We start from the raw sequence: 115343 nt of genomic DNA, 5'->3' as shown, positions 1-115343 counted from the left end.
GGGCGGAGCCGGGGCGGTCGCGCAAAAGCGGCCGCCCTGTGGCATATGCGCGCCTGATCGGGGGAACGGATCCCACCGTTGGCCCGTCTCCACAAGCGAGGCGGTGCGCCATCTGCTGACAATGGCGAAGACCCTCGCGCAGTGTTCGCGAAAGCGCGTCTACGATAGAAGCCTCCACGCGTCACTGCACCCACTTCGCCTACCTGAAAAGCCCTCAAAAGCTCCTGGGAAGGCCAGTCGAATCCTGATGGGGAACTCAATGTCGTTCATCGGCCGTGACATGGCTGTCGACCTCGGGACCGCCAACACGCTGGTGTACGTCAGGGGTCGCGGGATCGTACTCAACGAGCCGTCCGTCGTCGCGATCAACACCAACACCGGTGGCATCCTCGCGGTCGGCGCCGAAGCGAAGAAGATGATCGGGCGCACGCCCGGCAACATCGTTGCCGTGCGCCCGCTGAAGGACGGCGTCATCGCCGACTTCGAGATCACCGAGCGGATGCTCCGCTACTTCATCCTGAAGATCCACAAGCGGCGGTATCTGGCTCGGCCGCGGGTCGTCGTCTGTGTGCCCTCGGGCATCACCGGCGTCGAGCGCCGCGCCGTCATCGAGGCGTCGTCCCAGGCCGGCGCCCGGCAGGTGCACATCATCGAGGAGCCCATGGCCGCGGCCATCGGCTCCGGCCTGCCGGTCCACGAGGCCACGGGCAACATGGTGGTGGACATCGGCGGCGGCACCACGGAGGTCGCGGTCATCTCGCTCGGCGGCATCGTCACGGCCCAGTCCATCCGCGTCGCGGGTGACGAGCTGGACAACGCGATCATCCAGCACGTGAAGAAGGAGTACAGCCTTCTGCTGGGTGAGCGCACGGCCGAACAGATCAAGATCACGATCGGTTCTGCGTACGACCTCGACTCCGACGAGCACACCGAAATCCGCGGCCGGGACCTCGTCTCCGGGCTGCCCAAGACCGTCGTCATCTCCGCCGCCGAAGTGCGCAAGGCGATCGAGGAGCCGGTCAACGCCATCGTCGACGCCGTCAAGACCACCCTCGACAAGTGTCCGCCGGAGCTGTCCGGCGACATCATGGACCGGGGCATCGTCCTGACCGGCGGCGGCGCGCTGCTGCGCGGGCTCGACGAACGGCTGCGCCGGGAGACCGGGATGCCGATCCACATCGCCGAGGACCCGCTGGACAGCGTGGCGCTCGGCAGCGGCAAGTGCGTCGAGGAGTTCGAGGCGCTCCAGCAGGTGCTGGACGCCTCGCCCCGCAGATGACGTAACACTTCGGTTCCGCCGTACGAGACGATCTCCTCTCGTGCGGCGGATCGTTGATATAGAGGGTTGCGGTACCGGATGCGCGTGAAGCGCCCGACGTACCGAATCAGCTGAATTCCTGAACACCGCCACGTACATTCCGAGATTCCCGAATTTCGACGAGGAAGGCACGGCCGCCGCACGTGAGGGACACGAAAGAGAGCCGGCTGCTCCTGGTGCTGCTGATCGCCATCGCGTTCGCACTGATCACGGTGGACATCCGCGGTGGGGAGGACTCCCCGGTCGACGGTGCCCGGCAGGCCGCCGCCAACGTCTTCGGTCCGATCGAGAACGGGGTCTCCTCCGCGGTCGACCCGGTCGGCAACGCGGTCTCCGCGATCCGCGACTCCGGCGACCGGCACGACCGGCTCGCGCGGCTGGAGACGGAGAACGCCGCCCTCAAGGCCAAGCTCGGCAGTGACGAGCGCGGCCGCAGCCGGCTGAAGCAGTTCGACAAGATGCTGGGACTCGCCGGCGCCGGGCAGTACGGCATCAAGGGCGCCCAGGTCATCGCCATAGGAGCGGCCCAGGGCTTCTCCTGGACCATCACCATCGACGCCGGCGCCAACGACGGCGTCAAGCGCGACATGACCGTCCTCAACGGCGACGGCCTCGTCGGACGCGTGACCACCGTCGGCCCGAACAGCGCCACCGTGCTGCTCGCCAACGACCCGGACTTCACCGTCGGCACCCGGATGGAGTCCGGCGACGAACTCGGCTTCGCCTCCGGCCAGGGCAGCCGCCCCCTGCGCGTCGAACTCCTCAACGGCAAGGCCGACGTCAAGAAGGGCGACCGCCTCGTCACCTTCGGCTCCCAGGCCGACAAGCCGTTCGTGCCCGGCGTGCCCGTCGGCACCATCACCCGCGTCGACCCCAACGGCGGCGACCTCACCCGCATCCTCGACGTCACGCCGTTCGTCAGCTTCACCAAGCTCGACATCGTCGGCGTCGTCGTCCAGGCCCCGGCGAAGGACCCGCGCGACACGGTGCTCCCGGAGAAGAAGCAGCCCAAGCCCACGCCGACCGTCACGGTCACCGTCACCCCCGGGGCCGACCCCGAGGGCCAGGCCCAGAACGACGAGGCCGGGCAGGACGAGGCGGCCGGGCAGGGCGACGCGACCGGCCAGAACGACGCCACCGGCCAGAACGACCAGACAGAGCAGCAGAACGAGCAGCCCGAGCCGTAGGAGCCTTCACCCCATGCGCGTCAACCGGATCCTGCTGTCCGTCGCCCTGGTCGTCGTAGCCCTGGTGATCCAGGTCAGCGTCCTCGCCCGCCTCCACCTGCCCGGCGCCGTCCCCGACCTGCTGCTGCTCACCGTCCTCGGCCTCGCCCTGGTCTACGGCCACGTCGGCGGCGCCCTCGTCGGCTTCGGCGCCGGACTCCTCGCCGACCTCGCCCCGCCCGCCGACCACGCCGCCGGCCGCTACGCCCTCGTCCTCTGCGTCATCGGCTACCTCGCCGGCCTCGCCAAACCGGACAACGGACGGCTCCGCTCGGCCACCGGCCCGCTGGTCGTCGTGGGCGCCGCCGCCGTCGGCACCACCCTGCTCTACGCGGGCGTCGGCGCCCTCGTCGGCGACACCGCCGCCCGCCACGTCGGCCTGCCCAGCCTGCTGTTCACGGCCGCCCTGTACGACCTGCTGCTCGCGCCCTTCGTCGTCCCCGGCATCATGGCGCTCGCCCGGCGCGCCGAACACGACCCGCTGGCCGACACCAACTCCGCCGCCCAGAGCCCCGACATCTCCTCCGGCTGGCTCTCCGGAGGCACCGGCCTGCGCATCGGCAGACAGCGCAACGCACTGCGGGTGAAGACGGCCCGCGCCCGCGTGGCCCGCACCGGACGCATCAAGGGGGTCAAGCGGCTGTGACCAGGCGGCAGCATTCCAGCAGCACACACTTCGTGAGGGGGAGCCAGAACCAGTGACCAACTCCCACCCGTCGCCCACCACCACCCTCAACCGGATGGGCTGCGCCCATGACTAACATTCCGGAGACCGGCCGCAGCACCCGCGTCCAGACCCGGCTCGTCGTCATCCAGATCCTCGTCCTCTCCCTCCTCGCCACCCTCGGCGGCCGCCTCTGGTACCTCCAGATCCGCCAGGGCGACGAATACGCCGAGGAGGCTTCCGGCAACCACGTCCAGCAGGTCGTCCAGCCCGCCACCCGCGGCTCGATCCTGGACGCCCGCGGCGTCGCCCTCGCCGACAACGAGACCCGGCTCGTCGTCTCCGCCTCCCGCACCGAGCTGCTCAAGATGAAGGACGACGGCAAGGCCGTCCTCACCAAGCTCGCCGGCGTCCTCGGCATGAAGCCCCAGGACGTCATGGACAAGGTCCGGCTCTGCGACGCCAAGACCCCGCAGCCCTGCTGGAACGGCTCGCCCTACCAGCCGATCCCCGTCACCGACGAGGCCACCGTCAAGCAGGCCCTGCAGATCCGCGAACGCGCCGAGGACTTCCCCGGCATCACCGCCGAACCCATGGCCGTACGCCGCTACGCCGCCCCCGGCAAGTCCAACACCGCCCAGGTCCTCGGCTACCTCTCGCCGGTCACCGACGAGGAACTGCAGAAGGCCCAGGACACCGACTCGCCCTACCTGCGCTCCGACCAGGTCGGCCGCTCCGGCCTGGAACGCCAGTACGACAAGGCGCTGCGCGGCAAGGCCGGCGTCACCCGCTACGAGGTCGACAACCTCGGCCGCGTCATCGGCGAGGCCGAGTCCGACCCGGGCACCCCCGGCTCCAACCTCGTCACCAGCATCGACGCCCGCGTCCAGCGGGTCGCCGAGTACGAGCTGAACGAGGCGATGAAGGCCGCCCGCAAGGAGATGGACCGCAACACCAACCGGACCTACGAGGCCGACGCCGGCGCGGTCGTGGTGATGGAGGCCAAGACCGGCCGCGTCGTCGCCATGGCCTCCAACCCCGACTACGACCCCAACGCCTGGGTCGGCGGCATCTCCGCCAAGGACTACAAGAAGCTCACCGGCAAGGACTCCAACTACCCGCTGCTCAACCGCGCCACCCAGGGCCAGGCCGCCCCCGGCTCCATCTTCAAGGTCGTCTCCTCGGCCGCCGCGGTCGAGGCCGGCTACGACTTCGACGGCAACTACGACTGCTCCAGCGCCTACAACGTCGGCGGCCAGGTCTTCAAGAACTTCGAGTCGGCCAACGAAGGCATGATCACCATCGGCCGCGCCCTGGAGCTCTCCTGCGACACCGTCTTCTACCGCCTGTCCCACGAGGAGTGGAAGAAGGACGGCGGGATGAACCCCAAGAACCCCAACGACTACTTCTACAAGGCCGCCCACCAGTTCGGCCTCGGCGACAAGACCGGCATCGACCTCCCCAACGAGGTCACCGGCCGCGTCCCCGACCGCCAGTGGAAGCAGGACTACTGGGAGGCCAACAAGGACGCCTGGTGCAAGTCCGGCAAGAAGGACGGCTCCTACGTCGAGAAGATCGCGTACGAGAACTGCCACAGCGGCAACAAGATGCGCGCCGGTGACTCCATCAACTACTCCATCGGCCAGGGCGACACCCTCGTCACCCCCATCCAGATGGCCACCATCTACTCCGCCATCTCCAACGGCGGCACCCTCTACGACCCCAGCATCGGCAAGGCCGTCGTCAGCCCCGACGGCAAGACCGTCAGCGAGATCGAGCCCACGGCCCACGGCAAGCTGCCCATAAGCAAGACCACGCTGGCCAAGATGGACGAGGCGCTCGCCGGCGTCGCCAGCCGCGGCACCGCCGCCTGGCGGTTCGCCCAGGTCGGCTGGCCGCAGGACAAGATCCCGATGCACGCCAAGACCGGTACCGCCGAGGTCTACGGCAAGCAGACCACGTCCTGGTTCGCGACGTACACCAAGGACTACTCGATCGTCATGACGATCTCCCAGGGCGGCACCGGCTCCGGCGCCTCGGGACCCGCCGTCCGCAACATCTACGACGCGCTGTACGGCGTCTCCGACGACGGCGACATCGACCCGAAGAAGGCACTGCTGCCCAAGCCGCAGGCGAGCCTCCCGAAGATCAAGACGGACGGCACGATCCTCTCGCCGAAGATGCCGAAGGACATCGTCAAGGAACTCCAGCCCGACGAGAAGGCATCCCCGGACCAGGAGTACGCCCCCGTCGAGGAGGGCGACCAGCCCGCCACCACCCCCAACCAGAACGGGGACAACCGCGACACCCGGCGCCACCGACGCCGAGGCGGCGCACGCGGCTCCGGGCGCGGTGCACGGCCGGGCGGCAGGGGAAGAAGCCGGAGGGCACGCGCATGACCGGCAACAGCTTCCATGTCTCCGGCTACGGCCCCGACAAGGGCGGCTGGACCCGCCTCTTCGCCCGGGACTCCATGGCCCGGCGGCTCGACTGGCCGATACTGCTGGCCGCCGTAGGGCTCTCGCTGATGGGCTCGCTGCTCGTCTACTCCGCGACCCGCAACCGCACCGAGCTCAACCAGGGCGACCAGTACTACTTCCTCACCCGGCACCTCCTGAACACCGGCATCGGGCTCGCCCTGATGGTCGCCACCGTCTGGCTCGGCCACCGCGCCCTGCGCACCGCCGTGCCCGTCCTCTACGGCGCCTCCGTCTTCCTGATCCTGCTGGTGCTCACCCCGCTCGGCTCGACCATCAACGGCGCCCACTCCTGGATCAAGCTCCCCGGCGGCTTCTCGCTGCAGCCCTCGGAGTTCGTGAAGATCACGATCATCCTGGGCATGGCGATGCTGCTGGCCGCCCGCGTCGACGCGGGGGACCGGCCGCACCCCGACCACCGCACCGTGCTCCAGGCCCTCGGCCTGGCCACCGTGCCGATGCTCATCGTGATGCTCATGCCCGACCTCGGGTCGGTCATGGTCATGGTCATCATCGTGCTCGGCATCCTGCTCGCCTCCGGCGCCAGCAACCGCTGGATCTTCGGCCTGCTCGGCGCCGGCACCGCGGGCGCGCTCGCCGTCTGGCAGCTCGGCATCCTGGACGACTACCAGATCGCCCGCTTCGCCGCCTTCGCCAACCCCGCCCTGGACCCCGCGGGCGTCGGCTACAACACCAACCAGGCGCGCATCGCCATCGGCTCCGGCGGACTCACCGGCTCCGGCCTCTTCGAGGGCTCCCAGACCACCGGCCGCTTCGTCCCCGAGCAGCAGACCGACTTCGTCTTCACCGTCGCCGGCGAGGAACTGGGCTTCCTCGGCGCCGGCCTCATCATCGCCCTGCTCGGCGTGGTCCTCTGGCGCGCCTGCCGCATCGCCCGCAGCACCCCCGACCTGTACGGCACGGTGGTCGCCGCCGGGATCGTCGCGTGGTTCGCCTTCCAGACCTTCGAGAACGTCGGCATGACCCTCGGCATCATGCCGGTCACCGGCCTGCCCCTGCCCTTCGTCTCCTACGGCGGCTCCTCCATGTTCGCCGTCTGGATAGCGGTCGGCCTGCTCCAGTCGATCACCGTGCAGAGACCGATGTCGGCGTAGCCCGGCACTCGCGGGGTCAGCGGTAAGGGGGACCGGTCCGGCCGGGTTAGGCTGGATGGTCCCCCTTGTCAGCACACGAAGGTCCCGTGAGATGCCTGCCGAAGCCTCCCCGGCCGCCGAGTCCGTGTTTCCGCAGCTGGAAGCCCTGCTCCCACACGTGCAGAAGCCGATCCAGTACGTCGGCGGAGAGCTGAACTCCACGGTCAAGGACTGGGAATCCTGCGACGTCCGCTGGGCCCTGATGTACCCCGACGCCTACGAGGTCGGCCTGCCCAACCAGGGCGTCATGATCCTCTACGAGGTACTCAACGAGCAGCAGGGCGTCCTCGCCGAGCGCACCTACAGCGTCTGGCCGGACCTCGAGGAGCTGATGCGGGAGCACTCCGTCCCGCAGTTCACCGTCGACAGCCACCGCCCGGTCGGCGCCTTCGACGTCTTCGGCCTCTCCTTCTCCACGGAGCTGGGTTACACCAACATGCTCACCGCCCTCGACCTGGCGGGCATCCCGCTGGAGGCGAAGGACCGCGGCATCGACGACCCGATCGTCCTGGCCGGCGGCCACGCGGCCTTCAACCCCGAGCCGATCGCCGACTTCATCGACTGCGCGGTCATCGGCGACGGCGAGCAGGCCGTCCTGGAGGTCACCGCGATCATCCGCGCCTGGAAGGCGGAGGGCCGCCCCGGGGGCCGTGAGGAACTCCTCCTCCGCCTGTCCAAGACCGGCGGCGTCTACGTCCCCGGCTTCTACGACGTCGAGTACCTCCCCGACGGCCGTATCGCCCGCGTCGTCCCCAACCGCTCCGGCGTCCCGTGGCGGGTCAGCAAGCACACCGTCATGGACCTCGACGAGTGGCCCTACCCCAAGCAGCCCCTGGTCCCGCTCGCCGAGACCGTCCACGAGCGCATGTCCGTGGAGATCTTCCGCGGCTGCACCCGAGGCTGCCGCTTCTGCCAGGCCGGCATGATCACCCGACCGGTGCGCGAGCGCTCCATCACCGGCATCGGCGAGATGGTCGACAAGGGCCTCAAGGCGACCGGCTTCGAGGAGGTCGGCCTGCTGTCCCTCTCCTCCGCCGACCACACGGAGATCGCCGACGTCGCCAAGGGCCTCGCCGACCGGTACGAGGAGGACAAGATCGGCCTGTCCCTCCCCTCCACCCGCGTCGACGCCTTCAACATCGACCTGGCCAACGAGCTGACCCGCAACGGCCGCCGCTCCGGCCTCACCTTCGCCCCCGAGGGCGGCTCCGAGCGCATCCGCAAGGTCATCAACAAGATGGTCTCCGAGGACGACCTCATCCGCACCGTCGCCACCGCCTACGGCAACGGCTGGCGCCAGGTGAAGCTGTACTTCATGTGCGGCCTGCCCACCGAGACCGACGACGACGTCCTCCAGATCGCCGACATGGCCACCCGCGTCATCGCCAAGGGCCGCGAGGTCTCCGGCTCCGGCGACATCCGCTGCACGGTCTCCATCGGCGGCTTCGTCCCCAAGCCCCACACCCCCTTCCAGTGGGCGCCGCAGCTCTCCGCCGAGGAGACCGACGCCCGCCTGCAGAAGCTCCGCGACAAGATCCGCGGCGACAAGAAGTACGGCCGCTCCATCGGCTTCCGCTACCACGACGGCAAGCCCGGCATCGTCGAGGGCCTCCTCTCCCGCGGCGACCGCCGCCTCGGCGCCGTCATCCGCGCCGTCTACGACGACGGCGGCCGCTTCGACGGCTGGCGCGAGCACTTCTCCTACGACCGCTGGATGGCCTGCGCCGACAAGGCCCTGGAGCCCACCGGCGTCGACGTCGACTGGTACACCACCCGCGAGCGCGGCTACGAGGAGGTCCTCCCCTGGGACCACCTCGACTCCGGCCTCGACAAGGAGTGGCTCTGGGAGGACTGGCAGGACGCCCTCGACGAGACCGAGGTCGACGACTGCCGCTGGACCCCGTGTTTCGACTGCGGGGTGTGCCCGGCGATGGACACCGAGATTCAGGTCGGTCCGACCGGTAAGAAGCTGCTGCCGCTGTCGGTCAAGAACAGCGCTCCGGCCGGCTGAGGCGCGGCAGCCGGGGATGACTGAGCCACTGCGGCGCATCGCTGAGGCTGTGGCGGACGCCACAGAGGATGAGGTGGCCGCGGTGCTCGGTTCGCTCGGGGCCGTGAAGGAGCGGCAGTCGACCGGAGACGCTCCACGGACGCCTCTGGGGGCCACACGAGCATCCAGACTGAGGTGGAGTGGGTCTAGAGGCGCGTGGGACCCTGAGCGGCATGGGGGATGCGTCGGCTGATCAAGCCATAAGGAGCTTTCTGACCCCGATCCAGGTCGGTGATCTCTGTAGTGGCGTGGTGGCGGCGGTCTCCCGGTCTGAGGTGACCGTGACCCTGGACGGGTTCGCCGCTCGTCCACTCGGGGTGGTGGGGCCGCTGGATGTCTCCTGGCAACGGCGCAGGGCTGATGCTGTTGTGGTCGGTCAACGGATCACCGCTGAGGTGCTCTCCGTGGACTTGGAGGAGAGCCGGGTATCCCTGTCGATGGTGGCCACGGAGAACCCGGAACTCTGGGCGTTCCTCAAGCGGCTCCGCTACGGCCAACGTCTCACCGGAACGGTGGCGACGATCGAGTCGTTCGGCGTCTTCGTGACGCTGGACGAGGGCCCCGATCACCCGGTCTATCCCGGCGTCGGCTTCATCACGTATCCCGAGCTGTCCTGGCGCCGCTTCGAGGCGGCCTCGGAGGTTGTTGAGGTCGGGCAGCGCGTGTACTGCGAGTTCTTGCAGTTCGACACGTGGAACGGTGAGGCTCGGCTGTCCTTGCGGGCCACTCAGCCGGACCCGTTCCTGTGGTTCGTCGACGACATTGCGGTGGGCCAGAGAATGACCGGACAGGTGACCAAGGTTCTTCCGTTCGGCGTCTTCGTGCAGGTCGCGGAGGACGTCGAGGGCTTGGTGCACTTGCCAGAGCTGAGTGCGGATCCCGGTAGGGCACCCGAGGACGTTGTACAGGTGGGCGAGGAACTCACGGTCGTCGTCACGGACATCGACCGCGAGCGGCGCCGGTTGTCTCTTTCTCTGCGACAAGCCTGAGCGGTTGTGGTGCGGGCCATGCCCGGCGATGGACACCGAGATCCAGGTCGGTCCGACCGGTAAGAAGCTGCTGCCGCCGTCGGTCAAGAACAGCGCTCCGGCGGGCTGAGGGGCTGCAGCCGGGGTGCCGTGGGGCACCCCGGTGCGGCGTGGGTCAGGCGGTGGGTGTGTCCGCGGTTGCTGTGGGTGCGGGGGTGCGCCAGGCCATGAGGGCGCCGGCCGTGAGGCCCAGGGTGGCCAGCACGGTGGCGACCAGGAACGGGTCGAGGGAGTGCAGGGTCGGGGCGAAGCCGATTCCGACGCAGACCGCCACCCCGGTCGCGCCACCCAGCTGGTCGGCGGCGCGCTGGACGCCCGAGGCGATCCCGGCGTCGTCCTCGGTGACGCCGCTGACCGCGAGGTACTGCAGCCCCACGATGCCGAACGCCATCCCGGCCGAGATCAGGAGCATCGCCGGGATCATCGCCGCCCTGCCCGCCTCCAGGGTCGAGACCAGTGCGATCGCGGCCATCGCGGCGGCGGTGAGCCCGATGCCGGTCAGCACGCACGCGCGTGCTCCCCAGCGGTTCAGCAGGCGCGGCACGAGCGCGGAGAACACCAGGAGCGAGACGGCGAGGGGCAGCATGGTCAGGCCCGAGCCCAGCGGGCCGACGCCCAACCGGTCCTGCAAGTAGAAGGTGAACAGCAGGAACGAGGTCGACAGCCCCCCGCTCAGCAGCACCGTGGTCAGGTTGGCCGTCACCCGGGTGCGGTCGGTGAAGAAGCGCGGCGGCAGCAGCGGATGGCGCGAGCGTGCTTCGACACGGACGAAGCCGACTCCGGCGGCCACCGACCCGGCCAGCGACGTCGGCGCCACCCACGCGGGCGCCCCGGGTTCACCGGCCTCGACCACGCCGAGGACGAACAGCAGGGGGCAGGCGGTCAGCAGCAGCGCGCCGGGCAGGTCCAGCGGCGGTGCGTCCCCGGTCGCGGGGCGGTCGCCGTCGACCAGGAGGACGGCCGCCAGCAGCACGATCAGGAGGAACGGGACCGAGACCAGGAAGACCCACCGCCACCCCAGGTGAGCGGTGATGACTCCGGACACGACGAACCCGAGGACGAGGCCGCAGCTCGCCACCGCCGCCCACACGCTCAGGGCCCGTGTCCGGCGCGGCCCTTCGGGGAACAGCAGGACGATGGTGGCCATCGCGGCAGGCAGCGCGACGGCCTCACCGGCGCCCTGCAGCAGGCGCGCGACCACCAGCAGGGAGAACGTGGGGGCCAGGCCGGCCAGCAGGGACGCGGCGCCGAACAGGCCGGTGCCGAGCAGCAGCACGCGCCGCCGCCCGAGCAGGTCGCCCAGCCGGCCGCCGAGCATCAGCAGCCCGCCACCGGTGACCGTGTAGCCGACCACGACCCAGGTCAGCGTGTGTCCGTCGACGTCGAAACCGGCGCCGATCGAGGGCAGGGCGATGTTGACCACGGTCACGTCGACCGCGATGAAGAACTGCAGCATGGACATCGCGCACAGCACCAGCCATGCGCGTGTCGGGGACGGGCCGTGCCCGCGTGAGGAATGGATGCCTGGAAGCATCGGGTGCTCCGTCGCTCAGAGTTTCCGAGCAGCACGAGGGTGCCGCTCCGGTCCGATCACGAAGCGGCTGGACGTCCAGGAAGGATGTGTGAGCCGAACGCCCGCCGCTAGCGGGACGTCCTGGTCACCGCGGCGCAAGCGGCCGCGCACGAGGCAGCAGACATGCCCCGGACGCTATCAGGGAGGGGTACGGTCTGGTCGTGCCCCGGTGCGTGACGGGTGGTCAGCCGGGGACGTGTGCCGTTCGACGCGCGCGACTGGGGAGCGGGGTACGGGCTTGGGGGCGGCCGCCGGGCGGGCGCGGCCGGACCGCATGGTCAACCCCACGATCGAGGACGCGGTCCTGTCCGCGGACCTGTTCGTCGTCCTGTGGAGCAGGTCGTACGCCCTGAGCAGGTTCTGTTACGACGAGATCGAGTTGGCCCTGCGCAGGCACGCGGTGGGTGAGATCCAGCTCTGGATCATCAACCTCGACGGCTCCGACATCGTCCCGCCCGAGGCCCGGGCCCTGCCGCAGGCCCTGGCCAGGACCCCGCACGCCCTGGTCGCCCTCGTCCGCGAACTGCTGGAACACGCGGAGCCGGCGCGCACCGTCCCGGGCGGCGAGTAGCCGCGGGCAGGACGCCTCGGGATCCGAACCGGGTTCCGTGGCGTCCTCATGGGCATGGTGGATCTGGAGAAGGCGCCCGGTGCGGGAACGCAGGCGGGGACGGGGGAGCCGGTGCGGCGGTCGGATGCCGAGGGGTGTCTTGCCGTGGCGATCCGGATTCCGGTGCGGTTCGTGGTGCTGGTGCTGGTCGTGCCGGTGCGCATGGTCTGGGACGCGCTGGTCGTCGCGGGGCGGTTCTTGCGGGACGCGGTGCTGCGTCCCGTCGGGCGGGCGCTGGCGTGGCTCGGGCGGGCGGTCTTCGTGTGGCCGCTGGTCGCGCTGTGGCGGTATGTCGTCGTGCCGCTCGCCAAGGGCGTGGGGTGGCTGGGGCGCGTGCTGCTCGTGGTGCCGTCGGTGTGGCTGTACCGGTGGGTGCTGACGCCGGTCGGGCGGGCGCTCGCCTGGTTCTTCACGAGGGTGGGTGCGGTGCTCGCGGCCATCGCACGCGGGTTGTACGCCGGTCTGGCGTGGCTCGGGCGGTACCTGGCCGTCGTACCGGCGGTGTGGCTGTACCGGTGGGTGCTGACCCCGGTCGGGCACGCGCTCGCCTGGTGCGGACGGCAGGTGGCGCGGGGGGTGGGACTGGTCGTCACCGGTGTGGGCTTCGTTCTGTACTGGGTCTGCCGGGTGCTGCTGGTGCTGCCGGTGCTCGCCGTGTGGCGGTGGGTGCTCGCTCCGGTCGGCCGGTTCCTCGCCGTCGTCGGACGGGAGGTGGCGGACGCCCTCGGGCACGCCTGGCGGGTCGCCGGGCACCTCTCGCGCGCCGTCGGGCGGTTCCTCGGCACCGTCCTGCGGTGGACCGTGGCCGAACCGGCGCGCTGGGTGTACCGGAGTGTGCTGACCCCGGTGGGGCATGCCGTGCGGGACACCGTCCTGCGGCCGCTGGCCGAGGCGGGGCGCGGGGCGCGGCGGGCGGCCCGGCAGGCGCTGGCCTCGGCGCGGCTCTCGGTACGGCAGGCCCGCGCCGACGTGCGCCGCATGCTGTTCGGGGGGCCCGCCGAGCGGCAGCCGGTGGACGGGCGGGAACCATCCGCCGCCGAGGCACGTACTCTTGGTAGCAGTACGACCGCTCTCACGAAGGACTGAACGACACTGGGCAAGCGACAGCCCGTAGGCCCGCCGCCCGTTCCCGCGGTGCAGCGCATCCGACTGCGTTACACCAAGCGCGGCCGCCTCCGGTTCACCAGCCACCGTGACTTCCAGCGCGCCTTCGAGCGTGCGCTGCGCCGCGCCGAGGTGCCGATGGCGTACTCGGCGGGGTTCACCCCGCACCCGAAGGTGTCGTACGCCAATGCCGCACCCACCGGCACGGGCAGTGAGGCGGAGTACCTGGAGATCGCGCTCACCGAAGCGCGTGATCCGGAGCGGCTGCGGCTGCTGCTCGACGAGTCGCTGCCCGCCGGGCTCGACGTCGTCGACGCGGTCGAGGCCCGGACCTCCGGGCTCGCCGACCGGCTGACGGCCTCCGTCTGGGAGCTGCGGCTGGCCGGTGTGGAGTCCGCCGAGGCCGAAGCCGCCGTCGCGGCGTTCAACGCGGCCCCGGCGGTGGAGGTCCAGCGCCGTACGAAGAACGGCGTCCGTACCTTCGACACCCGCTCCGCCGTCGCGCACCTGGAGAGCGTCACCACGCACGGTTCACCGGCTGATAGGCCGACCGACCGGCCCTGTGCGATACTGCGGCTGGTTGTTCGGCACGTGACGCCTGCCGTACGACCCGACGACGTCCTGTCCGGTCTTCGCGCCGTGGCCGACCTGGCGCCGCCGGTCCCCGCAGCGGTGACCAGGCTGGCGCAGGGGCTGTTCGATGAAGAGACCGGTGCGGTGACCGACCCGCTCGCGCCCGACCGCGAGGCAGAAGCGCCCGAGCCGCATCCGGCCGCCGCTTCCGCCGCCGCGAAGGCGTCGGCGTAAGGAAGGTTCCGCGTAGGGACGGACGTCGTAGCGCCGCCCTCGAACTCGGGAGCCACCTGGGTCGGGCAGCGCACCGACCACAAGACTTTCGCCAGGCCGTGCACGACAAGGGGTACGGAACCGGCGAGACAAGACACGGATGAGCTTCCGAGCGGCGCCCGCGCCCCGGACGGCGGCGACCGCGCACCGCGCGAGCCGCGGACGTCACCGGCGGTCGACATGTCGATGCCGGACCAGGCGCGGCGCCCGGGAGCCTGACGGGAGAAACCCCCGCATGCTCGAACCGACCGAACCCACCGAGTCGTCGACCGCTTCGACCGACTCCGAATCGAACACCCCCAGCGACACCCTGCCGCCGCGCCGTCGGCGCAGGGCCGCTTCCCGCCCGGCGGGCCCGCCGTCCGGTGCCTCCGAGGCGCCGGCGGAGACCGTGGCCCCGGCCGAGGCGGCCCCCGCCGAGGTGGCCGAGGCCCCCGAGCCGGCCGCGGAGCCCGCGGCCCCCGCCCGGCCGCGACGCCGTGCGGTACGCAGGGCCTCCGCGCCCGCCGGGGCGCCCGCGGCGGTGGAGGCGGCCGAGACCGTGGTGCCCGCGGCCCCCGCCGCCGAGGCCCCGGCGCAGACCGAGGAGCCCGCCGAGGCCGAGGCCGAGAGTGCCGCGCCCAAGGGCCGGACCCGTCGTCGTGCCACGCGCCGCGTGACCGCCCCGGCAGAGGCGCCTGCCGAGTCGCCCGCCGAGGCCGCCGCCGAAGCGAGCGCGCCCGAGGCCGCCGCTGCCGCCGAGCCCGCGAAGACGACGAAGACCGCCGAGGCCGCCGCGCCCGCCGAAGCCGCCGAGGCGGCCCAGTCCGGTGAGGACGCCGCGCCGCGCCGTGCGCGCCGCCGGTCCACCCGCAAGGCCGCCACCGGCTTCGCCGCCCCGGCGCAGACCGCCGCCGCGGCCGCCGAGGAGGAGGCGCCGAAGCGTCCGTCGCGTCCCGCGGTCGCCGTGTTCCAGGCGCCCGTGTTCGCCGAGCCCCAGTTCCAGACGCCCGAGCGGGCCGCGGCCGAGGCCGCCGCCGAGGCGGCCGGTGCCGAGCCGGCGAAGCCGGTCGAGGACAGCGCTGAGGCCGCGGAGGAGCAGCCCGCCGGAGCGCGCCGCCGCCGCAAGCGCCGGGGTGCCGCCGCCGAGGAGGCCGCCGAGGAGCGGGCCACCGCCGCCGTCACCCAGGACGAGCCCCAGGCGGAGGCCGATGCCGACGCCGAGGCCGAGACCGACGAGTCGGGCGACGACCACGACGACGCCGAGGGCTACGAGGAGTCCGGGTCGCGCCGCCGTCGCCGCCGGGGCGGCCGCCGCCGTCGCCGCGGTGACGCCGCCGACGGCGACCTGACCGACGGCGACTCGGAGCACGCCGCCGAGCAGTCCGACCGGGCCGACCAGGACGCCTCGGACACCGCCGAGCAGGCGGACGAGGAGGCGGACGAGGAGGGCGAGGAGTCCACCGGCGAGAGCGGTGGTTCCAGCAGCAGCCGTCGCCGCCGTCGCCGTCGCCGCCGGGCCGGGGACGGCTCGGGCGAGGGCGAGTCCTCCGCCACCGACGACCCCGAGCGCACCGTCGTCAAGGTCCGCGAGCCCCGCCCGAAGCCCGAGCCGTCCGACGAGGTGCAGTCCATCAAGGGCTCGACCCGTCTGGAGGCCAAGAAGCAGCGCCGCCGCGAGGGCCGCGAGCAGGGCCGCCGCCGCGTGCCGATCATCACCGAGGCCGAGTTCCTGGCCCGCCGCGAGGCCGTCGAGCGTGTCATGGTCGTCCGCCAGCACGGCGAGCGCACCCAGATCGGCGTCCTGGAGGACGGCGTGCTCGTCGAGCACTACGTCAACAAGGAGCAGGCCACCTCGTACGTCGGCAACGTCTACCTCGGCAAGGTGCAGAACGTGCTGCCGTCGATGGAGGCCGCCTTCATCGACATCGGCAAGGGCCGCAACGCCGTCCTGTACGCCGGTGAGGTCAACTTCGAGGCGCTGGGCATGGCCAACGGGCCGCGCCGCATCGAGTCCGCCCTCAAGTCCGGCCAGTCGGTCCTGGTGCAGGTCACCAAGGACCCGATCGGCCACAAGGGCGCCCGTCTGACCAGCCAGGTCTCGCTGCCCGGCCGCTACCTGGTCTACGTGCCCGAGGGCTCGATGACCGGCATCAGCCGCAAGCTGCCCGACACCGAGCGCTCCCGCCTCAAGACGATCCTCAAGAAGATCGTCCCCGAGGACGCGGGCGTCATCGTGCGCACCGCCGCCGAGGGCGCCAGCGAGGAGGAGCTGCGCCGCGACGTCGAGCGGCTCCAGGCGCAGTGGGAGGACATCCAGAAGAAGGCCAAGGGCGGCAGCTCCAGCGCCCCCACGCTGCTGTACGGCGAGCCGGACATGACCGTCCGGGTCGTGCGCGACATCTTCAACGAGGACTTCTCCAAGGTCGTCGTCAGCGGTGACGACGCCTGGCAGACCATCCACGGCTACGTGTCCCACGTGGCGCCGGACCTCGCCGAGCGGCTGTCCAGGTGGACCAGCGAGGTCGACGTCTTCGCCACGTACCGGATCGACGAGCAGCTCGCCAAGGCGCTGGACCGCAAGGTCTGGCTGCCCAGCGGCGGTTCGCTGGTGATCGACCGGACCGAGGCGATGGTCGTCATCGACGTCAACACCGGCAAGTTCACCGGTCAGGGCGGCAACCTCGAGGAGACGGTCACCAGGAACAACCTGGAGGCGGCCGAGGAGATCGTGCGCCAGCTGAGGCTGCGCGACCTCGGCGGCATCATCGTCATCGACTTCATCGACATGGTGCTCGAGTCCAATCGGGACCTGGTGCTGCGGCGCCTGCTGGAGTGCCTGGGCCGGGACCGGACCAAGCACCAGGTCGCCGAGGTGACCTCGCTGGGCCTGGTCCAGATGACCCGCAAGCGGGTCGGCCAGGGTCTGCTGGAGTCGTTCTCGGAGACCTGCGTCCACTGCAACGGCCGCGGTGTCATCGTCCACCTCGACCAGCCGACGTCCGCCGCGGGCGGCGGCGGTGGCAAGCGCCGCAAGCGGGCGCGGGCCGGGGCCGACCAGCCGCACGAGCACGAGGCCGTCGCCGGGGTCGAGACCGGCCCGACGGCCGAGCAGGAGGCGGACACCGAGTCCGAGACCGAGGTGGCCGCCGAGGTGGCCGAGCCGGTCGCCCTCCCGGCGCCCGACTTCAGCGCCGACGAGGAGCTGTACAGCAGCGCCGCCGAGGCCGAGGCCGCGGCCACCCGGGGTCGCGGCCGGCGTCGCGCCAGCCGTCGGGCGTCCGCCCCCGCGGGTGCCCCCAAGGCCGCGAAGGGCGAGGCCGCCAAGGCGGCGGCCGCACCCGCCGAGGCGCCGACGGCGCAGGACGTCACGGTGCGGGAGGAGGTCGAGCGTCCGGTGCGGCGCGAGCCCGCCGCCGAGGTGCTGGCCGAGCCCGCGGCCGTCGAGGACGCGGTCTCCGGCGCCCCGGCCCCGGCTCCGGCCGCTCCGGCCGAGGCTCCGGCGCCCGCGTCGGAGGAGGCCGCCCCCAAGGGCCGTACCCGCCGTCGGGCCACCCGGAAGGTGTCCGCGCCGGCCGGTTCGCCCGAGGGCGCCGAGGCCGCCGTACTGACGGTCCCGGAGACCGCGACCACGGTGTCCGAGCAGCCCGCGCCGGAGCCCGAGCAGGCACCGGAGGCGGCCCCGGCCGCCGCCGAGCCGGCCGCGAGCGCCGCCCCGGCCCGTCCGCGGCGCCGTGCGGTGCGCAAGCCCACCACCTCCACCGCGTCCGAGGAGGCGGCCGTCGTGGTCGTCCCGTCGGCCCCCGCTGAGGAGGCCCCGGAGGCCGAGGAGGCCGCCCCGGCCAAGAAGGCGGCGGCCCGCAAGACGGCCAAGAAGGCGACGGCGAAGAAGGCCGCCACCAAGAAGACCGCGGCCAAGAAGACGACGACCGCGAAGAAGGCCACGGCCAAGAAGGCGGCCAAGACGACGACCGCCAAGAAGGCCACGGCCAAGAAGACGGCGTCGAAGAAGACCGCGGCGGCCGCCCAGCAGGCACCGTCGTCGGTCACGGCCGCCACCGACGAGGGCTGATCCGGCACCTGTCCGATCCGGCACGCCACGCGCCTTGTGGCCTGTCGCGAACGTGCGGCCCCGGGCGAACGGAATCCGTTCGTACGGGGCCACACGTTTCCCCGGCCGTCCCCGGGCGCATCATCAGTGACAGCCGGATCGCCCCGGCGAGGTGAGGGGAGACCACGTGCCGGTACTGACGAGGCTCATCCCCTCGCCGCTCGTCGTGGACGTCCGGCCGGGCGCCCTGGACGACCTGGCGAGCGTCCTCGCGGACCAGCGGATCTCGCAGTCCGGGAAGCTGGCCGTGGCGATCAGTGACGGCTCGGGGGCCCGGCTGCGCAGGCGGCTCGAACCGTCCCTGCCCGGAGCCGACTGGTTCGAGGTCGGCGGCGGCACGATCGACGACGCGGTGCGGCTGGCCGACGGCATGAAGTCGGGGCGCTACGACGCGGTCGTCGGCCTCGGCGGCGGCAAGGTCATCGACTGCGCCAAGTTCGCCGCGGCCCGGGTGGGCCTGCCCATGGTCGCCGTGGCCACCAACCTGTCCCACGACGGCATCTGCTCGCCGGTCTCGATCCTCGACAACGACGCGGGCCGTGGCTCCTACGGTGTGCCGACGCCGATCGCGCTCGTCGTCGACCTCGCGGTGATCCGCGAGGCACCGATCCGGTTCGTGCGCTCCGGGATCGGCGACGCCGTCTCCAACGTCTCCGCGGTCGCCGACTGGGAGCTGGCCCACCGGGTGAACGGCGAGAAGGTCGACGGCCTCGCCGCCGCCCTCGCCCGGCAGGCCGGGGAGGCCGTGCTGCGCCACCCGGGAGGCTGCGGCGACGACGGGTTCCTGACCGTGCTGACCGAGGGCCTGGTGCTGTCCGGGATCGCCATGACCATCGCCGGGCACACCCGCCCCTCCTCCGGTGCCTGCCACGAGATCAGCCACGCCCTCGACCTGCTGTACCCCCGGCGCGCCGCCAGCCACGGCGAGCAGGTGGGCATCGGCGCCGCCTTCGCGACGTACCTGCGCGGCGACCGGGAGGGCTCCCTGCTGATGGCGGACACGCTGCGCCGGCACGGGCTGCCCGTGGTGGCCGGGGAGATCGGCTTCGGCGACGAGGAGTTCGTGCGGGCCGTGGAGTTCGCGCCGCAGACCCGGCCCGGCCGGTACACGATCCTGGAGCACCTCGACCTGTCGCCCGCGCGGGCGGGGGAGGCGTACGCGGAGTACGTCGCGGCGGTCTCCGGCTGATCGCCGGCGGCCCTGGTCGCGGGCTCCGTGGGCCCGGTTTGACCCCTGTCGTGCGGCCCCGTAACCTTGACCGTCGGCGTGTCGACTGACGCGTCACATCCCCGTAAACCTCTTTCCTTCCGGGTGCGGGCCCTCGCGGGCCCCGGCCGGGAGAGGCTGTCCGTGTGTCACCGGGTGGCTGGACTGCGGGGGTGCCGTTTCCGAGCGAGAGAGTGAGATCCGCGTGTACGCCATCGTGCGCAGCGGTGGTCGCCAGCACAAGGTTGCTGTCGGCGACATCGTTGAGGTTGACAAGATTTCCACCGCCCAGGTAGGCGACACGGTCGAGCTCTCGACCCTGCTCGTTGTTGACGGCGACGCTGTGACCAGCGACCCGTGGGTGCTGGCCGGCATCAAGGTCCAGGCCGAGGTCGTGGACCACCACAAGGGCCAGAAGATCGACATTCTGCGCTACAAGAACAAGACCGGCTACCGCCGTCGTCAGGGCCACCGCCAGCAGTACACGGCGATCAAGGTCACTGAGATCCCCGCGGCTGCGAAGTAAGGGACTGAGGAGACATGGCACACAAGAAGGGCGCATCGTCCACCCGGAACGGTCGCGACTCGAATGCCCAGCGGCTCGGCGTGAAGCGCTTCGGCGGTCAGGCCGTCAACGCGGGTGAGATCCTGGTCCGCCAGCGCGGCACCCACTTCCACCCGGGCGCCGGCGTCGGCCGTGGCGGCGACGACACGCTGTTCGCGCTGCAGGCCGGTGCGGTGCAGTTCGGCACCCACCGTGGCCGCAAGGTCGTGAACATCGTTCCGGTCGCCTGACCGGACACTTTCGCGAGGCGGGCCTCACTTCCCCGAGGGGAAGCGGGTCCGCCTTTCGCGTGTTACCCAAGAGACACTCCCGTAGTGGCTCGCGCAGTAACCCCTGGTAGTAACTCGTAGTACGTAGTAACTGGAGGCACATCCCATGACCACCTTCGTGGACCGCGTCGAACTGCACGTCGCCGCGGGTAACGGAGGCCACGGCTGTGCCTCCGTCCACCGTGAGAAGTTCAAGCCGCTGGGCGGCCCGGACGGCGGCAACGGCGGCCGGGGCGGCGACGTGATCCTCACCGTGGACCAGTCGGTGACCACGCTCCTCGACTACCACCACTCCCCGCACCGCAAGGCCACCAACGGCAAGCCCGGCGAGGGCGGCAACCGCTCCGGCAAGGACGGCCAGGACCTGGTCCTGCCCGTGCCCGACGGCACCGTCGTCCTCGACAAGGCGGGCAACGTGCTCGCCGACCTCGTCGGCCACGGCACCTCCTACGTCGCCGCGCAGGGCGGCCGGGGCGGCCTCGGCAACGCGGCGCTGGCCTCGGCGCGGCGCAAGGCGCCCGGGTTCGCGCTGCTCGGCGAGCCCGGTGACCTCCAGGACGTCCAGCTGGAGCTGAAGACCGTCGCCGACGTGGCGCTGGTCGGCTACCCGAGCGCAGGCAAGTCCTCGCTGATCTCCGTGCTGAGCGCGGCCAAGCCGAAGATCGCCGACTACCCCTTCACGACGCTCGTCCCCAACCTGGGCGTGGTGACGGCCGGCGAGACCGTCTACACCGTCGCCGACGTCCCCGGTCTCATCCCCGGCGCCAGCCAGGGCAGGGGCCTGGGCCTGGAGTTCCTGCGGCACGTGGAGCGGTGCAGCGTACTGGTGCACGTCCTGGACACGGCGACGCTGGAGTCCGAGCGCGACCCGCTCTCCGACCTGGACGTCATCGAGGCCGAACTGAGCGAGTACGGCGGCCTGGACAACCGGCCCCGGATCGTCGTCCTCAACAAGATCGACGTGCCCGACGGCAAGGACCTCGCCGAGATGGTCCGTCCCGACCTGGAGGCGCGCGGCTACCGGGTCTTCGAGGTGTCGGCGGTGGCTCACATGGGCCTCAGGGAGCTGTCCTTCGCGCTGGCCGAGCTGGTCGCCACAGCGCGTGCCGCCCGCCCGAAGGAGGAGGCCACGCGCATCGTCATCCGGCCCAAGGCCGTGGACGACGCGGGCTTCACGGTCACCCGCGAGGAGGACGGCCTGTTCCGGGTGCGCGGCGAGAAGCCCGAACGCTGGGTGCGCCAGACCGACTTCAACAACGACGAGGCCGTCGGCTATCTCTCCGACCGGCTCAACCGCCTCGGTGTCGAGGACAAGCTGATGAAGGCGGGCGCCCGCAACGGGGACGGCGTCGCCATCGGCCCCGAGGACAACGCGGTCGTCTTCGACTGGGAGCCCTCGGTCACCGCCGGTGCCGAGATGCTCGGCCGCCGCGGCGAGGACCACCGCTTCGAGGCGCCCCGCCCCGCCGCGCAGCGCCGCCGGGACCGCGAGGCCGAACGGGACGAGGCGCAGCAGGAGTTCGACGGCTTCGAGCCGTTCTGACGCCCCTGCGACAGCACCGCTCACGCCGCCCGTGGAACCGGAGTCCCGCGGGCGGCATCTTGCTGTTCACAGGGTTACACAGGTGTGTCGGGGCCGTGATCTGCTGTCCTGCATCTCTGTGTACTTTGTGAGGAGGATGTGACCACCCGTGCGTGGTCAGGGGCGGGGGGACGGCCTGACCAGCCGCTCCCGGGAGCAGAGAGAAGCCGCAAAGTGAAGATCGCATTCCTGGTTCGGGACCTGTGTCACATGGGGGGCGTGGTCAGCGCCACGCAGAACCTCGCCGGGGCGCTGGCCGAGCGGCACGACGTCGAGATCGTGGCGCTGCGCAAGGTGCGCGACGAGTCGTACTTCCCGCTGGACCCGCGGGTGAAGGTGCGGGCCCTCACCGACATGCGGCCGCACTCCCCGGTGTCCGACGTGGACAATCCGCTGTCCGACAAGTTCCCGCTGATCTACCCGCTCAACGCCGGTGCCAAGACGCCGGTGGTGAGCCGGCTCGCGGAGCTGCGGCTGCTGGAGTACTTCGACACCACCGACGCCGACGTCGTCGTCAGCTCCAGCCCGCGCAACACGATCATGCTGGCGCAGGCGCCCGGTGACTTCCTGAAGGTCACTCAGGAACACTCGATGCCCGCCATCTACGCCACGGACATCAAGCAGCGCCTCTTCCCGGCCTACCGGCACCTGCACGCCCTCACGGCACTCACCCCGGAGGAGGTCGCCGCGCTCGCCCGGCAGGTGCCCGCGGTGCGCAACCGCCTCGCGGTGATGCCCAACTGCGTGCCCGCCTCCACGATCCGCTCCAGCGGCACCAACAAGGTGGTGGTCTCCGCCGGTCACCTGACCGACAACAAGAACCACGCCCTGCTGATCGAGGCATTCGCCAAGGTCCACGCCGTCGCCCCGGAGTGGACCCTGCGCATCTACGGCCACGGCGCCGAGAAGAAGAAGCTGCGGACCCGCATCGAGGAACTGGGGCTCTCCAACAGCATCCTGCTGATGGGCCAGACCTCGCCCGTCACCCCGGAGTTCGGCAAGGCGTCGATCTTCGTCCTGCCCTCCAAGCGGGAGGCGTTCGGCAACGTCCTCGTGGAGGCGATGGCCGCCGGACTGCCCGTCGTCGCCACGGACGCCGACCACGGGCCGCGCAACATCCTCACCGACGGCGAGGACGGACTGATCGTCCCGCGCGGTGACGTGCAAGCGATGGCCGACGCGATCCGGCGCCTGGTCCAGGACGACGAACTGCGCCTGAAGATGGGCGCCTCGGGCATCCGCAACGCCGAGCGCTTCCACGAGCGGGCCAGCCGCGAACGCTTCGAGGCCATCATCGAGGAGGCATTCGCCCGCAAGGAGCTGCCCCGCCACGCCACCGCCCGGGTGGACCGCGAGGGCTCCGTCCACGTCGCCGTGGGCACGCTGCCGCCGAGCGCCGGTCAGGCCGACCTCGTACTGCGCAAGGGCGGCGCCGGCGGCGCGGAGCACCGCTTCCCGTTCTCCGCCGAGGGCGAGGCCGTCGTGCCCTGGGACGCCGGGGTGCCGCACGGCACCTGGGAGCTGGCCCTGGCCACCCGCGAGGGCGAGCGCGAGGTCTCACTGACCACCGACGGCTACGGCTGCGACACCCGGGACCTGCTCGCCGTGGAACTGCCGCGTCCGCAGGGGCCGTCCCTCGCCCTGCTGCTGCCCCACCTGCACGAGGACGGCGGGCTGCGGCTGCGCAGCGCGCTGCGCGACGTGCACGCCGAGGTCGGCCCGGTCAGGGTCGACGAGCGGACCATCGCCGTACGCGCCCAACTGTGGGGCGCGCGGCCCGCCGCGGGCGCCGTGGTGGAGGCCGTGCACCGCCGGGACAAGGAGCGGGTGCTGACCTTCCCGCTGCGCGACGAGGGCGACGGCTGGGTGGCCGTGGACCTGGACTGCGCCACCCTGGTGCGCGAGCACGGCGAGGCCGACGAGGAGAAGGAGGTCATCTGGGACCTGTCGCTGCGCACCGCGCCCGACGCGCCCCGGGTGCCGCTGGCCAAGCTGGGCACCGACGTCCTCCAGCCGATCAACGTGTTCACCTTCCCCCGCCCGGTGATCAGCGAGGCCGTGGCCGCGCCGCCGACCGTGCTGACCCGTGCGGTGCGCAAGTCCCGCCGGGCCCTGGGCCAGACGCCCGCCCCCCTGCCGCCCACCCGCCGGCGCACCGAGCTGCGGCCCTACTTCACGGCCGCCTGCCAGCTCGCGGTGAAGACCGTGCGGCTCTGAGCCGTCCGGAGCGGCCGACCGGAGACGCAAGGGGGCGGGGCCCGGAGGATTGTGATCCTCCGGGCCCCGCCCCCTTCGCTTTCCCCTGCGCGGCAGCGGGTCAGCCCTCCCGGGCCTGCTCGATCATCCGGTCGACGACCCGCGCGGACGCGTTGCCGTCGTCCAGGTCGCAGAACAGGTGGTGGAAGCGGTCGAACCGCTCCTGGTACTCCGCCCGCACCTGGTCGATGTCCCGGATCGCGTCGACCAGCTCCTTGGAGTTGTCGATCAGCGGACCAGGCGAGTCCTGCTCGAAGTCGAAGTAGAACCCGCGCAGCGTGTCCCGGTAGTGCTCAAGGTCGTACGTGAAGAACAGCATCGGCCGCTTCAGGTGCGCGTAGTCGAACATCACCGACGAGTAGTCCGTGATCATGATGTCCGCGGCGATGTACAGGTCGACGATGTCCGGGTACTCCGAGGCGTCCCACACGAAGCCGTTGCCCGCGCCCGGCACCGCGTCCACCACGTTGGAGTGGCGGCGGATCAGCAGCACGTGGTCGTCGCCGAGGCGCCGCTGGGCGTCCTCAAGGTCGATGCGCAGGTCGAACAGGTACTGCCCGGCGCTGTGCGACTGGTCGTCGCGCCAGGTCGGCGCGTACAGGACGACCTTCTTGCCCTCGGGCAGGCCGAGGGCCTTCCTCACCCGCGCCGTGATCGCGTCCCGGTCGGCGGTGTACAGGTAGTCGTTGCGGGGGTAGCCCGCCTCCTGGATCTCACCGTCGTAGGAGAACGCCCGCTTCAGGATCGGCGTGCTGAAGCGGTTGGAGGACACGAGCAGGCTCCACTGCTTGGCCTCCAGCGCCAGCTTCTCCTGGTAGCGCCGGTCGAAGTGCAGGGTGTCGATGTCGTGCCCGATCTTCTTCAGCATCGTGCCGTGCCAGGTCTGCACGATCGACTGGCCCGGGCGGCGCACGATCCAGTCGGGAAGGTGGCCGTTGGTGACGATGTAGCGGCTGGAGGCCAGCGCCTCGTACCACTCCGTGCCCCACATGCGGACCTTCTCGATCCCGTCCGGCAGGTTGACCTGACCGTCGCGGACCGCCCACAGGTGCTTCAGGTCCGAGCCGCGCCGCACCAGCTCCTCGTACATCGCGCGCGGGCTGTCCGAGAACTGCTTGCCGTTGTAGCTCAGGTAGAAGACCTGGTCCTTGAGCGGCTGCTGGAACAGCGGCTCGTACACCGTCCGGCGCAGCTCCTTCTGGCGGTACGGGCCGCGCTCCAGGTCGCTCAGCTCGGAACGGGCGTTGAGCTGCGGGAAGTCGCCCCAGCGGTTCTCCAGCCAGTAGCGGCGGCCGTTCAGCTCGGCCTGGACCGGGAACGAGTCCGCGGCCAGCCGGTCGGTCACGAAGGGGACGTCGGGCACGCCCTCCTCGTCGGGCCGCAGGAAGAGGTTCCAGCGCCCGGCACGCAGCGGGACGTCGCCCGCGCCGCCGAGGCGGGAGGGGTCGAAGGACACCTCGAAGCGGCCGCCGTCCAGCCACCGGGTCTCGACGAAGCGCTCCTCGTAGCGGTTGCGCGGCTTGAGCAGGAAGCGGGACCCGGACAGCCGCGGGTCGGCGTGGCCGGTGAAGGCGATCGCGCCGTCGCGCACCGTGGCGGTGTCGATCACCGCGCGGCGGGTGCGGCCGGAGAACTTCAGGAACCCGGTGTGGCCCGCCACCACGGCCAGCTCCACCAGGTGCGACTGGGTGCCGAGCGAGGTGGGCAGCGCGAACTCCGCGTCGGCCAGGCCCTCCTGCATCACGGTGCCGAAGCGGCGCTCCTTGCCCCCGGCGTCGGTCGCGACCAGCACCGTGGACCAGGTCCGCTTCTCCGGCTGGGCCTTCTCGTCGACGCCCTCGTGGAAGATCAGCGCCACGTCCGCGATCGGCACCTCGACCGAGAATGCCTGCCCGGCGCCCGTGCGCTCCACGGTGACGGGGTACTCGAGGGTCTCGGCGCCCTTCTGGTTCTTGACCCGCAGGACCACCTGCTCGTCCGCCGCGAGGGACTCGCGGATCTCACCGGTGACCTTGATCCGGTCGCCCTCGAGGGTGCGGCCGGTGATCAGGGCGCGGACCTTCTCGATCCGCAGCTTCAGCGCCCCGCGCTCCACGGACGGCAGCATCCGGAAGTCCGGGCTCAGCCAGTGGTACGGCGGGAAGTTGCAGGCCGCGCCGCCGCTGGAGTGGACCGCGTGGCGGCGCACCAGGCCGGAGGCGAAGATGCCCAGGCCCACGTGCCACACGGCCTCCTGCCACTCGCCGCCCTTGCGGAGCCGGGCGGGGTCGATGGTGACCTCCCAGCCGGCCCACTCGTAGTTGTAGCGGTCCTGGCCGGAGTCGGTGGTGACCTCGGGACGCGGCAGGTTGCGGGCCGGCAGCAGGATGCGGCGGCGGGAGCGGTCCTTGCGCAGCTGGAGCACCTTGACCGAGGCCTTGCGCGTGGGCAGGTCGATCTTGTCGATCCAGGCGTTGCCGGACAGCACGAGCTTGCCGCCGGACCAGCTCACCTCCTGCAGCGGGGCGCGCATGTTGAGGTGCTGGTCGATGCGCAGCGCCCCCTTGGGCAGGTGCAGGTCCGCACCCTCCAGCGAGGGGAAGGAGGCGTACTTGCGGACCAGGCCGCTGACCTCCGGCGTCTCCTTGCGGCGCTGGCCGGCCAGCAGGGCGATCAGCTCCTCCATCTGGTGCTTGCGCACCAGCAGCCACTGCACGCGCAGTTCGGCCGGGAGGTCCATGACGACCTTGGGGTCGATGCTGTCGAGGAAGCGGTTGGCCGAACGCAGGAACTCGGCCCGGTACTCCTCGTCGCCGTCCGGCACCACGTTGAGGAAGAGCCGCAGGTCGTCGCGGAGGACACGGGTGTCGTACTCGCGCTTGAGGCGGGCGTAGGTCTCACCGGGCTGCTCGGCGAGGAAGGCGCTGATCTCCATCACGGAGGTGACCCGGTCGCGCACACCCGCCGGGTCGGTGCGCCGCTGCGTGATCGACGGGGCGGACTCGCCCTCGCGCAGCCGCCAGTAGTAGCAGGGCTCCGAGATGACGTCGACGCTCTCGGCCAGGTAGTGGGCCCGCATGGTGACCGGGGTGTCCTCGTACAGCCGGCCCTCGGGGAAGGCGAAGCCGTTCTTCTCCCAGAACGTGCGGCGGAAGACCTTGTTGCAGGCGATGCGGTCGGCGACGAGCTTCGCGTACCGGGATATGTGGGTGCCCAGCCGGGCCTCGCCGGCCAGCATCCGCATCAGCGGCACCTGCCAGGACTTCTCGCCCCTGAGGTGGTAGACGTTGCCGGTGGCGAAGTCCGAGCCGCTCTCGTCCAGGCTGCCGACCATGAGCCGGTAGGCGTCCGGCGGGATCAGGTCGTCGCTGTCGACGAAGGTCAGGAACTCGGACTCGGGCGCCAGGTGGGCCATGCCCGTGTTGCGGGCGGCGCCGAGACCGCCGTTCTCCTTGCGTATGAGCTTGAAGCGCGGGTCGCGGGAGGCGTACTCCTCGGCGATGGCGGCGGAGCCGTCGGGTGAACCGTCGTCCACCATCACGACCTCGAAGTCGCGGAAGGTCTGCGCCGCGAGCGAGTCCAGGCAGGCGGGGAGGTAACGCTCCACGTCGTAGATGGGGACGATGACACTGAGCCGAGGGGCCATGGCTTGGTGATCTCCTTTCGGGGTCAGGCCCGCTCGACCAGTTCGAGCGCCTGGGCGGGGGTCGGGGCGTGGTGGCGTTCGTCGAAGGGGACGACGGGCGGCAGGCTCTCTTCACCGAGGAAGACGCGTCGCACCACCCGTTCGGCTGCGTGTCCGTCGTCGAATTCGCAGAAACGCCGGCGGAAGGTGTCCCGGCGCCCGGTCGTCTCCGGGCTGTCGTACGCGCCGGAGGAGAGCAGCCGCAGCAGCTCCGTCTGCGTGGTGGCGACCGCGCCGGGCGGCTCCTGGAGCAGGTCGAAGTAGGTGCCGCGCACCGCGGAGTACACGTCCCAGTCGGGGACGTAGCTGATGATCGGGCGGTCCAGGACGGCGTAGTCGAACATCGCCGAGGAGTAGTCCGTGATCAGGGCGTCGGCCGCCAGGTACAGCTCCTCCACCCGGGCGTGCCCGGAGACGTCGACGACGCGGCCGGTGCGGCGCAGTTCGTTCACGTGCGAGGAGTTGCCGTAGAAGTAGTGGCCGCGCACCAGCAGGGTCACGTCCGGCCCCAGTTCGCGCGCGAACCTGCCCAGGTCCAGGGGCGGGGTGAAGCCCGGCTGGTACTCGCGGTGGGTGGGCATGTACAGGAACGCCTTGGTGCCGTCGGCCAGCCCGAGCGCGGCGCGGGCCGCGCGCACGTCCTCGGAGCCGGCGTTGACGAGGACGTCGTTGCGCGGGTAGCCGGTCTCCAGCGTGGTGTACGAGCAGGGGTAGACCCGCTCCCAGACGACGGTCGAGAACTGGTTGGCGCTGATGCTGTAGTCCCAGCGGTCGCACCGCTCCAGGAGCTTCTCGAAGTCCATGTCGGTGGAGGCCGGGTACTTCTGCTGGTCCAGGCCCATCGTCTTCAGCGGTGTGCCGTGGTGGGTCTGCACATGGATCTGGCCCTCGCGCTTGACCACGGAGTCCGCGAAGTTCACGTTGTTCACCAGGTACTTGGCGCGGGCCAGGGCCGCCCAGTACTCGCGTGAGCCCACCCGGACGACCTGCACGCCCTTGGGCACCCGGTCCGCGTTGTCCGCGCGGACCGCCCAGACCCGGCGCATGTGCGGGGCCAGCCGGGCCAGTTCGGCGTCGATCGCGGCGGGGTTGCAGGAGACGCTGCGGCTCCAGTAGGCGGAGAACAGCACCAGGTTGTCGTCGAGCGGCAGTCTGAGCTGCGACTGGTAGAAGGCGCCCATCGCGCCGCGCTTGGAGCGGTTGAGCGCGGTGCGGGTGCGGGTCTTGACCTGCTGGCGGAACTTCACCGCCGCCAGGGCGCTGACCATCGTCGTGTAGGCGTCGCGCTCCAGCATCCCGTACTTGTGGCCGCGGCCGCCGCCGGGGCGGGTGAAGCCCTTCGGCATCCGGGCGCGGTAGTCGGCCGAGGCCCGGTGGAAGAACTCCGCGCGCGCGTCCTGCGGCAGGCGGCCCGGACGCTCCAGGACGGTCAGGTAGTGGTCGACCATCTTGCGGAACAACGGGCCGCGCCACTCGGCGAGTTCCTCGTGCGCGTCGAGGTAGTCGAAGACCCGCTGGTACTGGTCGAAGACGTCGAAGTGCTTGCGGCTGACCGTCTTGAGGATGTTGCCGCCCTCGCGCCGCTGCCGGTAGTGCACGCAGACCCGGTCGAGGACGGCGATCCGCTCGGTGCTGATCAGGGAGCAGAACGTCCAGGGGGCGTCCTCGTAGTACCCGGGCGGGAAGGTGAGCCCGGTCCGGGCGACGAAGTCGCGCCGGTACGCCTTGTTCCACACGATCTGGAGCAGGTCGAGCAGTTGGGGGCGGTCGGCCAGGGAGAAGGTGTCCGGGCCCTTCTCCTTCAGCAGCTCGGCCCGCAGGTTCGGACGGACGCGGCCGTCCCAGTAGGTGCGCGCGTAGTCGAAGATCAGGATCTCGGGATCGCCCGTGGCCTCGATCCGGTCCCGAATGGCCGACAACGCACCGTCCGACAACGTGTCGTCACTGTCCAGGAACAACACGTAATCGCCGGTGGCCTTTTCCAGTCCGGCGTTGCGCGCGCGTCCCAGACCCACGTTTTCCGTGAGGTGAATCACATGAATCCGGTCGTCGCGTTTCGCGTACTCGTCGAGAATGGCCCCTGACCCGTCCGGCGAGCAGTCGTCGACCGCGATGATCTCGAAGTCCGTGCAGTCCTGCCCGAGTATGGAGTCAAGGCACTCGGGCAGATAGCCCTGCACCTTGTACACGGGGACAACGAGAGAGAGTTTGGGCATCCTTACAACCTGTTCCGAGAACTGACCACGGGACCGCGGGCTGGGGCCGGAACGCGCTCCGGACACCGCTCGGGCCTGGAGCGCGCCGCCGCATCAGCGTAAAGGATTCACGCGGAGTTTCCGCGGGCACGGTAGCCGGACACCCTGTGCCCCGCCACAGCGGGAAATGGCCGGACCGGTCGTCCGAATGGGTCGCGCGGAAGCGGCTGGAGAACTTCCTCACATTCGGTCCCGCTGTCCCCTTTACCGACTTGCGCCGGTTTCCGCCCCATGTGCCCGACTCGATTTCCGTGGCCCCTCGACGCGTGCGCACCCGGCGACGCGGGCCCGGCAGGTCCTGCGGTGAGCTGGCTGGTCACGGCCGGCACCCGGCACGGGGGCGCGGGTCCGGCCGGGGACGACGCGTCGGGCCGCGGCCGGTGCCCGACCCGTCCGGTGAGGCACCGGCCGCGTGTCCGGGCCGGTGCCGGCGGAGACCGGGGGAGCGCCGGACCGGCCCTCCCCGAAGGCGTGATTCGTGACCAGGCTGTGACAGGCGTGGCGCACGCCACGGCCCGCAGACGGCGCTCAGGCGCGGCCGCGCGGTTCCGGGGCCGCGGAGGGCGCCGTGGCGGGGGCGGCGGACGGGGTGGCCGCCGGGGCGGACGACCGGGCGGGTTCGCGGCGCGGGCCCGGGACGGGCAGCTCCGTGGCGAGCCGCTCCGCCATCCTGGCCCGGTGCCGGACCGCCGCCTCGCACAGGTTCCGCACCGCACCGGCGAAGCGCTCCTGGGACGACGGCTCGGCCGGACCCAGCAGCCGCAGGGCCAACGCGGCACGCTCCCCGGCCAGTTCGTCCGGCTCCGGACGGCGCACCGACGCCAGCAGACCCGCCACCCCGGACGCGTCCGGCGTCAGCACGGTCGCCGCCGCCACCGTCGGGAAGGACTTGCGGAACACGTCCTCGGCCAGCGTGCCGGTGTTGGCGACGGCGTACGGCTTGCCGCTCGCCAGGAAGTCGCTGATCACGCTCGACACATCGCTGATCAGCAGGTCGGCCCGGTTGAAGCAGGCGTACAGCGGCGGCCGGGCGTCCGTGACGACCTGGTGCTCCCACTCGGGCAGCGACGCCCAGTACGCCTCCTCCCACGCGGCCTCGGCCCGCCGCACGGCCGCCGCCCGCCCGGCCTCCGGCGCCGGCTGCCGCAGCATCCGCTCCGCCTGGTCCGCCGCCGACCGGAAACCGGCCGCGGTGAGCCGGTCCAGCTCCGCCGCCCGCCGGGCCAGGGCGGTGGCCGCCGACGCGTCCGGGCGGGGACCGCCCCGCTCCCGGTTCGCCGCCCGCACCAGCTCGCGGATGCGCAGATCGGCGGCCCGGGCCCGCGGGTCCACCGACCCGGTCAGCGGGTGCGGCTTGTACAGCAGTCGTACGCCCGGGTCCGCGAGCAGCGCCCGCACCAGGTTCTCCCCGGCCTCGACGACCGAGGTGTTGCCGGGGTTGCCGTCCCAGCCCTCCCAGGTCGGCGCGTACAGGACGGTCGTGAACGCCCCCGGCGCGGGCGGACCCGCGTACGGCCGTACGGCGTCCAGCTGCGGGCGGCCGATCTCCACCACGTCCTTGTCCTCTACACCGACCTCCGCGAGCGCGTACCGCTCGCGCGCCGCCGGGCCCGCCACCCACACCTCGTCGTACGCCTTCGCGTACGGGTTGCACGAGGACAGCTTGTCGCTCTCCCCGTGGTTGACGAAGGCGTGCTTGATGGTCGGGATGCGCAGGACCTGCGAGGTCTTCCCGGAGTTGGAGGGGTGCAGGAGGACGCGGAGCGTCGAGTGCTCCAGGCGCATCAGCGTCGACACCTTCGGCAGGCACACCACCGGGATGTCGGTCGCCGCGATCCGCTGCACCATGTGCCGCTCCCGCAGCACGATCACCGGCCGCTCGTCCAGCCGCGCCAGCGGCTCCAGCCACATGTTCGCCTGGTAGGCCGAGGACGCCCCGCCCGAGAAGTACAGGCCGACCGTCGGCCGGTACCGGTTCAGCCACGCCTCGAACCAGTCGAGCACCTCCTGCTCACCGGCGGGCCCGCGCCCGGGCAGCAGCCGCAGCAGCAGCGCGCCCAGACCCGTCAGCGCCAGCGCCAGGGACAGCGCGAGCCCACCCGCCCCGTACACCGGCGCGTCGGTCGCCGCCGTCACCAGCAGCCCGGCCGTCGCGGGCAGCCCGAAGACCGCCAGCCGGTGCCCGGGGCGGCGCAGCAGCACCGGGGGCGCCGGAGTCAGCCGCAGCGCGGAGGCGTCGATGTTCCGGGTCACCACGGGCAACGTCCGGGTGCGCCGGACCAGGACGGACACCGCCTGGATCGCCCAGTGCAGCGCGTAGAAGACGAGCAGCCCCGCGACGAGCGGCGCGTACGCCCCCTCGCGGTGCTGCTCCCCGAGCCGCAGCAGGCCCACCACCAGCAGCAGGTCGCGCAGCACGTGCCGGACGGTGACATCGGCGTGCGACTTGGCGAACAGCGACACCATGCCCCGCTGCCACCGGTACAGCGCCCCCTCGGCGGCCAGCGAACCGGCGCTCGCCGCGAGCAGCAGCGGCACGTGCGGCAGCAGTGCGCCGAGGGCCTGGGCGGCGAAGGCGGCCGCCAGCACGCCCAGGACCAGCAGCTTCACGGCGGTCCGCCGCCCGGGCAGGCCGACGCGGAGGCGGCCGGACCGCCGGGAGGGCCCGGGCGGGCGGGGGAGACGGCGGCGGGGCAGGGGTAGGGGCACTGCGGTCGCTCCAGGCTCGTCGCGCATCGGACAACCGGGTTAACGCCCGGTGACCGCCGGACGACACGCGCGTGTTGCCCACCGGACCCCGGCACGGCGCGCAGCCGACCGGGGTTTGGGCCCCGCGTCCGCAGCGTGAACTCCGGTGCGGCGCGGGTTCCCCTTCGCGTAGATTGCCTGGCGAGCGCAGGGATCGGCGCGTGTCGACGGGAGAGGCGGACGGGGCCGTGGCAGGGGCAAGGCAGGCCGTGGGCGAGGCCCGCAGGATCGTCGTCAAGGTCGGGTCCTCCTCGCTGACCACCGCGGCGGGCGGCCTGGACGCCGACCGGGTCGACGCGCTCGTCGACGTGCTCGCCAAGGTGCGGGGCACGGACAAGGAGATCGTCCTCGTCTCCTCCGGCGCCATCGCCGCCGGTCTCGCCCCCCTCGGCCTGCGCCGCCGCCCGAGGGACCTGGCCCGCCAGCAGGCCGCCGCCAGCGTCGGCCAGGGCCTGCTGGTCGCCCGCTACACCGCCTCCTTCGCGCGCTACGGCGTCCGCGTCGGCCAGGTGCTGCTGACCAGCGACGACATGAGCCGCCGCGCCCACCACCGCAACGCCTCCCGCACCCTGGACAAGCTGCTGGCGATGGGCGCCTTCCCGATCGTCAACGAGAACGACACGGTCGCCACCGACGAGATCCGCTTCGGCGACAACGACCGCCTCGCCGCCCTCGTCGCCCACCTGGTCCGCGCCGACCTGCTGGTGCTGCTGTCCGACGTGGACGGCGTGTACGACGGCGACCCGAGCAGGCCCGGCACCTCCCGGCTGGCCGAGGTGCGGGACATGGCCGACCTCGCGGGCGTCGACATCGGCAGCGCGGGCAAGGCCGGGGTCGGCACCGGCGGCATGGTCACCAAGGTCGAGGCGGCCCGGATCGCCGCCGCCGCCGGCATCCCGGTGGTGCTGACCAGCGCGGTGCACGCGGCCGACGCCCTGACCGGCGGCGACACCGGCACCTACTTCCACGCCACCGGCCGCCGCTCCGCCGACCGGCTGCTGTGGCTCCAGCACGCCTCCACCCCGCAGGGGGCGCTGGTCCTCGACGACGGGGCGGTACGGGCGGTGGTCGAGGGCCGCAAGTCGCTGCTGCCGGCCGGGATCGCGGGCGTCGAGGGCGAGTTCGCCGCGGGCGACCCCGTCGAGCTGCGGGACGGCACGGGCCGGGCGGTGGCCCGGGGACTGGTCAGCTTCGACGCCAAGGAGATGCCCAGGCTGCTCGGCCGCTCCACCCGGGAACTGGCGCGCGAACTCGGACCCGCGTACGAACGTGAGGTCGTACACAGGGACGATCTGGTGATCCTGCACCCGTAATGGGTCGAAACGTCCCCGAATCGGTGGTGTACGTTCCGCAAAACCGCCCCGTGATCTCGCGCGGCCTGCTCAACTTTCCTCAGGGACAAGCCCGGCCGACCACCGGGCCGAGCCGTGTGCGTGAAGGAGGCCGTCGTGAGCGGAGTACGCCCTGGGACGGCGGCGCCCCGCGGTGGCACCGCCTCCCGCGGCGGCGCGGCCGCCCGCAGCGGTACGGGCGCACGCTCCGGGGGTGCCCGGGGCGCGAACCGCGCGGGCGGCGAGGAGCGCGCCCTGACCAGCGTCGCGGCCGGCGACCGCTTCCGCGGCGAGGAACCCGAGCACACCCCGCGCCTGTGGCACGTCACCCTCAGCGTCTCCGGCGCCCGCGCCCCGCTCCCCGAGGTGCGCCGGGCGCTCGAACAGCTCGCGCACGACCACCCCTTCCTGCTGACCAGCCGCTACGCCGACGACCACGCGGAGATCCGGTACTGGGAGGAGGCCCGCGACCTGCACGACGCCGCCGCCGTCGCCCTGCGCCTGTGGGGCGAGCACCGGCAGACCGCGGGGCTGCCGCCCTGGGAGATCGTCGGCCTGGAGGTCATCGACCGGGCCACCTACCACCAGCGCATCGCCGCGGGGTACGGCCCCGCACCGGCGACACCCGTCGGCGTCCACCCGTTCTGACCCCGCCTCCCCGCCCGTCCGGTGCCCCGTTTCGACCCGTCTCGCGGGGTGGGACGGCGGGTGGGCGCCGGACCGCGCGCACTACCCTTCCCCCCATGACCACGCTCTCGCCGTACGACTCGATGTCACCCGTCACCCGGGCCGCCTACCGGGCCAAGTCCGCCGCGGCCGACCTCGCGCCGCTGCCGCGGGCCGCCAAGGACGACGCGCTGCTCGCCGTCGCGGACGCACTGGAGGTCCGCACCAGCGAGATCGTCGAGGCCAACGCCCAGGACGTGGCCAAGGCCCGCGCCGCCGGCACCAGCGAGGCCATCATCGACCGGCTGACGCTGACCCCCGAGCGGGTCCGCGCCATCGCCTCCGACGTGCGCGACGTGGTCGCGCTGCCCGACCCGGTCGGCGAGGTCGTGCGCGGCTCGACCCTGCCCAACGGCATCGACCTGCGCCAGGTCCGGGTGCCGCTCGGCGTGGTCGGCATCATCTACGAGGGCCGGCCCAACGTCACGGTCGACGCCGCCGCCCTGTGCCTGAAGTCCGGCAACGCGGTGCTGCTGCGCGGCTCCTCCTCCGCCTACCAGTCGAACACCGCCCTGGTCCGGGTGGTCCGCGACGCCGTGGGCGGGGCCGGGCTGCCCGCCGACGCCGTGCAGCTGGTGCCCGGCGAGAGCCGCGAGAGCGTGCGCGAGCTGATGCGGGCCCGCGGCCTGGTCGACGTGCTGATCCCGCGCGGCGGCGCCTCGCTGATCAACACGGTCGTCCAGGAGTCCACCGTCCCCGTCATCGAGACCGGCACCGGCAACTGCCACGTCTACGTCGACGCGCAGGCCGACCTCGACATGGCCGTCGACATCCTGATCAACTCCAAGGCCCAGCGCGTCAGCGTCTGCAACGCCGCCGAGACCCTTCTGGTCCACCAGGACGTCGCCGCCGACTTCCTGCCCCGCGCCCTGGCCGCGCTCGCCGAGGCCGGGGTCACCGTGCACGCCGACGAGCGGGTCATGGCGTACGCCAAGGACTCCGAGGTGACGGCCGTCGAGGCCACGCCGGAGGACTGGGAGACCGAGTACCTGTCGTACGACATCGCCGCGGCCGTGGTCGACTCCCTCGACAAGGCCGTCGAGCACATCCGGCTGTGGACCTCCGGCCACACCGAGGCCATCGTGACGACCTCGCAGCAGGCCGCCCGGCGCTTCACCCAGCTGGTCGACTCCACCACGGTCGCCGTCAACACCTCCACCCGCTTCACCGACGGCGGGCAGTTCGGCTTCGGCGCCGAGATCGGCATCTCCACGCAGAAGCTGCACGCCCGCGGCCCCATGGGGCTGCCGGAGCTGACCAGCACGAAGTACATCGTCACCGGCGACGGGCACGTACGGCGCTGAGGGCGGGCCCGCCCGGGAGCGCACCGCGGGCGCACCGATCGGGGCATCTCACCCACCGGATGAATTTCCCCGCCGTCTGCCCAAAACGACCCCCCAGGTCTACTCTGGAGCCGTGCCGGAGGACGTGGGGGGCACGCCGTTCCCGGACGGCTGGGAGCCCGACGACGACCACGACCGCGGGGTGTCGGACGAAGAGTTCGCCTCCGTGGTCTTCGACGAGACCTTCGTACAGGCGGCCGCGGTGCACGAGCCGACCGCCGTCGAACGTCTCCTTGCCGCCGCGCAGGCCAGAGCCGAGGCCACCGAGGCGGAAGCGGCCCGCCGCGGCCGCAGCAGAGCCGAGCGCTTCGACGACGGGTACGGCGATTTCGGCCATGATCCCGACCTCGACGACCCGGACGACGACCGCGACCTCCTGGACCGCCCGTACGGCGCTCCCGCGGCCTACGGCAAGCAGGTCCGCTGGCACCGCCCGGTCGCCTGGCTGCTCGCCCTGGCGATGGGCATCGGGATGGTCGCGCTGGCCTTCGTGGCCGTCTACCGGGGCGCGTCCTCGGGCGGCGGCACCCAGCAGGTGCCGCCCCCGGCCTCCACCGGCCCGGAACAGGGCGGCACCGCGACGCCCTCGGCCTCCGCCGACTACTCCCAGCCCGCCGTGTCGGTGATCCCGCGCAGCCCCTGAACCGCCCCCGGGACGGGGGCAAGCTGTCCCAACTTGACCTGTGGCGGCGCGTTTACGCGACCTTCCGCAGACTCACTCTGAAGGTATGGCAGGGCTTGGCGGTCCGCCCGGAGGAACGCCCGACGGTGCTCCCGGAGGCGGCGAGGACGAGTACCGATCCGTCGTCTTCGACGAGTCGTTCGTGCGCGCTGCCCGGCTCCAGGAGTTCTCCGCCCAGGAGCGCATCACCGACCACGCTCCCGCCGTGCGCCGCCGCCCGCCCCTGCGCAGGGCCGGGCTGTCCCGGCAGGCGCTGATCCTCGTCCTGCTGATCGCCGTCGCCTTCGGCACCGCCGTCTACATGGGTGTACGGCACCCCTACCAGAGCCCCGCCGGGCAGCGGGCCGCCGAGCCGGTGCGGATGACCGTCGTCCCGCTCGCCCCGCGGGAGAAGGTGCCCGGCGCCGCCGACGCCGCCCTCCTGTACGCGCACAGCCCCGCCGCGCACTTCAGGACCGCCGCCCAGGGCGTGCCGCTGCCGGGAGCCCGGCGCACGGCGCACTTCTCCGAGGACCAGGTGTTCAACGCGCTCACCACGGCCAAGAACTACATCGTCCGCTCGGCGCTCGACCCGGGCGTGCTCGGCGGCGGGGAGGTCCGCTCGGTGCGGGTGCTGCTCGACCCGGACCAGCTCCACCAGTTCGACGAGAGCTTCGAGAGGCCCGCCGCGGACGGCCGGCACGCCCCCACCGGGTGGCTGATCCGCTTCGACCCGGCCCGCGCCGAGCTGGCCGACCCCGGGATCCGGGTGGACGGCAGCCTGCGCGTCGTGGAGAGCGACTCGTCCACGCTGGAGGTCACCGCCGACCACACCATGGTGTACGCGCTGCGGCCGGCCGACGACGCCCGGGCCGAGGCGTCGCTGTTCACCGTCCGGCGCGAGCTGCACTTCCGCTTCGACCGGGACGACCTGCGGCTGCACCAGACCCACCTGGTCGCCTCCTACGTCCAGGCCGGGCCGCTGTCCTGCGCCGACGACTCGGCCGACCACCTCCGCCCGCTGCTGGCCGGCCAGGAGGCCGGCGCCGGCGTCCCCGCCGGCACCGACCCGTACACCTCGGACGACGCCACGGCCCTGTGCGGCAGCCTCGCGGTCGACGCCCAGCCGAAGGTGTGAGCGGGGGAGGGCGGGGTCAGGCGCCGTCGCGCGGGGAGCCGTCCCGCGGAGACTCCGGGCCGTCGCCACCGGACCCCTGAGGGCCCCCGGGCGTCTCGGGCCCCTCGTCAGGGCCCGCGGGCCCCTCCGCGGAGCCGCCCTCGTCCTTGGGCGGCCTCGGCTGGGAGCCGCCCGTGAAGCCGCCGAAGCCCCGGCGCATCCGGTCACCGAGGTCGCCGGCGCCGCCCGCGATGTCGTTGACCAGCTTCATCAGCGGGTCCTTGGAGCTGCGCACATGCGTGGCGTAGTGGGACGCCGACTCCCGGAAGGAATCCCGCACCGAGGTGTCCTTGTCCTCGTCGCGCCGCGGGTAGTGGCCGTCCATGATCCGCTGGTAGTCCCGGGACGCGGCCCACTTCTTCAGCTCGGCGGCCCGCACCGTGGTGAAGGGGTGCGAGCGGGGCAGCACGTTCAGGATCTTCAGCACCGAGTCGCGCAGGTCGCCGCCCGCCTCGTACTCCTCGGCCTGCTCCAGGAACGCGTCCACGTTCATCTCGTGCAGGTGGTTGCCGCCCGCGATCTTCATCAGGCCCCGCATGGATGCCTGGAGGTCCTGGCCGACCAGCAAACCGGCGCGGTCGGCGGACAGCTCCGACTTGCGGAACCACTCGCGCAGCGCGGTCACGATCGCCATGATCGCCACGTTCCCCAGGGGGATCCAGGCGACCCGGACGGCGAGGGAGGTCAGGAAGAGCAGGATGGTCCGGTAGACCGCGTGGCCGGACAGGGCGTGCCCCACCTCGTGCCCGACGACCGCCCGCATCTCCTCCTCGTCGAGCAGCTCGACCAGGCCCGTGGTGACGACGATGATCGGCTCGTCCAGGCCGATGCACATCGCGTTCGGCACCGGGTCCTGGTTGACGTACATCGGCGGGACCTTCTCCAGGTCCAGGATGTAGCAGGCGTCGCGCAGCATGACGTTCAGATGGGCGAACTGCCGGTCCGAGACGCGCACCGAGTCCGACAGGAACAGCAGCCTCAGGCTCCGCTCGGGCAGCAGTCCGCTGAGCGCCTTGAAGACCGTGTCGAAGCCGCTCAGCTTGCGCAGCGCCACCAGGGCACTCCGGTCGGCCGGATGCTCGTACGCCCGTGAGGAGATCCCGGGGAAGCGCCTGCGCTGCCTGCTCGGCACGTGCTCGTGCCCGTTGTGGTGGCCGTCGGACATCTCTTCCCCCATGCGCGTATGTGTGACCTGGACGTACGTATGGTCTTTGCGAACCCTTGTGCGGTCCTTTGCGCCCCCCGAGCCGGGCCCAGCCTAGGCGGAGATACCGTGGACGGGCAGTACGTCTAAGGAGTCCACGCCATGCAGCACATCCCCCACGCCGACTGGCTCGCCGGGGCCGCGACCGCCGCCGAGCAGCAGGGGCCGGGAAATCTGCTCCGGATCGTCCTGATCGTCATGGTGGTGGGCTGTGTACTGACCGGCTGGTTCCTGCTGCGGGGCTACAAGCAGAAGGACGACTGAGGAGATCCGAAGGTTCCCCAAAGCGCCCACGCCCCGGCTCCGCCCCGTCCCCAACGGCGGAGTCGGCGTGATCGCCCGCGGGGCGCCCGCATACGATGAGCGGACGTCTTGTCCCGCCCACACCGGATAGGTCCTGCCGAAGATGAGCCTTCCCCTCAGCGCCGCCCAGTTCGCCACCCTCGCCGCCGAGGGTGGCGAGGAGCACGGCGGCAACCACGAGAGCCTCAGCCCCTACGTCACCGGCATCGGCGCGTTCGTCATCCTGCTGCTCCTGCTGTGGATCACCACCCGGTTCAACCGCGACCGCTGAGCCCGCGGCCGAGTGGGCGCGACCGGGTCGCTCCGGGCGGGCCGGTAGGGTCTGCTCGCATGGGAGAGCACGACACGCCTACCGGCCCGGCGCACGCGCCGGCGCGCGGCACGCAGAACGCGGTGCCCGCCCGCGCCACCGGCCCGGTCAACGGTCCGGGCGGCGGCCCGTCGCCGGGCAAGCGACGTCTGGGCGTCATGGGCGGCACCTTCGACCCGATCCACCACGGTCACCTCGTGGCCGCCAGCGAGGTCGCCGCGCAGTTCCAGCTCGACGAGGTGGTGTTCGTGCCGACCGGGCAGCCGTGGCAGAAGAGCCACCGCGCGGTCTCCGCGGCCGAGGACCGCTATCTGATGACGGTCGTCGCGACCGTCGAGAACCCGCAGTTCTCCGTCAGCCGCATCGACATCGACCGCGGCGGCCCCACCTACACCGTCGACACCCTGCGCGACCTGCGCGCCCTCAACCCGGACGCGGACCTGTTCTTCATCACCGGGGCCGACGCCCTCGCCCAGATCCTCACCTGGCGCGACAGCGAGGAGCTGTTCTCCCTCGCCCACTTCATCGGCGTCACCCGGCCGGGACACACCCTCACGGACGCCGGGCTCCCCAAGGGCGGCGTCTCGCTCGTCGAGGTGCCCGCCCTCGCCATCTCCTCCACGGACTGCCGTGCGAGAGTCGCCAAGGGCGATCCCGTCTGGTACCTGGTGCCCGACGGAGTCGTGCGCTATATCGACAAACGCCACCTGTACCGCGGCGAGTGAGCCGAGAGGGGCACCGGTGAACGACGGATACGACGCGGGACACGGCGACGACCAGTACGAACTCGTCGGCTACGACGAGTACGGCCGCCCCGTGTACCGGCAGGCCCAGGGGCAGGCCCAGGGCCACGCCCAACCCGGCCACCAGCAGCAGTACGACCCGTACGCGCAGCAGCAGGGGCAGCAGTACGGACAGCCGGGCCAGCAGTACGGCCAGCCCGGCCGACCGGGCCAGCAGCAGTACGGGCAGCAGCAGTACGGCCAGCAGGGCTACGGCTACGACCCGTACGCCACCGGCAGCCAGCAGCCCGTCCAGCAGCCCTACGACCCCTACGGCTCCCAGGGCGGCTACGACACCGGTCAGCAGCCCGCGCAGCCGCCGTACGACCCGTACGGCCGGGCCGCGACCAGTGGCCCGCAGCCCCGGGTCGCCGAGCAGACCGCCCACATCCCGCAGCAGGCGGGCCCGCCCGAGGAGCGGGAGCGCACGGATCACCCCGGGGCGGCCGAACCCGGCGGGGACTACCGGACCGAGCAGTTCGCCTTCGTCGAGGAGCCGGCCGGTGACTCCGAGGACGTCATCGACTGGATGAAGTTCACGGAGAACCGCACCGAGCGCCGCGAGGAGGCCCGCAGGCGCGCCCGCTCGCGCATCGTCGCCCTGGTCGTCGTGCTGGCGCTGGTCGCGGTCGGCGGCGTCGGCTACCTCTGGTACGCGGGGAAGCTGCCCGGCCTGTCCTCCTCCGACGACAAGACCGGCGGCACCACGACGGCCGGCGCCCAGAAGCGCGACGTGATCGCCGTCCACCTGCACGACACCAAGGGCGGCGGCACCTCCACCGCGCTGCTGGTGAACAACACCACCACCGAGCAGGGCACCGCCGTGCTGGTGCCCAACGCGCTCGCCCTGACCGGCGACGACGGCAGCACCACCACGCTCGCCAAGTCCGTCGGCGACGAGGGTCCCGACGCGACCCGCACCGCCCTCGACTCCGCCCTCGGCACCGACATCGAGGGCACCTGGCGGCTGGACACGCCCTACCTCCAGATCCTCGTCGACCTGGTCGGCAACATCGACGTCGACACCGACGCCGACGTCCCCGACCCGGAGTCCAAGGACAAGGGCGCGGGCCCCCTCGTGCACAAGGGCGAGGGCCAGACCCTCAGCGGCAAGATGGCCGTCGCCTACGCCACCTACCGCGGCAAGGGCGAGGACGCGAACGCCCAGCTCCAGAGGTTCGGGCAGGTCATGCAGGGTGTGCTGCGCAAGATGTCCTCCGATCCGCAGGGCGCGACGACCACCGTCCAGACCCTCGGCCTGATCCTCGACCCGCCGCTGACCGAGAAGGACCTCGGCACCTTCCTCGCCGGGCTCTCCGACCGCGCCAAGGGCGGCGACTTCAAGACCGCGCTGCTGCCCGTCCAGGACGACGGCGGCCTCAGTGCCGAGGCCAGTGACAGCGTGGTCAAGGACGTCCTCGGCGGCACCGCCAAGAGCCCCGACAAGGACGCCGCCGTCAGCGTCTCGGTCCGCAACGCCACCGGCGCCGAGGACCGCACCGGCAAGGCCCGCGTCGTCCTCCTCAACGGCGGCTTCACCTTCGTGTCGGGCGGCACCGCCTCCGGCACCGAGACCGCGTCGAAGGTCGTCTACGCCGAGGCCGCCGACAAGGAGAACGCCGTCCAGGTCGCCAAGACCCTGGGCCTGCCCACCGACGCCGTCTCCCAGGGGAAGGTCTCCGCGAACGCGCGGGTCTCGGTGGTGCTCGGCCAGGACTACAAGCCGGCGTCGTAGAGGGGCGGAGCGCGGCGGACGGTTTGCCGCGTGGGCCCGTGTCGGCGGTCGTGAGACCCTTGAGGTCAACCGACCGCCGACCCGAAAGCCAGGCAGTGACCGCGACCGACCGCTCCATCGAACTCATCAACGCCGCCGCCCAGGCGGCGGCCGACAAGCTCGCGCACGACATCATCGCCTACGACGTCAGCGACGTGCTGTCGATCACGGACGCCTTCCTGCTGGCCTCCGCGCCCAACGACCGCCAGGTCAAGTCGATCGTCGACGAGATCGAGGAGCGGCTGAACAAGGAGCTGGGCGCCAAGCCGGTGCGCCGCGAGGGCGACCGCGAGGCCCGCTGGGTCCTGCTCGACTACGTCGACATCGTCGTCCACGTCCAGCACAGCGAGGAGCGCGTCTTCTACGCCCTGGAGCGGCTGTGGAAGGACTGCCCCGAGCTGGAGCTGCCCGCCGACGCCAAGGAGACCCGCGGCAAGGCGGAGGAGCACGCGAAGCTCCAGGCCGCCGAGGAGGCGACGCGCACCGACGAGGACTGGCGATGAGCGCCACCGGCGAGGTGACGGCGGGCAGGCCGGGTCGCGGCCGCCGCGTCATCCTGTGGCGGCACGGCCAGACCGCGTGGAACGTGGAGCGCCGCTTCCAGGGCAGCACGGACGTCGAGCTGACCGAGACCGGCGTCGCCCAGGCCCGCCGTGCGGCCGGGCTGCTCGTGCACCTGCGGCCCGACGCGATCGTCGCCTCCGACCTCGTGCGCGCGGCGAACACGGCAGCCGAGCTGTCCGTGCTCACCGGCCTCGAGGTGACCCTGGAGGAGGGCCTGCGGGAGACCTACGCGGGCGTCTGGCAGGGCCTGACCCACGACGAGATCATCGCCCGGCACGGCGGCGAGTACGCGGCCTGGAAGCGCGGCGAGCCCGTGCGCCGCGGCGGCGGGGAGCTGGAGACCGAGGTCGCCGACCGCGCCGCCCCCGTGGTGCTCCGGCACGCCGAGAAGCTCCCCGAGGACGGCACCCTCGTCGTGGTCAGCCACGGCGGCACGATCCGCACCACCATCGGCCGCCTGCTGGGCCTGGAGCCGCACAGCTGGGAGAGCCTCGGCGGCCTGACCAACTGCTGCTGGTCCGTGCTCGGCGAGGGCGCCCGCGGCTGGCGTCTGCTGGAGCACAACGCCGGCACCCTGCCGGAACCGGTGCTCGGCGACGACGTCTGAACCGCGATTTCACTTTCCGGCAGGTCGCAGGCTAAAGTTCTTCTTGTTCGCCCCGCCGAGCGGAGCGGACGAGGAGCAGGACCATGCGACTCGGGTCGCGTGGCACCAGGGGCTATAGCTCAGTTGGTAGAGCGCCTGCATGGCATGCAGGAGGTCAGGAGTTCAATTCTCCTTAGCTCCACAGCCCACGGACGAATCCCGTCCCCTTTCGGGGGGCGGGATTTTTCGTCTGCGTCCGCTTGAGCAACCCGCGTCCCACAGGCGTATACGTCGGTGGAACTCCGTGTCCGGACCGGTACTGAGGCGTCGCTGACCGGGTCGGCCCGGCCGTGGCAGAATCAAACGGCCGGAAGGGGACCGCGGCCCGACGGGAGGGAGTGGCGATGCCTGGGAGCATCCTCGAGGAGGTCGGTCACCTCCTCGGCGGAGCGGTGGCACGGAACACGGTCACCCGCCTCAGCTGCCCTTCCTGCGGTTCCGGTCATGTGGCCCAAGTCCTCGGCGACAACGGCGGAATCTCTTACGTGTGCACGGCCTGCGGCCACAGCTGGAGCTGATCGATGGGTGCACACAGGCGGAAGTGCGACTGGTGCGGCAGCGGCACGCCCATCGTGCGCGACATGGAGCCGGTCAACCCGGACTACCAGTACTGGTGCGAGGAATGCGCGCGGGCGCTGATCATAAAAGGCGACCCCATCGAGACGTACCGCGAACTCGAGGGTGAGCCGATCTACGGCCGGCTCCTCGAGGAGCACTGCACGCTCAAACGCTTCTACTCGTTCGTGACAGCCTGACGCAGTCCCCGGTGACAAGCCCGCAAGAGGGCAAAAGGGGCAAAGCGGAAACGATTTGGTGTTGTGCCCGGTGGACCGTGTAATGTTGGCGTCGCCGCCGGGGAGACCGGGCGGCAGACGGCAAGGGGCTATAGCTCAGTTGGTAGAGCGCCTGCATGGCATGCAGGAGGTCAGGAGTTCAATTCTCCTTAGCTCCACAATTCACTGAAACCCCCCGGATCTCGGATCCGGGGGGTTTCGCCGTTCATGGCCTCAGCGGCCGAGCGCCCGGCGGCCGCGGCCCTGGGACAGCACCGGCAGGTTGCTGCGCGGGGCCGGCGCCTGCCCGCGGGTGTCCTCCTCGATGCGCAGCGCCAGCGCCGGGCAGCGGCGCACCGCCCGCACCGCCTTGGCCTCCGCGAACCGCGGCACCTCGGCCTGCGCGACGGTCGGGAAGCCGTCGGCGCCGAGCTGGAAGACCTCCGGGAGGATGTCCGCGCACAGCCCGTGCCCCCGGCACAGCGTCCAGTCGACGTAGATCTTCTGACGGCTGGGGCCGTTCTCCTCGCCACCGCCCGGGACGCCGGTCGGGGCCCTGCCCCCCTCGAAGAGCGGCAGGACGCCCTCCACGGGCCGTCCACAGCCGTTGCCGAGGACGTGGGCGGCCAGGTCGTCCGTGAACGCCTTGACGGTCGACTCCAGGAACATCGCCGAGCCGTCCGGGTGTGAGCAGGCACCGCGCCGCTTCACGTTCCGCGCGACCTGCTTGACCGCCTCCAGGGCGGCCGGGCCGCCGCCGTTCAGGATGTCCTCGAGGCCGCGCGCGGCGGCCGGCAGACCGAGGTAGCAGGGGCCACACTGGCCGGCGCTCTCCTCGGCCAGCCACTGCGCCACCCGCAGCGACTCGCCCAGCGGGCAGGTGTCCTGACTGATCGGCAGGATCGCGCCCGCGCCGAGCGAGCCGCCCACCTGCTGCAGCGAGTTGCGGGAGACGATCGCCTCGTCGACGGTCGCCGCGTCGATCCACTTGCCGTGGTAGCCGCCGGTCAGCACGCCCTGCGGCACCGGCGGCGCCCCGGCCAGCTGGAGGACGTAGCGCAGCGGCACGCCCGTCGGCACCTCGATGACCATCGGCCGGGCCACCGCGCCGGAGACGGTCAGCATCACGGTGCCCGGCTCGTCGTACAGGCCGGTGTTGCCGTAGCGCTCCGGGCCGATGCGGGCGGCGATGGCCAGCTGGGCGAAGGTCTCCGCGTTGGACAGCAGGGTCGGCGCGCCGCCGACGCCGCTCCTGGAGGCGCTCACCTTGCGGCCCGGCGGGATCGCCGGGCCGCCGTCGATGGAGCGGATCAGCGAGGCCGCCGCACCGGTGACCATGCGCACCGGATTGCGCTGCACGCGCGCGCGGAGTGCGGACCGGCGGCCGTTGCTCAGGCCGCGTTCGGCGAGGGCGGCCTCCATGGACCGCTGCGTGGACTCGCGGGTGACGCCGATGACCAGCGTGCGGGCGCCCATCGCCTCGGCGCACAGCAGCGCGCCGTCCAGGATCAGGTGCGGGGCGCGGTTGATCAGCACCGTGTCCTTGCGGCAGGCCGGTTCGTCCTCGCTGCCGTTGACGACCACGACCGGCCTTACGCCGCGTTTGATCGCCGCCTCGGCGACCGAGCGCAGCTTCTTGTGGAAGGGGAAGCCCGCGCCGCCGCGGCCCTTCAGGTTGATGCGCTCGGAGAGCTGCGCCAGCTGCTCCCCGCCCATCGGTTCGAGCGGGCCGTGCACCTTGAGGTGCATCGGCAGGTCCAGGCGCTCGACAAGGTCGAAGCCCGACGTGAGCTGGGGAAGCCCGACCACGCGGACCTCGGGGACGTCGGGCAGGGCCTCGTTCACTTATAGCCTCCGGAAGGCGTGTTCCAGGGTTCACCGGAACCCGGTGCGTCGAAGTCGTGGGACGACGACGGCACACCGGGGGTTGGTTCAGGGGTGGGACCGCTGTTGTACGTGTCGCTGGGGTAGTACGTGTCGTAGACCGCGTTCGTCTCACGGGTGTCGTACACGTCACTCGAGCCGTAGCCCGAGGAGGGGGGCGCGGAGTACTGCGCCGAGTAGCTCGCGGAGTGGTCCGCCGGGTCCGTGCTGCCGTAGACCGGGATGGTGTGTCCCGTGTCGTTGAGCGGGTCGTAGACCGACTGCGGCGCCTCGCCGACCGGGGGCGGCGACGGTATCGGCCAGCTGCCCGAGGTGCTGCCGCCGCCGTCCACGACCGGCATCGCCTCGGTGGGCCGCAGGTCCGGCGGCAGCTGGGCGGACGCGGCCGGATCGGCCGTCAGCGGCGGCCGGCGCGCGCCCGAGGGGCCGGACACGGCGCGGTAGGCCGCCGCGAAGCCGCTCGCGGGCTCCGGGGGAGTCAGGCGCTCCGCCGGTTCGTACCGCGGGGCGGACGGGGACGCCCCGCGCGAGGGGGCGCCCGCGGAGCGCTCGTAGCCAGGCAGGGCCGCGGTGTCCCCCGGCCGGTCCGCCGCCTGCTCCCCGCGGTCGGGCCGCTCCCCGGCCCCGAGGAGGGCGGCGATCCGGTCGGCGACCCTGCGCTTGACCGGGCGGGGCGCCGCGCGCAGCGCCAGCGCCGCCATGACGCCGACCACCGACAGGGCGTACAGCACCACGAAGACCGGCTTCGCCGAGCGACCCGCGTAGAGCCCGTGCAGCAGGGCCAGGCACCACGCCGGGTAGGCCAGCATGTGCATGGCCCGCCAGCGGGCCGCGACGGGGGCCGGGGAGGCGAAGCGGTTGCGCAGGGCTCCGGTGACCCCCACGAAGATCATGAGCATGCTGGCCAGGGTGCCGAAGCCGATGAGGACGGCCCGGCCGCCGAACGCCTCGTCCTCCGTGGCCAGCAGCCCGAACGGGAGGACCGCGGCGACCCAGGTGGTGTGGTCCAGGGCCAGCTTGACCACGATGTGCACCAGCAGGAAGACGACCGAGGCGACCGCGGTGGTCCGGTGCACCGCCTGGGCCAGGATCCGCTGCCGGGTGTCGAGGACGATCCGGTCCTGGGCGAGCAGACCCCAGATCACCGAGCAGCTGAGGAAGACGAGGGAGAGGACGCCGGCGCCGAAGTCCAGGAAGTGGGCGAAGGTGTCGTCCGCCGTGCTGTCGTTCGTCATGACGACGGACCTCCGCACGTCAGGGACGTGACGGAAGGCGGTGAGCTGGTGCCGCGGGGGTGGATCGGGGGAGGGTTCATGGGGGCAACTCCGGAGCGGTTCGGGAAAGCGGTCCCGCTGCCGCACTCTAAGTGGCGCCATACCCGTGGGTAGGAGGTTTGAGTTATTGCGTTGTTATCAAATGACAGCGCGCTTGTGCTGGTGTCCCTTAGCGGTCGTTACGCGAAGTAACCTTTGACCTTGGTTCAGGTTCGGCTCCGGTTTCCGGATCCCGGGCCCCGGATTCCGGTCGGGCGGGCGCCGGTCGGAAGCCCGTCGCGGCCCGATCGGCGACTGCGGTACCCTGACGCCATGCGTGCCGTACGCCTTCTGCTTAGCGAGCCGCGCTGATCAGTCCCGACCCCGGTCGTAGTCCGGTGGCCGGAATCGGCGCGGCGTCCCCTCCTGTGCGAGGGGATTTTTCATTTCCCGGCAATCGCAGCCGCTGGTCTTGAATGTCGCAGCCGCTGGCAGAGACGATCGATGGAGCTTTGAGGATCATGAGCGAGACGAACCCCGCGGCGAGTGCCCCTGTGTCGGCGGACGCCGCGCCGCACCGCTACACGGCTGCCATGGCCGCCGAGATCGAGGCACGCTGGCAGGACTTCTGGGACGCCGAGGGGACGTACGCCGCGCCGAACCCCAAGGGTGACCTGGCAGGCGACCCGGAGCTGGTCGCCAGGCCCAAGAAGTTCATCATGGACATGTTCCCCTACCCCTCCGGTGCGGGCCTGCACGTCGGCCACCCGCTGGGCTACATCGCCACCGACGTCTTCGCCCGCTTCCAGCGGATGACCGGCCACAACGTCCTGCACACCCTGGGCTTCGACGCCTTCGGCCTGCCCGCCGAGCAGTACGCCGTGCAGACCGGCACGCACCCGCGCGTGTCCACCGAAGCCAACATGAAGAACATGCAGAGCCAGCTGCGCCGGCTGGGTCTGGGCCACGACAAGCGCCGGTCGTTCGCCACGATCGACCCCGAGTACTACAAGTGGACCCAGTGGATCTTCCTGCAGATCTTCAACTCCTGGTACGACGACGAGGCGAGGAAGGCCCGCCCGATCGCCGAGCTGGTCGCGCAGTTCGAGTCCGGTGAGCGGGAGGTCCCGGGCCACGCCGGCCGGGCGTGGAGCAGCCTGAGCGAGGCCGAGCGCGCCGACGTGCTGGGCGAGTACCGCCTGGCCTACGCCTCCGACGCGCCGGTCAACTGGTGCCCCGGGCTGGGCACCGTACTGGCCAACGAGGAGGTCACCGCCGACGGCCGCTCCGAGCGCGGCAACTTCCCCGTCTTCAAGTCCAAGCTGCGCCAGTGGAACATGCGCATCACCGCCTACGCCGACCGGCTGCTGGACGACCTGGACGAGCTGGACTGGCCCGAGGCCATCAAGCTGCAGCAGCGCAACTGGATCGGCCGCTCCGAGGGCGCCCGCGTCGACTTCCCCGTCGACGGGGAGCGCATCACCGTCTTCACCACCCGCCCCGACACCCTGTTCGGCGCGACCTACATGGTGCTGGCGCCCGAGCACCCGCTGGTCGAGAAGTTCACCCCGGACGCCTGGCCCGAGGGCACCCGCGACGCGTGGACCGGCGGCCACGCCACCCCGACCGAGGCCGTGGCCGCGTACCGCGCCCAGGCCGCCTCGAAGTCGGACGTCGAGCGGCAGGCCGAGGCCAAGGACAAGACCGGCGTCTTCATCGGCGCGTACGCCACCAACCCGGTCAACGGCGCGCGGGTCCCCGTCTTCATCGCCGACTACGTGCTGATGGGCTACGGCACCGGTGCGATCATGGCCGTCCCGGCGCACGACTCCCGCGACTTCGAGTTCGCGCGGGCCTTCGAGCTGCCCGTCCGGTGCGTCGTCGAGCCGACGGACGGCCGTGGCACCGACACGTCGACGTGGGACGAGGCGTTCGCCTCCTACGACGCGAAGATCGTGAACTCCTCCGGCACGGACGTCTCCCTGGACGGTCTGGGTGTCGTCGAGGCCAAGGAGCGCATCACCGAGTGGCTGGAGCGCACCGGCGCCGGTGAGGGCACCGTCAACTTCCGCCTGCGCGACTGGCTGTTCAGCCGCCAGCGCTACTGGGGCGAGCCCTTCCCGATCGTCTACGACGAGGACGGCATCGCCCACCCCCTGCCCGCGTCGATGCTGCCGCTGGAGCTGCCCGAGGTCGAGGACTACTCCCCGCGCACCTTCGACCCGGACGACGCCGACACCAAGCCCGAGACCCCGCTGTCCCGCAACGAGGACTGGGTCCACGTCACCCTGGACCTGGGCGACGGCCGCGGCCCGCGCAAGTACCGCCGCGAGACCAACACCATGCCCAACTGGGCCGGCTCCTGCTGGTACGAACTGCGCTACCTGGACCCGCACAACGACGAGCGGCTGGTCGACCCCGAGATCGAGCAGTACTGGATGGGCCCGCGCGAGGGCCTGCCGCACGGCGGCGTCGACCTGTACGTGGGCGGCGCCGAACACGCCGTGCTGCACCTGCTGTACGCGCGCTTCTGGTCCAAGGTCCTGTTCGACCTGGGGCACGTCTCCTCGGCCGAGCCGTTCCACAAGCTGTTCAACCAGGGCATGATCCAGGCATACGTCTACCGCGACAGCCGCGGCATCGCGGTGCCCGCCGCCGAGGTCGAGGAGCGCGACGGCGCCTACTTCCACCAGGGCGAGAAGGTCTCCCGGCTGCTGGGCAAGATGGGCAAGTCCCTGAAGAACGCGGTCACCCCCGACGAGATCTGCGCCGAGTACGGCGCCGACACCCTGCGCCTGTACGAGATGGCGATGGGCCCGCTGGACGTCTCCCGGCCGTGGGACACGCGCGCGGTGGTGGGCCAGTTCCGGCTGCTGCAGCGGCTGTGGCGCAACGTCGTCGACGAGAACACCGGCGAGCTGTCCGTGGCCGACGTCGCGGAGGGCGACATCGACGCCGACACCCTGCGCGCCCTGCACAAGGCCGTCGACGGCGTACGGCAGGACCTGGAGGGCATGCGGTTCAACACCGCCATCGCCAAGGTCACCGAGCTGAACAACCACCTGACCAAGGTCGGGGGCCCGGTCCCGCGGTCGGTCGCCGAGCGCCTGGTGCTGCTGGTCGCGCCGCTGGCCCCGCACGTCGCCGAGGAGCTGTGGCGCAAGCTGGGGCACGAGTCGTCCGTGGTCCACGAGGACTTCCCGGTCGCCGACCCCGCCTACGTCGTCGACGAGACCGTGACCTGCGTCGTCCAGATCAAGGGCAAGGTCAAGGCACGGCTGGAAGTCGCACCCTCCATCTCCGAGGACGACCTGGAGAAGGCCGCGCTGGCCGACGAGAAGGTCGTGGCCGCGCTGGGCGGGGCGGGGATCCGCAAGGTGATCGTGCGGGCGCCGAAGCTGGTGAACATCGTCCCGGCGTAGCCGGTGACCGGGGCGTCCCGGACACCGTCCATGACCGGGGCGCCTCGGCCGAGGGCGCCCCGGACGTCCCCTACGGGTCGGGTTCGGGCAGGTTCGGGGTTCTTGCGGAACCCTGGGCCTGCCCGCTGCGTTTACCGTGGAAGAGCGGCGCGACACGTGCCGTGGGCCGCCGGTGCGCGGGCCGGACGTCCGAAGGAGGAGCCTCGTGGAAGCAGCGCTCACAGTGTTCGCCCTGCTCTTCCTGCTCGCCGTGGTGCTGGGCGTCTACGCCACGGTGAAGGCCGTCGGCGCCGCCAAGCGCAGCGTGGACCGCGGCATCACCCAGGCCCGCCGCACCGTCGAGGACCACACCCTGCGGGCCAAATCCCTCGTCCAGGTGGGTCCGGCGGCCGAGCTGGCACAGCTGCGGCTGACCCTGCGCACCTCCATGCGGTCCACGCAGGACGCGCTGCACGCGCGCGTGGCCGAGGACGAGTCCCTCAAGGAGTCCCTCGCCCTCTTCGAGCGGCTCAGCGCGCACGGCTTCGAGCTGGACGGCGAGCTGCGGCGGCTGGAGTCCGAGCCGGACCGCGCCACCCTCGCCGAGCGCCTGCCCGGGCTGCGTGAGCGCACCGAGCGCATCACCCGGTCGGCGGACGCCCTGCGCTGGGCGGCCCGCGACCGCGCCCGCCGCTTCGCGGACGACGACCTGGACTCGCTGAGCGCGCAGATCGACGTGGAGGCGGGTGCGCTGCGGCACTGGACGGAGACGGAGCCCGCCGCCGCGCCGCCGTCCTGGCCCGAGGCTCCCTCCGCCGACGCCCCGTCCAGCCGGCAGACCTGGCCGGATCCGCCCGCCCATGGCCCGGCGGAGGAGGGCGCGCCGCGCCCCGCCATCACCCCGCCCGCAGCGCGCCCCGTGTACCCCTGGCAGAAGAAGGCCCGCCCGGAGAGCACGACCTGACCGGCGCCGACGCCCCCGTCCATCCCTGTGAACGCCCGGTGGTCGGGGCCGGACTGCCGTACGGGCACTACGCCAGGTAACCTCCAGCTCATGTCCCGCCATGTCGCTATCGTCACGGATTCAACGGCCTACCTTCCGGCCCGGACGATGGAGCGGCACGGCATCACCGCGGTACCCCTGACCGTCGTGCTGGGCGACCGGGCCCTGGAGGAGGGCACCGAGATCTCGACCCGTTCGCTGGCTCAGGCCCTGCAGAAACGCCGGCCGGTCACCACCTCGCGCCCCGGCCCCGAACTCTTCGCCGAGACCTACCGCAGGATCGCCGAGTCCGGCGCCGACGGCATCGTCTCCCTCCACCTGTCCGCCGAACTCTCCGGCACGCACGACGCGGCCGTCGTCGCGGCGCGGGATGCCGCCGTCCCGGTCAGGGTCGTGGACACCGGGATGATCGCGATGGCCCTCGGCTTCTGCGCACTCGCCGCCGCGGAGACGGCGGAGGCGGGCGGCACGGTGGACGAGGCCGTCACGGCCGCGGAGAAGCGCGCCGCGGGCACCTCCGCCTACTTCTACGTCGACACCCTCGACTACCTGCGTCGCGGTGGCCGGATCGGGGCGGCCCAGGCGCTGTTCGGCTCCGCCCTCGCCGTGAAACCCCTGCTCCAGCTGGAGGGCGGCCGCATCGAACCCCTGGAGAAGGTGCGGACGGCGTCCAAGGCCATCGCCCGGCTGGAGGAGATCGCCGCCGATCGTGCGGGCGGCGCACCCGTCGACATCGCCGTCCACCATCTCGCCGCCCCCGACCGGGCGTCGGCCCTTGCGGACCGCCTGCGGAACCGGGTGCCCGGGCTGGCCGACCTGCACGTGAGCGAGGTCGGCGCGGTGATCGGCGCGCATACGGGGCCGGGGTTGCTGGGGGTTGTGGTCTCGTCGCGGTGAGGGCGCGGACGGCGGGCTGCGGGCGGTGGACGGCGGGCGGTGGACGACGGGCGGCGGGCGATGCGGTGAGCCGTTCCTGTCACTCGTGAGGGGGTCGGAGTTTTCCACAACCCGTGGATAGTCCCCGGGAATTGACCATGATCATCGCGGGTGCGTCCGGGTGCCCGATCCTCGTCGCATGGCTCTTCGATCACGCCCACGCACCACGTCCGCGACCAGCGGCCCCGGCCGCGCCCCGGCCTCCGACGGCCGCCTCGCCCACCGCCGAGCACCCGGCTCGCGCGCCCACGCCCGCCCCCGGCACGGCCGCCGGCACGCGCCGCCGGAGGACCTGCGGCGGAGGGCGGAGGCGCTGTTCGGGGAGCGTGTCGAGCAGAGGGGACACGAAGAAGCGCGGGGCGAGTCGGGGAAAGGGCCACCGTTGCCCGGCCCCGGTGCCCCCGGTGACGCGGACATCGGTGACGCGGACATCGGTGACTCCGGCGGTGCCGCGCCGACCTGGCGGGAGCGGACCGGGCAGGCGCTGCGGGAGCGGATGCCGCTGTGGCTGCAGACCCGATGCGGCCTGGAGCGGCGCAGCGTTGCCGCGCTCACGGTGCTGCTCGTCGTCGCGGCGGTCTTCGCGGTGCAGCACTTCTGGTCCGGCCGCACCCAGTCGGTGGCGGCACCCGAGGTGGTGCGGGAGGCGGCGGCACACGGAGCGGTGACACCGGGGCCGACGGCCGCAGACCGCGCGACGACGGGCGAGACCGGCGCCAAGGCAGCGCCGACGGCCACGGCCGGGCCCGAGATCGTGGTGGACGTCGGCGGCAAGGTCCGCAAACCCGGTATCCACAGCCTCCCGGCCGGTTCCCGCGTTGCCGACGCCCTGCGCGCCGCCGGGGGCGTGCGGCCCGGCACGAAGACCGACGGGCTGAACCGCGCCCGCTTCCTGGTGGACGGCGAACAGGTGATCGTCGGAGCACCCGCGCCCGCGCCCCGGCCGGGAGAGGGAGCCGCTCCGAGTGGGCCGACGGGGGCGGCGGGTCCCGCCGCGCCGGTGTCCCTCAGCACGGCGACCACCGACCAGCTCGACACCCTCCCGGGCGTCGGCCCGGTCCTCGCCCAGCACATCATCGACTACCGCACCCAGCACGGCGGTTTCCGCTCGGTCGACGAACTGCGCGAGGTCAACGGCATCGGCGAGCGCCGCTTCGCCGACCTGCGGGACCTCGTGCGGCCATGAACACGGGGTCGGAGGGTCGGCGTGCGGTGCTCCCGCGCGCCGCCGTGCACGCAGCGTCCGGCCACCGGCTGGGCGCGGCCCACCCCCGACAGGAGGGCCCCGCCGACCTGCGCCTGGTTCCGCCCGCCCTCGCGGCATGGGCGACGGCGGCACTGGTGCTGGACGTGCCGACCGGCTGGGCGGTGGGCGTGGTGACGGGCGCTCTCCTCCTGGCCGGGGCCCTGCAGCTGGGGCCGGTGCGCGAACGGCCCCACGCCACGGCGGCCGCCGCTCTCCTACTCTGTGTCGCCGCGTCCGCCGCCTCGGCCGCGCTGCACGGCGCGGACCTGCGCCGGGGACCCCTGCCGGAGCTGGCGAGGCGGTACGCCACCGTCGCCGCGGAAGTGGAGATCACGGCCGACCCCCGCCTCACCCGGCCGCGGGTCCGGGGCAACCGTGCGGTGCCGCCCACGGTGCTGATCGAGGCCGACGTGCGGCGGGTGAGCGAGGCGGGCGGGACGGCGGTGACGACCCGGACGCCGGTGCTCGTCCTCGTCGACGTCGGCGAGGGAGACGAGCAATCCCGCACACGGCCCGCACCCGCCCGCTGGCTGAACCTGCTGCCGACCACGCGGCTCCGCGTCACCGCACGGCTCTCGCCACCGAGAGAGCGCGGCGACCGGATCGCCGCGGTGCTGCGGGTACGGGCCGGTCGACAGCCCCCCGACGTGCTGGCGGAGCCGTCGGCAGCGCAGCGCCTGGCGGGGCGGTTGCGGGCCGGCCTGCGCGAGGCGACCGAGGACCTGTCGGCCGACGCGAGGGCGCTGCTGCCGGGCCTGGTCGTCGGCGACACCTCGCGCGTCACACCGGAGCTGGAGGAGGCGTTCAAGGAGACCGACCTGACGCACACGTTGGCCGTGTCCGGCGCCAACTTCACGATCGTGCTCGCGCTGCTCCTCGGCCCGCCGGGCCTGGCCCAGCGCAGCGAGCGGCGGGGACTGGCGCCCCGCCTCGGCCTGCACCTGCGGACCACCGCGCTGCTCGGCGGGGTGCTCGCACTCGCCTTCGTCGTCGTGTGCCGGCCCGACCCGAGCGTGCTGCGGGCGGCGGCCTGCGGGTCCGTCGCCCTGCTCGCCCTGGCCACCGGCCGCCGCAGGTCGCTGCTCCCCGCCCTGGCCACGGCGGTCCTCCTGCTGGTCCTGTACGACCCCTGGCTGGCCCGCAGTTACGGCTTCCTGCTCTCCGTGCTGGCGACCGGGGCGCTGCTCACGATCGCTCCGCGGTGGAGCGCGGCGTTGCGCCGACGCGGGGTGCCGCCCCGGCTGGCGGAGGCGCTGGCCGCCGCGGGTGCCGCGCAGGCCCTGTGCGCGCCGGTCGTCGCGGTGCTGTCGGCGCGGGTGAGCCTGGTGGGGGTGCCGTGCAACCTGCTGGCGGAGTTCGCGGTGGCCCCGGCCACGGTCCTGGGCTTCGCGGCGTTGGCGACGGCGCCGGTGGCGATGCCGCTGGCCGAGAGCCTGGCCTGGTGCGGAGGCTGGCCCGCCGGGTGGATCGCGGGGATCGCGCGCACCGGGGCGGCGCTGCCCGGCGCGGGAGTGGACTGGCCGGGCAGTTGGGCCGGGGCGGCGCTGCTCGCCCTCGTCACAGTGGCTGTGCTGCTGGCAGGCCGACGCCTGCTGCGGCACCCCTGGTGGTGCGGTGTCTGCGCGCTGCTCCTGATCCTCGTCGTGGTGCAACCGCCCCCACTGGCCCGGGTCATCAAGGGCTGGCCTCCACCCGGCTGGCGGATGGCGATGTGCGACGTGGGCCAGGGCGACGCGCTGGTCCTGGCGGCGGGGGAGGGGACGGCCGTCGTCGTGGACGCGGGCCCCGATCCCGCCCTGATCGACCACTGCCTGCGCTCTCTCGGCATCTCCCGTATCCCGCTGGTCCTGCTGACCCATTTCCACGCCGACCACGTGGCCGGGCTCCCCGGGGTGCTGCGGGGCCGCTCGGTGGGCGCGATCGAGACGACGGCCCTGGAGGAACCCGCGGATCAGGCCGAGTTCGTCCGCCGACAGGCGGCGGCCGGACGGATCCCCCTGCGGCACGCCACCGCTGGAGAACAGCGCCGCTCCGGCCCGCTGTCCTGGCAGGTGGTGTGGCCCCCGCCGAGCCCGCCGACCACCACGGCACCGGGCACGGAGGGCGGCCCCAACGACGCCAGCGTCACCCTCCTGGTCCGGACGGCGGGCCTGCGCCTGCTCCTCCTCGGCGACCTGGAGCCCCCGGCCCAGCGGGAGCTTGCCCGCTCCCCGGCGGCAGCGGCGTTGAAGGGCGTCGACGTGCTGAAGGTGGCCCACCACGGCTCGGCCCACCAGGACTTCGCCTTCCTCCGCCGGGTCGCTCCCCGGCTGGCGCTCATCAGCTGCGGTGAGGACAACACCTACGGACACCCGGCACCCGGCACGGTCGCGGCTCTTCGCGCGCAGGGAGCGACGGTGCTCCGCACGGACCGGGACGGGGCGTTGGCGGTTGCCGGTACGGGGAGGGAGCTGCGAGTGGCGGGGGACTGAGGACGGAGGCGGTCGCCACGCCGCAAGCACGCCGTCCGCGCCGGCCGTGCCGATCGCGCCCGCCGTCTCGTCCGCGCCGGCCGTGCCGATCGCGCCGGCCGTCTCGTCCGCGCCGGCCGTGCCGATCGCGCCCGCCGTCTCGACCGCGCCGGCCGGGCTGATCGCGCCGGCCGTCTCGACCTCACCGGTCGTGCCGATCGCGCCGGCCGTGCCGGTACTCAGGGTGCGGCAGGGGGTCCTGTACTGGCCGGATCGTGAGTGGTTCCCGTCCCCGCTGTGCTCGGGGAGGCGTAGTCGGGGCGGGCACCGGGAATTTCCAGACCAGTGCGGAGAAGTTCACCGTCTCGTGCGGCCGACGCGTCCGGCCACGGTCGGTCGCCCCCCACTCCGAGGGAGAAACCATGCCCCCAACCCCCAGGCCGGGTCGGCCCGTTGTGCACCGGCTCGGCGAGGACGACCCGCGGCACAGGGACCACCGACGCGGCCTGTCTCGGCCGGAGCGTGACTGATGGCCACCCCCATGTCCGCGAGCAGCTTCCTCAAGGCACTGAAGGCGGAGGGCCTCACCGTCGTCGAAGTGGGCGACTGGCGGAGCCACAACCGCAACCACAAGGGCCCGTGGGGACCCGTCAACGGTGTGATGATCCACCACACCGTGACCCGGGGCAGCGCCGCCACCGTGGAGATCTGCCGCAAGGGCTACGCGAGCCTGCCCGGTCCGCTCTGTCACGGCGTCATCACCAAGGACGGCCGCGTGCACCTGGTCGGCTACGGCCGCGCCAACCACGCCGGCCTCGGCGACGACGACGTCCTGCGTGCCGTCGTCGCGGAGCAGCCGCTGCCCCGGGACAACGAGGCCAACACCGACGGCAACCGCCACTTCTACGGTTTCGAGTGCGAGAACCTCGGCGACGGCAAGGACCCGTGGCCCGCCGCGCAACTGGACGCGATCGAGCGGGCCGCCGCGGCCCTGTGCCGCCACCACGGCTGGAACGAGCGGTCCGTCATCGGACACCTCGAGTGGCAGCCCGGAAAGATCGACCCGCGCGGCTTCACGATGGCGTCGATGCGTGCCCGGGTCGAAGAACGCCTCACCCACCCCGCCGGCTGGACACCCGGCGATTCCGAGGAGGAAGACATGCCGCGAGCGATCAGCCGATCCGACGGCGACGACCAGCGGATCACGCCCCGGCAGTGGACGACGCTCAGCGTGGACGGTGTGGACCTGCTGACCGGCGCGTCGCACTACCAGGCCACGGCCTACCTCCGGGCGGCCGTGCCCCCGGGCTCCACGCTCCAGGGCCGCTTCTACCACCTGCGTCGGGACGGCAGCCGGTGGACCGGTCCGATCGTCGAACGGGTGGGCACCGGCGGCGACAGCTTCCCGGACTTCGGGAACAGCGGCTCGATCGTCGCCGACGAACGGCTGCGCTTCGAGTTCATCTACTACCCGCCCGACTCCGACGACCAGGCACCGGTCACGGTCACGAGTGCGAAGGTCCGCGGTCTGTACTGGGAGCGGTGACGAGATGAGGAACGCCTGCCCGGTGCGCTGATATCGGGCCACACATGACCACACGTGACCACACATGACCACACGGGGCCACTCCCGCCCACTCCCAGCACATGTGATGGTTTCCCGCGATGTGGTCTCGTGTTGCCTCGAAAGCCACATCGGTGATCGAATGTTTCCCAGTCAACTATTTTTCTGATGTCGTGCAGAGGGTGTCGCAGATGATCGGCCGTTTGCTGGGAAGCCGAACGAAGCGGATGCAGCGGACGGGTCCCCTGGCGGCGGTGCACACCCCGCCGGACGCGGGTGTGCTGAGCTGCCGCGTCCTGGACCCCGTCAACGACCCGGTGCCGGGCGCCGAGTTCACGGTCAGTGACGCCATGGGGCGCAAGGTGGTCGGCGGCGGTACGGACCCGTTCGGATCGTTCGTGGCGACGGTGCCGGCGGGGGAGTACCGGCTCGCCGTGTCCGCCGAGGGGTACACGCCGTACCGTGCCTCCGCGACGGTCGTCGAGGACTCGCTGGCCTCGCTCGGCGACGTGACGCTGCAGGTGGCCCAGCCGCCGGAGCTGCCCGCGGCGGGTGACTGGGAGATCGAGCCGGCGCACTCCTCGATCGCGTTCACCGCGCGGCACATCGGGCTGGCCCGGATCCACGGCCGGTTCAACTCCTTCGCGGGCGCGGTGCGGATCGCCGACGACATGCAGCAGTCCGCTATGCACGTCGTGATCGACGCGGCGTCCATCGACACCAACGTGAAGATGCGCGACGACCACCTGCGCTCGGCCGACTTCCTGGACGTGGAGCGGTTTCCGACCCTGGAGTTCTACAGCGACCGGTTCACGCACCGCGGCGGCAACCGGTGGGCCGTGACCGGCGCGCTGTCGCTGCACGGTGTGACGCGCACGGTCACGCTGGACACCGAGTACCTCGGACTCGGCAACGGCATGGAGGGCGAGACGCGGGCGGCCTGCCGCGCCACCACCGAGCTGCACCGCGACGACTTCACGGTGAGCTGGCAGACGATGCTGGCCCGCGGCATCGCCGTGGTCGGCCCCAGCATCCGCATCGACCTCGACGTGCAGACCGTGCCCAAGGGCTGACCGTGCCCGGGGCTGACCGACAATGGCACCCGTGAGCGACGTGAGACATGTACTGGTGCTGCCCGCCCGCGATGCCGCGGAGGAGGCCGCCCAGGCACTCGGGGAGCGGTTCGGGATCGACGAGGAACCGCGCATCCTGCGGGACGCCCTGGCCGGCGAGGACGACGCCGAGGACGCCCAGTGGCTCGTCCTCCTGCACGACGAGCCAGAAGCGCTGGACCCCGGCGAGCTGGACGCCTTCGCCGGGGAGTGGGAGGGCTGGCGCGAGGAGCCGTAGCAGCGACCGTCCGGCGTTGTCAGTGGCGCGTGCGATGCTTGTCGCGATGGCCAGGAAGACTGCGAACGACGACCCTCTCGCCCCGGTGACCCTTGCCGTGGGCCAGGAGGACCTCCTGCTCGACCGTGCCGTGCAGGAGGTGGTGGCCGCCGCCAAGGCCGCCGACGCCGACACGGACGTACGCGACCTCACCCCCGATCAGTTGCAGCCCGGCACCCTCGCCGAGCTCACCAGCCCCTCGCTCTTCGCCGAGCGCAAAGTCGTGGTCGTACGCAATGCGCAGGACCTGTCCGCCGACACGGTCAAGGACGTCAAGGCATACCTCGGCGCCCCCGCCGAGGAGATCACCCTCGTCCTGCTCCACGCGGGCGGTGCCAAGGGCAAGGGCGTGCTCGACGCCGCCCGCAAGGCGGGGGCGCGCGAGGTGGCGTGCCCGAAGATGACGAAGCCCGCCGACCGGCTGGCCTTCGTGCGCTCCGAGTTCCGTACGGCCGGGCGGTCCGCCACCCCCGAGGCGTGCCAGGCCCTGGTCGACGCGATCGGCAGCGACCTGCGCGAGCTGGCTTCCGCGGTCTCCCAGCTGACCGCCGACGTCGAGGGGACCGTCGACGAGGCGGTCGTCGGTCGGTACTACACCGGACGCGCGGAGGCATCCAGCTTCACGGTCGCCGACCGGGCGGTCGAGGGACGTGCGGCGGAGGCCCTGGAGGCACTGCGCTGGTCGCTGGCGACCGGTGTGGCACCGGTGCTGATCACCAGCGCGCTGGCGCAGGGCGTGCGGGCCATCGGCAAGCTGTCCTCCGCCCGCGGCGGACGCCCCGCGGACCTCGCCCGCGAGCTGGGGATGCCGCCCTGGAAGATCGACCGCGTCCGGCAGCAGATGCGGGGCTGGACCCCGGACGGCGTCTCCGTCGCGCTGCGCGCGGTGGCCGAGGCCGACGCGGGGGTGAAGGGCGCCGGAGAGGACCCCGAGTACGCCCTGGAGAAGGCCGTGGTGACCATCGCGCGGGCGGCGCGTTCACGGGGACGGTCGTAAGCACCCCCTCGGAACCCCTGGCCCGGGAAACACCGAAGGCCCCGGCGTCCGTCCTGGGGAAGGACGGCCCACCGGGGCCCCGGATCAAGCTCGCGGATCCATGCCCGCGTGGCGAACGCAGGCCGCGCATGGATCCTGGGTGCCGGACGGGAGCGGATGAGAGAGGGCCCGCTCTGGGTCCTTCCGGCGATCAGACCAGATAAGGGGTTCAGCCCTTGAGGGCGCCGACCTTCTGCGCCAGCGCCGACTTCTTGTTGGCGGCCTGGTTCTTGTGGATGACGCCCTTGGAGACGGCCTTGTCGAGCTCGCGCGAAGCAACGCGCTGGAACTCGGTGGCCTTCTCGACGTCACCCGCGGCAGCGGCCTCGCGGGCCTTGCGGATCGCGGTCTTCAGAGAGGACTTGACCGACTTGTTGCGCAGCCGGGCCTTCTCGTTGGTCTTGTTCCGCTTGATCTGGGACTTGATGTTCGCCACGAATGAGCCTTTGCAGGTTCAGGCACGAGGCCGCGAGGGTCCCGTGCCGGTGATTTCTTGAAGGAGTGCCTCGCGCTGAGAGGGCAAGAGACACAGCCACCCACACTACCAGCGGCCCGTCGAGGGTCCCAAACCCATCCCGGGTCCCCACCCGTGGGACCATGGAGGCTACGTATCGATCCGACCCGAGACCCGAGACCGCAGACACTGCGGACGCCTCAAGAATCAGGACCCTGCGTGCCCGCGATCCCCAGCCATGTGCCCGAGCCGAGCCGTACCGATCCCGCGCTGATCCGGAACTTCTGCATCATCGCGCACATCGACCACGGCAAGTCCACGCTCGCCGACCGGATGCTCCAGCTGACCGGTGTGGTCGAGCAGCGGCAGATGCGCGCCCAGTACCTCGACCGCATGGACATCGAGCGCGAGCGCGGCATCACGATCAAGTCCCAGGCGGTGCGGTTGCCGTGGGCCCCGTCCCACGACAAGGACGCCACGCACATCCTCAACATGATCGACACCCCGGGGCACGTCGACTTCACCTACGAGGTGTCGCGGTCGCTGGCCGCGTGCGAGGGCACCATCCTCCTCGTCGACGCCGCCCAGGGCATCGAGGCCCAGACCCTCGCCAACCTCTACCTGGCGATGGAGAACGACCTCACGATCATCCCCGTGCTGAACAAGATCGACCTGCCGGCCGCGCAGCCCGAGAAGTTCGCCGAGGAGCTGGCCAACCTGGTCGGCTGCGACCCCGACGACGTGCTCAAGGTCTCCGCCAAGACCGGCCTCGGCGTCGACGCGCTGCTGGACAAGGTCGTCGCCGAGATCCCGGCCCCGGTCGGCGTCAAGGACGCCCCCGCCCGCGCGATGATCTTCGACTCCGTCTACGACTCCTACCGCGGAGTGGTGACGTACGTCCGTGTCATCGACGGCCAGCTCAACAAGCGCGAGCGGATCCGGATGATGTCCACCGGCGCCACCCACGAGCTGCTGGAGATCGGCACCAACTCGCCGGAGATGCTGGCCGCCGACGGCCTCGGCGTCGGCGAGGTGGGGTACCTGATCACCGGCGTGAAGGACGTCCGCCAGTCCAAGGTCGGCGACACCGTCACCAGCCAGCACAAGGGCGCCGAGGAGGCGCTCGGCGGCTACAAGGACCCCAGGCCCATGGTCTTCTCCGGCCTGTACCCGCTGGACGGCTCCGACTACCCGCTGCTGCGCGAGGCGCTCGACAAGCTCCAGCTCAACGACGCCGCCCTGGTCTACGAGCCGGAGACCTCCGCGGCCCTCGGCTTCGGCTTCCGGGTCGGCTTCCTCGGCCTGCTCCACCTGGACGTGATCCGCGAGCGGCTGGAGCGGGAGTTCAACCTGGACCTCATCGCCACGGCGCCCAACGTGGTCTACCGCGTGATCATGGAGGACGGCACCGAGCACACCGTCACCAACCCGAGCGAGTTCCCCGAGGGGAAGATCGACGAGGTCTACGAGCCGGTCGTGCGGGCCACGATCCTCGCGCCGACCGAGTTCATCGGCTCGATCATGGAGCTGTGCCAGACCCGGCGCGGCACCCTGCTCGGCATGGACTACCTCTCCGAGGACCGGGTGGAGATCCGCTACACCCTCCCTCTCGCGGAGATCGTCTTCGACTTCTTCGACCAGCTGAAGTCGAAGACGCGCGGCTACGCCTCGCTGGACTACGAGCCCACCGGCGAGCAGACCTCCAGCCTGGTCAAGGTCGACATCCTGCTGCACGGCGACAAGGTGGACGCCTTCTCGGCGATCACCCACAAGGACCAGGCGTACGCATACGGCGTACGGCTCGTCGCCAAGCTCAAGGAGCTCATCCCGCGGCAGGCATTCGAGGTGCCGGTACAGGCCGCCATCGGCTCCCGGGTGATCGCCCGCGAGACCATCCGCGCCATCCGCAAGGACGTCCTCGCCAAGTGCTACGGCGGTGACATCTCCCGCAAGCGGAAGCTGCTGGAGAAGCAGAAGGAAGGCAAGAAGCGGATGAAGATGGTGGGTTCCGTGGAGGTTCCGCAGGAGGCATTCATCGCCGTGCTGTCCAGCGATGACAGCGCGGGGTCGGGCAAGGGCAAGAAGTAACCGCCACGCCGCATGCCAGGTCCGGGCGAAACGGGCACCGGGGGGCCCGTCGTACGAAAGTGCGGCGGGTCCCTTCGCATGTCACGGGCGCGCATCTGTAGGAAGTGACAGGGCGCGGACTCTTACGCGGGGGCCGGTCGCCCTTTACCCTGATGCCTGCCCCGTAGTTACTCGTGAGTTAAACAAGTGATCGGGCAACGGTCCGCGCCACTGCCCGGACATCGCCTGAACACCGCACCTGAACACCGCACCTGAACACCGCCCGAGAGTGAACCAGCCACACCTGAGCCAGCCGCAACGAGCCAGCCGCACCGTCGCGGGCCCGGAGGATGTCGTGAGCGACACACAGACACTGATCGAGAACCGTCCGCCCTCCGTGGCGGGACTCTTCCTGGAGCGGGTGGCCGCCACGCCGGACGCCGAGGCGTACCGCTACCCGGTGCCGCCGGCCGCGGGCGAGGGCCCGGACGACTGGAAGTCGCTGACCTGGGCGCAGGCCGCCGAACGCGTCTACGCGATCGCGGCGGGCCTCATCGAGCTGGGCGTGCAGCCGGAGCAGCGGGTGGCGCTGGCCTCCTCCACCCGCCTGGAGTGGATCCTCGCCGACCTCGGCATCATGTGCGCGGGCGCGGCGACCACCACCGTCTACCCGCAGACCAACGCCGACGAATCGGCGTACATCCTCTCCGACTCCGAGAGCCGGGTGCTGATCGCGGAGGACGCCGCGCAGCTGGCCAAGGCGAGGGAGAAGAAGGCGGAGCTGCCCGACCTCACCCACGTGGTCGTGGTCGACGCGACCGGCGCGGACACCTCCGAGGACTGGGTCCTCACCCTCGACGAGCTGGAGCGCCGGGGCGCGGCCCGTCTGGAGCAGGACCCGCAGCTGATCAAGGAGCGGGTCGGCGCGCTCACCAAGGGCCAGCTCGCCACCCTCATCTACACCTCCGGCACCACCGGCCGGCCCAAGGGCGTCCGGCTCCCGCACGACTGCTGGTCCTACATGGCCAAGGCGATCGCGGCGACCGGCCTGGTCTCCAAGGACGACGTGCAGTACCTGTGGCTGCCGCTCGCGCACGTCTTCGGCAAGGTGCTGACCTCGGGCCAGATCGAGGCCGGTCACGTCACCGCCGTCGACGGCCGGGTCGACAAGATCATCGAGAACCTGCCGGTGGTCCAGCCGACCTACATGGCCGCCGTGCCCCGCATCTTCGAGAAGGTCTACAACGGCGTTGCCGCCAAGGCCCGCGCGGGCGGCGGGGCCAAGTACAAGATCTTCCAGTGGGCCGCAGGCATCGCCCGCGAGTACGCCAAGGTCACCCAGGACAACTTCAGGCGCACCGGCACCGCGAGCGCCCCCGCCGGCCTGCGCACCAAGCACGCCGTCGCCGACCGGCTGGTCTACGCCAAGATCCGCGAGGCCTTCGGCGGCCGCCTGCGCGCCTGCGTGTCGGGTTCGGCCGCCCTCGCGCCCGAGATCGGCTACTTCTTCGCCGGGGCCGGCATCCACATCCTGGAGGGCTACGGCCTCACCGAGTCCTCCGCCGCCTCCTTCGTCAACCCCGGCGAGGCCTACCGCACCGGCACCGTCGGCAAGCCGCTGCCCGGCACCGAGGTGCGCATCGCGGACGACGGCGAGATCCTGCTGCGCGGCCCCGGCATCATGGAGGGCTACCACAAGCTGCCCGAGAAGACCGCCGAAGTCCTGGAGGCCGACGGCTGGTTCCACACCGGCGACATCGGCGAGCTCTCGCCCGACGGCTACCTGCGCATCACCGACCGCAAGAAGGACCTCATCAAGACGTCCGGCGGCAAGTACATCGCGCCGGCCGAGGTCGAGGGCCAGTTCAAGGCGGTCTGCCCCTACGTCTCCAACATCCTGGTGCACGGCGCCGACCGGAACTTCTGCACCGCGCTCATCGCCCTGGACGAGGTCGCGATCACCGAGTGGGCCAAGGAGAACGGCCTGGAGGGCAAGCCGTACGCGGAGATCGTCGCGGCGCCCGCGACCGTCGAGATGGTCGACGGCTACGTCAAGCAGCTCAACGAGGGTCTCCAGCGCTGGCAGACCATCAAGAAGTTCCGCCTGCTGCCCCGCGACCTCGACGTCGAACACGGCGAGATCACCCCGAGCCTGAAGCTGAAGCGGCCGGTGGTGGAGCGGGAGTACAAGAACCTGATCGAGGAGATGTACGAGGGCTCGCGCGAGGCGTAGGCCCGGGCCCGTAGGCCCGGGTCGCAGGTGTTCGAAGACGGCCGGTTTCGGGTCGGCTTCCGGCCGTCTTCGAACGTTTGCCTAGCATGGTTCTCACCCATGGCGGCCCACTTCGGTAACTCCGTGCTTATGGGCGGGGCCGGTCTGTCACTCTGTCGGCATCGACTGCGAGGAACTCGCACGAACTGCCCGGGGAGACGTCCATGGGGGCCATTCCGACGCAGCGGGAGACCGCCTCCCGCGCCAGCGCGGCGCCCGCGCACGCCGTTGAGGCATCCGCCGCGGGCTCCGCGGAGTGTGCGCGGGCGCGCGTGAGCCTGCTCGGCAGCTCCCTGGCGCCGGGCGCGGCACGCGCGATGGCACGGGCCGCGCTCGCCGACTGGTCCGCGCTCGGGCTGCCCGGCACGGAGCAGCTGACGGAGCACCTCGCCGCCGACGCCCTGGTCGTCGTCAGCGAGCTGGTCACCAACGCCGTGGTGCACGCCGGCACCGACGTCGAGGTGAGCCTCCGGATGGAGGTGACGGGCACGCTCGTCGTCGAGGCCACGGACCAGCACCCGTCCCGCGCGCCGCGGAACACCGACCCCGAGATGCCGCACGACCCCGCCGAGTACGGGCGCGGCCTGCGACTGGTCGCCGCGCTCGCGGAGGCATGGGGCATCACGTACCGCCCGGGCATCAAGACCGTGTGGGCACGGCTGTCGACCGCGGGCGCGGACGGCACCGGACAGACCGAGACGTACGCGGGAGGGTGCGGCGCACGACGCATTCTCGGCGCGGACAGTGCGGCCGGCGCGGCCAGTGAAGACGCCGGGGCCGGCGAGACCGGGAAGGCAGTGCAGGCCGGCCAGTGCGGTCAGGTGGACGGCGGCGACCAGTGCGGCCACGTGGCGCATGACGGCCATGACGGCCATGGCGACCGGGACGGCTCGGGAGCCCAGCAAGGCACGGACGCGGTGGACCCCGAAAGGCCGGACGGCCCGGCGACGGACTCGGCCCGCCGGTCTGTCGCCGTCGGCGGTGTGGCCGACGCGGAGGGGTTCGGGCGGTCGGAGGGGCCGGGCCGTGGGGCGGCCGACCTCGGTCGTACGGTCGACGCGGACGCGGACGCGGGCCAGGGTGCCGGGCCGTACACGGGCGGCGAGGGCCAGGCTGTAGGACCGTACGCGAGCGCGGACCAGGGTGTCGGACCGCACGCGGACGCGGGCCGTGGTCGCGGGGAGTGTTCCGGCCGGTCGGGCCCCGCGGATTGGCCGGACCCCTGGGACGGCGCGGTCGGAACCGCCCGGCGCGGGGTCCGCGACCGCGAGTGGCTGGGCCGTGGCGCGCTGTCCTTCCTCGCCGAGGCCAGCGACCTCCTGGCCGGACAGCTCGACGAAGACCTGGTCGCCTCGCTCACCGGACAGCTCATCGTGCCCCGGCTCGCCGACTGGTGCGGGGTGTGGCTGGAGGACGAGTCCCTGGGCCGGGGCGCCTGGAGCGACGACACCGGGGCCGCCGTCGGCGCCCGGCTGGCCCGTGTGTGGCACGCGGGCGAGGGACAGCTGGACGAGCTGCGCGCAGCCCTGGAGAAGGACCCGCCCCGCCCGCGCGACCCGTGGCGCTCCGGCCCCGTGGGCCACCCCTGGCCCGGCGGGGCGCTCGGCCCCGATGGCACACACGGCACCGCGCTCGCGTACCGCCTGGTCGCCGGCGGCAGGCCACTGGGCACCCTGGTCATCGGACGGGCCGACAGCCCCGGTGCCCCCGGCTCGCCCGGTTTCCCCGACGAGATCACCGGTCTGGTCGAGGATCTCAGCCGCCGGGTGGCGCTCGCCATCGGCGCCGCCCGCCAGTACGCCCGCCAGGCCACCATCAGCGCCGTACTCCAGCGCGGCCTGCTGCCCGGTGCCGTCGCGGAGATCCCGGGCGTACGCAGCGCCCTCGTCTACGAACCCCGCGACAAGGGCGGCCCCAGCGGCGACTTCTACGACCTCTTCCCAGCCGGTGACGGCCGCTGGTGCTTCGCGGTGGGCGACGTCCAGGGCAAGGGCCCCGAGGCCGCCGTCGTCATCGGCCTCGCCCGGCCCTGGCTGCGCCTGCTGGCCCGCGAGCAGTACGGCGTCCCCGACGTCCTGGACCGCCTCAACCAGCTCCTCCTCGACGACGCCACCGAGGCCGCCGACGCCGCTGCCCGCGCCCTGGTCGCCGCGGGCGGCCCACCGGTTGCCCCGGGCGACGGTCCGCAGACCCGTTTCCTCTCTCTGCTCTACGGCGAGCTGGTCCCCTTCGACGGCGGCGTCCGCTGCACCCTCGCGTCCGCCGGGCACCCGCTGCCGCTGCTCCTCGGGCCCGACGGCACGGTGTCCGCGGTCGCGTGCCCGCAGACCCTGCTCGGCGTCGTCGAGGACGCGACGTACGTCAGCGAGACCTTCGAGCTGCGGTCCGGCGACACCCTGCTGTGCGTCACCGACGGGATCACGGAGCGGCGCAGCGGCTCCCGCCAGTTCGACGACGGCGACGGGCTCGCCGCCGCACTGGCCGGCTGCGCGGGCCTGGACGCCGAACTGGTCGCCGAGCGCATCAGGCGGCTGGTGCACGAGTTCGGGCCGCGGCCCCCGGAGGACGACCTGGCGCTGCTGGTGCTCCAGGCGGACTGAACGGGGCGGGCAGGGGATCCGGCCGGGTGCGGGACAATGGAACGCATGCCCTCCGCACTCCCCGACGGCGAGCCCGTCCCCGCCGACGGCGCCCTGCCCGCGTCCGCGCTCGCCGGGGCCGCCGACCGCCCCCTCGGCTTCTATCTGCACGTGCCGTACTGCGCGACCCGCTGCGGCTACTGCGACTTCAACACCTACACCGCGACCGAGCTGCGCGGCACCGGCGGCGTCCTCGCCTCCCGCGACAACTACGCCGACACCCTCGTCGACGAGGTCCGCCTGGCCCGCAAGGTCCTCGGCGACGACCCCCGCGAGGTCCGCACGGTCTTCGTCGGCGGCGGTACGCCCACCCTGCTGGCCGCCGGTGACCTGGTGCGGATGCTGGGCGCGATCCGCGACGAGTTCGGCCTGGCGCCGGACGCGGAGATCACCACGGAGGCCAACCCGGAGTCCGTCGACCCGGCGTACCTCGCCACCCTCCGCGAGGGCGGCTTCAACCGGATCTCCTTCGGCATGCAGAGCGCCAAGCAGCACGTCCTGAAGATCCTGGACCGCACCCACACCCCCGGCCGCCCCGAGGCATGCGTCGCCGAGGCCCGCGGGGCCGGCTTCGACCACGTCAACCTCGACCTGATCTACGGCACCCCCGGCGAGTCCGACGACGACTGGCGGGCCTCGCTGGACGCCGCGCTCGGCGCCGGACCCGACCACGTCTCGGCGTACGCCCTGATCGTCGAGGAGGGTACCCAGCTCGCCCGGCGCATCCGGCGCGGCGAGGTCCCGATGACCGACGACGACGTGCACGCCGACCGGTACCTGATCGCCGAGGAGACCCTCGCGGCGGCGGGCTACGACTGGTACGAGGTGTCGAACTGGGCCACCTCCGAGGCGGGGCGCTGCCTGCACAACGAGCTGTACTGGCGGGGCGCCGACTGGTGGGGCGCGGGACCGGGCGCGCACTCCCACGTGGGGGGCGTGCGGTGGTGGAACGTGAAGCATCCGGGGGCGTACGCGGGCGCACTGGCGGCGGGGAAGTCGCCGGGCGCGGGGCGCGAGATCCTGACGGACGAGGACCGGCGGGTCGAGCGCATCCTGCTGGAGCTGCGCCTGCGGGAGGGCGTTTCGCTGTCGCTGCTGCGGGAGGCGGGGCTCGCGGCGTCGCGGCGGGCGGTGTCCGAGGGGCTGCTGGAGGACGGACCCTACGGGGAGGGGCGGGCCGTACTCACGCTGCGCGGGCGGTTGCTGGCGGACGCGGTGGTGAGAGACCTGGTGGACTGACGGGGAAGGGGCCTCGCCCCCGCCGCCCCTTCCCGTCCCGACCCGGGGGCGCTGCCCCCGGACCCCCGCTCCTCAAACGCCGGAGGGGCTGAAAACAGCCGCCCTACGCCGTCACGAAGTCGATCAGCTCCTCCACCCTCCCCAGCAGCTCCGGCTCCAGGTCCTTGTACGACCCCACCCGGGCCAGGATCGCCTGCCACACCGCCCCCGTGTTCTCTGACGGCCACCCCAGCGCCCGGCACACTCCCGTCTTCCAGTCCTGACCGCGCGGCACCCGGGGCCAGCCCTCGATCCCCACCGACGACGGCTTCACCGCCTCCCAGATGTCGATGTACGGGTGGCCCACCACCAGCGCGTGCTCGCTCGTCACCGCCTCCGCGATCCGCCACTCCTTCGAACCCGGCACCAGGTGGTCCACCAGGACGCCCAGCCGTGCGTCGGGGCCCGGGGCGAAGTCGGCGACGATCGCCGGGAGGTCGTCCACGCCGCCCAGGTACTCCACCACCACGCCCTCGATGCGCAGGTCGTCGCCCCAGACCTTCTCGACCAGTTCGGCGTCGTGCCGCCCCTCGACGTAGATGCGCCCGGCGCGCGCCACCCGCGCGCGGGCGCCGGGGACGGCGACCGAACCGGACGCCGTACGGGAGGGGGCGGACCGCGCCGGGCCGGAGGAGGACGGGCGGACCAGCGTCACGACCCGGCCCTCGAGGAGGAAGCCGCGCGGCTCCATCGGGAACACCCGGTGCTTGCCGAAGCGGTCCTCCAGGGTCACCGTGCCCGCCTCGCAGCCGATCACGGCGCCGCAGAAACCGGTGCCGGGCTCCTCGACCACCAGGCCGGGATCGGCCGGTACCTCGGGAACCGGCTGCGGTTTCTTCCACGGAGGGGTCAGGTCGGCGGAGTACTGGCGCATTCTGCCGACGATACGAGGAACGCCCGCCCCGTGATCAACGCGACACGCCGAACCGGGCGGCCAGCGCGTCCCGTTGGGCCCGGACGAACGCCGCGTGAACCACCGCTCCGTGACCGGGTACGTACAGCGCGTCGTCGCCGCCCAGGGCCAGCAGCCGGTCCAGGGCGGCCGGCCAGCGCTCCGGTACGGCGTCGGGGCCCGCCTGCGGCTCGCCGGACTCCTCGACCAGGTCGCCGCAGAAGACGACCGCCGGGGCGCCCGGCACCAGCACCGCGAGGTCGTGCCCGGTGTGCCCCGGGCCCACGTCGGCCAGCAGGACCTGTCGTCCACCGCCCAGGTCGAGCGGCTGCTCGCCCCGGACCTCGTGCCGGACGGGGGAGAGCGCCTCGGCCGCTTCCCGCGCCGCCCCGGGGTCCAGCCCCTCCGCCACCGCGTCCGCGCGCAGTGCCCGACGTCCCTGTCCGCCCGGCGCGAACAACGCGTCCGTGCCCGCCGTGCCGTACACCTCCGCGTCCGGGAAGGCCGCTGCGCCGAAGACGTGGTCGAAGTGCGGGTGGGTCAGCGCGAGATGTGTCACACGGCGACCGGCGAGCCGCCGCGCCGCCTCGCGCAACCGGGCGCCCTCGGCCAGGCTCGAACCCGCGTCCACCATCAGTGCCGCGTCCGCGCCGAGCACCAGCCCCGCCGTGCAGTCCCACCCCGGCAGCCGGCACCGCCCCACCCCGTCCGCCAGCCGCTCCCAGCCAAGCTCTGCCCAAGTCACCGTCACGGCGACGACGCTAACGGCTTGGTCCCGGCCTTGCCGGGGGCGTACCCCACGGCCGTACACTGGGCCGGGGAAGTCTGGCACTCGCGAGCCATGAGTGCCAGGACAGACAGGTAAGACAGGCCGAAACGGGCGGACGACAGCTGGAGGTGCGCGCCGAATGCTCAGTGAACGCAGGCTGAAGGTGCTGCGCGCCATCGTCCAGGACTACGTCGGCACCGAGGAACCGGTCGGTTCCAAGGCCCTCACCGAGCGGCACAACCTCGGCGTCTCCCCGGCCACCGTGCGCAACGACATGGCGGCCCTGGAGGACGAGGGGTTCATCGCCCAGCCGCACACCAGCGCGGGGCGCATCCCGACCGACAAGGGCTACCGGCTCTTCGTCGACAAGCTGGCCGGCGTCAAGCCGATGACCGCGCCCGAGCGGCGTGCCATCCAGAACTTCCTGGAGGGCGCCGTCGACCTCGACGACGTCGTGGCCCGCACGGTGCGGCTGCTCGCGCAGCTCACCCGGCAGGTCGCCGTCGTGCAGTACCCGTCGCTGACCCGCTCGACCGTGCGGCACGTGGAGCTGCTCTCGCTCGCTCCGGCGCGCCTGATGCTCGTGCTGATCACGGACACCGGCCGGGTCGAGCAGCGGATGGTCGACTGCCCGGCGCCGTTCGGCGAGGCGTCGCTTGCCGATCTGCGGGCGCGGCTCAACAGCCGGGTCGCGGGGCGCCGTTTCTCGGATGTGCCGTCTCTGGTGGAAGATCTGGCGGAGCCCTTCGAGGCCGAGGATCGCGGTACGGTCTCCACCGTGCTCTCCACTCTCCTGGAGACGCTGGTCGAGGAGAACGAGGAGCGGCTGATGATCGGCGGCACCGCCAATCTGACCCGCTTCGGGCACGACTTCCCCTTGGTGATCCGGCCGGTGCTGGAGGCACTGGAGGAGCAGGTCGTGCTCCTCAAGCTGCTCGGCGAGGCGAAGGATCCGGGCGTGACCGTACGGATCGGTCATGAGAACGCCCACGAGGGACTCAACTCAACGTCCGTCGTGTCGGTCGGCTACGGTTCGGGCGGCGAGGCGGTTGCCAAGCTCGGCGTGGTCGGACCGACCCGCATGGACTACCCGGGAACGATGGGAGCGGTACGCGCAGTGGCACGGTACGTCGGACAGATCCTGGCGGAGTCGTAGGTGGCCACGGACTACTACGCCGTACTCGGCGTGCGCCGCGACGCCTCCCAGGACGAGATCAAGAAGGCGTTCCGGAGGCTCGCGCGCGAGCTGCACCCGGACGTCAACCCCGATCCGAAGACCCAGGAGCGGTTCAAGGAGATCAACGCCGCCTACGAGGTGTTGTCGGACCCGCAGAAGAAGCAGGTCTACGACCTCGGCGGCGACCCCCTCTCGCAGGCAGCCGGCGGTGGCGCGGGCGGCTTCGGCGCGGGTGGCTTCGGGAACTTCTCGGACATCATGGACGCGTTCTTCGGTACGGCGTCGCAGCGCGGGCCGCGCTCGCGCACCCGCCGCGGCCAGGACGCGATGATCCGCATCGAGGTCGAGCTGGACGAGGCCGCGTTCGGTACGACCAAGGACATCCAGGTCGACACGGCCGTCGTCTGCAACACCTGCAACGGCGAGGGCGCGGCGCCCGGCACGTCCGCCCAGACCTGTGACATGTGCCGCGGCCGCGGCGAGGTCTCGCAGGTCACCCGGTCCTTCCTGGGCCAGGTCATGACCTCGCGGCCCTGCCCTCAGTGCCAGGGATTCGGCACCGTGGTCCCGACCCCGTGCCCCGAGTGCGCGGGCGACGGCCGGGTCCGCTCCCGGCGCACCCTGACGGTGAAGATCCCGGCCGGTGTCGACAACGGCACCCGGATCCAGCTCGCCGGCGAGGGCGAGGTCGGCCCCGGCGGCGGCCCCGCCGGCGACCTGTACGTCGAGATCCACGAGCTGCCCCACTCCACCTTCCAGCGCCGCGGCGACGACCTGCACTGCACGGTCACCATCCCGATGACGGCGGCGGCCCTCGGCACCAAGGTGCCGCTGGAGACCCTGGACGGCATGGAGGAGGTCGACATCCGCCCGGGGACACAGTCCGGCCAGTCGATCCCGAAGCACGGCCGGGGCGTCACCCACCTGCGCGGCGGCGGCCGGGGCGACCTCATCGTGCACGTCGAGGTCACCACCCCGGGCAAGCTCGACCCCGAACAGGAACGCCTCCTGCGCGAGCTGGCCAAGCTGCGAGGAGAGGAACGCCCGACGGGGCAGTTCCAGCCGGGGCAGCAGGGGCTGTTCTCCCGGCTGAAGGACGCGTTCAACGGGCGCTGACGCCGTACGCCGCGATGCGGATGCTTCTGGCGTATGCCAACGGAAGCCCGGATTCGGACTTGTGCGGAGGACGTGACAACATGCCGTCATGTCCTCCGCACTGACCGATCTCTTCCCCTACCCGATCGTGCAGGCGCCCATGGCGGGCGGCGTCTCCGTGCCGCAGCTCGCGGCCGCGGTGTCCGAGGCGGGCGGGCTGGGATTCCTGGCCGCCGGGTACAAGACCGCGGACGGGATGTACCAGGAGATCAAGCACCTGCGGGGACTGACGAGCCGGCCCTTCGGCGTCAACCTCTTCCTCCCGCAGCCGGAGACGGCCGACCCCGCCGCCGTCGACGTCTACGCCCACCAGCTGGCCGGCGAGGCCGCCTGGTACGAGACGGAGCTGGGCGACCCCGACTGCGGCCGGGACGACGGCTACGACACCAAACTCGCCGTACTGCTGGACAACCCGGTACCGGTGGTGTCCTTCCACTTCGGCGTCCCGAGCCGTGAGGTCGTCGACTCCCTGCACCGCGTGGGCACCTTCGCCCTGGTCGGCGCGACCACCGTGGACGAGGCCCGGGCCGTGGAGCAGTCCGGCGCCGACGCGGTGATCGCCCAGGGGGTCGAGGCAGGCGGCCACCAGGGCACCCACCGGGACAACCCGGAGACCGGCGGCTCGGGCACCGGCCTGCTGGCGCTGGTCGCCCAGGTCCGGGAGGCGGTGAGCCTGCCGATCGTCGCCGCCGGCGGCATCATGCGCGGCTCCCAGATCGCCGCCGTCCTCGCCGCCGGCGCGAGCGCGGCCCAGCTCGGCACCGCCTTCCTGGCCACCCCGGAGTCCGGCGCGCACGACCTGCACAAGCAGGCGCTGACCAACCCGCTGTTCGTCCGCACCGAACTCACCCGGGCCTTCTCCGGCCGCCCAGCCCGCGCCCTGGTCAACCGCTTCCTGCGCGAGCACGGCCCCTACGCCCCCGCCGCCTACCCCGAGGTGCACCACCTCACCGCGCCGGTGCGCAAGGCGGCGGCGACGGCGGGCGACGCGCAGGCCATGGCACTGTGGGCGGGACAGGGCCACCGGATGGCCCGGGAACTGCCCGCCGGACAGCTGGTGGAGGTGCTGGCGGCCGAACTCGCCGCCGCCGGGACGGCGTTGGCCGGGTTGTCGGGCTACCCGACGGGAGGCGGCGCCCGATGACGGCACCGGTGTTCGTGGTCGACTCGCTGCGGCCGGAGGACCTGCCCGCGGGGGAGTACGTCCTCGACGGCCCCGAGGGACGGCACGCCGTCTCCGTGAAACGGCTGCGGGCGGGCGAGGACGTCGTCCTCACCGACGGGAGGGGCCGCTGGGCCGAGGGCGTCGTGTGGGCCGCCGAGGGCAAGGACCGCCTGGTCGTCACCGTCCCGGGCGGTGTGCGCGAGGAGCCCGCCGAGCAGCCCCGCATCACCGTCGTCCAGGCCCTGCCCAAGGGCGACCGCGGTGAGGTGGCCGTCGAGACGATGACCGAGGTCGGGGTCGACGCGATCGTGCCCTGGGCGGCGTCGAGGTGCATCACGCAGTGGAAGGGCGAGCGCGGGCTGAAGGCGCTCGGCAAGTGGCGGGCGACGGCCCGGGAGGCCGGCAAGCAGTCCCGCCGGGTGCGCTTCCCCGACGTCGCGGACGCGGCGACGAGCAAGCAGGTTGCCCCACTTCTGGCCGAGGCCGACTTCGCCGCCGTACTCCATGAGAGCGGCGAGGAACCCCTGTCCGCCGCCGAACTCCCCGCCACCGGCGACATCGTGCTGGTCGTCGGCCCCGAAGGCGGAGTGTCCCCGGACGAGTTGGCCCTGTTCGCCGAGGCCGGTGCGAAGCCATACCGGCTGGGCCGCAGCGTGCTGCGCACCTCCACCGCGGGCACCGCCGCGACCGCCGTACTCCTGACCCGCACCGGCCGCTGGTCCTGACCGCGCCCGGTGCCGGGTCCGGTCCCGTGACGGCCCCGGTCAGCCGTCGGTGGCGGCGACCACGGCGGGGAACAGCTCCCAGCCGTCCAGCTCCACCGGCCGGCCCCCGGGCCCGGGCAGGAGCGCCCGCCGCCCGGCCTCCTCGACCAGCGCCCGTACGACACCGGGTTCGCGCAGGTTGAGCAGGTTGCCGCGGCCGTCGCCCACGCAGCCCTCGTACCAGTAGTCGCCCTCCGAGGTGTATCGGCCGGAGTCGGGCGCGCCCGCGAGAAAGACGAATCGGACCCGGAGCCCGTCCCGGTACAGCGTCAGCGCGTCCCGCCAGACGCCGTCGCGGCCCCGTTTTTGCCGGTGACTCCACAGCCAGGTGGTGCGTTCGTCCACGACGAGCCTGCGCTGCCTGCGGTCGTCCCCCATGGCGCCAACGGTAGTTGAGGAGTGGCCGTATGCGCTCTACCGCCGGTCCCCGAGCGGTGGCAGGCTGCCCTCCATGGGGGCATTGAGACGGATTTGGCGCCTGGCTCCGGTGGTCGTCGGCTCGGCCGTCGCCGTCGGCGGGCTCGTCGCGTGCGAGCCGGGCGGACTCGGCACCGCGACCGTGGCGTACACGACCGACCAGACCGTGACCCGCGAACTGGAGCGGCAGAAGGCGGAGGTGAGCCGGCTCACCTGCACCGGCTCCTACGGCGACAAGGGGACCACGGCCTCGGCGACCGCGAAGGCGGTCGTCTCCGTCCACTGCGAGGGCAGGACGGACGCCGGCCAGGACATCACCGTCGACGGCAAGGTCACCAAGGTCGTCAACGGCGCCTGCGTGCGCGGGAACCTGACCGCGAAGGTGGACGGCAAGGAGTGGTTCCGGGTCAAGGGCCTGGGCGACTGCGACGCCACCAGCGCACCGCCCGCCGACCGCCCCTCCGACGGCCGGCCGGGGCCCACCGTGACCGTCACCCGGACCATCTGGTGCCCCGACGACCCGCACTGCGGCCCGGTCGAGGGCAAGTGACCGGGCGGTGGCCCTGGCCGGGAAGTGATCCAAACCTCTGTCGGCGGGGCGCGCCCCTGCATAGGGTATGGGGGTGACTCAGCCCGCAGCGCCTGCCTACCTCCGCTTTCCGCACCCGCACGGCGAGTTGGTCGCCTTCACCGCCGAGGACGACGTGTGGCTCGCCCCACTCGACGGCGGCCGGGCCTGGCGGGTCAGCGCCGACAACGTGCCGGTGAACCACCCGCGCATCTCGCCCGACGGCACCACGGTCGCCTGGACCTCCACCCGCGACGGCGCCCCCGAGGTGCACGCCGCGCCCGTCGACGGCGGCCCCGCCAAGCGCCTCACCCACTGGGGCAGCATCAGGACCCAGGTACGCGGCTGGACCGCCGACGGCCGCGTCCTCGCCCTCAGCACCTACGGCCAGGCCAGCCTGCGCCGCAGCTGGGCCCGCGCCGTCCCGCTCGACGGCGGACCCGCGGCCACCCTGCCGTACGGCCCCGTCGGCGACGTCGCCCAGGGCCCGCACACCGTGCTGCTGTCCGCGCCGATGGGCCGCGAGGCCGCCTGGTGGAAGCGCTACCGGGGCGGCACGGCGGGCAAGCTGTGGATCGACCGCGAGGACGACGGCGAGTTCGTCCGCCTGCACGCCGACCTCGACGGCAACATCGAGTACCCCTTCTGGGTCGGCGACCGCATCGCCTTCCTCTCCGACCACGAGGGCACCGGCGCCCTCTACTCCTCCCTCGCCGACGGCTCCGACCTGCGCCGGCACACACCAGTCGACGGCTTCTACGCCCGGCACGCCGCCACCGACGGCACCCGTGTCGTCTACTCGTCCGCCGGTGAGCTGTGGACCCTCGACGACCTCGACGGTGCCGAGCCGCGCCGCCTGGACATCCGGCTCGGCGGTGCCCGCGTCGACCTCCAGCCGTACCCGGTCAACGCAGGCGGCTGGTTCGGCTCCGCGTCCCCCGACCACACCGCGCGCGGCAGCGCCGTCGCCGTACGCGGCGGCGTGCACTGGGTCACCCACCGCTCCGGACCGGCCCGCGCGCTCGCGGCCGCCCCCGGTGTGCGCAACCGGCTGCCGCGCACCTTCCGTGCCGAGGGCGAGGAGTGGGTGGTGTGGGTGACGGACGCCGAGGGCGACGACGCCCTGGAGTTCGCGCCCGCCACCGGGCTCGCCCCCGGAGCCACCGCACGGCGCCTGGCCGCCGGACAGCTCGGCCGGGTGCTGAACCTCGCCGCGGCCCCCGACGGCAGCCGCGTCGCCGTCGCCTCGCACGACGGACGGATCCTGCTCGTCGAGCGCGAGAGCGGCGAGGTCCGGGAGGTCGACCGCAGCGAGGACGGCGACGCCTCCGGCCTCGTCTTCTCGCCGGACTCGGCCTGGCTCGCCTGGTCGCACCCGGGTCCGGAGCCGCTGCGCCAGCTCAAGCTCGCCAACACCACCGACCTGTCGGTGAGCGAGGCGACGCCGCTGCGCTTCAAGGACTACTCGCCGGCCTTCACCCTGGACGGCAAGCACCTCGCCTTCCTCTCCACCCGCTCCTTCGACCCGGTCTACGACGAGCACGTCTTCGACCTGGCCTTCGTCGAGGGCGCCCGGCCCTACCTGATCACCCTCGCCGCGACCACGCCCTCGCCCTTCGGACCGCAGCGCCACGGCCGCCCCTTCGAGACGCCGGACCGGGAGGAGACCCCCGACAGCGAGGGCACCCCGACCACCCGGATCGACATCGAGGGCCTCGCCGACCGCATCGTGCCCTTCCCGGTCGAGGCCGCCCGCTACTCCCGGCTGCGCGCCGCCAAGGACGGCGTCCTGTGGCTGCGCCACCCCCTCACCGGCGTCCTCGGCGCCTCCCGCGCCAACCCGGAGGACCCCGACCCCAACACCGAGCTGGAGCGCTACGACCTCGCCCAGCAGCGCGTCGAGCACCTCGGCGGCGACGCCGACCACTACGAGGTCAGCGGCGACGGCAAGCGGGTGCTGCTGTGGACCGACGGCCGGCTCAAGGTCGTGCCCAGCGACCGGCGGGCGTCCGGCGACGAGGACAGCGACACCAACATCACCGTCGATCTGGCCCGGGTCCGCCAGACCGTGGAACCGGCCGCCGAGTGGCGGCAGATGTTCGACGAGACGGGCCGCATCATGCGGGACCACTTCTGGCGGGCCGACATGAACGGCGTCGACTGGGACGGCGTCCTGGACCGCTACCGGCCCGTCCTGGACCGTGTCGCCACCCACGACGACCTGGTGGACCTCCTGTGGGAGGTGCACGGCGAACTCGGCACCTCGCACGCCTACGTCACCCCGCGCGGCGGCCACGGCTCCGGTGCCCGGCAGGGCCTGCTCGGCGCCGACCTCTCCCGCCACGAGGACGGCACCTGGCGCGTCGACCGCGTCCTGCCGTCCGAGACCTCCGACCCCGACGCCCGCTCCCCGCTCGCCGCGCCCGGTGTCGCCGTGCGCGCCGGGGACGCGATCGTCGCGGTCGCGGGACAGGCCGTGGACCCGGTCACCGGTCCCGGACCACTGCTCGTCGGTACGGCGGGCAAGCCGGTCGAGCTCACCATCTCGCCGTCCGGCGGCGGGGAGGTGCGGCACGCCGTCGTCGTCCCGCTCGCCGACGAGGAGCCGCTGCGCTACCACGCCTGGGTCGCCGACCGGCGTGCCTACGTCCACGAGAAGTCCGGCGGCCGGCTCGGCTACCTGCACGTGCCCGACATGCAGGCGCCCGGCTGGGCCCAGATCCACCGCGACCTGCGCGTCGAGGTGGCCAGGGAGGGCCTGGTCGTCGACGTCCGCGAGAACCGCGGCGGGCACACCTCCCAGCTGGTGGTCGAGAAGCTGGCCCGGCGCATCGTCGGCTGGGACCTGCCGCGCGGCATGCGGCCGACCAGTTACCCGCAGGACGCGCCCCGCGGGCCGGTCGTCGCGGTCGCCAACGAGTTCTCCGGCTCGGACGGCGACATCGTCAACGCGGCGATCAAGGCGCTGGGGATCGGGCCGGTCGTCGGGGTCCGCACCTGGGGCGGCGTCATCGGCATCGACAGCCGCTACCGGCTGGTGGACGGGACGCTGATCACGCAGCCGAAGTACGCGTTCTGGCTGGAGGGGTACGGCTGGGGTGTGGAGAACCACGGCGTCGACCCCGACGTCGAGGTCCCCCAGCGCCCCCAGGACCACGCGGCGGGCCGCGACCCCCAACTGGACGAGGCGATCACGCTCGCACTGGCGTCCCTGGACGAAACCTCGGCGAAAACACCGCCCACGCTGCCGTAACCCGCGGCGCGGCCATAGCTGCGCCCACCCGTGCCGCCCCAAGCGGCACGACTGCCCGCAGCTATGTTGCCCGCAGCTGGGGCGGTGGTGGCCGATACGATGCTCATTGGAAGATCACCGGCGTGAGGAGTGCCAAGTGACTGGCGAGCCACAGGACGACTGTCTGTTCTGCAAGATCGTCGCAGGCCAGATCCCCGCGACCATCGTCCGCGAGACGGACACCACCGTCGCCTTCCGGGACATCAACCTCCAGGCCCCCACCCACGTCCTGGTGATCCCCAAGGCCCACCACAAGGACGCCGCGGCCCTCGCCGCCGAGGCCCCGCAGCTCGCCGCCGACGTGCTGCGCGAGACCCAGGCCGTCGCCGACGACGAGAAGCTGGACAGCTACCGCATCGTCTTCAACACCGGCAGCGGCGCCGGACAGACCGTCTGGCACGCGCACGCCCACGTGCTCGGCGGCCGCGGCCTCGAATGGCCTCCCGGATAGCCCGGACAGGACCGGACCACCACCCACCATGTCCGTACGTGAACTCGTCGTCCTCGGCACCGCCAGCCAGGTCCCGACCCGGCACCGCAACCACAACGGCTACCTGCTGCGCTGGGACGGCGAGGGCATCCTGTTCGACCCCGGCGAGGGCACCCAGCGCCAGATGCTGCGCGCCGGGGTCGCCGCCCACGACCTGAACCGGATCTGCGTCACGCACTTCCACGGCGACCACAGCCTGGGCCTCGCCGGGGTGATCCAGCGCATCAACCTGGACCGGGTCCCGCACGAGATCACCGCCCACTACCCGCGCTCCGGGCAGCGTTTCTTCGAGCGCCTGCGGTACGCCACCGCCTACCGCGAGACCGTCGCCCTCACCGAGGCCCCGGTCGCCGCCAACGGCCCGCTCGCGGTGACCCCCGCCTACACCCTGGACGCCCGCAGGCTGTCGCACCCCGTCGAGTCGTACGGCTACCGGCTCACCGAGCCCGACGGCCGCCGCATGCTGCCCGACCGCCTCGCCGCGCACGGCATCAAGGGCCCCGACGTCGGCCGCATCCAGCGCGACGGCTCGCTGCACGGCGTCCCGCTCGACGAGGTCAGCGAGGTCCGCCGCGGCCAGCGGTTCGCGTTCGTCATGGACACCCGGCTCTGCGAGGGTGTGCACGCGCTCGCCGAGGGATGCGACCTGCTCGTCATCGAGTCGACCTTCCTCGACGAGGACGAGAACCTCGCCACCGACCACGGCCACCTCACCGCCGGGCAGGCCGCGCGGGTGGCCCGGGACGCGGGCGTACGGCACCTGGTGCTCACCCACTTCAGCCAGCGCTACTCGGATCCCGAGGAGTTCGAACGGCAGGCACGCGCGGCCGGTTACGCGGGCGAGCTGACCGTGGCCCGCGACCTCACCCGCGTACCGGTTCCGAAACGTCGGTGAAACCGCCGTACGATGCTCTGATGCCCCTGCCCAAAGCTGAACTGCACCTCCACATCGAAGGCACCCTGGAGCCGGAGCTGGCCTTCGCGCTGGCCGCCCGCAACGGCGTGTCCCTGCCGTACGCGGACGAGGACGCGCTGCGTGAGGCGTACCGCTTCGCGGACCTCCAGTCCTTCCTGAACCTGTACTACGAGCTGATGGCCGTCCTGCGCACCGAGCGGGACTTCGAGGACCTCGCGAACGCCTACCTCGCCCGCGCCGCCGCCCAGGGTGTCCGGCACGCGGAGATCTTCTTCGACCCGCAGGCCCACCTCGCCCGGGACGTGGAGATGGGCACGGTCATCGAGGGGCTGTGGCGGGCACTGGGCGCCAGTCGTGAGAACCACGGCGTCTCCACCCGGCTGATCCTCTGCTTCCTGCGCGACGAGTCCGCCGAGTCGGCGATGGCGACGCTGGACGCGGCCAAGCCGTACCTCGACCGCATCACCGGCGTCGGCCTGGACTCCGCCGAGGTCGGCCACCCTCCGGTCAAGTTCCGCGAGGTGTACGAGGCCGCCGCCGCCCTCGGCCTGCGCCGGGTCGCGCACGCCGGCGAGGAGGGGCCGCCCGCGTACGTCGTCGAGGCCCTCGACGTCCTCGGCGTGGAGCGGATCGACCACGGGCTGCGCTCGGTGGAGGACCCGGCGCTGGTCGAGCGGCTGGTGCGCGAGCGCGTCCCGCTCACCCTGTGCCCGCTGTCCAACGTGCGGCTGCGCACGGTCGACACCCTCGCCGACCACCCGCTGCCCGCGATGCTCGACGCGGGCCTGATGTGCACGGTGAACTCCGACGACCCGGCCTACTTCGGCGGCTACGCGGGCGACAACTTCGACGCCGTGCGCCAGGCCCTCGGCCTGACCGGGGAGCGGCTGCGGGAGCTGGCCCGCAACTCGTTCCTCGCCTCCTTCCTGGAGGACGACGAGGAACTGCGCGCGCGGTACCTCGCGGAGGTCGAGGCGTACCAGTTCCCCGCCGCCTAGCGGCTCCTCCGCGCAGGGCTCAGCCCGGCCCGGACCCCGGTGTGGCCGCCGCCTGCCGGGGTCCCGCCGTGTCGTAGGCGCCCTGGACGGCCACCGCCGGGGCCTCCACGTCGATCTCCACGACCGGCTGCTCCACGGCACCGACCTCGGGCACCGCACCGCTCGGCGTGCCCGTGGCGGCGGCGACCAGCGCGGCCGGGGTGCCGCCGCGGCGGCGGATCGCGCCGGGCAGCAGCGGGCGGCCCGCGGTGTGCAGGGCGACGGCGGTCAGCGGCGCGGCGAGCAGCAGCAGTCCGGCGGCCAGGACCAGCCCCATGCCCGCGTAACCGGCCTGCGCCGACAGGACGCTGCCGGCCAGCGGTCCGGCCGCGGTGCCCAGCGAGGACGCCGAGCCGACGAGCACCGCCCACCGGCCGCGCGCGTCGAGCGAGGCGGCGAGGCCGATCAGGTACGACAGCACGACCGGGTAGACGGTGTTCCAGGCGATCTCGCCGGTCGCGAAGGCCGTCGGCGTCGTCGCCGACGCGCTCACCGCGATGCAGCCCGCGATGAGCACCGTGCCGGCGCCGACGGGCATCGCCCGCCCCAGCCGCGGCCCGAGCGCACCCGCCACCAGCACGCCCACCAGGCCCGCGCCCAGCGCGACGGCGAACACGGCCCCGAGGGCGGCGTCGCCCAGTCCGGCCTGTGTCAGCCCGATCCGGCCGCTGACACCCCACAGCGAGTTCTGGGCCAGGGACCAGCACAGCACCGTGACGGCCAGGACGAGTCCCGAACGGCGGTGGGGGAGCGGCGCGGTGGCGTCGGCGCCGGGTGCGGCCGGGGAGGCGGCCGCCGGGCCCGGCAGGCGGCCGGTCAACGGCCACACCGCCAGCGCCGTCAGGGCGATCGCGGCCAGCGGCAGCCCGTGCGCCCGGCCGAGGTGCGGCACCGTCAGATACACCGCACCGGCCAGCGCCGACACGCTCAGCAGGCCCACCGTGGAGGCGCGGTGGGGATCCTTCTCGGCGGCGATCCGGGTGGCGGCGACCGTCATGGCCGTGCCCGATCCGAAACCGCCCACGACCGCGCCGACGACGACGGCCGGGACGGCCGTGGTGAGCGCGGCGGCGCCGTAGCCGAGGACGGCCAGTGCGAGGCCGAGCCGGGCCAGTGTCCGGGCGCCGACGCGCTGCACCCGGGAGGCCAGCAGGAAGCCCGCGGTCGCCGAACTCAGCAGCAGCGCGCTGCCGACGGCGCCCGCCTGCGTGGTGGACAGCGGAAGGCTGGTGTCGAGCCTGCCGACGGTGGTGGGCAGCAGGTACGGAGGCAGGTACCCGGCCGTGAAAAGGGCGACGAGGGGCCAGGGGGTGGTGCGGGGGGCGAACACGGGCGTTCCCAGGGCATGCGAAAGGACGGTGGGAAGGGAGGGGGGCGACGACCGTCGACCGACGAGGACGCGCGGGCAATTTGTATCAAGCGGAAGGAGCCCCGAAACAGGCGGGTCGGTGTGATCTACGTCACATACCTGTTTGGAGGTTTGGAGGCTGGGTAACAGCGAGCGCTAACGCCAGTGGATCGAGCCGCCTCCGGCCGGAACCGTCGCCTCCAGTTTTGCCCTGATCTCCCGCATCACCGCCACGATCCGCGCCTCGTGATCCGGCGTCAGCCGGGCCACCGGCACCGAGCAGCTGACCGCGTCCAGCGCCGGGGCGTCGTAGCGCAGCGCGAAGCCGAAACCGACGATGCCGGCCACGCCCTCCTCGCGGTCGACGGAGTATCCGCGCTCCCTGGTCCGGGCGAGATCGGCCATCAGGGCCTCCCTGCTGGTGTGCGTGTTCGGGGTGAACGCCTCGTACGGCCCCTCGGGCAGGTCCGCGTCCGGCCGCTCCGCCAGCAGCGCCTTGCCGAGGGCGCCCACGTGGGCGGGCAGCCGGCGTCCCACCCGGCTGATCGTGCGCAGGTACTCGTGCGACTCCCGGGTGGCCAGGTACGCCACGTCGTGCCCGTCCAGCCGCCCCAGGTGGATGGTCTCGCCCAGCGCCTCGGACGCCTCGTCGAGGTACGGCCGCACCGCCCGCACCCGGGGGTCGGAGTCCAGGTAGCTGGTGCCGGTGAGCAGGGCGTGGATGCCGATGCCGTAGAGCGAGCCGGTGACGTCGGTGCGGACCCAGCCGCGCGAGATCAGGGTCTGCAGCAGCGCGTACATCGAACTGCGCGGCACCCCCAGCTCGTCCGCCAGTTCCTGGAGGCGGGCCGGACGGTCGCCGCGCGCGGCCAGCACCTCCAGCAGTTCCACCGTGCGCGCCGCGGACTTCACCTCGCGGACGCCGCCCGGCGTCGCGTCCCCAGTCTCCGACATGGGCCGATCGTAAACGGATGCCCCCCGACCCATTGACGCCCAACGGTCACCTCTCTAATCTCCATCTCCGTACGTAGACGTCATCTACATACGGAGACAGTGGGAGGTGATGGAGACGACGAGTGCGGGCCCCGTCCCCGACACCGGCACCGGTCGGGCAGCCGTCGTCCGGCGGCTGCGCGAAGGCATGGCGGCGAGCGCGCTGTCCTTCCCGCTGACCAGCTTCCACGAGGACGGCTCCTTCGACGCCGACGGATACCGGGCCTACGTCGCCGAACGGCTCGCCGCCGGTCCCGGAGCCCTCTTCCCCGCCTGCGGCACCGGCGAGTTCTTCTCCCTGGACGAGGACGAGTACCGGCAGGCGGTCGCCATCGCCGTCGAGGAGACGGCCGGGAGGGTGCCGGTCGTCGCCGGGACCGGCTACGGCTGGGCGCAGGCCCTGCGGTTCGCGCGCATCGCCGAGGAGGCCGGTGCCGACGCCCTCCTCGTCATGCCGCACTACCTCACCGCCGCCCCGCAGGACGGCCTGGTCGCCCAGGTGGAGCGGATCGCCGCCGGCACCCGGCTCCCGCTCATCGCCTACCAGCGCGGCCAGGTCGCCCACACCGCCGAGTCCGTGCGGCGCCTGGCCCGCGTTCCCGGCGTGATCGGCCTCAAGGACGGCCACAGCGACCTCGACCGCCTCCAGCGCACCGTCCTCGCCGCGCCCGACGACTTCCTGTTCTTCAACGGCGCCGCCACCGCCGAGGTCCAGGCCCTCAAGACCCTGCTCACCACCGGACTCGACCTCGTAGGAGCCGCCCTGTGACCCGCGACCTCACCATCACGGCCGTCCACCTGACGCCGATCCTGGTCGCCGACCCGCCCCTGCTGAACACCCAGGGCGTGCACCAGCCCTACACCCCCCGCCTGATCGTCGAGGTGGAGACCGCCGACGGCGTCACCGGCGTCGGCGAGACCTACGGCGACGCCAAGTACCTGGAGCTGGCCCGTCCGTTCGCCGACAAGCTGGTCGGCCGTCAGGTGTCCGACCTGAACGGCCTGTTCACCCTCGCCGACGAGGTCGCCGTCGACTCCTCCCGGGTCTCGGGGCAGGTGGACGTCGGCGGGCTGCGCGGCGTCCAGACCGCCGACAAGCTGCGCCTGTCCGTCGTCTCCGGCTTCGAGGTCGCCTGCCTCGACGCCCTCGGCAAGGCGCTCGGCCTGCCCGTGCACGCCCTGCTCGGCGGCAAGGTCCGCGACGCCGTCGAGTACAGCGCCTACCTCTTCTACAAGTGGGCCGACCACCCCGAGGGCGTGGCGAGCGAGAAGGACGACTGGGGAGCGGCTGTCGACCCGGCCGGCGTCGTCGCCCAGGCCCGCGCCTTCACCGAGCGGTACGGCTTCACCTCCTTCAAGCTCAAGGGCGGCGTCTTCCCGCCGGAGGAGGAGATCGCCGCGGTCAAGGCCCTCGCCGAGGCGTTCCCCGGGCACCCCCTGCGCCTGGACCCCAACGGCGCCTGGTCCGTGGAGACCTCCCTCGAGGTCGCTGCGGAACTCGGGGACGTCCTGGAGTACCTGGAGGACCCCGCGCTCGGCACCCCGGCGATGGCCGAGGTCGCCGCCAAGACCGGGGTGCCGCTCGCGACCAACATGTGCGTGACGACGTTCGCCGAGATCCAGGAGGCGTTCACCAAGGGCGCCGTGCAGGTCGTGCTCTCCGACCACCACTACTGGGGCGGACTGCGCAGCACCCAGCAACTGGCCGCCGTCTGCCGCACCTTCGGCGTGGGCGTCTCCATGCACTCCAACACCCACCTGGGCATCAGCCTCGCCGCGATGACCCACGTCGCGGCCACCGTGCCCAACCTCCACCACGCCTGCGACTCCCACTACCCCTGGCAGTCCGAGGACGTGCTCACCGAACGGCTCACCTTCGACGGCGGCAAGGTCGCCGTCTCCGACGCCCCCGGCCTCGGCGTCGAACTCGACCGCGAGCGCCTGGCGTTCCTGCACCGGCGCTGGCTCGACGACGACGGCACGCTGCGCGACCGCGACGACGCGGCGGCGATGCGGGTCGCCGACCCGGAGTGGGTGACGCCCTCGGTTCCGCGCTGGTGATCTCCCGGAGCAAGGTGGTGCGCCTTCCTGCCCAGGTACCTGCGGGGGTGGCGTCCGTGGTGGCTGGGCACGGGCGTGGGCACGTACGGCGGGAGCCGCGCGGTGTGCGGCTGTGACCGCACCATCAACGTCGCCCTGTACACGGTGACCTTCTGGCTGCCGTCGATCGTGGACGACATCGGCGTGTTCGTCTCGCCCTGGGTCGGGCTCGGCGCGCTGTGCCTGGCCGCGATGCCGAAGGCGGTGGGGGCGACGAACCCGCCGAGGTCGGGCTGACCGTCGTCGGCTTCCTGGCCGCCCTCAGCGTGCTGCTGGTGCGCGGCGGCGGACGCAACGACCGGGTCCGTACCCGGCCGGAAAGGGCGGCGGCGGCCCCTGCGCCGGAGACCACCCCGGGCGCCGCCCGGACCGCGCAGCCGGGGCCTGCCACCGCCTGGCGCCACGCGGCCGGCACCACCGCACTGTCGGTGGCGTGGTGCACACTGGCGGGGTCCGCACCATGCCAGGGAGCGCACCGTGACAGCCTCCACCGTGTCCACCGACGTGCCCGACGCGACCGACGTTCCGGTCATGCCGGCCGACGAGAGAACGCACCGCCACGTCCCGCCCGAGGGATCGCACCGCCACCCCCAGGTCGATCCCCTGGCCGCCCTGCGCACCCCGCAGGACCCGCCCTGGGACGTGTACCTGACGGGCACCGTCTTCCTCGACGTGATCTTCACCGGGCTCGACTCCGCCCCGGTGCGCGGGACCGAGTCCTGGGCCCGGGGGATGGGGTCGAGCCCGGGCGGCATCGCCAACATGGCGACCGCGCTGGCCCGCCTCGGCCTGCGCACCTCGCTGGCCGCCGCGTTCGGCGACGACCACTACGGCGACTACTGCTGGGACGCCCTGTCCCGGGGCGAGGGCATCGACCTGGCCCCCTCGCGCACCGTGCGCGGCTGGCACTCGCCGGTGACGGTCTCCATGGCGTACGAGGGCGAGCGCACGATGGTCTCCCACGGCCACGAGCCGCCGCCCGAGGAGCCGTCCCCCGACTGCCCGCCCGGCGCCCGCGCCGCCGTCGCCTCCCTCGCGCCCGGGGCCGGCGCCCCGTGGATCGCCCGGGCCGCCGCCCGCGGCACCCGGGTCTTCGCCGACGTCGGCTGGGACGACACCGGCGCCTGGGACCTGGCGGCCCTGCCCGACCTGGCGCACTGCGAGGCGTTCCTGCCCAACGCGGAGGAGGCCATGCGCTACACCGGCGCCACCTGCCCCCGCGCCGCCGCGCACGCCCTGACCGAGCACGTGCCGCTCGCCGTGGTCACCCTCGGCGCGGACGGCGCCTACGCGGTGGACCGGCGCACGGGGGAGAGCGCCGAGGTCCCGGCGATCGAGGTGGAGGCCCTGGACCCGACCGGCGCCGGGGACGTGTTCGTCGCCGGCTTCGTCACCGGCACCCTGGCCGGCTGGCCGCTCGCCGACCGCCTGGCCTTCGCCGGACTGACCGCGGCCCTGTCCGTCCAGGAGTTCGGTGGCTCGCTGTCTGCGCCCGGCTGGGGCGAGATCGCGACCTGGTGGCGCAAGGTCCAGTCGCTGGAGGACCAGGACCCGGCCGCCCTCAGCCGCTACGCGTTCCTGGCCAGCCTGGTCCCGGACGACCTGGTGGCCCCGTGGCCCCTGCGCCGCGCGGTCCCCACCATCGGCTTCCGCCCCCCGACCCCCTGACAGCGGGAGCCGCCGGGGTGCCGCGGAACCCGAGCCGCCGCAGCTGCTCGGGGTCGGGGGCGGCTCAGAACCCGAGACGCCGCAGCTGCTTCGGGTCGCGCTGCCAGTCCTTGGCGACCTTCACGTGCAGGTCCAGGAAGACCGGAGTCCCGAGGAGCGCCTCGATCTGCTTGCGGGACTTGATGCCGACGTCCTTCAGGCGCTTGCCCTTGGGGCCGATGATGATGCCCTTCTGGCTGGGGCGCTCGATGTAGACGTTGGCGTGGATGTCCAGGAGCGGCTTGTCGGCCGGGCGGTCCTCGCGCGGGAGCATCTCCTCGACGACCACCGCGATGGAGTGCGGCAGCTCGTCGCGTACGCCCTCCAGCGCGGCCTCCCGGATCAGCTCGGCGACCATGACCTGCTCCGGTTCGTCCGTCAGGTCGCCCTCGGGGTAGAGCGTCGGGCCCTCGGGCAGCAGCGGGGTGAGGAGGTCGGCGAGCAGGTCCACCTGCTGGTTCGCCGTGGCGGACACCGGGACGATCTCCGCCCAGGTGATCCCCAGCTCCTTGCCCAGCTGGTCGACCGCGATCAGCTGCTCGGCCAGCGTCTTGGAGTCCACCAGGTCGGTCTTGGTGACGATCGCGACCTTCGGGGTCTTCTTGATCCCGGCCAGCTCCTTGGCGATGAAGCGGTCACCGGGGCCCAGCTTCTCGTTCGCCGGCAGGCAGAAGCCGATGACGTCCACCTCGGCCCACGTGGTGCGCACCACGTCGTTGAGCCGCTCGCCCAGCAGCGTGCGCGGCTTGTGCAGCCCCGGGGTGTCCACCAGGATCAGCTGGGCGTCCTCGCGGTGCACGATGCCCCGCACCGTGTGCCGGGTGGTCTGCGGGCGGTTCGAGGTGATCGCCACCTTCTGCCCGACCAGAGCGTTCGTGAGGGTGGACTTGCCCGCGTTGGGACGGCCCACGAAGCAGGCGAAGCCGGCCCGGTGAACAGCCTCGGCCGGTTCTTCGGATGACTGGGTACGAACGCTCATGGCGCCCATTGTCCCTGATCCCCGAAGCCCCGCCGCACCACCGTGGCCGTCCGCCGGGCCCGCGGCGGTCAGCCCGCGCTCACCGTGGCACGGACCGTGCCGTCCGGACCGGCCACCAGCACCGGCGTTCCGGCTCCGCCCAGGTCCCGCACCGCCGCCCGATCCTCCTCCGACGCCGACTCCGCGTCGGTCACCACGGCCGCCGCCTCCAGCGACTTCGCGCCGGACGCCACCGCCATCGCCACCGCCGTGCGCAGCGCGCTGAGCTTCAGGGAGTCCAGGGCGACGGTGCCGGCGACGTAGGTGCGGCCGGTCTCGTCGCGTACGGCCGCGCCCTCGGGCACGCCGTTGCGGGCGCGGGCAGAGCGGGCCAGGGTGACGATCTTGCGGTCCTCGGGGTCGAGGCCGGGAGTCTCGGTGGTCATGGGGTGAGCATACGTAGCCCCGCCGGGCCCCGGCCCGCTCGCCCCGTCACCGGCCCGCGCCCACCCGGAAACCGGCCCGCTCTCACCCCGCCACCGGGTACATCGCCCCGCGCCGGCCCTCCGGTGAGGCCAGCCACTCCAGCTTCGCCGCGGTGTTCGCCTCGTCCAGCGGCGTGTGCAGCACGATCGTCAGGTCCGGCCGCGCGGGCACCCGCAGCGCCGTCGACTCCAGGCTCAGCAGACCGACCAGCGGATGGTCCAGCTCCTTGCGGATCTGCCCCGCGTCCTCGATGTCCCGCTCCTCCCACAGCGCGGCGAACTCGGCACTGGCCTCCCGCAGGTCCGCCAGCACCTGCTGGAAACCCTCGTCGTCCGGGTTGGCCGAGCAGGTCGCGCGGAACTGGGCGACGACCGTGCGCGCGTTGCGCTCCCAGTTGCGGGCGCGGGAGCGGTAGAGGGGGTCGGTGAAGAAGTCGAGGATGCAGTTCCACGTCGTCTCGGGCCGCATGCCCAGCACCGACGCCGCCGCGTCGTTGTACATGACGCAGTTGTAGTACCGGTCCATGATGTGCGCCGGATACGGCATCCACGTGTCGATCAGCCGCCGCAGCCCCTCGCACATGTCCCGTTTGGCCGGCTCCACCTCGGCGGCGGGCGGATTCAGCCCGGCCAGCACGTACAGGTGGCGGCGCTCGGCGTTGCTGAGCCGCAGCACCCGGCCGACCGCGTCCAGGACCTGCGGGGAGACGGAGATGTCGCGGCCCTGCTCCAGCCACTGGTACCAGGACGCGCCCACCCCGGCGAGCACGGCCACCTCCTCGCGGCGCAGCCCCGGCGTGCGGCGCCGCGCCCCGCCGTCCGGCAGACCGACCTCGGCCGGGGACACCCGCGCCCGCCGGCTCATCAGGAACTCCCGCAGCTCACTGCGGCGCCGGTCCCGGCCCGCGGTCCCGGCCCTCGTGATCACGTCCGGCACGTACGCACTCCCCCCGTAGCCAACCCGCCGGTGCCTGGTGGTGGCACCACCAGAACAATCGGCGTCTCCCCACAACTATTCCGGGGGCCCGAGGCTCATGTCCATGGCGATCGACACCACCCCGACTCCCACCCCGGCCCCCGCGGCGGCGGAACCGTCCGCTCCACGGCTCTCCGCCCGTGACCGGCTGGTCCTGTTCGTGCTCTGCGCGGCCCAGTTCATGGTCGCGCTCGACTTCTCGGTCCTGAACGTCGCCCTGCCCGTACTCGGCGCTGACCTCGGCATGAGCACCTCCGCCCTGCAGTGGGCGGTCACCGCGTTCGCGCTGCCGTCCGGCGGGTTCCTGCTGCTCTTCGGCCGCATGGGCGACCTCTACGGCCGCCGCCGGCTCTTCCTCGCCGGGCTCGCGCTCTTCGGCGCCGCCTCCCTCCTTGCCACCCTCGCCTGGGACCCGGCCTCGTTCCTCGCCGGACGCGCCCTGCAGGGCCTCGGCGCGGCGGCCATCGTCCCGACCGGCATGTCCCTGCTGACCACGACCTTCCCGGAGGGCCCCGCCCGCGACCGCGCCCTCGGCATCTCCGGCACCCTGCTCTCGCTCGGCTTCACCGTCGGCATGGTGGCCGGCGGCGTCCTGACCGACCTGCTGAGCTGGCGCTCCACGATGGGCCTGCTCGCCCTGTTCGCACTCGTCGTGCTGCCCCTCGCGCCCCGCCTGCTGCCCGAGTCGCGGACCCCGGAGCGGCCCCGCCTCGACGTCCCCGGCGCGGTCACCGTCACCGGCGGCCTGCTCTCCCTGATCTACGCCCTGACCACGGCCGCCGAGCACGGCTTCGGCCGTACCGACGTCCTCGTCACCCTCGCCGCGGGCCTGCTGCTCCTGGCCGCCTTCGTGGCCGTCGAGTCGCGCAGCGCGGCGCCGCTGGTCTCGCTGCCGATGCTGCGCCGCCGCACGGTGGCGTGGGGCAATCTGGGCGGTCTCGTCACCTTCTCGATGATGTCGACGGTCGTCTTCGTGCTCACCCTGTACCTCCAGGAGATCCTGCACCTGAGCGCCTTCGAGACCGGTCTCGTCTTCGGGGTGCAGGGCGTGCTGTCGGTGGTGGCCGGTTCGTACGCCCCGCGCGTGATCGGCCGCTTCGGCGCCCGCCGCACCCTGGTCGGCTCCCTCGCCGGGCAGGGCGCCCTCGGCCTGTCCCTGCTCGCGCTGGGGGAGGGCGGCTGGTCGGTGGTCCTCGCCACCGCCGCCGTCTCGCTGGCCAGCATGTGCCACCTGGGCGCGATCATCTCCTACGGCCTGACCGTCACCTCCGGCGTCCCCGACGAGGAGCAGGGCCTGGCGACCGGCCTGGTCACCTCCACCCAGCAGGTCGGCATCACCGTCGGTATCCCGCTCCTCGGCGTGCTGGCCACCACCGCCGCGGACCTGCGCTCCGGCGTCCACACGGTGCTGGTCCTGGACGCGGTGATCGTGCTGGCGGCGGCCGTACTGGTCGCGATGGGGCTGCGCGGCAACCGTACGGCGGGCTCAGGGACGGTCGAGGCGGAGCCGCTCCGCGCGCGGTAGACCGGCGACGACCAGGTCGTACGAGTCCTCCACGAGCTCCCGGACCACACGGTCCGGGAGCCGTCCTCCGTCCGGCCCGGCGCCCACCGTCACCGTGTTCCAGTGCCGCTTGTTCATGTGCCAGCCGGGGACGATCAGCCCCGGGTGGTCGTCGCGCAGCCGGATCGCGTCGTCCGGGTCGCACTTGAGGTTGACGGTGAGCGGCCGTCCGTCCAGGGAGGTGAGCGCGAACATCTTGCCCAGCACCTTGAAGACCGAGGTCTCCGGGTTGAAGGGGAAGTCCTCCACCGCGGCGTTGAAGGACAGACAGAAGTCGCGCAGCTCCCCGGGGGTCATTCCGGCACCGCCTCCTCGGCGGGCTTCGCCGCGGCGACCGGCTCCACCAGCACCGTCACGATCTTGTTCCGGCGGCCGGCCGCGGCCTCCGCCGTCAGCCGCAGCTCACGGCCGTCGGGCAGCTCCACGATCGACGAGGCCCCGGCGATCGGGACCCGGCCCAGCGCCTTGGCGAGCAGACCGCCCACCGTCTCCACGTCCTCGTCGTCGTACTCGTCCAGGCCGTACAGCTCGCCCAGGTCGCCGATGTCCAGGCGCGCGGTGACCCGGAAACGGTCCCCGCCCAGCTCCTCCACCGGCGGCAGCTCCCGGTCGTACTCGTCGGTGATCTCGCCGACGATCTCCTCCAGGATGTCCTCGATGGTGACGATGCCGGCCGTGCCGCCGTACTCGTCGATGACGACGGCGACGTGGTTGCGTTCCTTCTGCATCTCGCGCAGCAGGTCGCCGGCGTTCTTGGTGTCCGGCACGAAGGACGCCGGGCGCATCGCGGTGGAGACGAGGTCGCTCTCCGCGTCCCGGCTGATGTGCGTCCTGCGGACCAGGTCCTTCAGGTACACGATGCCGACGACGTCGTCCTCGCTGTCACCGGTCACCGGTATCCGGGAGAAACCGGAGCGCAGGGCGAGGGTGAGCGCCTGCCGGATGGTCTTGTAGCGCTCGATGACGACGAGGTCGGTGCGCGGCACCATGACCTCCCGCACGAGGGTGTCGCCCAGCTCGAACACCGAGTGCACCATGCGGCGCTCCTCGGCCTCGATCAGCGACTCCGCCTCCGCGTAGTCCACCAGCGCCCGCAGCTCCGCCTCCGAGGCGAAGGGGCCCCGGCGGAAGCCCTTGCCAGGGGTGAGCGCGTTGCCGATGAGGATGAGCAGCGACGGGATCGGGCCCATGATCCGGGCCAGCGGCAGCAGCACGTACGCCGCCGCGGTCGCCGTGTTCAGCGGGTGCTGGCGCCCGATGGTGCGCGGCGAGACCCCGACGGCGACGTAGGAGAGCAGCACCATCACCGCGATGGCGATGATCAGCGCCTCGCCGGTGCCGTCGAACTCCCTCAGACAGCCGTACGTGACCAGCGCGGCGGCCGCCATCTCGCAGGCGACGCGGACCAGCAGCGCCACGTTGAGGTAGCGCGTCGGGTCCGCGGCGACCTGGGCGAGCTTCTCGCCGCCCCGGCGCCCGGACCGTACCGCCTCCTCGGCGCGGAAGCTGGAGACCCTCGCGAGCCCCGCCTCCGCGCACGCGGCCAGCCAGGCGACCACCACCAGGGCGACGGCGCCGGCGACGAGCGGGAGGCTCATGAGACCGTCGGGGCCGGGGACGGGCCGGTCAGGCCCCGCTCCGCACGCCAGCCGTCCACGATCGCGGCCTGCAGACCGAACATCTCGGCCTTCTCGTCCGGCTCCTCGTGGTCGTACCCGAGCAGGTGCAGCACCCCGTGGACGGTCAGGAGCTGCAGCTCCTCGTCCATGGAGTGCTGCGTCGGCGCCTCGGTGCCCTGCTTGGCGGCGACCTCGGGGCAGAGCACGATGTCGCCGAGCAGCCCCTGCGGCGCCTCCTCCTCGTCCTTGGACGGCGGGCGCAGCTCGTCCATCGGGAAGGACATCACGTCGGTGGGACCCGGCAGGTCCATCCACTGGATGTGCAACTGCTCCATGGCGCCGGCGTCCACGACGATCACCGAGAGCTCGGAGAGCGGGTGGATGCGCATCCGCGCGAGTGCGTAGCGGGCGATGTCGAGGATCGCCTGCTCGTCGACCTCGGTTCCGGACTCGTTGTTGACGTCGATCGACATGGTCGTGCTGGTCTACTTCCCCTTGGCCTTGGCACCGTGTCTCGGTGTCCGGCCGCCGTTGTGGCCGCCGTTCTCGGTGCCGTTCCTGCTGTCGTACTGCTCGTAGGCGTCGACGATACGGCCCACCAGCTTGTGCCGGACGACGTCGTGGGACGTGAGCCGGGAGAAGTGGACGTCCTCGACGCCCTCCAGGATCTCCTGCACCTGCCGCAGACCCGACTTCGTGCCGCCCGGCAGGTCGACCTGGGTCACGTCACCCGTGATCACGATCTTCGAGTCGAAGCCGAGGCGGGTGAGGAACATCTTCATCTGCTCGGGGCTGGTGTTCTGGGCCTCGTCCAGGATGATGAAGGCGTCGTTCAGCGTGCGGCCGCGCATGTAGGCCAGCGGCGCGACCTCGATCGTCCCGGCCGCCATCAGCCGCGGGATCGAGTCCGGGTCGAGCATGTCGTGCAGCGCGTCGTACAGCGGGCGCAGATACGGGTCGATCTTCTCGTACAGCGTGCCCGGCAGGAAGCCGAGCCGCTCGCCGGCCTCGACCGCCGGACGGGTCAGGATGATGCGGTTGACCTGCTTGGACTGCAGGGCCTGCACCGCCTTGGCCATCGCCAGGTAGGTCTTGCCGGTGCCCGCGGGGCCGATGCCGAAGACGATGGTGTGCTTGTCGATCGCGTCGACGTACCGCTTCTGGTTCAGCGTCTTGGGGCGGATCGTGCGGCCGCGCGAGGACAGGATGTTCTGCGTGAGCACCTCGGCCGGGGTCTCCTGGCCGTCGCTCTCCCCGTTCTCGCTCGCCTTGAGCATGGCGATCGAGCGTTCCACTGCGTCCTCCGTCATCGGCTGCCCGGTGCGCAGCACCAGCATCATCTCGTCGAACACGCGCTGTACGAGGGCCACCTCACGGGTGTCGCCGACGGCGCTGATCTCATTGCCCCGGACATGGATGTCGGCCGCCGGGAAGGCCTTCTCGATCACGCGCAGGAGGGAGTCTCCGGAGCCCAGTACCGTCACCATCGGGTGCTGGGCGGGGACGGTGATCTGTGCTCTCGCCTGCCCCTGCGCGGGGGTGCGAGCTGAGGGTGTCTGAGTCATGGGCCGGCGCTCTAGGCCTGCTCGTCCTCCTCTGCGGCGTCGCCGCGTGACGGGTGTGTCTGCTGACTCCAGCGTACGACTCCCCGCCGACAGCACCGAGGGGTTTATCCGACCGGTACCCGCCGCTGCCCGCAGAGCAGATCCCGGAACCAGCCGTACGACGCCTTGGGCGTCCGCCGGAGCGTCTCGAAGTCCACGTGGACCAGTCCGAAGCGGCGGGCGTACCCCTCGGCCCACTCGAAATTGTCCAGAAGCGACCACACGAAGTAACCGCGCACGTCCACGCCCGCCTCGATCGCCCGGTGCAGGGCGCGCACGTGCCCGTCGAGGTAGGCGATGCGGTCCCGGTCGTCGAGGCCCTCATAGGAGCAGCCGTTCTCGGTGATCACGACGGGCGGGAGCCGGTCGCCGTAGCGGTCGCGGAAGCCGGTGAGCAGCTCCGTCAGTCCCTCGGGGACGACCGGCCAGCCGAAGTCCGTCAGCGGCCGCCCCTCGATCTCGCGCACCGAGAAGGGCAGTTCGGCCGGGAGCGTCACCCCGCCGAACTCGATCTCGGCACCCTGCGGGGCGCCCACCCGCGTCGGCGCGTAGTAGTTCACCCCGTACCAGTCCAGCGGCTCGGCGATGACCTCCAGGTCGGCCTCGACTCCTTCGGCGGAACCCGGCATGAGATCGCCGATGCCCTCCGGGTACCGCCCGGTGAGGAGCGGGTCGGCGAACGTCCGGTTCAGCAGGAGGTCGTAGAACTCCGCCGCCTCCCGGTCCGCCGGGTCGTCGGAGGCGGGCCAGGTCGGCCCGTGCGAGTTGGCGATCCCGACGTCCGTCGCCCCCGCCGCGCGCAGCGCCCGTACCGCCAGGCCGTGCGCGAGGAGCTGGTGGTGGGCGGCCGGCAGGGCGTCGAACAGCAGCTCGCGGCCGGGGGCGTGGACACCCAGGGCGTGGCCGAGCAGGGTGTGCTCGGCGGGTTCGTTGAGGGTGATCCACTTGCCGACCCGGTCGCCGAGGCGCTCCGCGACGAGGGACACGTACTCGGCGAACCGGGCGGCCGTGTCCCGTTCCAGCCAGTCCAGGCCCGCCGGCAGGTCCCAGTGGAAGAGGGTCGGCACCGGGCGCACCCCCGCCGCGCACAGCTCGTCCACCAGGCGGTCGTAGAAGTCCAGGCCGCCGGGGGAGTCCACCCGGGGCCAGGAGACCGAGAAGCGGTAGGCGTCCACGCCGAGGTCCGCGAGCAGGGCCACGTCCTCGCGGTAGCGGTGGTAGTGGTCGCAGGCCACCGCCGCCGTCGAGCCGTCCTTCACCCGGCCGGGCTCCGCCGTGAAGGCGTCCCACACGGACGGCCCGCGCAGCCCGGCCGCGCCCTCGATCTGGTGCGCGGACGTGGACACGCCCCACAGGAAGCCGTCAGGGAACCGCGGCATCGGCTTCGCCGGCATCGGATGCGTCGGCATCGCGTCGTCAGTCGCCATGCGCGGATCATCCGTACCCCCGGTAAGGGAAGTCAACGCCCGTGCGCGACAACCGACTCGGCCGGCTTACGCACCCTCCTTCAGCACCCGGGAGATCAGCGCGCGCTGCTCCTCCGTCAGCCGGGGATCGGCGGCGTAGACCGTCCTGTCGTCCACGGTGAGCTGATAGCTGAACCCGTCCGGCACCCCGACCGGTGGGGTGCTCCGGCCGTCGGCGACCGCCCGCTCGGCCAGGGCGTGCCACTCGTCCGCGTCGGGGCGTCCCGCGGTCTCGACCTCCGCGTGGCGTTCGATGCCCGCGAAGCCTCCTGTGCGCCTCACCTGAATCCGCATGGACCCGTGTCTAGTACGGAACTACGACGTTCGCACCCCGACCTGCTCCCAGGCCTTGCGCACCGCCTCCAGCTCGTCCGCGTCGCCGTAGCGCTCCCGGGCGGCCTTCAGGGTCAGCGTCGCGAAGTCCGCGAACAGCGCGTCCTCGGCCAGCTCGCCGCCGGTCAGCACGTCGTACCAGATCTGTCCGGCCCGCTCCCAGGCGTGCCCGCCGAGCGCGGTGGCCAGCAGGTAGAAGGCGTGGTTGGGGATGCCGGAGTTGATGTGCACGCCGCCGTTGTCGCGGCCGGTGCGCACGAAGTCGTCCATCGTCGCGGGCTGCGGGTCCTTGCCGAGCACGTCGTCGTCGTAGGCCGTGCCCGGTGCCTTCATCGAGCGCAGCGCCTCACCCGTGACGCGCGGGGCGAGCAGCCCGGCGCCGATCAGCCAGTCGGCCTCGGCGGCGGTCTGGCCGAGCGAGTACTGCTTGATCAGGGAGCCGAAGACGTCCGACACCGACTCGTTCAGGGCGCCGGGCTGGCCGTAGTAGGTCAGGTTGGCGGTGTGCTGGGTGACGCCGTGGGTCAGCTCGTGGCCGATCACGTCCAGGGCGATGGTGAAGTCGAGGAAGATCTCCCCGTCCCCGTCGCCGAAGACCATCTGCTCGCCGTTCCAGAAGGCGTTGTTGTACTCGCGGTCGTAGTGCACGGTCGCGTCCAGCGGCAGGCCCTGACCGTCGATGGAGTTGCGCCGGTACACCTTGAGGTAGTGCTCGAAGGTGGCGCCCAGACCCGCGTAGGCGCGGTTGACGGTGGCGTCCTGGCCGGGCTCCTCGCCCTCGCCGCGCACCTCGCGGCCCGGCAGGTCGGTGCCGTGCCGGGCGTCGTAGATCGTGCGCTGCGGCTTCTCGGGCTCGGCGCCCGCGCGCGGGGCCACGGAGGGGGCGCCGATGACCGTGGTCAGGCCGCGGCGGGCGCGCTCCAGGGCGTCGCGCTGGAGGGTGCGGCGGGCGGGCCCGGCCAGCACCGGGTCCGTGTTCCGGGCGAGCCGGTCGAGGACGTGGGGCGGCACGATGGTGCAGAAGACGGGCTGGAAGCCCCCGTATGTCGTCATGTCCGGCACTCTCGCACTGCGTGACCAGCCTGTCACCACCCGCAACCACGATTGGTGCACAGCGGTGCAAAGGTGTCCCCGCGCCCCGGCCGGGAGTGGTATACGGCACTTTTTGTCCCGCTTGTTCCCTCGATCCCGCATACTGATACGGACCCGCGTGACCCGCGTGACTCGGCTAAGGTGCTGGGCATCATGCGATTCGGGCTGCTTCTCCTTAGCTGCCGCGGCGAGGGCCTGTAGAGGCCGACTCCCTCCCCGCGGAGCTTGGTGGTGCCGTCGGCCGTCCTTCCGGACACGCGGACGACGCGGACACCGCCGAGATCCGCGGACATCACGAGGAGCCCACGCCATCATGGCCAACCGCCAGCAGCCCAGCCCCATGCCGACCGGCAAGTACCGCGGCTACGAGCAGGTCGACATCGCCGACCGCACCTGGCCCGACCAGCGGATCACCACCGCCCCCCGCTGGCTCTCCACCGACCTGCGCGACGGCAACCAGGCCCTGATCGACCCCATGTCGCCGGTCCGCAAGCGCGCCATGTTCGACCTGCTGGTCAAGATGGGTTACAAGGAGATCGAGGTCGGCTTCCCGGCCTCCGGCCAGACCGACTTCGACTTCGTGCGCTCCATCATCGAGGAGCCCGGCGCCATCCCGGACGACGTCACCATCTCCGTACTGACCCAGGCCCGCGAGGACCTGATCGAGCGCACGGTGGAGTCCCTGAAGGGCGCGAAGCGGGCCACCGTCCACCTGTACAACGCCACCGCCCCGGTCTTCCGCCGGGTCGTCTTCCGCGGCTCGCGCGACGACATCAAGCAGATCGCGGTCGACGGCACCCGTCTGGTCATGGAGTACGCCGAGAAACTGCTGGGCCCCGAGACGGAGTTCGGCTACCAGTACAGCCCCGAGATCTTCACCGACACCGAGCTGGACTTCGCCCTGGAGGTCTGCGAGGCGGTGATGGACACCTACCAGCCCGGCCCCGGCCGCGAGATCATCCTCAACCTGCCCGCCACGGTGGAGCGTTCCACCCCGTCCACGCACGCCGACCGCTTCGAGTGGATGGGCCGCAACCTGTCCCGCCGCGAGCACGTCTGCCTGTCCGTCCACCCGCACAACGACCGCGGTACGGCGGTGGCGGCGGCCGAGCTGGCGCTGATGGCCGGCGCCGACCGCATCGAGGGCTGCCTGTTCGGGCAGGGCGAGCGCACCGGCAACGTCGACCTGGTCACCCTGGGCATGAACCTGTTCTCCCAGGGCGTCGACCCGCAGATCGACTTCTCCGACATCGACGAGATCCGTCGCACGTGGGAGTACTGCAACCAGATGGAGGTCCACCCGCGCCACCCGTACGTGGGCGACCTGGTCTACACGTCCTTCTCCGGCTCCCACCAGGACGCCATCAAGAAGGGCTTCGACGCCATGGAGGCCGACGCGAAGGCCAGGGGCGTCACCGTCGACGACATCGAGTGGGCGGTCCCGTACCTGCCCATCGACCCCAAGGACGTCGGCCGCTCCTACGAGGCGGTCATCCGGGTCAACTCGCAGTCCGGCAAGGGCGGCATCGCCTACGTCCTGAAGAACGACCACAGCCTGGACCTGCCGCGCCGGATGCAGATCGAGTTCTCGAAGCTGATCCAGGCCAAGACCGACGCCGAGGGCGGCGAGATCACGCCGACCGCGATCTGGGACGTCTTCCAGGACGAGTACCTGCCCAACCCGGACAACCCCTGGGGCCGCATCCAGGTGGCCAAGGGGCAGACCACCACCGACCGCGACGGCGTCGACACCCTCACCGTCGACGCCACGGTCGACGGTGCGGAGACCACCCTGGTCGGCACCGGCAACGGCCCGATCTCGGCGTTCTTCCACGCGCTGCAGGGCGTCGGCATCGACGTACGGCTGCTGGACTACCAGGAGCACACGATGAGCGAGGGTGCCTCCGCGCAGGCCGCCTCCTACATCGAGTGCGCCATCGGCGACAAGGTGCTGTGGGGCATCGGAATCGACGCGAACACCACGCGCGCCTCGCTGAAGGCCGTCGTCTCCGCCGTCAACCGCGCGACCCGCTGACCAGCCGAATCAGCGGTTTGAGGTCCCGCCCGCCGGAAACCGGTGGGCGGGACCCCGTCATATACCGGCCATATATCTGTGATGGTCACGGAAAGGTCTCGTCCTGGGTACTGACTCCACGTCGGTGATGTGGCTAACATCACGCCAGCGCGACGATGCTGTCGCGCCGTTATGGAGGTGCGACGTGCTGCCTGGACGGGGACCGAACGGCCGAGCTGCCCGGCTGCCACGCATCCTGGGCACCCGCACCGCGTGGACGCCCGTCGGCGACGGCGAGTTCTTCTGCCCCGGCTGCGGCGGCGACCGCAACTACGCGCGGCTCACCGGCCGCCGCCGCTTCACCCTGCTCGGCGTGCCCGTCCTGCCCCGCGGCGAGTCCGCGCCGACCGTCGAGTGCGCGGCCTGCCGCCGCCACTACGGCACCGACGTCCTCGACCACCCGACCACCACGCGTTTCTCCGCGATGCTCCGCGACGCCGTGCACACCGTCGCCCTCGCGGTCCTCACCGCGGGCGGCACCTGTTCCCGCACCTCGCTGGAGACCGCGACCGTCGCGGTGCGCGCGGCCGGCTTCGAGGACTGCACCGAGGACCAGCTGAACGCGCTCGTGGAGGCACTGGAGGCGGACACCGGCCGGGTCCGCGGCGAGCCCTGCGTGCCGGGCCTGGCGATAGAACTGCACGAGGCCCTCGACCCGCTGGCACCGCACCTCGCCGCCGTCGGCCGCGAGTCGATCCTGCTGCAGGGTGCCCGCATCGCCCTGGCCGACGGCCCCTACACCCCCGCCGAGCGCGACGCCCTGGCCACCGTCGGCGCGGCCCTGACCATCTGCTCCGACGACGTCACCCGCCTCCTGGAGTCGGCGGGCACGCCCTCCTAGGGCAGGCCCTGGTCAGGACCGAGGTCCAGCCGCATGATCTGGCGGTGCATGCCCGGTCCGAAGTAGTCCGGACGCAGTCCGCCGTCGGGCTCCTCGGGGCGGAAGCCCAGGGAGCGGTAGAGGAAGATGGCGGCGAGGTTGGCGGGCTCCACGGTGAGGCGGACCACCTGTATGCCGTCCCGGCGCAACCGGCTCAGGGCCTCCCGCATCAGCTCCCGGCCCAGCCCGTGGCGGCGCCGGTCCAGGGTCACGCACAGCCCGAGTATCCAGCTGTCCCTGCCCAGCGTCCGGGTGGCCGCCAGCACGTAGCCGCGCAGCCGGCCCGTACCGTCGTCGAGGACGAGGAAGTGCTCCTCGTACATGTCGAAGAGCTGGCGCAGCAGGAACCCGGGATAGGCGAATTCCTGGAAGACCTCCTCGTCCAGCCGCCGCAGTTCCGGCAGGTCGGACTCCCGTGCCGTGCGCAGGTCCAGTGGCAGGTCGTCCGGTGGCAGGCCGGGGCGGGTGAGCTGGTCGTGGTGGTCGAGGGAACGTTCCAGCGGTTCGGCGGTCATGCAACCCCCTGGTCAGACTGCGTCAACTCGTGGGCATCCCGGCCGCACACGGTCGAGTGAAGGACACATGTGGCGGCCGGTGTCTGCTTCTGGCTAGAGTGAGCGTCCAACTTCCCTCATGCAAGGGCGAGTTCGGGTGTGCGACCATGCGCCCGACGTGCGCCGGGCGGATGAGGATGGCGTATATGGCGTGTTCCCTCGCTGTTCCGTAGTGGCCGTGTCACTTACCGTGAACGGTAGTGAGGGTTTGTCCAAAATCGAATGGAACGTGGCAGGGTGACTACTATGGATCGCAACGCCGACGCGCCCTGGTCGAAGTTCGATCCGGAGGTGTACGTCGACAACAACTACCGGACGCCACTCGAAGTGGACCTGCTGATCGTCCGGTTGATGCGCGACTACTTCACCCGCTGCTTCGAGGGAGCCCCCCCGCGCTCCGCGCGTGGCATCGACGTCGGCGCCGGAGCCAACCTGTACCCGGCCCTGTCCATGCTCCCCTGGTGCGAGAAGCTCCTCCTGCTGGAATACGCCCACCCGAACGTCGAATACCTGGAGAAGCAGATCTCCCCGGCCGGGTACGACATCGCCTGGGACCCCTTCTGGGACGAGCTGCGCAAGGTTCCCGCCTACGCCGAGGTGGAGCCCAGAGGGCGGGTCGGCGAGGTCGTCCGGGTGGAGCGCGGCAACCTGTTCGACCTGGAGGGCGGGGACCGGCGCTGGTCCCTGGGGACCATGTTCTTCGTCGCCGACTCCATGTCCGAGGCACCCGAGGAGTTCCACCGGGGCGTGCGCTGCTTCATGAACGCCCTCGACGAGGGAGCGCCGTTCGCCGCCGCCTTCATGAAGGAGTCCGTCGGCTACCGCGTCGGCGAACACGACTACCCGGCCTACCGGGTGAACGAGGAAACGGTCCAACTGAGCCTGGAGCCGTTCACCGCGGAGCTGGAGATCCACGATCTGCACCACTCGGTGCGCCCGGGGCACGAGGGCATGCTCCTCGCCCTGGGACGGCGCAATTCGGCGATTGCCGTCCCGTAGGAACGGGGACATGCTCAACGGGGACCATCGCAACGGGGACGTGCCGAACACAGGGCAACGAGGTCTGTACGAGGGGTGCGGGGATGCAGATCAAGCCACGGCAGCACCTGCTGGACATCTGGCAGGCCATGGCCCGTCATTCGTTCGACGACGGGAAGCTCGTCCGGGGGGACACCGACGGACTGAGCAGTGTCGCGGACGCCGAACGCCTGCTGTGCCTGCTGTATCCGGCCACCGAGGTCCCCGCATTCCGGCTCGACCAGCCGGACACCACCGAACGTGACGTCCTGCGCGCCCTCGACCGGGTCGGCAGCCGGCTGGAGATCCCGCCCAACCTGATCGCCGCGCTGACCCAGTTCATGCGCACCCACACCGGCACGGACGACAGCCCCACCTTCTCCGGCGGCCACTACTTCCGCCCCTCCGAGCCCGGCGGCACGGTCAGCCACGAACAGCGCCAACTGGGCGTGGTCGACTCCTACTCCATGTCCGTCACGCTGTGCCTGGCCACCCTCGGCTTCCTCAAGGTCTACGAGGGCACCACCACCCGGCCCGAGGTCCTCAAGGCCATCGCCGAACTGAGGGACGCCACCAACGCCCGGCTGACCTCCGCGATGGTCAGCCTGCTGCGGTCCTTCTCGGTGAACGTCTTCGACGCCGAGTCGGAGCAGGGCAAGCGGCTGATCGAGGTCATCGGCCAGGGCGGCCAGTCCGACCGGATCGTCCTCCAGCAGTTCTCCCGCCGGTTACGCCCGCTGCGCGCCACCATCATCGAGAGCCTGTCCCGAGGCATCCAGGTCGACGAGGGCATCCGCGACGAGAGCCAGCTCTTCGAGTGCGGCTGGGCCTGGGGCATCGTCAAGGACGCACCGCAGATCACCGACCTGACCGTCGACGTCCCCGGTCAGCCCGACGGCATCGCCGACCGGCTGCCCTACGTGTACTTCACCGTCGTCGCCCTCGACGGCATCCAGGACCTGTTCTCCGACCGCACCCTCACCCTCGGCCTGCTCGACGAGGACCAGCAGAAACTCGCCGAGATGCTGCGCCTGCGCTGGGAGCTGAGCCAGCAGTACTGGTCCGCCATCGCCCGCTTCGGCGGCGAGCGCTGGCCCCTGGAGGACCTGCCCTGGCAGACCACCGGCCTGCGCCTGGAGTCCGAGTACTTCTCCCTGACCGTCGCGGCCATCCTCGTCCACGACCTGGTCCGCCGGAAGGCGACCGACGACGACCTGACCCGCACCGTCGCCATCATGGAGCGCCTCGCCGACCGCGGCCGGGTCACCAGCCGCATGACCAAGAACGACCCGACCCTCCTGCTGCACACCCCCGGCGTCACCATGCCGCTCGCCGGATCCGAGCGGGCCGGCGGCCAACTGCTGTGGCGGATGACCGACTTCTCCGCCCAGCTCCTCAAGCGGATCATCCAACTCGCCGAACTCTCCCGGAACATCGGCGCCCAGGACCGCCTGCTCCGCCTCGCCGAGCAGTCCTTCGAGCACCTGTGGAAGCGCCGCATCGACGAGGAGGAGGGCGCCGGCCTCTGGGACAACATCCAGGCCGTCTACCCCGAGGCCCAGGACGCCGGGCTGCGCATGTCCTGGAGCATCACCGAGCGCGTCACCGAATGCCTCGTCGCCGCCCGCATCCTGTACGAGCAGCAGCCCATCCGCAGCCCCGAACTGGCCGAGCTGGCCCGGGAACTGCTCAGCGAGGCCACCCACCTGTTCGGAAGGGAGCAGCTGGAGGCGCCCGCCGCCGCCGACGGAAGCAGAGCCAGGGCCATGCGGAGCATCGAGAGCCGCCTCGACCACGCCCGCGGCATGGTCGACGAACGGCCCGCGACCGCGTTCGCACTGGCCCTGCCCGTGCTCCAGGAACTCGACACCCTGGCCCAGGCCAGGGGCGCCGCCGCCCAGGAGGTGTGAGCGTGCTGGTCTTCGCCGCCTCCGACAAGGGAGGCACGGGACGCTCGGTGACCAGCGCCAACCTGGCCTACCAGCGCGCACTCACCGGTGACCACGTGGCCTACGTCGACTTCGACTTCGGCTCACCCACCGCCGCCGCCGTCTTCGACGTGCCCGGCGCCATGCGCGGCACCGAGGAACGCGGCCTGCACTCCTACCTGGAGGGCGAGACCGCCGAACCGGTCCGGATCGACGTCTGGCGGCAGACCGAGCACCCCCTGCTGCGCGCCCGCCCCAACCAGTCCGGCCGCCTGGTGCTGTTCCCCGGCGACGCGGGCGGCGGCGAGTTCGCCACCGGCGAGGAGGCCCTGGAGCGCTGCGTCGACCTGCTGCTCAAGCTCAACAACGAGTTCGACGTCACCTTCGTCGACCTCAGCGCCGGCCGCAGCTACGCCGTGGACATGGTCCTCGACGCCACCGCCCACCCCCGGATGCGCAACGTCCCCTTCCGCTGGCTGGTCTTCCACCGCTGGACCCGCCAGCACGTCATCGCCGCCTCCGGACTCGTCCACGCCGAGCACGGCATCATCGGCGGCGGCGTCGAACGCGGTCACGACGAGGACGACCTGCGCGCCGCGATCCGCTTCGTGCGGGCCGCCGTGCCCGACCCCGAGTCGCCCCTGTGGGCGCAGGGCTCCACCGCCCAGGCCACCTGGATGCAGGCGTGCGACGAGGCGCTGCGCCGGCTCGCCGCCGAGCACCGCATCGGCGACAGCGTCGTCCTCGGCATCGTGCCGCTGGAACCGATCCTGCAGTGGCAGGAGCAACTGATCACCGAAGAGGACGTCCTCTCCACCCAGATAGCCAACAAGGAGACCCTGGAAGCGCTGGAGGAGATCGCCCGGCGCCTGACGGACGACACCCACTGGGGGCGGCTGTGACGGAGCCCGTGTTCCGCGAGACCGCCGCCGAGCCGCGCACCCAGTCGGTGCCGCTGGCCCACCTCTCCGTGGAGCTGGGCCACCTCTACATGGAGGACTTCGAGGCCGGCCCCGAACGGCTGCGCGCGCACTTCGCCGAAGTACGGCCCTGGGTGGAGGCGGCCCGCACCGCCGCCACCGCCCGGGCCGGCGGCAAACGGCCCCGGATCAGCACCTGCTTCCTCATCGACGACTACTTCACCCGCTTCTCCACCCCCGCCGAGGTCGTCCCCATGCTCCTCGCGGAGGCGGAGCGGGCCGGACTGACCGTCGACTACCTGGCCCGCGAGTCCGGCTGCGCCGTCACCGGAAAGGTGCCCGTCGCCGAGGCGGTGGCCGCCCGCATCGTCGAGTCACCGCCCCCCGGCAGCTACGGTCTGCGGCCGCCCGCCGCACAGACCGGCTGGCTCGCCAACGGCGAACGCAGCCCCGTCGCCCGCGCCCCGCAGGCCATGAAGCGGGCCGCGCCCTGGCAGCCGCCGCACGAGACCGCCGCCCGCCGCCACTCCGTCTTCCTCGACGTCGAGTTGTGGAGCGACGACGCGGACGGGCAGCGCCTGTGGTCCTGCCCCTTCCTCGCCGCCGTGTGGCAGCTGGCCCGCCTCGGACTCCTGCGCAACGAGGGCGAGGCCGTCCTCGCCCCGCAGCCGCACACCGCCGGCGGCTTCCCCGACAAGTGGGACGAGCTGCCCACCCTGCTGAAGCTCAACGAGCGCGCGGACCCCTTCGCCGCCTACCGCACCTGCTCCGTCCTGCCCACCCGCTTCCTCCCCGTCGAACACGCCGTCCGCGTGATCCTCGACCAGATCGAGGTCGACCCGGGAGCACTCGCGCAGGTCGCCGACCGCTCCGGGAAGGAACGCATGGCCGTCCCCGACTCGGTCGCCGACCGCATCTCCTACGTGTACTACTCGGGGCCCTGACATGGCGCCGCGGCAGAGCACCCCGCCCGCCGTCCTCGCCTGCGGCGAGATCCGCACCTGTCTGCTGCCCGCCCGGCAGGCCCTCGACATCCGCTCCGCCGCCCAGCTCCTCGGCCTGCGCGCCGACGAACGCGTCCTGCTCTCCGAGCGCCCCGGCCTCTACGCGCGTTCCCCCGAGACCCTCACCGGCGTCGACTGCCCCCTGCCCAGCGCCAACGGCGCCCGCGTCCGCGCCGTTGGCACCGTCACCGCGCACGCCGCGCTCACCGAGGGCCGCGTGCTGCAGACCTCCGCGTACTGCCGGGTGCCCGGCACCGGACCCGACCAGCGGCGGCCCTGGGGCGAGTACCTGGTGCGGCCCGGAGTCGTCGAACCGCTCGGCAAGCTCCCGCACGAGGCGGTCGCCCAGGGCGTCCTCGGCGGCCCCCGCCACGGCGACCTCGACGTCGGACTCATCGCCGACGGCCTGCTCACCCGGGTGCTGCGCCACCCCCTGCTCGACCAGCGCCCGCCCTTCCGCTCCCGCCCCACCCGACTGCGCTGGGCGGCGCTGCCCGCGGCCCCCGGCGAGGGCCCCTCGCTGGAACGGTTCACCCTCGCCGAGGACGAACTGCGCACCGTACGCCTGCGGGTGCCCGAAGGCACCACCGGCGCCGAACTGGCCGCGCTCTGCGACGACCTGGCCCTGCACGACTGGCTGCTCACCACCGTCGTCCGGATGCTCGACGGCCTCCGGCTCGGCGCCGGCGCCGCACAGGACGCCGGCACGGTCGTACGGACGCTGCGCCCGGCCGTCGACCACCTGCTGCACCTGTGGATGCCAGGCGCCCGGGTCGGCCGCGAACTGGCCGCGCTGTGGGACCCGCTGGAGGAGCGCCCCGGCTTCACCCGGCAGTGGCAGGCCCTGGTGCAGCGCATCCGCGACCAGCTCACCCTGCACGCCATCCCCGCAGCCCACCGGGAGGTGGAACCGGCTCCCTGACCGAGGCACGCCGTCCGGCACGCGCAGCACCGCACGCCCGTCACCGCACGCACATCCCCGCACGATCCGACGCGTATCCCAACGGGGGGAGAGAGCGAGATGAGCACGGCACAGTCACCCCGACCCGACGACACGCCCCGCACGACCAACCCGATCGACCCGAGGGCGGAGTCCCCCTGGGCCCGCATGCTGCTGGTCGCCCTGGTCGTCGGCGGCCTCTTCTGGAGCGTCGCCGCCCTCCTCGACCCGGACGACGGCACCGTGCGGCAGTTCGTGGCCGCCGTACTCTGCGCCGCCGCCGCGCTGGCCGTCCAGTACGTCCTCGGCCTGGCCCCGCGCCCGGCACCGGACCGGCCGGAGGAACACACCCGGCTGGAGGAGCACACCCGCCGGGTGGAGGACGCCCTCGCCGAGAACACCGCCGCCGTACGCGACGGTCTCAGCCGGTACGACACCGAGCTGAAGTCGGGCCTGACCCGGCACACCGAGGACGTCAAGCAGCTGGTCGAGACGCACGTCACCCAGGTCGACCACCGGTCCGCCGAGGCCGCCCGCACGCTGGACCCGGTCCGCATCGACAGCGTGCCCGACCTGGCCAAGGGCTTCGCCGACGTCCTGCTGCCCAGCCCCTCCATCCTGCACACCTTCGTGCACATGGAGATGTCCCGGGTGGTCGGCCACATGGCGGACCTCACCAACCTGAGCGCCGAGTGCCCCGGCGAGAACCACGACTGGATGCTCACCCTCACCAAGGCCGCCGAGCAGTCCATCCTCGCCACCAGCACCTCCGTCGACCGGCAGTTCTGGAACAGCGAGCCCGCCGGGCGCTACCTCGACGCCCAGCAGGCGGCCATCGACGAACAGGGCGTCGCGGTACGCCGCCTGTTCCTGCTGGAGAGCGCCCGCGAACTCGACGACCGGCTGCTGCGGCTGTGCGAGGAGCAGGAACTGCGCCGCATCGACGTCCGCGCGGCGGTCCTGCCGGAACTGCCCCCGCACCTCCAGCGCGGCACCACCAACGACTTCATCCTCTACGACGAGGAGGTGTCGTTCGAGATCGAGCAGGACCTGCGGGACGTCAACGTCCGTACCCGGCTCACCGCGCGCCAGGACTACGTACGGGACCGGCTCAAGCGCTTCAGGGAACTCTGGGACGCGGGCATGGGCCTGCGCGAACTGGAGGTGCGCGTCGACGACGAGGAGGACGGCAACTGGATGGTCGACCGGGCCTGAGGGCCGCCGTACTCCCCGGGGAGTAACGAGGGCCCCGCGTCTCCCCGGGCAGTAACCCGGAGCTCGCCCTCACGCCCGACGCGTCGCCGCCCCGCCGCCGGAAGTCTGGAGACACACCCAGACACCCACCGGAGGGAGGCCCGCCAGATGGGGGCCACAACGACAGGCGCGGGGCGGCGGCGGGCCGTGCCCTGGCTGGTACTCGGACTGTGGATCGCCGTGCTGGCGATCGCCTCGCCGTTCGCGGCGAAACTCGGCGACGTGCAGCGCGACCGGGCCGTCGACTACCTGCCCGCGAGCGCGGACTCGACGCAGGTCGCCAAGATCCAGGAGCGGCTGCCGGGCGGCGAGGCCACCGAGATGGTCCTCGTCTACCACCGCGACGCCGGACTGACCGCCGCCGACCGGGCGACCGCCGCCGGGCAGGTCGCCGAGATCGCCGCCGCGCACGAACTCACCGGGCGCCCCGTCGGCATCCCGTCCAAAGACGGCACCACCCTCATGTACCCGGTGGCGTCCAACGAGCCCGGCACGGACGAGAAGGCGCGCGACGCACTCGTCAACGACGTACGGGACATCGCACGAGGGGGCGACGGGCTCGGCGTCGAGGTCGGCGGCTCCGGCGGGCTCGCCACCGACGCCTCCGAGGTCTACGACTCCCTCGACGGCCCGCTGCTCTACACCACCGCCGGCGTGGTCGCCCTCCTCCTGATCCTCATCTACCGCAGCCCCTTCCTGTGGCTGGTGCCGCTCGCCGTCGCCGGACTCGCCGACTACCTCTCCCTGGCCGTCGCCTACGGCCTCAACCAGGGGTTCGGCACCTCCGTCTCCGGCCAGAGCAGCGGCATCATGACCATCCTCGTCTTCGGCGTCGGCACCGACTACGCGCTGCTGCTGGTCTCCCGCTACCGCGAGGAACTGCGCCGCACCGAGCGGCCGTACGACGCGATGCTCGCCGCCCTGCGCGGCTGCGGGCCCGCCGTGCTCGCCTCCTCCGGCACCGTCGCCGCCGGGCTCCTGTGCCTGCTCGCCGCCGACCTCAACTCCAGCCGCGGGATGGGCCCGCTCGGCACCGTCGGCGTGCTGTGCGCGCTGGTCGCCATGCTGACCCTGCTGCCCGCGCTGCTGGTGCTGCTGGGCCGCCGTGTCTTCTGGCCACTGGTGCCCCGTTACGGCAGCACGCCCAAGGCCCGCCGCTCGCTGTTCGCCGCGATGGGCGGCTCCGCCGAACGCCGGCCCCGCACCGTCCTGGTGGGCGGCGCCGTCCTGCTCGGCGCGCTCGCGCTGGGCTCCTTCGCCCTGCCCGGCAACCTCAAGCAGGAGGACTCCTTCACCACCCGCCCCGACGCGATCGCCGCGATGGAGACCCTCGCCGACGCCTACCCGGGCTCCGGCACCCAGCCGATCAGCGTCATCAGCCCCACCGACCGCGCCGAGGCCGCGCTCGCCGAGATCCGCGACACCCGCGGCGTCGAGAGCGCCGAGGCGGGCCGCAGCGGCGGCGGCTGGACCGAGCTGACCGTACTGGCCTCCGCGCCGCCCCAGTCGGCCGCCGAGACCGCCACCATCGAGGCCCTGCGCGACCGGCTCGACGGCTCCTACGTCGGCGGCCCCAGCGCCGAGCAGATCGACCTGGAGGACACCAACGCCCGGGACACCGCCATCGTCGTACCGCTCGTGCTGCTGTCGGTCCTGCTGATCCTCACGGTGCTGCTGCGTTCGCTGGTCGCGCCGCTGATCCTGGTCGCCGCCGTCGTCGCCGTGTGGGGCGCGGCCCTCGGCATCGGCGGCCTCGTCTTCGGTCCGCTCTTCGGCTTCGAGGGCACCGACCCCGGGCTCGGCCTGCTCTCCTTCGTCTTCCTGGTCGCCCTCGGCGTCGACTACGGCATCTTCCTGATGCACCGGATGCGCGAGGAGTCCCTGAAGGGCGCCGAACCCACCCGGGCGGCGCTGTCCGCGCTGCGCACCACCGGCGGCGTCATCGCCTCGGCCGGGCTGGTCCTCGCGGCCACCTTCGCGGTGCTCACCAGCATGCCGATGGTGCAGCTGGTCGAGCTGGGCTTCGTCATCGCGGTCGGCGTCCTGCTCGACACCTTCCTCGTCCGCACCTACCTGGTCACCAGCGCCAGCGTCGCCCTGCGGCGCCGGGTGTGGTGGCCGGGCCGGCTGTCGCGGGAGCCCGGCCGTTCCGCGCCGGACGACCTGCGGGAGCCCGTCGGTGTCTGAGCCGCCCGGCGACCGGAGCGCGCCCCTCCCCTCCCGGAGGGGCGCGTCCGTCGCGGAGTATGGACGCGTGCAGGCAACCACGACAGCGACGAACCGGGGGCCCACCGCCCGGCCCCGCAGGGGCGAGCGGGTCATCGCCGCGATCAACCGCGACCCGCGCACCGCCCCGCACGGCACCCGCAACGACGCCGTGCTCGCGGGGGTCCTCCTCCTCGGCGCCGTCTGCCTGGCGCTGTTCACCGGCGACGGCCGCCGCCCGGACGCCCTCGGCTGGACGCTGCTGGTCGCCGCGCACGTCCCGATCGTGTGGCGGCGGCGCCACCCGCTGCTGGTGCTCGCGGTGCTGTTCGCCGTGGTCGCGCCGTACCACGCGATGGACAACAACCACACCGCCGTGGGCCCTGCCTCCTACGTGGCCCTCTACACGCTGGCCGTCACCGGCCGTCCGCTGCGCACCATCCTGACCGGCATCGCCGTCCTCACCGCGTCCGTGAGCATCATGCTCACCGTCGACACCCACCAGGCGCTCGAACTGATCCGCATCTCGGGCTGGGTCATCGCCATCCTCTTCTGCGGCATCGACGTCCGGTACTACCGCCAGTACGTCGCCTCCATCGTCGAGCGCGCCGAACGCGCCGAACGCACCCGTGAGGAGGAGGCCCGGCGGCGCGTCGCCGAGGAACGCCTGCGGGTCGCCCGGGACCTGCACGACCTGCTGGCGCACAGCATCACCCTCATCGGGGTGCAGACCTCGGTCGCCGCCCACGTGCTGACCGCCGACCCCGAGCGCCTGGACCGCGCGGCCGTCGCCAAGGCCCTCGACGACATCGCCGAGACCTGCCGCTCGGCGCGCGGCGAACTGCGCACCACCCTCGAGGTGCTCAGGGCGCAGGACGCCGCCGCCGTCCCCGACGCCCGCGGCCCGCTGCCCGGCCTGCGCGGCCTGTCCGACCTGGCGCACGGCGCCCGGCTGGCCGGAGCACACGTGGACCTGTCGGTGGACGCCGACGACGTCCCGCCGGCGGTCGGTGCCGCCGTCTACCGCATCACGCAGGAGGCGCTGACCAACGTCGTACGGCACGCGGGGCCGAAACCGTCCGTCCGCGTCGAGGTGCACGCCGGGCCGGCCGCCCTGCGCCTGTCCGTCACCGACGACGGCACCGGACCCGACCCGTCCGGCACCCCCGGCTTCGGCCTCGTCGGCATGCGGGAGCGGGCCCGCAGCGTCGGCGGCACACTCGACGCCGGGCCGCGCGAGGACGCCGACGGCTTCGAGGTGACGGCCGTACTACCGACGCCTGCCACGCCCCTGACGACGACCACGACGATCACCTCGGAGAGAACCGGATGACGATACGCGTGCTGCTGGCGGACGACCAGAACCTCGTCCGGGCGGCGTTCGCCCTGCTCGTGGCGTCGGCCCCCGACATGGAGGTGGTCGGCGAGGCGGGCACCGGCCGCGAGGCCGTGGAGCTGGCCCGCACTCAACGCGCCGACCTGGTCGTCATGGACGTACGCATGCCCGACCTGGACGGCATCGAGGCGACCCGGCTGATCGCCGCCGACGAGGACCTGGCAGGTGTGAAGGTGCTGGTCCTCACCACCTACGACACCGACGAGAACATCGTCGAGGCGCTCCACGCGGGCGCCTCCGGATTCCTGGTCAAGGACACGAAGCCCGCCGAACTCCTGGACGCCATCCGCACGGTGACGGCGGGCGACGCGCTTCTCTCGCCCGGCCCGACGGCCCGCCTGATCGAGCGCTTCCTGCGCAGCCCGTCGGCCCTGCACACGCCCGGATCGGGCCCCGACTGCCTTTCGGACCGGGAACGCCAGGTCCTCACCCTGGTGGCCCGGGGCCTCACCAACACGGAGATCGCCGACACCCTGGGCCTGAGCCCGCTCACCGCGAAGACCCACGTCAGCCGCATCATGGGCAAGCTGAAGGCCAGAGACCGGGCCCAACTGGTCATCGTGGCCTACGAGTCGGGCCTGGTGACGCCGGGCATCGGCACCGGCTGACCTGCCCCGACCTGCTAGCGGCTCATCACTTCCCCGAGCACGTCGTCCACCGGGGTGGCGCTCACGCCGAGGATCTTCTCGGTCTCGGAGAAGTCGACGACGAACGGCCGGCCGGGCTCGGTGAGTACTTCGTGCATCTCCGCCCAGAAGGGCTCGGTGAACGCCAGCAGGGTCAGGTCGCGTTCGGTCATCTCCTCCATCCGCGGTTCCGGTGCGCCCGCGAGACCGGCGAGCCGCCCGGCCAGTTCCCGCACCGACAGGGTCGAGGTGGGTACGTGCCAAGCACGGCCGTACGCCTGCTCGTTGCGGCTCGCGGCGACCAGCGTGCGTGCGGTGTCGCCGATCGCCGAGTAGCTGTGCGGCACGTCGAGTTCCTGCGGCACCAGGGCCAGCCTGCCTTCCAGGACGTGCCGCTGCACCATGAGGCTGAACACCGAGAAGGCGCCGGCGCCGTAGAACTGGGCGGCCCGCACCTCGGTGACCTTCACCCCCGAGGCGGTGGCTTCCTCCCAGACCCGCGCCCTGGCCCGTCCCTTGGGCCCGGTCGCCGACAGGGGGAAGTCCGGCCTGATCGGCCCGCTCACCGGCCCGTAGGCGTAGAGGTTGCCGAGCATGACGTACGCGGCCCCGGTACGCCTCGCCGCGCCGAGGAGCGACGCCGACAGGACCGGGAACAGCTCGGGCCAGCGGTGGTACGGCGGAGCGGCCGTGGTGAACAGCGTGTCCGCCCCCTCCGTCAGCTCGGTGAGCCGATCGGTGTCGGTCGCGTCCGCGGCGACCTTGTCGACGAGCGGGTGGTCGGGCCCGCCGCCGGTCCGGCTGATCATCCTTACCCGCTCACCGTCCTCGGCGAGAAGAAGAGCGGTCCTCGACGCTGCGGCCCCACGACCCACGATCACATGAGATTTCATGCCGACCACGGTGCCGCCCCCCGGCCTCGTGGAATAGTGGCCACAATGCCAACCATCCGGAGGTTCTGGCCATGCATCGCGTCGCCGCGGTCGTCGTGCCGCCGGTACTGAGCTTCGACGTCTCGATCCCGCTCATGGTGTTCCACAACGCCGAGCACTACGACGTGCGGGTGTGTACCGCGCGCCCCGGCCCGACACCGACCGTCGGCGGCCCCGACATCGTGGTGCCGGACGGCCTGGACGCGATGGCGGGCGCCGACACGGTGCTCGCCGTCGGCAGCGGCGGCGAGCAGGCTCCCGCGGAGGTCCTCGCCGCCCTGCGGAAAGCCGCCGCCGCCGGCGCACGCATCGCCTCCCTGTGCACGGGGGCGTTCGTACTGGCCCAGGCCGGCCTGCTCGACGGGCGCCGCGCCACCACCCACTGGGGACTGGCCGACGACCTCGCCACTCGCTTCCCGGCCGTCGACGTCCAGCCCGACCTCCTCTTCGTCGAGGACGGCGGCATCTTCACCTCGGCGGGCGCCGCGGCCGCCATCGACCTGTGCCTGCACCTGGTCAGGGTCGACCACGGCGCGGCGGCCGCCAACACGGCCGCGCGGCTCGCGGTCGTCCCTCCCGTACGGCCGGGCGGCCAGTCCCAGTTCATCGAGACCCCGCTGCCGCCGGAGCGCGGCACCTCACTCGCCCCCACCCGGGCCTGGGCGCTCGAACACCTCGACCGCCCGCTCACCCTGGCCGACCTGGCCGGTCACGCCAGGACCAGCGTGCGCACCCTCACCCGGCGCTTCCACGAGGAGACCGGCCTGAGCCCCCTCCAATGGCTGCTGCACCGGCGCGTCGACCGGGCCAGGGAGCTGTTGGAGACCACCGAGCTGCCCATGGACCAGGTAGCGGGGAGGAGCGGTCTGGGCAGTGCGGACTCCCTGCGCAAGCACATGGTCGGCCGGGTCGGACTCACTCCCACGGCCTATCGCGCGAGCTTCAGCCGACAGGCCGGTTCCCCGGCCGAGGCCACATGACGGGCCACTAGCGGCAGCGCACGTCGGCATCCGGCCGCTGGCCCGTGGCCAGGAAGCGGGAGACCGTGGCGTCTCCGCAGGCGTTGCCGTTGGCCAGGTAGGAGTCGTGGCCGGTGGAGTCCACGGTCACCATGACGGCGCGCCGGCCGAGTGCCTCCCGCATCTTCAGGGCGCCGGCGAGCGGGGTGTTGACGTCCCGTTCGTTCTGGACGAGCAGCACGTTGGACGGCCCGCGGTCGGTGATCCGCACCGGTGCCTCACGCGGCGGGTACGGCCAGGCCGCGCAGAGCATCGCGTTGCGGGGCATCCCGGCGGTGAGCGGGTACTTGGCGCGGCTCTCGGCGACGTCCTTCTGGTACGCGGCCGCCGTGCGGGGCCAGGCGACGTCGTTGCACAGGACACCGGCTCCGACGGCGGCGACGTTCTGCAGCACCGCCTCGGGCGGCGCCTGGGGCGCGGGCGGCACGGTGCCCTCGGCCGCGGCCCGCATCAGCCGGGCGAGCGTCGGGTAGCGACTGGGGGCGGCGAAGCTGTCCAGCATGGTCTGGCGCAGCACGTTGCCGTTCAGCTCCTCGGGGTTGGCCCCGGGCCAGG

90 protein-coding genes, 2 tRNA genes and 3 pseudogenes (1 of these 95 cut by a window edge) are annotated in these 115343 nt (G+C 72.3%); 69 read left to right on the top strand and 26 right to left on the bottom strand.

Going from position 1 to position 115343, the window contains the following annotated elements; all coding sequences use genetic code 11:
• Positions 1-259 precede the first annotated feature (259 nt).
• The 7 genes from IE258_RS09980 (at position 260) to IE258_RS09950 (ending at position 9878) form a co-directional block, all read left to right on the top strand.
• Entirely contained in the window at positions 260-1279 is a 1020-nt protein-coding gene (locus IE258_RS09980; RefSeq protein WP_007449816.1) for a rod shape-determining protein, read from the top strand.
• Between the two features lie 182 nt (positions 1280-1461).
• On the top strand, positions 1462-2505 hold the full coding sequence (gene mreC, locus IE258_RS09975) for a rod shape-determining protein MreC (protein ID WP_189741755.1): 1044 nt from the start codon (positions 1462-1464) through the stop codon (positions 2503-2505).
• Positions 2506-2518: 13 nt separating this feature from the next.
• Positions 2519-3190: a rod shape-determining protein MreD gene (mreD, locus tag IE258_RS09970; RefSeq protein ID WP_189741752.1), complete on the top strand. Its 672-nt coding sequence runs from the start codon at positions 2519-2521 to the stop codon at positions 3188-3190.
• A 107-nt stretch (positions 3191-3297) separates the two neighbouring features.
• The gene (gene mrdA, locus IE258_RS09965) at positions 3298-5607 is read left to right on the top strand and encodes a penicillin-binding protein 2 (protein ID WP_159329529.1); all 2310 of its coding nucleotides are present in this window, start codon (positions 3298-3300) and stop codon (positions 5605-5607) included.
• Complete coding sequence (rodA, locus tag IE258_RS09960) at positions 5604-6800, top strand: rod shape-determining protein RodA (protein ID WP_127892216.1); 1197 nt, start codon at positions 5604-5606, stop codon at positions 6798-6800. Before mrdA ends, rodA begins: the two co-directional genes overlap by 4 nt.
• A gap of 91 nt (positions 6801-6891) precedes the next feature.
• Positions 6892-8850: a TIGR03960 family B12-binding radical SAM protein gene (locus IE258_RS09955; RefSeq protein ID WP_189741749.1), complete on the top strand. Its 1959-nt coding sequence runs from the start codon at positions 6892-6894 to the stop codon at positions 8848-8850.
• A gap of 212 nt (positions 8851-9062) precedes the next feature.
• A complete protein-coding gene (locus IE258_RS09950; RefSeq protein WP_189741746.1) occupies positions 9063-9878 on the top strand; it encodes a S1 RNA-binding domain-containing protein in 816 nt (271 codons plus the stop codon).
• Between the two features lie 154 nt (positions 9879-10032).
• Here IE258_RS09950 and IE258_RS09945 read toward each other — a convergent pair whose 3' ends face one another.
• Positions 10033-11379 carry an MFS transporter gene (locus tag IE258_RS09945; RefSeq protein ID WP_189741743.1) on the bottom strand — a complete coding sequence of 449 codons (1347 nt, stop codon included), beginning with the start codon at positions 11377-11379 and terminating at the stop codon, positions 10033-10035.
• Between the two features lie 349 nt (positions 11380-11728).
• Here IE258_RS09945 and IE258_RS09940 point away from each other — a divergent pair, with 349 nt between their 5' ends.
• From IE258_RS09940 to IE258_RS09900, 9 genes are all read left to right on the top strand, one after another.
• Positions 11729-12061, top strand: a complete 333-nt coding sequence (locus IE258_RS09940; RefSeq protein WP_229892015.1) for a toll/interleukin-1 receptor domain-containing protein — start codon at positions 11729-11731, stop codon at positions 12059-12061.
• A gap of 48 nt (positions 12062-12109) precedes the next feature.
• Positions 12110-13186, top strand: a complete 1077-nt coding sequence (locus IE258_RS09935) for a hypothetical protein (RefSeq protein ID WP_189741740.1) — start codon at positions 12110-12112, stop codon at positions 13184-13186.
• 48 nt (positions 13187-13234) lie between these two features.
• On the top strand, positions 13235-14011 hold the full coding sequence (locus IE258_RS09930; protein WP_189741737.1) for a TIGR03936 family radical SAM-associated protein: 777 nt from the start codon (positions 13235-13237) through the stop codon (positions 14009-14011).
• Positions 14012-14285: 274 nt separating this feature from the next.
• Complete coding sequence (locus IE258_RS09925) at positions 14286-18101, top strand: Rne/Rng family ribonuclease (protein ID WP_189741734.1); 3816 nt, start codon at positions 14286-14288, stop codon at positions 18099-18101.
• A gap of 166 nt (positions 18102-18267) precedes the next feature.
• On the top strand, positions 18268-19329 hold the full coding sequence (locus IE258_RS09920) for an iron-containing alcohol dehydrogenase family protein (RefSeq protein ID WP_189741732.1): 1062 nt from the start codon (positions 18268-18270) through the stop codon (positions 19327-19329).
• A gap of 223 nt (positions 19330-19552) precedes the next feature.
• Positions 19553-19873 carry a 50S ribosomal protein L21 gene (gene rplU / locus IE258_RS09915; protein WP_007449531.1) on the top strand — a complete coding sequence of 107 codons (321 nt, stop codon included), beginning with the start codon at positions 19553-19555 and terminating at the stop codon, positions 19871-19873.
• Positions 19874-19887: 14 nt separating this feature from the next.
• Positions 19888-20142, top strand: a complete 255-nt coding sequence (gene rpmA, locus IE258_RS09910; RefSeq protein WP_003976205.1) for a 50S ribosomal protein L27 — start codon at positions 19888-19890, stop codon at positions 20140-20142.
• Between the two features lie 145 nt (positions 20143-20287).
• The gene (gene obgE / locus IE258_RS09905; RefSeq protein WP_159329058.1) at positions 20288-21724 is read left to right on the top strand and encodes a GTPase ObgE; all 1437 of its coding nucleotides are present in this window, start codon (positions 20288-20290) and stop codon (positions 21722-21724) included.
• Between the two features lie 249 nt (positions 21725-21973).
• Entirely contained in the window at positions 21974-23980 is a 2007-nt protein-coding gene (locus IE258_RS09900; RefSeq protein WP_189742626.1) for a glycosyltransferase, read from the top strand.
• 100 nt (positions 23981-24080) lie between these two features.
• Here IE258_RS09900 and IE258_RS09895 read toward each other — a convergent pair whose 3' ends face one another.
• The 3 genes from IE258_RS09895 to IE258_RS09885 all read right to left on the bottom strand — a co-directional run bounded on the left by IE258_RS09895 (position 24081) and on the right by IE258_RS09885 (position 32674).
• Positions 24081-27644: a bifunctional glycosyltransferase/CDP-glycerol:glycerophosphate glycerophosphotransferase gene (locus tag IE258_RS09895; protein WP_189741729.1), complete on the bottom strand. Its 3564-nt coding sequence runs from the start codon at positions 27642-27644 to the stop codon at positions 24081-24083.
• Positions 27645-27667: 23 nt separating this feature from the next.
• On the bottom strand, positions 27668-29899 hold the full coding sequence (locus IE258_RS09890; protein ID WP_189741726.1) for a bifunctional glycosyltransferase/CDP-glycerol:glycerophosphate glycerophosphotransferase: 2232 nt from the start codon (positions 29897-29899) through the stop codon (positions 27668-27670).
• 567 nt (positions 29900-30466) lie between these two features.
• A complete protein-coding gene (locus IE258_RS09885; RefSeq protein ID WP_308434146.1) occupies positions 30467-32674 on the bottom strand; it encodes a hypothetical protein in 2208 nt (735 codons plus the stop codon).
• 221 nt (positions 32675-32895) lie between these two features.
• Here IE258_RS09885 and proB point away from each other — a divergent pair, with 221 nt between their 5' ends.
• The 5 genes from proB (at position 32896) to IE258_RS09860 (ending at position 37885) form a co-directional block, all read left to right on the top strand.
• A complete protein-coding gene (gene proB / locus IE258_RS09880; RefSeq protein WP_164458587.1) occupies positions 32896-33999 on the top strand; it encodes a glutamate 5-kinase in 1104 nt (367 codons plus the stop codon).
• A 135-nt stretch (positions 34000-34134) separates the two neighbouring features.
• A complete protein-coding gene (locus tag IE258_RS09875) occupies positions 34135-34665 on the top strand; it encodes a DUF8830 family protein (RefSeq protein WP_087812101.1) in 531 nt (176 codons plus the stop codon).
• Between the two features lie 95 nt (positions 34666-34760).
• Positions 34761-36047, top strand: coding sequence for a glutamate-5-semialdehyde dehydrogenase (locus IE258_RS09870; protein ID WP_127896497.1), 1287 nt, complete (start codon positions 34761-34763; stop codon positions 36045-36047).
• Between the two features lie 112 nt (positions 36048-36159).
• Positions 36160-36729: an SCO2584 family spore wall biosynthesis protein gene (locus tag IE258_RS09865; RefSeq protein WP_189741723.1), complete on the top strand. Its 570-nt coding sequence runs from the start codon at positions 36160-36162 to the stop codon at positions 36727-36729.
• 85 nt (positions 36730-36814) lie between these two features.
• A complete protein-coding gene (locus tag IE258_RS09860; protein WP_189741720.1) occupies positions 36815-37885 on the top strand; it encodes an SCO2583 family membrane protein in 1071 nt (356 codons plus the stop codon).
• A 16-nt stretch (positions 37886-37901) separates the two neighbouring features.
• On the opposite strand, the gene IE258_RS09855 is transcribed toward IE258_RS09860, so the two are convergent.
• On the bottom strand, positions 37902-39089 hold the full coding sequence (locus tag IE258_RS09855) for a M48 family metallopeptidase (RefSeq protein WP_189742624.1): 1188 nt from the start codon (positions 39087-39089) through the stop codon (positions 37902-37904).
• A 141-nt stretch (positions 39090-39230) separates the two neighbouring features.
• On the opposite strand from IE258_RS09855, the gene IE258_RS09850 reads away from it, so the two are divergent.
• The 9 genes from IE258_RS09850 (at position 39231) to IE258_RS09810 (ending at position 44459) form a co-directional block, all read left to right on the top strand.
• On the top strand, positions 39231-39392 hold the full coding sequence (locus IE258_RS09850) for a hypothetical protein (protein WP_127895217.1): 162 nt from the start codon (positions 39231-39233) through the stop codon (positions 39390-39392).
• Between the two features lie 142 nt (positions 39393-39534).
• Entirely contained in the window at positions 39535-39702 is a 168-nt protein-coding gene (locus tag IE258_RS09845; protein ID WP_133885743.1) for a hypothetical protein, read from the top strand.
• 59 nt (positions 39703-39761) lie between these two features.
• Positions 39762-40466 (top strand): nicotinate-nucleotide adenylyltransferase, encoded by a 705-nt coding sequence (gene nadD, locus IE258_RS09840; protein ID WP_159329063.1) that lies wholly within the window; start codon positions 39762-39764, stop codon positions 40464-40466.
• Between the two features lie 16 nt (positions 40467-40482).
• Entirely contained in the window at positions 40483-42258 is a 1776-nt protein-coding gene (gene pdtA / locus IE258_RS09835) for a polydiglycosylphosphate transferase PdtA (protein ID WP_189741718.1), read from the top strand.
• A 95-nt stretch (positions 42259-42353) separates the two neighbouring features.
• Positions 42354-42800, top strand: a complete 447-nt coding sequence (gene rsfS / locus IE258_RS09830; protein WP_052838175.1) for a ribosome silencing factor — start codon at positions 42354-42356, stop codon at positions 42798-42800.
• Positions 42797-43468 carry a histidine phosphatase family protein gene (locus IE258_RS09825; RefSeq protein WP_189741715.1) on the top strand — a complete coding sequence of 224 codons (672 nt, stop codon included), beginning with the start codon at positions 42797-42799 and terminating at the stop codon, positions 43466-43468. Before rsfS ends, IE258_RS09825 begins: the two co-directional genes overlap by 4 nt.
• Positions 43469-43576: 108 nt before the next feature.
• Positions 43577-43649: transfer RNA gene (locus tag IE258_RS09820), tRNA-Ala, on the top strand.
• Positions 43650-44028: 379 nt separating this feature from the next.
• Positions 44029-44262 (top strand): hypothetical protein, encoded by a 234-nt coding sequence (locus IE258_RS09815; protein ID WP_003976229.1) that lies wholly within the window; start codon positions 44029-44031, stop codon positions 44260-44262.
• Positions 44263-44386: 124 nt separating this feature from the next.
• Positions 44387-44459: transfer RNA gene (locus IE258_RS09810), tRNA-Ala, on the top strand.
• A 55-nt stretch (positions 44460-44514) separates the two neighbouring features.
• On the opposite strand, the gene IE258_RS09805 is transcribed toward IE258_RS09810, so the two are convergent.
• Entirely contained in the window at positions 44515-46125 is a 1611-nt protein-coding gene (locus IE258_RS09805; RefSeq protein WP_189741711.1) for an NADH-quinone oxidoreductase subunit NuoF family protein, read from the bottom strand.
• Positions 46122-47399, bottom strand: a complete 1278-nt coding sequence (locus tag IE258_RS09800; RefSeq protein WP_189741708.1) for a ferric reductase-like transmembrane domain-containing protein — start codon at positions 47397-47399, stop codon at positions 46122-46124. The genes IE258_RS09805 and IE258_RS09800 overlap by 4 nt, the downstream gene beginning before the upstream one ends.
• A 539-nt stretch (positions 47400-47938) precedes the next feature.
• Here IE258_RS09800 and leuS point away from each other — a divergent pair.
• From leuS to holA, 9 genes and pseudogenes are all read left to right on the top strand, one after another.
• A complete protein-coding gene (gene leuS, locus IE258_RS09795; RefSeq protein WP_189741703.1) occupies positions 47939-50839 on the top strand; it encodes a leucine--tRNA ligase in 2901 nt (966 codons plus the stop codon).
• Between the two features lie 205 nt (positions 50840-51044).
• Complete coding sequence (locus IE258_RS09790; protein ID WP_189741700.1) at positions 51045-51782, top strand: hypothetical protein; 738 nt, start codon at positions 51045-51047, stop codon at positions 51780-51782.
• A gap of 90 nt (positions 51783-51872) precedes the next feature.
• Complete coding sequence (locus IE258_RS09785) at positions 51873-52718, top strand: DegV family protein (protein ID WP_189741696.1); 846 nt, start codon at positions 51873-51875, stop codon at positions 52716-52718.
• A 178-nt stretch (positions 52719-52896) separates the two neighbouring features.
• A complete protein-coding gene (locus IE258_RS09780) occupies positions 52897-53943 on the top strand; it encodes a ComEA family DNA-binding protein (RefSeq protein WP_189741694.1) in 1047 nt (348 codons plus the stop codon).
• Entirely contained in the window at positions 53940-56474 is a 2535-nt protein-coding gene (locus tag IE258_RS09775; protein ID WP_229892011.1) for a ComEC/Rec2 family competence protein, read from the top strand. Before IE258_RS09780 ends, IE258_RS09775 begins: the two co-directional genes overlap by 4 nt.
• A gap of 520 nt (positions 56475-56994) precedes the next feature.
• A pseudogene (locus tag IE258_RS41880) lies at positions 56995-57567 on the top strand (N-acetylmuramoyl-L-alanine amidase); the annotation flags it as partial.
• Positions 57568-58208: 641 nt separating this feature from the next.
• Entirely contained in the window at positions 58209-59090 is an 882-nt protein-coding gene (locus IE258_RS09765) for a YceI family protein (RefSeq protein WP_189741687.1), read from the top strand.
• Positions 59091-59121: 31 nt separating this feature from the next.
• Positions 59122-59367, top strand: a complete 246-nt coding sequence (locus IE258_RS09760; RefSeq protein ID WP_189741685.1) for a hypothetical protein — start codon at positions 59122-59124, stop codon at positions 59365-59367.
• Between the two features lie 46 nt (positions 59368-59413).
• On the top strand, positions 59414-60403 hold the full coding sequence (gene holA, locus IE258_RS09755) for a DNA polymerase III subunit delta (RefSeq protein ID WP_189741682.1): 990 nt from the start codon (positions 59414-59416) through the stop codon (positions 60401-60403).
• 208 nt (positions 60404-60611) lie between these two features.
• Here holA and rpsT read toward each other — a convergent pair whose 3' ends face one another.
• Positions 60612-60878 carry a 30S ribosomal protein S20 gene (rpsT, locus tag IE258_RS09750; RefSeq protein ID WP_003976241.1) on the bottom strand — a complete coding sequence of 89 codons (267 nt, stop codon included), beginning with the start codon at positions 60876-60878 and terminating at the stop codon, positions 60612-60614.
• Between the two features lie 237 nt (positions 60879-61115).
• Here rpsT and lepA point away from each other — a divergent pair, with 237 nt between their 5' ends.
• The 4 genes from lepA (at position 61116) to hemW (ending at position 69113) form a co-directional block, all read left to right on the top strand.
• A complete protein-coding gene (lepA, locus tag IE258_RS09745; protein WP_159329074.1) occupies positions 61116-62984 on the top strand; it encodes a translation elongation factor 4 in 1869 nt (622 codons plus the stop codon).
• Positions 62985-63318: 334 nt separating this feature from the next.
• Positions 63319-65196, top strand: a complete 1878-nt coding sequence (locus tag IE258_RS09740) for an AMP-dependent synthetase/ligase (protein ID WP_189741679.1) — start codon at positions 63319-63321, stop codon at positions 65194-65196.
• A gap of 203 nt (positions 65197-65399) precedes the next feature.
• Positions 65400-67835: a SpoIIE family protein phosphatase gene (locus IE258_RS09735; protein WP_189741676.1), complete on the top strand. Its 2436-nt coding sequence runs from the start codon at positions 65400-65402 to the stop codon at positions 67833-67835.
• Positions 67836-67880: 45 nt separating this feature from the next.
• Positions 67881-69113 (top strand): radical SAM family heme chaperone HemW, encoded by a 1233-nt coding sequence (gene hemW, locus IE258_RS09730; protein WP_189741673.1) that lies wholly within the window; start codon positions 67881-67883, stop codon positions 69111-69113.
• 103 nt (positions 69114-69216) lie between these two features.
• Here the strand turns inward: hemW and IE258_RS09725 are convergent, their stop codons facing one another.
• Positions 69217-70026, bottom strand: a complete 810-nt coding sequence (locus IE258_RS09725; protein ID WP_189741670.1) for a DUF3097 domain-containing protein — start codon at positions 70024-70026, stop codon at positions 69217-69219.
• A gap of 34 nt (positions 70027-70060) precedes the next feature.
• Positions 70061-70795, bottom strand: a complete 735-nt coding sequence (locus IE258_RS09720; protein ID WP_189741667.1) for an MBL fold metallo-hydrolase — start codon at positions 70793-70795, stop codon at positions 70061-70063.
• Positions 70796-70952: 157 nt separating this feature from the next.
• Here IE258_RS09720 and hrcA point away from each other — a divergent pair, with 157 nt between their 5' ends.
• The 4 genes from hrcA (at position 70953) to IE258_RS09700 (ending at position 75035) form a co-directional block, all read left to right on the top strand.
• The gene (gene hrcA / locus IE258_RS09715; protein ID WP_189741664.1) at positions 70953-71969 is read left to right on the top strand and encodes a heat-inducible transcriptional repressor HrcA; all 1017 of its coding nucleotides are present in this window, start codon (positions 70953-70955) and stop codon (positions 71967-71969) included.
• Positions 71970-73106, top strand: a complete 1137-nt coding sequence (gene dnaJ, locus IE258_RS09710; RefSeq protein ID WP_003976250.1) for a molecular chaperone DnaJ — start codon at positions 71970-71972, stop codon at positions 73104-73106.
• A gap of 88 nt (positions 73107-73194) precedes the next feature.
• A complete protein-coding gene (locus IE258_RS09705; RefSeq protein ID WP_189741661.1) occupies positions 73195-74289 on the top strand; it encodes a nitronate monooxygenase in 1095 nt (364 codons plus the stop codon).
• Complete coding sequence (locus IE258_RS09700; RefSeq protein WP_189741658.1) at positions 74286-75035, top strand: 16S rRNA (uracil(1498)-N(3))-methyltransferase; 750 nt, start codon at positions 74286-74288, stop codon at positions 75033-75035. The genes IE258_RS09705 and IE258_RS09700 overlap by 4 nt, the downstream gene beginning before the upstream one ends.
• 39 nt (positions 75036-75074) lie before the next feature.
• On the opposite strand, the gene IE258_RS09695 is transcribed toward IE258_RS09700, so the two are convergent.
• Positions 75075-75452: a hypothetical protein gene (locus tag IE258_RS09695; protein ID WP_189741655.1), complete on the bottom strand. Its 378-nt coding sequence runs from the start codon at positions 75450-75452 to the stop codon at positions 75075-75077.
• Positions 75453-75525: 73 nt separating this feature from the next.
• Between IE258_RS09695 and IE258_RS09690 the strand changes: the two genes are divergently transcribed.
• The 5 genes from IE258_RS09690 (at position 75526) to IE258_RS09670 (ending at position 81755) form a co-directional block, all read left to right on the top strand.
• On the top strand, positions 75526-76041 hold the full coding sequence (locus IE258_RS09690; protein WP_189741652.1) for a hypothetical protein: 516 nt from the start codon (positions 75526-75528) through the stop codon (positions 76039-76041).
• 67 nt (positions 76042-76108) lie between these two features.
• The gene (locus tag IE258_RS09685) at positions 76109-79312 is read left to right on the top strand and encodes a S41 family peptidase (RefSeq protein WP_189741649.1); all 3204 of its coding nucleotides are present in this window, start codon (positions 76109-76111) and stop codon (positions 79310-79312) included.
• A gap of 136 nt (positions 79313-79448) precedes the next feature.
• On the top strand, positions 79449-79802 hold the full coding sequence (locus IE258_RS09680) for a histidine triad nucleotide-binding protein (protein ID WP_189741645.1): 354 nt from the start codon (positions 79449-79451) through the stop codon (positions 79800-79802).
• A 28-nt stretch (positions 79803-79830) separates the two neighbouring features.
• Positions 79831-80736 carry a ribonuclease Z gene (locus IE258_RS09675; protein WP_189741642.1) on the top strand — a complete coding sequence of 302 codons (906 nt, stop codon included), beginning with the start codon at positions 79831-79833 and terminating at the stop codon, positions 80734-80736.
• A gap of 20 nt (positions 80737-80756) precedes the next feature.
• Positions 80757-81755 carry an adenosine deaminase gene (locus IE258_RS09670; protein ID WP_189741639.1) on the top strand — a complete coding sequence of 333 codons (999 nt, stop codon included), beginning with the start codon at positions 80757-80759 and terminating at the stop codon, positions 81753-81755.
• Positions 81756-81774: 19 nt separating this feature from the next.
• Here the strand turns inward: IE258_RS09670 and IE258_RS09665 are convergent, their stop codons facing one another.
• Positions 81775-83124, bottom strand: coding sequence for an MFS transporter (locus IE258_RS09665; protein ID WP_189741636.1), 1350 nt, complete (start codon positions 83122-83124; stop codon positions 81775-81777).
• 174 nt (positions 83125-83298) lie between these two features.
• Positions 83299-84096, bottom strand: coding sequence for an IclR family transcriptional regulator (locus IE258_RS09660; protein ID WP_189741633.1), 798 nt, complete (start codon positions 84094-84096; stop codon positions 83299-83301).
• Positions 84097-84205: 109 nt separating this feature from the next.
• Between IE258_RS09660 and IE258_RS09655 the strand changes: the two are divergent.
• The 4 genes and pseudogenes from IE258_RS09655 to IE258_RS09640 all read left to right on the top strand — a co-directional run.
• Positions 84206-84853 (top strand): annotated as a pseudogene (locus IE258_RS09655) (dihydrodipicolinate synthase family protein); the annotation flags it as partial.
• Positions 84854-84900: 47 nt separating this feature from the next.
• Positions 84901-86196, top strand: a complete 1296-nt coding sequence (locus IE258_RS09650; protein ID WP_189741630.1) for a glucarate dehydratase family protein — start codon at positions 84901-84903, stop codon at positions 86194-86196.
• 123 nt (positions 86197-86319) lie between these two features.
• A pseudogene (locus IE258_RS41875) lies at positions 86320-86630 on the top strand (MFS transporter); the annotation flags it as partial.
• Positions 86631-86766: 136 nt separating this feature from the next.
• Positions 86767-87903, top strand: a complete 1137-nt coding sequence (locus tag IE258_RS09640; RefSeq protein ID WP_229892063.1) for a carbohydrate kinase family protein — start codon at positions 86767-86769, stop codon at positions 87901-87903.
• 64 nt (positions 87904-87967) lie between these two features.
• Here IE258_RS09640 and era read toward each other — a convergent pair whose 3' ends face one another.
• From era to IE258_RS09625, 3 genes are all read right to left on the bottom strand, one after another.
• Positions 87968-88921 carry a GTPase Era gene (gene era / locus IE258_RS09635; RefSeq protein WP_161380604.1) on the bottom strand — a complete coding sequence of 318 codons (954 nt, stop codon included), beginning with the start codon at positions 88919-88921 and terminating at the stop codon, positions 87968-87970.
• Positions 88922-88989: 68 nt separating this feature from the next.
• Entirely contained in the window at positions 88990-89346 is a 357-nt protein-coding gene (locus IE258_RS09630) for a cytidine deaminase-like protein (protein ID WP_159329091.1), read from the bottom strand.
• An 82-nt stretch (positions 89347-89428) separates the two neighbouring features.
• Positions 89429-90322 carry a helix-turn-helix transcriptional regulator gene (locus IE258_RS09625; RefSeq protein ID WP_189741625.1) on the bottom strand — a complete coding sequence of 298 codons (894 nt, stop codon included), beginning with the start codon at positions 90320-90322 and terminating at the stop codon, positions 89429-89431.
• A gap of 103 nt (positions 90323-90425) precedes the next feature.
• Between IE258_RS09625 and IE258_RS09620 the strand changes: the two genes are divergently transcribed.
• Complete coding sequence (locus IE258_RS09620) at positions 90426-91886, top strand: MFS transporter (protein WP_189741622.1); 1461 nt, start codon at positions 90426-90428, stop codon at positions 91884-91886.
• On the opposite strand, the gene IE258_RS09615 is transcribed toward IE258_RS09620, so the two are convergent.
• From IE258_RS09615 to IE258_RS09585, 7 genes are all read right to left on the bottom strand, one after another.
• The gene (locus IE258_RS09615) at positions 91848-92222 is read right to left on the bottom strand and encodes an MmcQ/YjbR family DNA-binding protein (protein WP_189741619.1); all 375 of its coding nucleotides are present in this window, start codon (positions 92220-92222) and stop codon (positions 91848-91850) included. The two genes, IE258_RS09620 and IE258_RS09615, sit on opposite strands and share 39 nt — an antisense overlap.
• Positions 92219-93523 (bottom strand): hemolysin family protein, encoded by a 1305-nt coding sequence (locus tag IE258_RS09610; protein WP_159329094.1) that lies wholly within the window; start codon positions 93521-93523, stop codon positions 92219-92221. The genes IE258_RS09615 and IE258_RS09610 overlap by 4 nt, the downstream gene beginning before the upstream one ends.
• Positions 93520-94017 (bottom strand): rRNA maturation RNase YbeY, encoded by a 498-nt coding sequence (gene ybeY, locus IE258_RS09605; RefSeq protein WP_059302558.1) that lies wholly within the window; start codon positions 94015-94017, stop codon positions 93520-93522. Before ybeY ends, IE258_RS09610 begins: the two co-directional genes overlap by 4 nt.
• Positions 94018-94029: 12 nt before the next feature.
• A complete protein-coding gene (locus tag IE258_RS09600) occupies positions 94030-95109 on the bottom strand; it encodes a PhoH family protein (RefSeq protein ID WP_159329095.1) in 1080 nt (359 codons plus the stop codon).
• A gap of 104 nt (positions 95110-95213) precedes the next feature.
• Entirely contained in the window at positions 95214-96575 is a 1362-nt protein-coding gene (locus IE258_RS09595; protein ID WP_189741616.1) for a GH1 family beta-glucosidase, read from the bottom strand.
• Positions 96576-96641: 66 nt separating this feature from the next.
• On the bottom strand, positions 96642-96908 hold the full coding sequence (locus IE258_RS09590) for a protealysin inhibitor emfourin (RefSeq protein ID WP_159329097.1): 267 nt from the start codon (positions 96906-96908) through the stop codon (positions 96642-96644).
• A gap of 21 nt (positions 96909-96929) precedes the next feature.
• On the bottom strand, positions 96930-98000 hold the full coding sequence (locus IE258_RS09585; RefSeq protein ID WP_189741613.1) for a M4 family metallopeptidase: 1071 nt from the start codon (positions 97998-98000) through the stop codon (positions 96930-96932).
• A gap of 352 nt (positions 98001-98352) precedes the next feature.
• Here IE258_RS09585 and leuA point away from each other — a divergent pair, with 352 nt between their 5' ends.
• Positions 98353-100074, top strand: a complete 1722-nt coding sequence (gene leuA, locus IE258_RS09580) for a 2-isopropylmalate synthase (RefSeq protein ID WP_189741610.1) — start codon at positions 98353-98355, stop codon at positions 100072-100074.
• 184 nt (positions 100075-100258) lie between these two features.
• Positions 100259-100954 carry a TerB family tellurite resistance protein gene (locus IE258_RS09575; protein ID WP_189741607.1) on the top strand — a complete coding sequence of 232 codons (696 nt, stop codon included), beginning with the start codon at positions 100259-100261 and terminating at the stop codon, positions 100952-100954.
• Here IE258_RS09575 and IE258_RS09570 read toward each other — a convergent pair.
• Positions 100951-101508 (bottom strand): GNAT family N-acetyltransferase, encoded by a 558-nt coding sequence (locus tag IE258_RS09570; RefSeq protein ID WP_189741604.1) that lies wholly within the window; start codon positions 101506-101508, stop codon positions 100951-100953. The genes IE258_RS09575 and IE258_RS09570 overlap by 4 nt on opposite strands.
• 261 nt (positions 101509-101769) lie before the next feature.
• Here IE258_RS09570 and IE258_RS09565 point away from each other — a divergent pair, with 261 nt between their 5' ends.
• The 9 genes from IE258_RS09565 (at position 101770) to IE258_RS09525 (ending at position 112819) form a co-directional block, all read left to right on the top strand.
• On the top strand, positions 101770-102546 hold the full coding sequence (locus tag IE258_RS09565) for an SCO2525 family SAM-dependent methyltransferase (protein ID WP_189741602.1): 777 nt from the start codon (positions 101770-101772) through the stop codon (positions 102544-102546).
• An 83-nt stretch (positions 102547-102629) separates the two neighbouring features.
• Positions 102630-104474: an SCO2524 family protein gene (locus tag IE258_RS09560; RefSeq protein WP_189741599.1), complete on the top strand. Its 1845-nt coding sequence runs from the start codon at positions 102630-102632 to the stop codon at positions 104472-104474.
• Positions 104475-104476: 2 nt separating this feature from the next.
• Complete coding sequence (locus tag IE258_RS09555) at positions 104477-105394, top strand: SCO2523 family variant P-loop protein (RefSeq protein WP_189742620.1); 918 nt, start codon at positions 104477-104479, stop codon at positions 105392-105394.
• Positions 105391-106356 carry an SCO2522 family protein gene (locus IE258_RS09550; protein WP_189741596.1) on the top strand — a complete coding sequence of 322 codons (966 nt, stop codon included), beginning with the start codon at positions 105391-105393 and terminating at the stop codon, positions 106354-106356. The genes IE258_RS09555 and IE258_RS09550 overlap by 4 nt, the downstream gene beginning before the upstream one ends.
• A 1-nt stretch (position 106357) precedes the next feature.
• A complete protein-coding gene (locus IE258_RS09545; RefSeq protein WP_159329104.1) occupies positions 106358-107338 on the top strand; it encodes an SCO2521 family protein in 981 nt (326 codons plus the stop codon).
• Positions 107339-107437: 99 nt separating this feature from the next.
• Positions 107438-108571, top strand: coding sequence for a hypothetical protein (locus IE258_RS09540; RefSeq protein WP_189741592.1), 1134 nt, complete (start codon positions 107438-107440; stop codon positions 108569-108571).
• A gap of 147 nt (positions 108572-108718) precedes the next feature.
• The gene (locus tag IE258_RS09535; RefSeq protein ID WP_189741589.1) at positions 108719-110797 is read left to right on the top strand and encodes an MMPL family transporter; all 2079 of its coding nucleotides are present in this window, start codon (positions 108719-108721) and stop codon (positions 110795-110797) included.
• Between the two features lie 67 nt (positions 110798-110864).
• Positions 110865-112148 (top strand): sensor histidine kinase, encoded by a 1284-nt coding sequence (locus IE258_RS09530; RefSeq protein ID WP_189741586.1) that lies wholly within the window; start codon positions 110865-110867, stop codon positions 112146-112148.
• Positions 112145-112819 carry a response regulator transcription factor gene (locus tag IE258_RS09525; RefSeq protein ID WP_189741583.1) on the top strand — a complete coding sequence of 225 codons (675 nt, stop codon included), beginning with the start codon at positions 112145-112147 and terminating at the stop codon, positions 112817-112819. The genes IE258_RS09530 and IE258_RS09525 overlap by 4 nt, the downstream gene beginning before the upstream one ends.
• Before the next feature lie 14 nt (positions 112820-112833).
• Here IE258_RS09525 and IE258_RS09520 read toward each other — a convergent pair whose 3' ends face one another.
• Complete coding sequence (locus IE258_RS09520) at positions 112834-113646, bottom strand: Rossmann-fold NAD(P)-binding domain-containing protein (protein WP_229892008.1); 813 nt, start codon at positions 113644-113646, stop codon at positions 112834-112836.
• A gap of 155 nt (positions 113647-113801) precedes the next feature.
• Here IE258_RS09520 and IE258_RS09515 point away from each other — a divergent pair, with 155 nt between their 5' ends.
• Positions 113802-114749, top strand: a complete 948-nt coding sequence (locus tag IE258_RS09515) for a GlxA family transcriptional regulator (protein WP_189741580.1) — start codon at positions 113802-113804, stop codon at positions 114747-114749.
• A gap of 7 nt (positions 114750-114756) precedes the next feature.
• On the opposite strand, the gene IE258_RS09510 is transcribed toward IE258_RS09515, so the two are convergent.
• Positions 114757-115343, bottom strand: the 3' portion of a protein-coding gene (locus IE258_RS09510) for an alpha/beta hydrolase (RefSeq protein ID WP_189741577.1). It continues 919 nt past the right edge of the window; only the last 587 of its 1506 coding nucleotides appear in the window; its start codon lies off the right edge, out of view — the gene reads right to left on this strand; it ends in the stop codon at positions 114757-114759.

The sequence above is a fragment of the Streptomyces tendae genome, assembly GCF_014650435.1.
Lineage (GTDB): Bacteria > Actinomycetota > Actinomycetes > Streptomycetales > Streptomycetaceae > Streptomyces > Streptomyces tendae.
The sequence above is the reverse complement of the archived record's forward strand: the minus strand, read 5'-3'. Positions and strand labels throughout refer to the sequence as shown.

Coding starts and splice junctions, on each gene's coding strand:
- IE258_RS09945 (WP_189741743.1), bottom strand. CDS start 11,379: ATGTCCATGCTGCAGTTCTTCATCGCGGTCGACGTGACCGTGGTCAAC.
- IE258_RS09950 (WP_189741746.1), top strand. CDS start 9,063: ATGGGGGATGCGTCGGCTGATCAAGCCATAAGGAGCTTTCTGACCCCG.
- IE258_RS09895 (WP_189741729.1), bottom strand. CDS start 27,644: ATGGCCCCTCGGCTCAGTGTCATCGTCCCCATCTACGACGTGGAGCGT.
- mreD (WP_189741752.1), top strand. CDS start 2,519: ATGCGCGTCAACCGGATCCTGCTGTCCGTCGCCCTGGTCGTCGTAGCC.
- leuS (WP_189741703.1), top strand. CDS start 47,939: ATGAGCGAGACGAACCCCGCGGCGAGTGCCCCTGTGTCGGCGGACGCC.
- IE258_RS09785 (WP_189741696.1), top strand. CDS start 51,873: ATGTCCCGCCATGTCGCTATCGTCACGGATTCAACGGCCTACCTTCCG.
- IE258_RS09690 (WP_189741652.1), top strand. CDS start 75,526: ATGGGGGCATTGAGACGGATTTGGCGCCTGGCTCCGGTGGTCGTCGGC.
- IE258_RS09535 (WP_189741589.1), top strand. CDS start 108,719: ATGGGGGCCACAACGACAGGCGCGGGGCGGCGGCGGGCCGTGCCCTGG.
- IE258_RS09620 (WP_189741622.1), top strand. CDS start 90,426: ATGGCGATCGACACCACCCCGACTCCCACCCCGGCCCCCGCGGCGGCG.
- IE258_RS09765 (WP_189741687.1), top strand. CDS start 58,209: ATGATCGGCCGTTTGCTGGGAAGCCGAACGAAGCGGATGCAGCGGACG.
- IE258_RS09640 (WP_229892063.1), top strand. CDS start 86,767: ATGCCGGCCGACGAGAGAACGCACCGCCACGTCCCGCCCGAGGGATCG.
- holA (WP_189741682.1), top strand. CDS start 59,414: ATGGCCAGGAAGACTGCGAACGACGACCCTCTCGCCCCGGTGACCCTT.
- hrcA (WP_189741664.1), top strand. CDS start 70,953: ATGCTCAGTGAACGCAGGCTGAAGGTGCTGCGCGCCATCGTCCAGGAC.
- IE258_RS09980 (WP_007449816.1), top strand. CDS start 260: ATGTCGTTCATCGGCCGTGACATGGCTGTCGACCTCGGGACCGCCAAC.
- IE258_RS09595 (WP_189741616.1), bottom strand. CDS start 96,575: ATGGCGACTGACGACGCGATGCCGACGCATCCGATGCCGGCGAAGCCG.
- rpmA (WP_003976205.1), top strand. CDS start 19,888: ATGGCACACAAGAAGGGCGCATCGTCCACCCGGAACGGTCGCGACTCG.
- IE258_RS09515 (WP_189741580.1), top strand. CDS start 113,802: ATGCATCGCGTCGCCGCGGTCGTCGTGCCGCCGGTACTGAGCTTCGAC.
- IE258_RS09660 (WP_189741633.1), bottom strand. CDS start 84,096: ATGTCGGAGACTGGGGACGCGACGCCGGGCGGCGTCCGCGAGGTGAAG.
- IE258_RS09780 (WP_189741694.1), top strand. CDS start 52,897: ATGGCTCTTCGATCACGCCCACGCACCACGTCCGCGACCAGCGGCCCC.
- IE258_RS09585 (WP_189741613.1), bottom strand. CDS start 98,000: ATGACGACATACGGGGGCTTCCAGCCCGTCTTCTGCACCATCGTGCCG.
- hemW (WP_189741673.1), top strand. CDS start 67,881: ATGCCCTCCGCACTCCCCGACGGCGAGCCCGTCCCCGCCGACGGCGCC.
- IE258_RS09540 (WP_189741592.1), top strand. CDS start 107,438: ATGAGCACGGCACAGTCACCCCGACCCGACGACACGCCCCGCACGACC.
- IE258_RS09525 (WP_189741583.1), top strand. CDS start 112,145: ATGACGATACGCGTGCTGCTGGCGGACGACCAGAACCTCGTCCGGGCG.
- IE258_RS09700 (WP_189741658.1), top strand. CDS start 74,286: ATGACGGCACCGGTGTTCGTGGTCGACTCGCTGCGGCCGGAGGACCTG.
- IE258_RS09615 (WP_189741619.1), bottom strand. CDS start 92,222: ATGACCCCCGGGGAGCTGCGCGACTTCTGTCTGTCCTTCAACGCCGCG.
- IE258_RS09955 (WP_189741749.1), top strand. CDS start 6,892: ATGCCTGCCGAAGCCTCCCCGGCCGCCGAGTCCGTGTTTCCGCAGCTG.
- IE258_RS09630 (WP_159329091.1), bottom strand. CDS start 89,346: ATGACCACCGAGACTCCCGGCCTCGACCCCGAGGACCGCAAGATCGTC.
- IE258_RS09885 (WP_308434146.1), bottom strand. CDS start 32,674: ATGCGCGACGAGCCTGGAGCGACCGCAGTGCCCCTACCCCTGCCCCGC.
- IE258_RS09520 (WP_229892008.1), bottom strand. CDS start 113,646: ATGATCAGCCGGACCGGCGGCGGGCCCGACCACCCGCTCGTCGACAAG.
- IE258_RS09725 (WP_189741670.1), bottom strand. CDS start 70,026: ATGCGCCAGTACTCCGCCGACCTGACCCCTCCGTGGAAGAAACCGCAG.
- IE258_RS09800 (WP_189741708.1), bottom strand. CDS start 47,399: ATGACGAACGACAGCACGGCGGACGACACCTTCGCCCACTTCCTGGAC.
- mrdA (WP_159329529.1), top strand. CDS start 3,298: ATGACTAACATTCCGGAGACCGGCCGCAGCACCCGCGTCCAGACCCGG.
- ybeY (WP_059302558.1), bottom strand. CDS start 94,017: ATGTCGATCGACGTCAACAACGAGTCCGGAACCGAGGTCGACGAGCAG.
- IE258_RS09685 (WP_189741649.1), top strand. CDS start 76,109: ATGGGGGTGACTCAGCCCGCAGCGCCTGCCTACCTCCGCTTTCCGCAC.
- IE258_RS09695 (WP_189741655.1), bottom strand. CDS start 75,452: ATGGGGGACGACCGCAGGCAGCGCAGGCTCGTCGTGGACGAACGCACC.
- IE258_RS09850 (WP_127895217.1), top strand. CDS start 39,231: ATGCAGCACATCCCCCACGCCGACTGGCTCGCCGGGGCCGCGACCGCC.
- IE258_RS09675 (WP_189741642.1), top strand. CDS start 79,831: ATGTCCGTACGTGAACTCGTCGTCCTCGGCACCGCCAGCCAGGTCCCG.
- IE258_RS09860 (WP_189741720.1), top strand. CDS start 36,815: ATGGCAGGGCTTGGCGGTCCGCCCGGAGGAACGCCCGACGGTGCTCCC.
- IE258_RS09565 (WP_189741602.1), top strand. CDS start 101,770: ATGGAACGTGGCAGGGTGACTACTATGGATCGCAACGCCGACGCGCCC.
- rodA (WP_127892216.1), top strand. CDS start 5,604: ATGACCGGCAACAGCTTCCATGTCTCCGGCTACGGCCCCGACAAGGGC.
- IE258_RS09935 (WP_189741740.1), top strand. CDS start 12,110: ATGGGCATGGTGGATCTGGAGAAGGCGCCCGGTGCGGGAACGCAGGCG.
- IE258_RS09560 (WP_189741599.1), top strand. CDS start 102,630: ATGCAGATCAAGCCACGGCAGCACCTGCTGGACATCTGGCAGGCCATG.
- leuA (WP_189741610.1), top strand. CDS start 98,353: ATGGCCAACCGCCAGCAGCCCAGCCCCATGCCGACCGGCAAGTACCGC.
- IE258_RS09545 (WP_159329104.1), top strand. CDS start 106,358: ATGGCGCCGCGGCAGAGCACCCCGCCCGCCGTCCTCGCCTGCGGCGAG.
- IE258_RS09600 (WP_159329095.1), bottom strand. CDS start 95,109: ATGACTCAGACACCCTCAGCTCGCACCCCCGCGCAGGGGCAGGCGAGA.
- IE258_RS09890 (WP_189741726.1), bottom strand. CDS start 29,899: ATGCCCAAACTCTCTCTCGTTGTCCCCGTGTACAAGGTGCAGGGCTAT.
- IE258_RS09870 (WP_127896497.1), top strand. CDS start 34,761: ATGACCACGCTCTCGCCGTACGACTCGATGTCACCCGTCACCCGGGCC.
- IE258_RS09900 (WP_189742626.1), top strand. CDS start 21,974: ATGGGGGGCGTGGTCAGCGCCACGCAGAACCTCGCCGGGGCGCTGGCC.
- IE258_RS09670 (WP_189741639.1), top strand. CDS start 80,757: ATGCCCCTGCCCAAAGCTGAACTGCACCTCCACATCGAAGGCACCCTG.
- IE258_RS09590 (WP_159329097.1), bottom strand. CDS start 96,908: ATGCGGATTCAGGTGAGGCGCACAGGAGGCTTCGCGGGCATCGAACGC.
- IE258_RS09815 (WP_003976229.1), top strand. CDS start 44,029: ATGGGTGCACACAGGCGGAAGTGCGACTGGTGCGGCAGCGGCACGCCC.
- IE258_RS09825 (WP_189741715.1), top strand. CDS start 42,797: ATGAGCGCCACCGGCGAGGTGACGGCGGGCAGGCCGGGTCGCGGCCGC.
- nadD (WP_159329063.1), top strand. CDS start 39,762: ATGGGAGAGCACGACACGCCTACCGGCCCGGCGCACGCGCCGGCGCGC.
- IE258_RS09845 (WP_133885743.1), top strand. CDS start 39,535: ATGAGCCTTCCCCTCAGCGCCGCCCAGTTCGCCACCCTCGCCGCCGAG.
- IE258_RS09570 (WP_189741604.1), bottom strand. CDS start 101,508: ATGACCGCCGAACCGCTGGAACGTTCCCTCGACCACCACGACCAGCTC.
- IE258_RS09925 (WP_189741734.1), top strand. CDS start 14,286: ATGCTCGAACCGACCGAACCCACCGAGTCGTCGACCGCTTCGACCGAC.
- IE258_RS09735 (WP_189741676.1), top strand. CDS start 65,400: ATGGGGGCCATTCCGACGCAGCGGGAGACCGCCTCCCGCGCCAGCGCG.
- IE258_RS09855 (WP_189742624.1), bottom strand. CDS start 39,089: ATGTCCGACGGCCACCACAACGGGCACGAGCACGTGCCGAGCAGGCAG.
- IE258_RS09610 (WP_159329094.1), bottom strand. CDS start 93,523: ATGAGCCTCCCGCTCGTCGCCGGCGCCGTCGCCCTGGTGGTGGTCGCC.
- IE258_RS09775 (WP_229892011.1), top strand. CDS start 53,940: ATGAACACGGGGTCGGAGGGTCGGCGTGCGGTGCTCCCGCGCGCCGCC.
- era (WP_161380604.1), bottom strand. CDS start 88,921: ATGAGCGTTCGTACCCAGTCATCCGAAGAACCGGCCGAGGCTGTTCAC.
- obgE (WP_159329058.1), top strand. CDS start 20,288: ATGACCACCTTCGTGGACCGCGTCGAACTGCACGTCGCCGCGGGTAAC.
- IE258_RS09705 (WP_189741661.1), top strand. CDS start 73,195: ATGTCCTCCGCACTGACCGATCTCTTCCCCTACCCGATCGTGCAGGCG.